This window comes from Comamonas sp. BIGb0124 (genome assembly GCF_003752175.1).
GTDB lineage: Bacteria > Pseudomonadota > Gammaproteobacteria > Burkholderiales > Burkholderiaceae_C > Comamonas_F.
Genome location: NZ_RJVF01000009.1, coordinates 631,210 through 745,166, shown reverse-complemented (window position 1 = coordinate 745,166; position 113,957 = coordinate 631,210). Strand labels below are relative to the sequence as shown.

Sequence of the window (113,957 nt, the reverse complement as noted above, 5' to 3'; positions counted from 1 at the left end):
TCCTGCGTCGGCTGGCCCGACAGTTCGACTGCCTGTGCAACGTGAAGAACGGGCGGCTGTTATTCAGCCAGGCCCGGGCCGCCAGAACCCCCAGCGGCACAGCCTTGCCGCCGGTGCGCATCGTGCGCAGCGACGGCGACAGCCACCGATACGCGCGCAGCGACCGTGATGCCTATAGCGGGGTCAAGGCGTTTTACAACAGCGCCAAGGGTGGCACGCGCAGCAGCGTGGTGGCGGGCATCAGCGGCCGGGCCAAAACGCTGAAGCACACCTTCGCCAACAAGGCTGATGCACTCGCTGCCGCGCGGGCCGAGTGGCTGCGAATTCAGCGGGGGATTTTCTCGTTCGATATAACGCTGGCCTATGGCCGTGCGGACCTGATGCCGCAGCGGCCCGTCGTCGTCAGTGGCTACAAACGGCAGATCGACGAAACCGCCTGGATCATCACCGACGTGCGGCACAGCCTGAGCAGCAGCGGCTATTCCTCGACCATCACGCTGGAGACGCTGCAGGCCGAAGGAATCGAAGGCGAAGAGGACTCAGCCGCCGTTGAATGACGGCGTATAGCTGAGCCTGGGGTATGGCTCCCAAACGCTAACCCCCACATCCCTGGCGTGTTTGGCGATCCGCGCAGTGTCATCACCCCCAGGAAATCGGACGACCAGATTAGGGCGCTGCTCTGCCAGGATCCAGTCCCGCCAGTTGCTCCTAGTGGAGGCATTTCGGCGTGAGTCGTGCTCGAACACATACTGCTGTACACCCTTGCGAAACGCCCACTCGCCAGCCAACCTTTCGGCACCTGCTTTTGATGTCCGCGTCAGGACCCACACGTGGCGCCGGTAGTAGACCTTGTCCAGTGCGGCAAAGACCCGTTCTTTGTCCAGAAAGCTCTCGCCACCACACACCCAGATACGCGCCGCCAGCGGTATCGCCGGTGGGCCGAAGTACTTGCGCCCCGAACCATCACTGGCGAGAAGCTGTGGCAGAGAATTGCTCGACATCAGAACGGCACGATCTCGAAGTAGGCGTCCACTGGATCGCCTAGGCCTCGGAAACCGGCTGCACGGGCCTTTTCGTAGGCTCGCGCCCACTCGGCTGCGCGGTGCACTTCTTCAAGGCTCAAATCGGCCTCAACGCTTTCGTGAGCTGCCAGAAACGCGTCATAGGACGGCAGCACCTGATCGGGTCCGCCCAGCTCGCGCGATGCCGCGACCATGAAGCGGGACTCGGCTGCATGGGTCTGGTCTGGGTCAAGCCCAGGGAAGTCGTGCAGGACGACGGAAAAGACTGTGGAAATGCCGTTCATGATGGCCTCAATGCTGTATTTAAATACAGTATAAAAGGCCATTCACTGGGCGCGTGAAAAAAATAAGATGCGCAGGAAGTGGCTGGAGAAACGAGCCTTAGAAAAGGCCCAGCAGTCCTAGACCGATGGCGGCAAAAATAGGAGTACCCAATTTTTTCAGTGTTGCCCGTAGGCCGCGAGAAATGCTGTAACAGCACGCGAAGCCGCCGCCTCCAACGCTTCTTCGGTGGGCTCGCCAACCGCTCGAAGAAGAAATTTGAGCAGCAATTCAGACTCTAGAAGTCCCCCAAAATGATGGGCTGCGATCCCAGCATTGGCCTGCCTAAGCTTGCCATCGCTCATGAGTGCAGTGAGCACACCAGCAATGCGAGTTTCGTAAGGCTTGACGACTTGTTCATACACCGTAGAGCCGACCTCACCTGTGGGGGTCGAAAACGCGAGCCTTCGCAAAGCTTGAAAGCGTGGAGCATAGAGAGTCTTGAGGAACGAGACTCCGAAGCGCTGCAAAAATGCGCTGGCGGATTCGTTTTGCTCCCTGGTTTCCCACACCATGTTTGACGCCTCTTGGGCAGTCGCATCAAGCAGCGCTTGCACGAACAGATCGTCCTTGGATGGGAAGTAGCTGTAGAGCGTGCCCTTGGAGCACCCTGCGCGTTCGCGTATGTCTTCCATGGACGTGCGGTCGTACCCACGTTCCATGAACACCGTCACTGCTGCCGCGACAACCTCGGCTCGCTTTGCTTCTGTCTTAACTCGCACCATGACTTCTTTTTCGGACTGATTGGTTCGATTTTAGGCTTCAGTGATAGAGTTCAATAACGAACCACTCGGTTCGATATTGATGAACGGAGCCAAGATGTCTACAGACTCAAAGAAAGTGAAGCCCTACGGCGCCCCACGCATCTGGGAAAGCATGCATGCACCTATCGTCGTGCTGCCAGTCGTCATTGGCGGAAGCCTTCTCCTGTGGGCTCTCGTCAAACACCTACTCGTAGGCTAGAGAGCGCAGTCAGTGCAGAGGAGGTTGAGTTGGCCTCCCCTCGTCCATGCGTGCAGACCAGAGGCGAATAGTCCACACAGCAGGCGTGATGGCATCAGCCATCAGCCTTCCAATCCGCGCCCAGCGAAGCGCTGCACGAAATCCCGAGCAAACACGCACCAACGGATTGCGTGCCAAGTCCACCAGGCTGCCGGCAAACCGGCCAGCAACCACCATCTATGCAGCCTTCTTGGCAGCCTTCGATTTCGAGAGCGCAACTAGCACCCTCCGCGCTGCATCGCGCCCCTCTTCATCCGCGTTTTCGTAGTTATCGAGCAGCGCGGCCTGCTCGGGTGTGAGTGTCGAGACAGGCGTGCGAAGGCCTGTCAGCAAATAGCCAACATCCACACCCTTTGCAGCCACCGCCTCCAAATAGCTTGAATCAGGCTTTCGTGTGCCTTTTTCGTAGGCAAGTTGAGAGTGCTTGGTGACACCGCCAATCACTCCCAGTTCTTCCTGATTCAGCCCGAGACGCTTGCGCTCCTCCAACAATCGCTCAAAAAAAGTCGACATTCGTTTCACAAAAGCATTGACAGTGAAACATTCGTGGACAACAATCCACGTAACACTTAACAAACGTCCACATCGTACATGACCGACATGCCCGCTTCAGAGCTCAGCAAGCCGTGGGGAGACCTCGACGCTTGTGCTCAGCGTTTAGTTGGAAGCTCGTATGAAAAGGGCTTAGACGTAGATGCTGATGAACTTCCCCTGGGAGAGGCCACCCGTCTCGTTGTGAAGACCATGGTTCAACAACGCTTCGTTGAGAGCGCGAAGCTCTCGTGCACCGCTGGCCTCCACGAGACGGTAAATCACGCCCGCCTCATTTTTGATGGCCAAGGGGAAGATTTGCAGGGCACGGACTCCTGCCGCCCGGTGTTTGGCGTGTGCATCCAGAATGGCCAATATGTGTTCGTCATCCACCCGAACGTCTACACCTTCGATGAGCTCTGTGAGCATGGTCTTCTTTCTGTTGATGATGTGTTGGTCCTAACCCATGCAGCCAATCGCGTCAGGCGCCAATCGAACCGCATCCAACTTCGCCAGCAACGTGAGCGTCAAGCGCGTGAACAAGGCTTGGACCCGGCTGCACCAGAGGTCGCACGATGGATCAAAAAAAGCCGAAGTGCAGCCGATGCGGCTACCGAGATCCTTGGCAGTCAAGCAATGCCCAAGGCAGCACAACGCAAGCCGCCTACGGCGTGACGTTAGGACACCCTCTCCTAAATTGATACCGAGGCATCGTACATGAGCACCACCACCGCATCCCCGTTGGGGAAAGCCGTGCGCACGGCCGACGACATCGTCTATCTGCGTATGTCCGCTGAAGACAAAGCCGAAGCCAAGGAATTGGCAGCTGCAGAAGACCGCACCACAGCCAGTTTCGTGCGGGCCATGTACCTGCGCGGCGTGGCCGATTACAAGAACAAATTGGCCATCCTCCGCCAAACTTCCTGATCGCTCCCTCTCTCTCCTTTGCCCGAAGGACCCCCAGATGTACCCCGACCGCAAGCGAATCCGCGACAACCGTCTGACCGTCCGGTTTGACGACTACGAAGAGCAGCTCGTGCGTGCCCTCGCCGCCTATCTGGGCGAACAGCCCACGACGCTGATCCGCGAACTGGCCCTGCGCCAGGCCGAGGAATTGCTCGGCATTCAGCGCGAGCCTGCAGCGCCCGGCAGCGTGCCGCGCAAAACCGCGTAAAGCCAACAGCTCGCCAATCAGCGGCTCGACGCCAGCCACTCCACAGCCAAACGTCTGACGAAAAGATGACGCACCACGAAATCCCTGTATCCGACGCCGAGCACGATGTGTTCGAACGGGTGCGCCGCGAGCAGGGCTTGAGCAGCGTTGCCGAGGCCGTCACGTGGCTGGTTAAAAGCCACCTGCGCAAGTCCACCGAACAAACCACCGGCCGCCGTCGCGGCCCACGTCTTGCTACTTCGAAAGGTCAACAGAAATGAGCGAGGGACATTACATGCGCCTCTCCATCCGTTGCCCGCATTGCGGCAGCAAGACAGTGGCCGAGGATCACAAGCGCGTCGACCGCACGGCCGACATGATCACCTTCCGCTGCAAGAACCACTTGTGCGGCCACGTGTTCAATGCCCGGCTCGAAGCCGTCCGCACGCTGGAGCAATCCCGAACGCCCAGCCCCCTCGTGTCCCTGCCGGTCAGCCGCAACGTGCGGCGCGCTGCGCACCAGCAGGGCATGCTGATGGACGACCTGACGGACCTCGACGAAGAGGCCGCCTATGAGGCCGATGTCTATCAGCCCATTGCCGATTGGCCCGTCTCCTCGCTGTTCGTGGGTCACATGGCCCCGGCCCTGGCGGTCGAGCGCACCCGCTATCGGTACATCTCCATCCGTTGCCCGCACTGCCAGGCCAACGCCCTGGCCATCGACAGCCGCGAGATGTCGCCGACCTTGCGCGAAGTCACCTACCGCTGCCGCAATTACCGCTGCCGGCACGGCTACGTCGCCCAGTTGGAGATCGTCGAAACCGTCAGCCTCTCCAGCATGCCGGCGCGTGACATTCGTCTGCCGCTGAGCCGCCACATCCTGACCAGCAGCGGGATGCTCATGCAGTTGCACGAGCTGCTGATGGCTGCCCAGCCTGTTGCCGACACCGTCGCTCAGGCCCCGCCCACGTAGTCCCCGCGCCGCTCGGCGCAAACCCCCAAGCCCCAAGAAAAACGCGCCTGACAGCAGGCGTGTGGATTCGTTCACCCTTTTTTTGCCCTGGAGTCGCCATGTCCCACACCGCCCGCCGGTTGCGTCGCAGCTACGTCGCCCCGGCCAACATCGAAATTCCCCAGGTGCCCACAGTCACCGACGAAGAACACCGCGCCATGCCGCTGCGCGATCGCGTACTGCTGCAGGAGCATCAGCGCCATGCCGACCGACTGGCCGAGATCCGGCGCGTGGCCGACAAGCTCGCAGCCCTCGACTCCATCGTCCAAGCCGCGCAGGCAGATGGTGCGCACATTGAAATCGGCAGCGTGTCACAGGCCATCGGCCGCTTTGGCAACGCCCGCATCAATGCCGTGCGCTTGAGCGACGGCGATGGCTTCTTCAGCAGCCGCGCCCCACGCGTAAAAAACGCCGTGGCCAATGCGCTGCTCAGCGCAGGCTGGCGAGTCATCTACGCCTCGGCACACGACTCGGGCGGCTCGTGGCTGCGCGACACGGTGGTTTTCATGAAAGGGCACCGAGCCGTGGAAACCCATTGCCTCCGCCAGTGGCTTCTTGACGCCATTGAGGCAGGCCACATCACCGAAACCACAGAGGGCAAGCACCCAGCCAAAAACGAGCCGGTGCCTCTCAACAGCACAGCTGCCGCGTGATCGCATGCATCACTCACCTGTCCCCGCCACGCCAGCCCAGTCCGGTCCACCGCCTTTGTTCGTCGGCCCCCCAAAGCCATTCATGGCTGGGTCCGACGGAAAGCGCTCGGACCTTTTTGTCAACACCTACCGCAAGAAACTGACCGATCTCCGTTCACAGATACACCAGCAAATGATCTACACGGACGGCTTGGTCGGCGCGACCAAAGATTGGCTCGACCTATCGGCGGGCGAGCGGATTTGTCTCCTGCTGCTGGCAGGCGTAGGCGACGACCTGGGAAAACTCGCACGCCTCGCCAAAAAAGACTGGCGCGAGTTCACCCATCCAGAGCGAGATGCGATAGCTGCAGCAGCGCATGAACTGAAGCACTCATTCATGAACATCCACTGCCTGACGCTCTGAACGGATAGCCTGCCATGCGTCGAAAACATACCCGTCACGCCAAGCCGCATCCAGTGTTTTGGATGAAGCAACGCAGCAGTCTGGACCTGGCCGCCCAGGTCGCCCAGACCGCGCGCGTGATGGATGCACGCCTGCGCCGCACGATCCCGCCACAGTGGGCCTCGGCCCTGGATGTGATCGTCCCGCCGCGTCCAAAGGCCAGCGTCGACCTGCACACTTGGAATCTCGAACGCGTGGATGCCATGCGAAAGTTCGAGCACATGCACGACGACGTGCTGCACTGGGCCGTGGGCGACAACACGGTGCGTGACCGCGCCCGTCGTTACGCCCTGGCTATGGATGATCTGATCTATGGTCACCCGTTCGTGCTAGGCAGGTACGAAAAACTCGACATCGTGACTCGTTACTGCGACCGGATCGGCGTTGACTGGCCCGAAGCGGAAACCCTAGAGGGCGTTGTCGCCCGGGCTTGCACAGAAAGCTGGTGGCGGCGCGCGCTGCGCAAAAAGGTCGCTCGAACCGTAGAGCATGCCGCCATCAAGCTCGGTGTCGTGCACCGCCGCCATGGCGGATATGCCAGTGATGAAGCCTGCCGCCGCCGGGCCGAGCAGCTCAAACGCAACGCCGAGATGCTCAAGCGCAGCCGCCTTTGCAATGAGGCCGGTCAGGTCTTCACGTTGGCCGATCTCGCCAAGGTATCCCCCAGCAACCGCGATATCCGGCGCGGCGAGCTGATGATGCGCATCCGAGGCTGTGAAGAGCACGCCGACGCCCAGGAACACCACGGCGTGTTCCTCACGCTCACGTGCCCCAGCCGCTTCCATGCCGTGCTCTCCGGCGGCAAGAACCGCAAGGCCAAACCTGTCCGCAATCCGAAGTACCAGGGCGCATCACCGCGTGAGGCCCAGTTGTGGCTGCGCGAGATGTGGGCGAAGGCCCGGGCCAAGCTGAAGCGGCGCGAGATCAAGACCTATGGTTTCCGCGTCGCCGAGCCGCACCACGACGGCTGTCCCCATTGGCATGCACTCCTGTGGTTCGAAACCGCAGAGCAGGCCGGCAAGGCGGAAACCATCATCCGCGACTACTGGCTGAGCGACGACGGTGACGAGCCCGGCGCGCTGCGCAACCGCTGCGACTTCAAGACCATGGAGCGCGGCGGAGCGGCTGGCTATGTGGCGAAGTACGTCGCCAAGAACATCGGCTCCGAGGATGGCGATGCGGGCCTAGGCGATCACTTGGACACCATCGACGGTTTCGAGCACGCCATGGACACCCGCGAATACAAGGGCTTCCAGCGCGTCGACGCCTGGGCCAGCACGTGGGGCATCCGGCAGTTCCAAGCCATCGGCCAGCCCAGCGTGACGGTGTGGCGTGAGATGCGTCGTGTCAGCCAGGACCAGATCGAAGACGCCCAACATCGACTCGATTTCGGCGATGCAGCAGCGGTCAAGGCATGGCGTTCGTGTCACAAGATGGGCACGCTCCAAGCCAACTGGCGCGGCTACGTCCAGGCCCAGGGCGGAATGTGCCGCAAGCGTCGTGAATGGATGCTGCGGCCCGCAATACGCGTCACCCCCGACGTGACCAACAGCTACGGCGAAGTCGCCGACCGCATGACCACCGTCGGCGTCGAAACGGCCGGTGGCCACTGGCTCATCAGCCGTCGCCAAGCATGGGAACCCCTGGCTTCCGGCGAAGGCGAAGCCGAGCAGTCCCAGGCCGAGCGCGCAGCGCTGGGCCGCCCTTGGACTCGTTTCAATAACTGTACGGCCCGCCTCACCGGCAAGCCCATGCGCGAGCTGCTGAAAGCCGCCGGCATGCACTGGCCGCTGTCCACAGACAACGACATTGAGCCCCCGCCAGCCCCTAAACGGCAGGCGCCAGCCCCCGCAGCGGCCCCCGAGCCCCGAATCAACGTGATCGACGGCATCCGCACCACCTTCGTGATGCCTGAACGCACCCGCCAACTGCTGCAAACCGTCCCACAGGCCTCCACAGCCGACAGCGCCATGGCCGCGATGGTCGCCCGCGCTCAAGCCTTCCGTGCCGGCTTCATCAAGCCGCGCCCCTGATCCACCCCCAGCCCCAAGGAACCACCATGCCCCGCCCTGGAAAGACCACCACGCTGCCCACGCAGCACCGGCCGTTCGTGCCGCCCCTGGCCCACAAGGTCCACATACCGCATCCCTACACCCCGGCCGCTTGCACCGACGTGCGCGACACGTTCGCCCGCGTGCAGGGCCTGCAGGCCCCGGCCCGGCGCACGCGCCGCGCCGCTACACCGGCCGCGGGCCAGCCGGATCTTTTCGCGCCGACCGCTGATGGCCAGGTGCTCCCCTTCCCTTCGCTCGAATCCATGTTGAAAAGGAAATCCGCATGAACCGCCCGCGCCTCACCCGCCACGATGTGGACGCCCTCCTGGCTGCCGCTGCCCATGAAGAAGCCTTGCGTCAGGCCCAGCGCGACAACCGCCGCGAGCTGCTGGTCGTCGCTGTGATGGCCTGCCTGGGAATCGCCGTCGTTCTGGCTCTGAAGACTGGATGGCTCGCATGACCAAGAACCCACCCAACCGCTTCATGCTCGACAGCGTCACCGCGCAAGAGCGCCATGCTCGCGCTGCCTTCGCCCCTGAGCGGGCTGCGCGCACTGCACGCCATGCCGGTGCACGCCGGCCCGAACCGCGCGACTGGCTGGGCCGCGACGACTACACCTGTCCCGAGCTGCAGCCAACTAACAACCGCCTTGGCGCGTTCGACAACCTCGCGTACCCCAGCCTAATCGGTGAACGCCGTGTGCTGCCCCGGCAGCTCGAAGCGCACCGCCACGTCATCAACCCCGCACTGCTGCCAAAGGAATGACAGAGATGGAACAAAACAAATCTCCCTGGCGCCTGGACAAGGTCGACCTCGACTACTACCGCTCGCTGGCCGACAGAAGCCAGGAAGAGATCATCAATCAGTACACGTGCTTCTGGCCGAGTCTGCCCGCACCGGTGCACAGTCAGCGCATCTGCATTGCGGGGCCCATGACCGGCCTGCCTCATTTGAACCAACCGGCGTTCATGGCCGAGGCAGCCCAACTTCGCAGCGTGGGCCACCACGTCGAGAACCCAGCCGAGAACGCGAACCCGACCTGCGGCACATGGCTGGGCTACATGCGGCTGGCCATCGCCAAACTCATCACGTGCGACCGCATCCACCTGCTGCCCGGCTGGACCGGCAGCAAAGGAGCAAATGTCGAGTACACGCTCGCCAAGGGGCTGGGGCTCATGATCACGCTGGCAGAGGGCGCGGAGTCAGCCCGGCCGGATTCCGACATCGCGTTTATTCGGTCAGGCAGTCGTCGCATCGGCCAGACCTACGCCACGCGGATGGGTGCACTGGCCATGCTCGCAACCGCCATTGATCGCTGCCAGGAAATCGCCGATGGGCAGGAGACGCTGAGGACTAAGAAGCTCGATGTGAACGGCGATGCCACTGAGAAATCGGTGTGCCACGGGAACAAATGGCTGGGTGCCACGCACTGCGTCGAGGCCCTGCGCGTGCTGCAGCAGGGGCTGGTATGAGCTCCATCCACGTAATAAGCGTCAGCGGAGGCAAGGACAGCACAGCTACGCTGCTGCTCGCCATTGCGCGCGTGGGCCGCGATGCAATCCGTCCGATCTTCTGCGACACCGGCAATGAGCACGAGGCCGTCTACAGCTACCTGGACTACCTGGAATCGGCTCTCTCGGTCCGCATCCATCGCTTGCGGGCAGACTTCTCAGCCGATTTCGCGCGGAAGCGAATGTTCATCGCCCGCGACCAACGCACCAGGCGCGGACCGGATGGACGGCGCGTGCGTTGGACAAACAAGTCCAAGCGCCGTGCGCTTGCCTTGCTACATCCGACGGGCAATCCGTTTCTCGATCTGTGCATGCTCAAGGGCAGATTTCCCTCGCGCAAAGCGCAGTTCTGCACGCAAGAGCTGAAACGAAACCCTGCCGTCGAGTACCAGCTCGACCTGATGGAACAGGGCCACCGCGTCATCAGTTGGCAGGGCGTTCGTCGGGACGAGTCACTCAATCGCCGAAACGCCAAAAAGACCGAGCGTATTGGCAAAGGCCTGCACACGTTCCGTCCAATTGTCGATTGGACGGCTGACGGTGTGTTCGCGCACTGCGCAGCCGCGGGCATCCAGCCGAATCCCCTGTACTTGCAGGGCATGACCCGCGTCGGCTGCATGCCTTGCATCAACGTGAACAAAGCCGAGCTGCGAGAAATCGCCGCACGCTTTCCTGAGCATGTTGCGCGCATAGCCGAGTGGGAAATATTGGTTAGCAGCGTCAGCAAGAGACAGGCGGCAACGTTCATTCCGGCACCTGGCATTTCCCCTGCCCAGGCAAAAGAACACACCATCCACCACGTCGTGCGCTGGGCTAAGACAACCCACGGCGGTCGCCAGTTCGACCTGCTCGCAGACATCACCGAAACGCGCGCATGCGCATCTGCATACGGACTTTGCGAATGACATGGCTCTACCCACCACTCTCACCGCTATCGAACTCTGCGCCGGCGTCGGCAATGGAGTCGTACCGCTTCAGGCTGCAGCAGCACTTATCCAACTTGTTTATCGCGCAAGCACACACTAAGGGCAACACGAAATGACAACTCAGCACAATACCGTCAACCAAGATACGCCCGACCGCGTGCTATACAGGAACGATCTTTCCGAGGAACTGCGCGTCGGCAGCGAATGCATCCGCCGTTGGATGCGCGCCGGCAAGCTCCCTCCGCCGGACGTGTATGTCAGCCGCAAAACCATCGGCTGGCGTCTCTCAACTCTTCGAGCGGCTGGGATCAATCTCGTCTAGCCAGTCCCCGAAATCCTGCAGCATCGCGCGTCGCTGCGGCAGGTACTCAGCCTGGTTGTATGCAGCCCGAGTTTTGTCATCGGGCGCATGCGCGAGCTGTCGCTCGATGGCGTCGGGCGGATACCCGCGTTCATTCGCCCAGGTAGACGCTACGGATCTCCAACCGTGGCCCGTCATTTGCCCTTTGAACCCGATGCGATAAATTAAATACAGCACCGCGTTCTCACTCATCGGTCGGCTGAGGCTGTTCTCACCGGGGAACACAAAGCGGCTCTTTCTTCCCTTCGCCTTCATCTTCTCGAGCACCTGCAGGGCCTGTCGCGACAGCGGCACAATGTGCTCTCGTGCTCGCTTCATCTTGCCAGCCGGAATGCGCCAGGTATCGCCGTGGATCTCGGTCCACTCCATCAAACGCAGCTCGTTCGTGCGCACCCACGTGTAAGCCAGCAAGCGGCACGCCAAGACAGACTGCAGTTCCTGCTCCATCGATAGCCGCATCAGCAGATCCGGCACCTGATGCTCGTTTAGCGAAGCATGAGATTTACGACGCGTCTTCCCAAACGCCTTTTCCGGCCTAATCAAAGCCGCTGGATTCTGCTCGGCATGCCCATGCTCGACTGCCCAGTCAAACACCTGCGACACCCACATGCGCATCTTGCGCACATAGGCATGCTTCCCCGCGAGGTCCATCTCGGTTAGTGCGGCAAGCAACGTCGCGCGATCAATCTTCGCCATGGAGATTTTTCCGAGCGCAGGCCCGAGGTGCAGCTCGATGCCCCGAAGCGCATCGTTGCGATATCCAGGCGTCACATCCTTCCGACCGTTCCAGAATGCCTCTGAGGCTTCCATGAGGGTCACGCTAACCTTGGGCGACTTCGGTCGCTTGGGGTTCTCACCGTCGAGCAACTTGCGCCGCAGTACATCACGACGCTCGCGAGCTTCCGCAAGCGTCAGCAGTGGATAGGGGCCGAGCGTTTCGGTCTGCTGCCTGCCGTCAAGCCGGTAGGCAACGCGCCATGTCTTCGAACCCGCAGGAGCAACGTATAGGTAGAGGCCGTGGCCATCGAACAGCTTCTGCGGCTTCTCCGCAGGCTTGGCGAGGCGGCATTTATGGTCAGAAAGGACGTTTGTAGGCAAAGCAAGCTCCAACTCGGTGCTTTGCCTACAGCCATGCCGCTCAACAACGTTGGAACACGTCGGTTTTCAGTTGGGAACGGACGGCAAAAGGCGCAATACACCACACATAGGTGCTTGATTTTGCTCTACTTTTGGTGGTTTGCAGGGCGCCAAAGCTTAGATCGTTTGGGGCCATTTGGCGGAAGCGGTGAGATTCGAACTCACGGACGGTTTCCCGTCGCCGGTTTTCAAGACCGGTGCAATCGACCACTCTGCCACGCTTCCCTGGTTGATGGCTGCGGATTCTACCCGTTCCGCGCCGGTTCTTCGGGCAAGAAGAGGCCCTGGAGGTCGCTGAGGAAGTCCATGCCGCGCACGGTGGGCTTGGCGTGCACCCAGTCGCGTTCGAGCAGCCCCTGCCGTTCGGCGGTGTCCAGTGCCCGTGCAATGCTGGTGATGGCCAGCCCGGTGCGCTCGCTGTAGGTCTTGAGATCGAAGCCGTCGACGAGCCGCAGCGCGTTGAGCATGAATTCGAAAGGCAGATCCTGCCGGGGCACTTCGGTCTCCTGCGCAACCGGCTGGCCGGCGGCGGCCTGCTGCATGTAGCGCTGCGGATCGCGATAGCGCACCTGCCGCACCACCCGATGGGCAAAGCTGAGCTTGCCATGGGCGCCGGCACCGATGCCCAGGTAGTCGCCGAACTGCCAGTAGTTGAGGTTGTGCCAGCAACGATGGCCGGCACGCGCATAGGCCGAGACTTCGTAGCGCTGCAGGCCGGCCTCGCCGGTCAGTTCGGTGATGCGGTCGAGCATGGCGTAGGCCGTGTCGTCTTCCGGAATGCGCGGCGGGAACTTGGCGAAATAGGTGTTCGGTTCGATCGTGAGGTGGTAGATCGAGATATGCGGCGGCGACAGCGCCAGCGCAGTGCGCATGTCGTCTTCCAGCATGGCCAGGTCCTGGCCCGGCAGCGCGTACATGATGTCGAGGTTGAAGGTCTTGAACGCGCTCGCGGCTTCTTCCACGGCGGCCAGTGCCTGGGCACGGTCGTGCACGCGGCCCAGCGCCTTGAGATGCGCGTCGTTGAAGCTCTGCACGCCGATCGACAGGCGGGTCACGCCCGCGTCGCGGAAGGCACGGAAGCGATTCTTCTCGAAAGTGCCGGGGTTGGCTTCGAGGGTGATCTCGCAATCGGCCTCCAGCCGCACACGGGCCCGGATGCCGGCCAGCAGTTCGTCGATGGCCTCGGGCGAAAACAGGCTGGGCGTTCCACCGCCGATGAAGATGCTGTGCACGGGCCGCCCCCACACCAGGGGCAACGTGCTTTCCAGATCGGTCATGAGCGCAGCCACGTACCGGCGCTCGAGGGCCGGATCGAGCCGGCCGTTCGTGCCGTCGCGGGCCTCGTGCGAATTGAAGTCGCAGTAGGGGCACTTCTTCAGGCACCACGGCAGGTGGACGTACAGCGACAGCGGCGGCAGTGCCGACAGTTGCAGCGTGCCCGGCCGCATGTAGTGGCGCGGATCCGGCGGCGGCAGGGCTGCCGAGGGCTCGGCGGCACCATCGGCCGGAACGGGGTGCAGGGGAATGTTCACGCCTGCTCCACGGCGGGGGCGAACCACCCGTTCTCGCGCATGAGTTCAAGCATCTGGCGCGACGAACGGCCGCGGTGGCTGTTGGCGTTCTTCACGTCGGTCGGCAGTTGGGCAAAGGTCTTGCCGAATTCGGGCAGGAACATCACCGGATCGAAACCGAAACCGCCCTCGCCCACCGGCTGCTCGGTGATGAGCCCCTGCACACGGCCGACGGCGATCAGCGGTTGCGGGTCGTCGGGGGTGCGCACGGCCACCAGGGTGCTGACCATGGTCGCACGGCGGTTGCTCTGGCCCTGCAGTTGTTCGAGCAGCGCACGGACGTTGTTGGCATCGCTTTTTTCGTAGCCGAACTGCTCGCAGTAGTAGGCCGTGTCGACGCCGGGCAGGCCGCCGAAGGCGTCCACGCACAGGCCGGCGTCATCGGCCAGCGCCGGCAGGCCGCTGGCGGCCGCGGCGTGGCGGGCCTTGGCGAGGGCATTCTCGACGAAGGTGCGGAAAGGCTCGGGTGCCTCGGGAATGCCGAGGTCGGCCTGACGCACGAGCACCACGCCCAGCGGGGCGAACAGGGTCTGCAGCTCGGCGAGTTTGCCTTTGTTGTTGGAGGCAAGAACGATCTGGGTCGTCATAGGGGGCTCGTGTGGGGTTCTCAGGCGGCGGCCAGGGCGGATTTCTGCAGCGCGACCAGTTCGGTGATGCCTTTTTCGGCAAGGGCGAGCAGTTGGTCCATCTCGGCGCGGGTGAAGGCCACGCCTTCGGCGGTGCCCTGCACTTCCACGAAGTGTCCGGCACCTGTCATCACGACGTTCATGTCGGTGTCGCAGTCCACGTCTTCCACGTATTCCAGGTCGAGCAGGGGTTCGGCCTGCACGATGCCGACCGAGACCGCGGCGATGTGGTCCTTGATCGGCGATGCGGCAATCTTGCCTTGGGCAAGCAGGCCGTTGACCGCGTCCTGCGCCGCCACGAAGGCACCGGTGATGGCTGCAGTCCGGGTGCCGCCGTCGGCCTGGATCACGTCGCAGTCGAGGTGGATCGTGCGTTCGCCCAGCAAGGACAGATCGAAGACGGCGCGCAGCGAGCGGCCGATGAGACGCTGGATCTCCTGGGTCCGGCCGCTTTGCTTGCCGCGCGCGGCTTCACGGTCGCTGCGGGTGTGGGTCGAGCGCGGCAGCATGCCGTATTCGGCGGTCACCCAGCCTTCGCCGCTGCCGCGCTTGTGCGGCGGCACACGTTCTTCGACCGAGGCGGTGCACAGCACCTTGGTGTTGCCGAACTCGATCAGCACCGAACCTTCGGCGTGCATGGTGTAGCCACGGGTGATGCGCACGGCACGCAACTGGTCGGCGGCGCGCTGGCCGGTGCGGATGAAACGGGTCATGGTGAATGGATCCTGGAGGTTCATCGACCGCCCCCCGATCGGCGGGCCATGGCCGCAGCGCCGAGGGAACGGAAGGAAAAAATGAAGCGGGCGGTCCTGAACGGCATGCAGCCCGAAACCCCGATTATCGCAAGCCGGCGCGGCAGGCGTGCGGCGGCGTCCCGGCCGGCATCGCGGGCCTTGCCGACCGGGACCGGAACGGCAAGTGTGGCGCAGGCCCAGACCTTTGCCATAATCGACGACAACCAGGCTGGGGCCGATGCCGCCAGCCGGACTGCCCGGCGTGCGGCCCGACGGCCATCCCGCCCGCGCCACCGGCACTTTGACGAATCCGCAGCGCCCGCAGGCCGGTCCTCGGCGCATTCCCCAAGCCCTACCCATCCATCCAGCATGCCCGTCTACAGCATGACCGGTTACGCCAGCGCCCAGTCTGACGCAGCCGAGTCCACCACCGAAACCCATGCCGGCCCCCGTCTCGGACTGGAACTGCGTGCGGTCAACAGCCGTTTCCTCGACCTCGCTTTCCGTCTGCCGGACGAACTGCGCTCGGCCGAACCCGCCTTGCGCGACCTGCTGAGCAGCAAACTCAAGCGCGGCAAGATCGAGGTCCGCGCCACCCTGCTGGCGCAGGACGACGGCGGTGTCCCCACCCCCACACCCGCCCTGCTCCAACGTCTCAATGCCGTGCAGGACTCGGTCCAGAGCTGGCTGCCCGAAGCCCGTTCGCTGAGCGTGGCCGACGTGCTGCGGCTCGCCTCTAACGCCAGCGGCTCGTCGGAACCCCAGAAAGATCTGTCGGCCGGCCTGCTCAAGCTGACGCAACAGGCAGTCAAGGAACTGCTGGCCTCGCGCGAGCGCGAAGGCGCACGGCTGGTGAAGTCGCTGGTCGATCGCATCGAGCAGCTCAAGGCCCTGGCCCAGCAGGCTCAGCCTCTGGTGCCCGAGCTCGTGGAGCAGCAGCGCCAGCGTTTCCTCGACCGTTGGCAGGAAGCCCTCAAGACCGGCCAGGGCCACGGAGCGGCCCCGAACGCCGAGGCGGCCCAGGATCGCGCCATGAGCGAGGCCACCGCCTTTGCCATCCGCATCGACGTGGCCGAAGAGCTCACCCGCCTCGCAGCCCATCTCGAGGAACTGCTGCAGTTGCTCAAGAAAGGCGGCGACATCGGCAAGCGGCTCGACTTCGTCATCCAGGAACTGCACCGCGAAGCCAACACCCTGGGCTCGAAATCGGCCCTGCTCGAACTCAGCAAGATCTCGGTCGACATGAAGGTGCTGATCGAGCAGATGCGCGAGCAGGTTCAGAACATCGAGTGAAGCAGCGCCGGCCCGGGCAAGCCGGGCCCTCTATCGGACACTTGCCGTCCCTGCACCGGCAGCGGGGCGATGACCCGCCTGCCGGGCGGCGTCGGTGCCCCGGTCTCACTCCAGATCGACCAGATCCGCCAGTCGCCGCACCTTGACCTTGCGGCCCTTGAGCTTGCCGCCGGAGAGGCGTTGCACGATCTGCCGCGCCATCGAGCGCTTGACGGCCACGTAGCTGTGGAAGTCGGTGACGTTGATCTTGCCGATGTCGGCCGAAGCGAAGCCGGCCTCGCCGGTCAGCGCGCCCAGAATGTCGCCGGGCCGGATCTTGTCCTTGCGGCCGCCCAGAATCTGCAGTGTGTCCATGGCGGGCTCGAGCGGGCCGCCGGCGGCGGGCACCAGGCTGTCGAGCGGTGCCCATTCGAACTCGCGGCTCATGAGCTGCTCGATGCGGCCCACGCGTCCCATCTCGTCCATGCTGGAGAGGCTCAGCGCCAATCCGCCGGCGCCGGCCCGGCCGGTACGGCCAATGCGGTGCAGATGCTGTTCGACATCGGCAGAGATGTCGACGTTGATGACGCATTCCAGTTGCGCGATGTCGAGTCCACGCGCGGCCACGTCGGTCGCAACCAGCACCGAGCAGCTGCCGTTGGCGAACTGGATCAGCACCTGATCGCGGTCACGCTGCTCGAGATCGCCGTGCAGAGCCATGGCCACCAGGCCCTGGGCGCTGAGCACGTCGACCAGATCGCGGCATTGGCGTTTGGTGTTGCAGAAGGCGATGGTGCGGGCCGGACGGAAATGCGCCAGCAGCAGCGAGACGGCATGCAGCCGCTGGTTCTCGCCGACTTCGTAGGCCAGCTGGCGGATCTGGTCTTGCGCGGCAGCCTGGGCCGCGGCGATCTGCAGATGGCGAGCCTGATGGGTGAAACGGCTGGCCAGCTCGACCACGCCTTCCGGGTAGGTGGCCGAGAACAGCAGAGTCTGCCGGTTCTTGGGGGCCTGCTTCACCACGGCGGCGATGTCGTCGACGAAACCCATGTCCAGCATGCGGTCGGCCTCGTCCAGCACCAGGGTCTGGAGAGCGTCCAGCGACAGGCTGCCACGCTCCAGATGATCCAGCAGGCGGCCGGGCGTGCCCACGGCCACATGGGCGCCGAAGGACAGGCTTTCCATCTGCGGCTTCATGGGCGAGCCGCCGCACAGCGTCAGCACCTTGACGTTGTCCGCGGCACGCGCCAGGCGGCGGATTTCCTGGGTGACCTGTTCGGCCAGTTCACGCGTCGGGCACATCACCAGTGCCTGGACGGCCAGGCGCGAGGTGTCGAGCCGGTGCAGCAGCGCCAGTGCGAAGGCGGCCGTCTTGCCGCTGCCGGTCTGCGCCTGGGCGATCAGATCCACACCTTGCAGGGCCAGCGGCAGGCTGGCGGCCTGGATGGGCGTCATCTCGGTGTAGCCCAGCTGGACCAGGTTGGCCTGCATGGCCTGCGACAGCGGCAGGCTGCCGAATGAGGACACGGAGGAATCGGCAGACGCGGGAGAGGCGGACGCGGGCGAAGAAGCTTTTTGGACGGGATTCATCGGCGGATTATCTCCTGCCGTCGCTCCGCGCCCCGATGCGATGCCGCGCAAAGGCCCACCGGGGCCCGGCGTGGCAGGCCGGGCCGGCATGGCGCCGGGCCCGGCCAGGACAGCGCTTGGATCAGCTGTCGAGGCGTGCGCTGATGTCCACACGCGCCTGTTCGAGCGCCTGCGGCAGGCGGCTGCCGAACTGGGCCAGCCAGCCGGCGTGCGATGCCAGTTCCTCGCGCCACACGACGGCGTCGATACCGGTTGCCACCTGGAACTGGGCCGGCGTGAAGTCGACGCCCTTCCAGTTGATTTCCTCGTAGCGCGGCGCCACGCCCACCAGGGTCTGCTCGCCCTGGACCTGGCCTTCGAGGCGGTCGATCATCCACTTGAGCACACGCATGTTCTCGCCATAGCCAGGCCAGACGAACTGCCCTTGCGCATCCTTGCGGAACCAGTTGGTGGTGTAGATCCGGGGCAGCTTGGCGCCCTGGGCCTGCAGGCGCTCGCCCAGGCTCAGCCAATGCTGGAAGTAATCGCCCATGTGGTAACCCGAGAACGGCAGCATGGCGAACGGATCGCGGCGCACCACGCCCTGCTGGCCGGCGGCGGCGGCGGTGGTTTCGCTGCCCATGGTGGCAGCCATGTACACACCTTCTGTCCAATTGCGGGCTTCGGTCACCAACGGCACGGTGGTCGAGCGGCGGCCGCCGAAGATGAAGGCATCGATGGGCACGCCGGCCGGGTCGTCCCAGGCTTCGTCGAGCGCCGGGTTGTTGATGGCGGCCACGGTGAAACGGGCATTGGGATGGGCGGCCTTGGCGCCGGTGGCCTTGGCCAGCTCGGGCGTCCAGTCCTTGCCTTGCCAATCCACCAGATGGGCAGGCAGCACCTTGCCTTCGACGTCCTGCTCCATGCCTTCCCACCACACGTCGCCGTCGTCGGTCAGGGCCACGTTGGTGAAGATGACGTTCTTGTCCAGGCTGCGCATGCAGTTGGGGTTGGTCTTGTAGCTGGTGCCGGGCGCGACGCCGAAGTAACCGGCCTCGGGGTTGATGGCGCGCAGCGAACCGTCGGGCTGGGGCTTGACCCAGGCGATGTCGTCACCCACGGTGGTCACTTTCCAGCCGTCGAAACCGGCCGGCGGGACCAGCATCGAGAAATTGGTCTTGCCGCAGGCGCTGGGGAAGGCCGCGGCCATGTGGTACTTGCGGCCTTCGGGGTTGGTCACGCCCAGAATGAGCATGTGTTCGGCCAGCCAGCCCTCGTCGTGACCCATGATGGAGGCGATGCGCAGCGCAAAGCACTTCTTGCCCAGCAGCGCGTTGCCGCCGTAGCCCGAGCCGTAGCTCCAGATCTCGCGCGTCTCGGGGTAGTGCACGATGTACTTGGTGTCGTTGCAGGGCCAGGCCACGTCTTTCTGGCCCGGCTGCAGCGGTGCACCCACGGTGTGCACGCAGGGCACGAACTCGCCCTGTTCGCCCAGCACGTCGTAGACGGCCTGGCCCATGCGGGTCATGATCTTCATGTTGACGGCCACGTAGGGGCTGTCGGAGAGTTCCACGCCGATGTGGGCGATGGGCGAGCCCAGCGGGCCCATCGAGAACGGCACCACGTACATCGTGCGGCCGGCCATGCAGCCGTCGAACAGCGGCTGCAGCGTGGCGCGCATTTCGTCGGGGGCCTTCCAGTTGTTGGTGGGGCCGGCGTCTTCGCGCTCTTGCGAGCAGATGTAGGTGCGGTCTTCCACACGGGCCACATCGCTGGGGGCCGAGCGGGCCAGGAAGCTGTTGGGGCGCTTGTCCGCATTCAGGCGGATGAAGGTACCGGCGGCAACCAGTTGCTCGCACAGTGCACGGTATTCCTCGTCGCTGCCGTCGCACCAGTGGATGGCGGCGGGCTTGCACAGGGCAGCCATTTCACCCACCCATTGGACGAGTTTGGGATTTTTGACGTAGGCGGGGACTTTCAGGTCGGCAGCCGTAGGCGTGAAGTTGGACACAGGAACTCCTGGAGTTGAAAAACCGGTCATCCCCGCAGGAGCAAGCCTCTCTCGCTATCGAAAGACGAGAAGAAAAGGCCGCCCTCGCCTGCTCGGAGGCAGGCCTGGGTGGCGCCAGCGGGGAAAAAATCTGGGGTGCAAGACCGACGTGGGCTCTGGGGCACACAGGCGAATGGACCTGGGGCAATCCTTGTAACCACGTCGTAACCGGCCGACTTTAACCAAATTCCCCACTTTGTCCATGCGCAAAACACCCCTTGTCCGAGGTGTTTTGTCTATCTTTCGGGCGGCGGTGGCCGGGTTCGCCCCCCTGCCGTGCCGCTCATCGCCGTTCAGCGCAGCTGCAGCCAGCCCGATTCCAGCCACGACAGCAGCAGCTCGCGGGCATCGTCGCTGGCCGTGCGCAGAGCTCGCGCATCGAGCCCATGCTCGTCGGCCAGCCGGCGCAGCAGCGCGGCGTCGCGGCCGGCGGCACGCCAGCTCTCGCCATTGGCAAAGACATGATGTTCGTCGTAGAGCAAACGGCTGCGGCGGTCCAATGCGACGCCGCCGGCGGGCGGCCAGTTCGACTCGGCGGTTTCGGCAGCCCCCGGGTTGTCGTCGAACCACACCTGCGCCTTGGGCTCGGTCAGGTACTCGCCCAGCGCGCGCGCCAATTGGCGCGGATCCTTGAGCGCACGCGTCACCGCGTCCTGCGCAAACGCCTGCAGCTCGGCCGGCACGCGGGCCGGTGCCTCGCAGGCCGCGGCCTGGCGGCCGTCCTTGTACAGGGTTTCGTCCTCGCCGTCCTCGGCCACGCGCTGCAGCAGCTCGCGCACCAGATCCTGGCGCTGGGGGGCCCGGAACCCGATGGAATAGGTCATGCATTCGCCGACCGCCACGCCGTCGTGGGCATAACGCGGCGGCAGATACAGCATGTCGCCGGGGTTGAGCACGTACTCCTCGTCGGGCCTGAAGTTGGCCAGGATCTTGAGCGGAACGCCTTCCTGCAGCGTCAGATCCTGCTGCGCGCCGATGCGCCACCGGCGCTGGCCGCGGGCCTGGAGCAGGAACACGTCGTAGCTGTCGAAATGGGGCCCCACGCCGCCGCCGTCGGTGGCGTAGCTGATCATCACGTCGTCGAGCCGGGCGTCGGGCACGAACCGGAACTGCTGCATCAGCGCATGCACGTCGTCGTCCAGTGCATCGACACCCTGCACCAGCAGGGTCCACTCGCGCTGCTTGAAGGGCGGCAGGCTGCGGCGCCCGAACGGGCCGCGCTTGAGCTGCCAGCCCTTGGGTTTCTGCACGATCAGGCGCGACTCGACATCGTCGCGTTCGGCCAGGTCGGCCATGTCCAGGCGGGTCAGGGCCTCGAGGTCGGGAACCGCGTTGCGGATGAGCAGCGGCTTCTTCTGCCAATGGCGGCGCATGAACTGCGCAGGCGTGAGACCGCCCAGCAGGGCGAGGGGGTTATTGGTGTCCATGGGACAATTCTCGCCGACGGCCGCCCGACGGCCTGCAAAGATACGCGGAAATTACCCCATGGACATCACACAACAATGCGTGGTCGCTTTGACCTGGACCCTGAAAGACACCCTCGGTGAGACGCTGGACGTGCTCGACGAGCCGGTCGACTTCCTGATCGGCGGCGGCGACCTGTTCAAGAAGATCGAGGAGGCACTGCAGGGCCACGGCCCCGGTGCGACGATCGACCTGCACCTCGAACCCGAAGAGACCTTCGGCGACTACGACGAGAACCTGATCAACCTCGAGGCACGCGCGCTGTTCCCCGAGGAAACGGAAGAAGGCATGACTTTCTCCGCCACGGGACTGCCCAAGGGCGTGACGGGCGACTACGACGGCGAGCACCTCTACACCGTCACCGAGCTGTACCCCGAGCACGTGGTGCTCGACGGCAACCATCCGCTGGCCGGCATCGCCATCCGCCTGAGCCTGAAGGTCGTCAACGTCCGCGAAGCGACCGAGGAAGAAATCAGCCAGGGCAGCGCCGGCTCGGGTTTCTTCAAGGTGCAGCCCCAGGCACCGGGCAGCAACACGCTGCACTGAGCAGGGCCGGGCGAGAGGCTCAGCTGCGGCCGGTGGAGCCGTAGCCGCCGGCGCCTCGCTCGGAGGCCTGGGTGAATTCGTCGACGATGTTGAAGCGTGCCTGCACCACCGGCACGATGACCAGTTGCGCCAGGCGCTCCATGGGTTCGAGCACGAATGCGGTTTCGCTGCGGTTCCAGGCGCTGACCATGAGCTGGCCCTGGTAGTCGCTGTCGATCAGCCCGACCAGGTTGCCCAGCACGATGCCGTGCTTGTGGCCCAGGCCCGAGCGCGGCAGGATCAGCGCGGCATAGGCCGGATCGTCGAGATGGATGGCCAGGCCGGTCGGCACCAGTTGCCAGGCGTTGGGAGCCAGCGTGAGCGGCGCGTCCAGGCAGGCCCGCAGGTCGAGGCCGGCACTCCCGGGCGTGGCGTAGCTGGGCAGTTGGTCGCGCAGGCGGGCATCGAGGATCTTGACGTCGAGAAGCATGGTTCGTTGGTGAATCCGAAGGGATCTGGAGAAAACCTAGGAGCGTAACAGCGTGATCAGCAGCGTGACGAGCCAGGGCAGCACAAACAGCACGAACAGGCCCCACTTCACGTAGAACCACAGGGTGCGCACGTGCTGGCGGCGAGCCAGGTCGGGCTGCCTGCCACCGGCGGCCTGGGCTGGGCCGGACGGCGTGCGGCCTGCAGAAGCCGCGGGCTTGCCGCGCCCCGCTGCCACGGCCTGCAGCTCCTGCCGCGCTTTTTCGCGCACCCGCTCGACCTGCTGGCGCACGCCCTTGGGCAACGACAGGTCGGCAGAGACCATGGGGGAACGGGCCACGATGGTCTGGGCGGAAACCGCCTCTTTGCCAGCACGCGCAGACAGTTCGTCGAGCTCGAAGGCGTCGCGTCCCCAGTCGCCGCTGTCGAGCGGATCGCGCTCGGGGCCGGCGGCCGAACGGACCGCTGCGGCCTGCGTCAGTTGCTCGACATAACTGGCGAAGTCGCCATTGACCGGTCCGCTCGCGGCTCCGGCTTTTTTCGGGGTGGGCCAGCGTGTCATGCGGTTCATGGCACGACCGCCTGGCCGGCGGACTCGATCGAGGCCTGCTGCGCGCCGCCCTCGTTGGCCTCGGTCGACCACTCGTGGCGCATGCGTTCGGCGATCTCGCCCACCAGTTGGCGTGCCAGCACCAGCTTGGAGGCCCTCGGCAGTTCCTGGGCGCCGTGGGCGTCGATCAGCAGCAACTGGTTGTCGTCGCGGCCAAAGGTGGCCGGCCCGATGTTGCCGACCAGCAAGGGGATGCCCTTGCGGCGGCGCTTGGCCTGGGCGTGGCGGGCCAGATCCTCGCTTTCGGCGGCGAAACCGACGCAGAAGAGCTGGCCGCCCCTCGCCGCCGGGCTCTGCGCGACGGTGTAGAGGATGTCCTGGTTTTCCAGAAAATGCAGCACCGGCGCCTGGCCGTCCGCCGCTTTCTTGATCTTCTGCTCGGCCGGATGCGCGGGCCGCCAGTCGGCCACCGCAGCGGTCGCGACAAAAACCGTGGGCGCCTGAGACCCCGATGCCAGTTCGCCCATCACGGCAGCCAGCATCTCGCGGGCCGACTGCACGTCGATGCGCCGCACGCCGCGCGGCGTGGGCTGTGCCACCGGCCCGGCCACCAGCGTGACCTCGGCACCCGCCTCGCGGGCCGCCCGGGCCACGGCAAAACCCATCTTGCCCGACGAATGGTTGGTGATGCCCCGGATCGGATCGATGGCCTCGAAGGTGGGCCCGGCGGTGATCAGCACGCGTTGCCCGGCCAGCAGCTTGGGCTGGAAATGCGCGATGAGGTCGGCCAGCAACTGCTCGGGCTCGAGCATGCGGCCGTCGCCGGTCTCGCCGCAGGCCTGCAGGCCGCTGCCCACGCCCAGCAGGCGGGCGCCGTCGGCCTCGATCCGGGCCAGGTTGCGCTGCGTGGCGGGATGAGCCCACATTTCTCGGTTCATCGCCGGGGCCACCAGCAGCGGCACGGCCGGCTGGCGGGCCAGGCAGAGCAGGCTCAGCAGTTCGTCCGAGCGCCCCTGCGCCAGTCGTGCGATGAAATCGGCCGAGGCCGGTGCCAGCACGATGGCGTGGGCCTCGCGGCCGAGGTTGATGTGCGGCATGTTGTTGGGCTGCCGCTCGTCCCATTGCGAGACATAGACCGGGCGGCCGGAAAGCGCCTGCATCGTCACGGGCGTGATGAACTGGCAGGCCGCTTCGGTCATGACGACCTGCACCGTGGCGCCGGCCTTGACCAGTCCCCGGCACAGCTCGGCGGATTTGTAGCAGGCCACGCCGCCGGTCAGTCCCAGCAGGATGTGGCGCCCGGCCAGGTCGCCGACAGGCAGGGCCGCGTCGGCCGCGGGCTGGAAGGTCGTGGGGCTCAAAGCTTGGCTCATGCCGCGCAGTTTAATCCGCAGGTCGCCGCGATGGCGGTCCGGCCGCCGCCGGCCATGAAAAACGGCGGGCCGCCAAGCCCCCGGGCAGGGACTGCGGTTGGCGGGTCGTTATAATCGACATTTCCCACAACCTCTCAAGACATGACCAAATTTGTCTTCGTCACAGGTGGTGTGGTGTCTTCCCTGGGTAAGGGAATCGCTGCAGCCTCCCTCGCTGCGATTCTGGAATCGCGCGGACTCAAAGTCACCCTCATCAAGCTCGACCCGTACATCAACGTCGACCCGGGCACGATGTCTCCCTTCCAGCACGGCGAAGTGTTCGTCACCGACGACGGTGCCGAAACCGACCTGGACCTGGGTCACTACGAGCGCTTCATCAACACCCGGATGCGGAAGTCCAACAACTTCACGACCGGTCGGATCTATCAGTCGGTGCTCGAAAAAGAGCGCCGTGGCGACTACCTGGGCAAGACCGTCCAGGTGATTCCCCACATCACCAACGAAATCCAGGAATACGTCAAACGCGGCGCGGGCATCAACACCCCCGACGCCGTGGATGTGGCCATCGTGGAAATCGGCGGGACCGTGGGCGACATCGAGTCCCTGCCCTTCCTGGAAGCCGTGCGCCAGATGAGCTTGCGCCTGGGCCCGAACAACGCGGCCTTCGTGCACCTCACCTACGTGCCCTACATCGCCGCCGCCGGCGAGCTCAAGACCAAGCCCACCCAGCACACGGTGCAGAAACTGCGCGAGATCGGTATCCAGCCCGACGCGCTGCTGTGCCGCGCCGACCGCCGCATTCCCGACGAGGAACGCGAAAAGATCTCGCTGTTCACCAACGTGCCCGAGTGGGGCGTGATCAGCATGTGGGACGTCGACACCATCTACAAGGTGCCGCGCATCCTGCACGAACAGGGTCTCGACGGCCTGATCTGCGACCGCCTGCGCATCAACACGCCGCCGGCCAACCTCAAGCGCTGGGACGACCTGGTGCATGAAGTCGAGCACCCGCAGCACGACGTGACCATCGCCATGGTGGGCAAGTACATCGAGCTCTCGGACAGCTACAAGTCGCTCAACGAGGCGCTGCGCCACGCCGGCATGAAGAACCATGCCAAGGTGCAGATCCGCTACATCGACTCGGAAACCATCACGCCCGAGAACGTCGGCCAGCTCGCCAGCGCCGATGCCATCCTGGTGCCCGGCGGCTTCGGCATCCGCGGTGTGGAAGGCAAGATCTGCGCGGCCCGCTTTGCCCGCGAGAAAAAGATCCCCTACCTGGGCATCTGCCTGGGCATGCAGGTCGCGACCATCGAGTACGCCCGCCACGTGGCCGGCCTCGAAGCGGCCAACAGCACCGAATTCGTGCCCGATACGCCCAACCCGGTGATCGCCCTGATCAACGAGTGGAAGGACGCCGACGGCAGCATCCAGACGCGCGACGAGCACTCCGACCTCGGCGGCACCATGCGCCTGGGCGCGCAGAGCTCCGACGTGGCACCCGGCACGCTGGCCCATCGCATCTATGGCGACGTGGTCACCGAACGCCATCGCCACCGCTACGAAGCCAACGTCAACTATCTCGACAAGCTGCGCCAGTCCGGCCTGGTGATCTCGGCGCTCACGCAGCGCGAGCAGCTCACCGAGATCGTCGAACTGCCGCAGGATGTGCACCCCTGGTTCATGGGCGTACAGTTCCACCCCGAGTTCAAGTCGACGCCGTGGGATGGCCATCCGCTGTTCAACGCCTTCGTCAAGGCGGCGCTCGAACAGCAGGTCCGGCAGTCCCCTGCCAAGGCCTGATCCGAGATCGAGGTCCAAGGGCTGGCTTCTTGCAGAAAGTAGCCAGCTCTTTTTGCAAGTGTTTTCGTCGTTTCGCCCTGCCCCGCCGGCCGGGCGGCACGGGTCCAAGGTTTAGCAACTTGAAAGGTAAGATCGAAATGAGTGCCATCGTTGATATCGTCGGACGCGAAGTCCTCGACAGCCGCGGCAACCCCACCGTGGAGTGCGACGTGCTGCTGGAATCGGGCGTGATGGGCCGTGCAGCGGTTCCGTCGGGCGCATCCACCGGCTCCCGCGAAGCCATCGAGCTGCGCGACGGCGATAAGACCCGTTACCTCGGCAAAGGCGTGCTCAAGGCTGTCGAGCACATCAACACCGAGATTTCCGAGGCCGTTCTGGGCCTCGACGCCGCCGAACAGGCCTTCCTCGACAAGACCCTGATCGACCTCGACGGAACCGACAACAAGAGCCGCCTGGGCGCCAATGCCATGCTGGCCGTCTCGATGGCCGTGGCACGCGCCGCGGCCGAGGAATCCGGCCTGCCGCTGTACCGCTATTTCGGCGGCATGGGCGGCAACCAGTTGCCCGTGCCGATGATGAACGTCATCAACGGCGGCGCGCACGCCAACAACAGCCTGGATCTGCAGGAGTTCATGATCATCCCGGTGGGTGCTCCGAGCTTCCGCGAAGCCGTGCGCTGGGGCGCCGAGGTGTTCCACGCCCTCAAGAAGATCATCAACGACAAGGGCATGAGCACGGCCGTCGGCGACGAAGGCGGCTTCGCGCCCAGCGTGGACAGCCATGAGGCCGCCATCCAGCTGATCCTCGAAGCCATCGACAAGGCCGGCTACACCGCCGGCGAGCAGATCGCCCTGGCTCTGGACTGCGCCGCCAGCGAGTTCTACAAGGACGGCCAGTACGTGCTCGAAGGCGAAGGCGGCATCAAGCTGTCGGCCGAGCAATGGACGGACATGCTGGCCTCGTGGTGCGACAAGTACCCCATCATCAGCATCGAAGACGGCATGGCCGAAGGCGACTGGGATGGCTGGAAACACCTGACCGAGCGCCTGGGCAAGTCGGTCCAGCTGGTGGGCGACGACCTGTTCGTCACCAACACCAAGATCCTCAAGGAAGGCATCGACAAGGGCATCGGCAACTCGATCCTGATCAAGATCAACCAGATCGGCACGCTGACCGAGACCTTCGCCGCCATCGAGATGGCCAAGCGCGCGGGTTACACCGCCGTGATCAGCCACCGCTCGGGCGAAACCGAAGACAGCACCATTGCCGATATCGCCGTGGGCCTGAACGCCGGCCAGATCAAGACCGGTTCGATGAGCCGCAGCGACCGCATCGCCAAGTACAACCAGCTGCTTCGCATCGAAGAAGACCTGGGCGACGTGGCCGTGTACCCGGGCCGCTCGGCGTTCTACAACCTCAAGTAAAACGCCTGCCGGCCCCGAATCTTTCCGATTCGGGAAACTATTGGCTTGCCAGCGGGTCTGTCGTTCGACACGATATGACCACGCGGGCAAGCCGGTCCCGGGGCCAGATCGGTATCCGGCCGCCCAGGAACAGCCGTCACCGCCGGGGCGGCACCCCTCTCCAACAGTCTTTTTATGCGCCGACTGATCGTTCCCGCCGTTTTGCTGCTGCTGCTGGCCATGCTGCAGGCACAGCTGTGGCTGGGGCGCGGCAGCCTCACCGACCTGAGCGAGCAACGCGGCAAGCTGGCCGTGCAGCTCGAGTCCAATGCACGCGCGCACCTGATCAACGAACAGCTCACGGCCGAAGTCGCCGATCTGCAGCAGGGCCTCGAGATGGTCGAGGAACGTGCCCGGCAAGAGCTCGGAATGGTCAAGCCCAACGAGATCTTCGTGCAGATCGCGCCCACGCGCTGACCCGATGGACTGAACCGCAAGCCTTGTGGGCTCGCGGTGTTGTTTCTTGCCTCTGGCCTTTGTGCCCAACTCCAAGACATTGCGTTGCACTGGCGGTATTCCCGAGTGCAACACAGGCATTCGTCCGACAGGTATGCTCCTATCTTGGACATACAGTGCTGTATGTAAATTGGAGCCGGTCGCGCGTTCGCGACCATTGATGCGAGAAGTTCACCATGACCCCACGACGCCTGACCCGCCGCATGCCTTCGACCGACGCCACGGCCACTGCCAGCCTGACCCAGCCCGACCGTCGCACCCTGAAGTGGTTGTTGGGCACCACCTTGCTGGCATCGGCCGCCTGGCTGGCGCTGCCCTCCAGCGCCCATGCGGCCGACTGGCAGATTTCCGCCGGTGGCGGCGACCGCGCCAGCATCAACAAGATCGGTTTCGGCGTGGTGTGGGATCCGCACAGCGCTCTGTGGCAAGGCAGCGTGTGGCAGTTGCGTCTGCTGCACGAAGCGCAGGTTGCCTTCTGGGACGTGCCACGCGCCTCCAACATCTATGAAGTGGGTTATTCGCCGTTTTTCCGCCTGCAACGCGGCACCGCGAGCGGCGGCAATTGGGTCCCCTTCATCGAAGCCTCGATCGGCGTGCGCCTGATCTCGCACACCCGTCTGAGCGACGAGACCACGATGTCGACCGCCTTCCAGTTCTCGGACACCCTCGGGGCCGGCGTGCAGTTCGGCAACCGGGCGCGCTCGACCGTGGGCGTGCGTTTCCAGCATCTGTCGAATGCCAGCATCAAGCGCCCCAACCCCGGCATCAACTTCACGCAGGTGTATTACCAGCAGAGTTTCTGACACGGGATACGACGGCCGGGCGCGGGGTGACATGCCCCGTGCGACTGCGACGGCACATGCCAATGCCAATCTGAATGCGGCTTGCGCATGAAGCTTGCAGATCCGGCGGCAAGTGCGGCCATGAAAGAAGACGCCGGGGCAATGCCCCGGCGTCTTCGTTTGGTCTGCACGAGAGTCACCTGCCCGGCCTCGCCCACCCGCGCCGTCCAGCCTGCACGGTGGCGGCTGGACGGCGGTGGCGGGCCGCAGGCACTGCGCAAGTGCCTGCGCGTACCGGCCGGCCGGCCGATCAGGCGGCCGTGATCACCACCGACTTGGTGTTGAGATAGGCTTCGACGGCTTCCGGGCCGCCTTCGGAGCCGTAACCCGAATCCTTCACGCCGCCAAACGGCATCTCGGGCGTGGGGGTGGCCGGCTGGTTGATCCACAGCATGCCGGTTTCCACGCGCTGCGACAGCAGGTGAGCGTTCTTGATCGAACGGGTGTACGCATAAGCCGACAGGCCGTAAGGCAAGCGGTTGGATTCGGCAATGGCTTCTTCGAGGGTGTCGAAACCACGGATCGCGGCCACCGGACCGAACGGTTCATCGTTGAAGACCGAGGCGTCGAGCGGCACGTCGGCCAGGATCGTCGGCGCAAAGAAATTGCCGCTGGTGCCGACGCGCTCGCCGCCCGTGGCCACCTTGGCACCCTTGGCCTGGGCGTCTTCCACCACCTTGGCCATGGCGTCGAGGCGGCGGGCGTTGGCCAGAGGGCCCAGGGTGGTGCCATCGGCCAGACCGTCGCCCAGCTTCAGGCTCTGGGCGTGCTTCACCATGAGTTGCGTGAACTCGTCCTTGAGGCTGTTGTGCACCAGGAAACGCGTGGGCGAGATGCAGACCTGGCCCGCATTGCGGAACTTGGCACCGCCTGCGGCCTTGACGGCCAGAGCCAGGTCGGCATCTTCGGCGACGATCACCGGCGCATGGCCGCCCAGTTCCATGGTGGCGCGCTTCATGTGCTTGCCGGCCAGGGCAGCCAGTTGTTTGCCCACCGGGGTGGAACCGGTGAACGTGATCTTGCGGATCACGGGATGCGGAATGAGGTAGCCGGAAATCTCGGCCGGATCGCCGAAGACCAGGCCGACCACGCCCGCAGGCAGGCCGGCGTCGACGAAGGCCTTGAGCAGCGCGGCAGGCGAGGCCGGGGTTTCCTCGGGTGCCTTGACCAGGAAGGAACAGCCGGCAGCCAGGGCTGCGCCGAGCTTGCGCACGACCTGGTTGACGGGGAAGTTCCAGGGCGTGAAGGCGGCCACCGGACCCACGGGCTCCTTGACCACCAGCGACTGAACGGCCAGATTGCGCGAGGGCACGATGCGGCCATAGACACGGCGAGCCTCGTCGGCAAACCATTCGATGATGTCGGCGGCGGCCAGCACTTCGAGGCGGGCCTCGGGCAGGGGCTTGCCGTTTTCCTGGGTCACCAGGCGGGCGATTTCATCGGCGCGCTCGCGCACCAGGCCACCGGCCTTGCGCATGATCTGGGCCCGCTCGTTGGCAGGCAGAAAACGCCAGGTATCGAAGCCCTTCTGGGCGGCGGCGAGTGCGCGGTCGAGGTCGTCCTTGCCGGCGTGGGCCACCTTGCCGATGACCAGGCCGGTCGCGGGGTTGAGCACGTCGAGGGTCTTGCCGCTGGCGGCGTCGACCCATTGGTTGTCGATCAGGAGTTGGGTGTGGGGATAGGTCATGGCGGTTGGATCTGATGAAGTATGGAGCTGGCAGCGGATGAGGCGTGGACTGGACCTCGTTGCCGGCAGCCACCCCGCGCACGGCGCGCAAAGCAGCAGCCAGCAAGATGCCGGCCGAGGTTTGGACCAATGGATGGGCCGGCGCGCAAACAACGACCGGCTGATGTCCATGCTAACCGATGTGGCCCGAGCGTGCATGGGGCCGCCGCGAGCAGACCCTTGCCGCCGCCGGGGCACATCCGGCCCCCGCGCACGCCTGGCCGACTTCCTGCAGGAGGAGGTCCCGACACGTCGTCGCCGCCCGCCCTGGCGGCGTTACTGCACGCTCTGCGTGCCGGGTGGCGCATCCTGCAAGGCCGTGAACATGCCGGCCACGTCGACGGCATCGAAGCGCTCCTCGTTGCCGCAGAAGTCGCAGCTGACCTCGATCTGGCCCCGCTCCTCCAGGATGCTGTCGAGCTCTTCGCGGCCCAGGCTGCGCAGCATGTTGACGACGCGCGCACGGCTGCAGCGGCAGGAAAAACGGGGGGCCGTTTCGCCGACACGCGGTTCGAAGCGCATCAGCCGCTCTTCCCAGAACAGCCGCCGCAGCACGGTCTCGGCATCGAGCGAGAGCAGTTCTTCGGGCTTCAGGCTGGCGGCCAGGGTGGCGATACGGTTGTAGTCCTCGGCCAGCGCCTCTTCGTCGGCGCGGCCGGCCTGCAGGTTGCCCTTGCCTTCGAGCGGCATGCGCTGGATCAGCAGGCCCGCGGCGACACGATCGTCGGCGGCCAGCACCAGGACGGTATCGAGCTGTTCGGACTGGCGCATGTAGTGCTGGATCATGTCGCTCAGGCGCTGCAGGCGCGTGCCGTCCGCGGCCGCCAGGGGCACGATGCCCTGGTAAGGCTGCTGGCCGGGCTGGCGGTCCTGCGGATCGAGCGTGATCGCGCAGCGGCCCTGTCCGTTGCCGTTGACCAGATCGGCGAGGTGGGCGTGGTCGTCGATGCCCGCCATCACCTTGGCCGTCGCCCGGAAGGACAGGTCGGGCTGGGCTTCGGCCACGGCCAGCTTGATCGGCCCGTCGCCCTGGATCTGCAGTTCGAGCGCACCGTTGAACTTGATGCTGGACTGCATCAGCAGACTGGCCGCAGCCATCTCGCCGAGCAGGTTGCGCACGGGCAGAGGCCAGGGGCCGGTCTGGCTGCCCTCGCGGCGCGACAGCACTTCCTGCCAGGAATCGGTCAGCCGCACGATCTGGCCGCGGACAGGCAGGCCTTCGAAGATAAAGGAATGAAGTTCAGACATACATAAACATTCGGGAAACCGCCGTGCGGTTTCCGGGAAGAAAAAGCGCTCAGGCCAGGCGCTTGAGCCCGGCGGCAAAACGCCGCGCATTATCCACATAGTGCCGGGCACTGGCCCTGAGCTTTTCGATGGCGGCCTCGTCCAGCGTGCGGACCACCCGGGCGGGACTGCCGAGGATGAGCGAGTTGTCCGGGAATTCCTTGCCTTCGGTGACCACACTGCCCGCGCCCACCAGACAATTGCGGCCGATACGCGCATGATTCAAGACCACGGCCTGGATACCGATGAGGCAATTGTCACCGATCGTGCAGCCGTGCAGCATGGCCTGGTGGCCCACCGTCACGCCCCGTCCCACCGTGAGCGGCACGCCGTGGTCGGCATGCAGCACGCTCAGATCCTGGATGTTGCTGCCCTCGCCGACCGTGAGGGTGGCGGAGTCGCCGCGCAGCACCGCGCCGAACCACACGCTGCTGTCGGCAGCCAGGCGCACGTCGCCGATGACTTGTGCGCTGTCGGCGACCCAGGCCTGTTCGCCGAGTTCAGGGGCCATTCCGTCGAGTTCGTAGATCGCCATGGCGGCTCGTCTCCTGTGGGGATGTTTGAAAATGCACGGATCAACCGGGCCGAGGCGTCCGGATGCCCCAACTGTACACAGCCCCGGCCGCCGGGCGAAGCCCCGGTGCCCCGGCTTTTACAATCGCCGGGCAGGACGGTTGCCGCCCGGGCCATCGCCGGACGGCCGACGGCCTCCCGACCGGCCGCTTCACCCGATTCTTTTCCGACTTCGATGGACCCGCGCGATTTCCCCATGCCCAGCCCCACCCGCCTGCCCACTTTGCGCGAACGTGCACTGCACCTGCTGTGCGAGTCCGATCCGGAACGCAAGGCGCGGGGCACGCTGTCGCTGCGCGCCGGACAGGGCTCGCCCGCCGAGACCGGCACCGGCATGGACATCGGCATCGAGCTGGATCTGCAGGCTGACCCCCAGCACGCCATTCCCGGCCGGCCGGCCCGCCCCGAACTGCGGCATCACACGCAGGTGCCGCAGCGCTCGCCCTTCACGCCCGAAGGGCATGCGGCCCTGATTCACGCCATCGCCCACATCGAGTTCAATGCCATCAACCTGGCGCTCGATGCCATCTGGCGTTTCGGGGGCATGCCGGCGGCCTTCTACGAAGACTGGCTGCAGGTGGCGGCCGAAGAAGCCAAGCACTTCCTGCTGCTGCGCGACCACCTCGCCACGCTGGGTCATGCCTACGGCGACTTCCCGGCCCACGACGGGCTATGGACCATGACGGACAAGACCCGGCACGATATCGTCGCCCGCATGGCGCTGGTGCCGCGTACGCTCGAAGCCCGGGGCCTCGACGCCACACCGCCCATCCAGGCCAAGCTGCGGCGCATCGGCGACGCCCCCGGCGTGGCCATCCTCGACATTCTGCTGGCCGACGAAGTCGGGCATGTGGCCATCGGCAACCGCTGGTATGCCTGGCTGTGCGCCCGGGAAGGCCTGTCGCCGCTGCCCCATTACCGCGTGCTGTTTCGCCAGTACGAAGCACCGCGCCCCAAGCCGCCCTACAACCTGCAGGCCCGGCGAGAAGCCGGTTTCACCGAAGACGAACTCGCCGCGCTCGGAGAGCTCTGAGCCCGTGGGCCGGCCGTTCGGGCCCACACCCGGCCCTCGCGCTCATCCGCGGGGATGGTGCGCGGCATGCAGTTGCTTGAGCCGCTCGCGCGCCACATGGGTGTAGATCGTGGTGGTGGAGATGTCGGCATGGCCCAGCAGCATCTGCACCACGCGCAGGTCGGCCCCATGGTTGAGCAGATGGGTCGCGAACGCGTGCCGCAAGGTATGCGGCGACAGCGCGGCATGGATACCGGCGGCCGCCGTGTGTTTCTTGACGATGATCCAGAACATGACCCGGCTCATGCCCGCACCGCGGCCGGTGACGAACAGATCGTCGCTCTGCTGCCCGTGCAGGATCTCGGCGCGGCTTTCGGCGAGGTAGCGCGCCAGCCACTGCGCGGCCCATTCGCCATAGGGGACCAGCCTCTCCCGCCCCCCCTTGCCCTGCACGCGCAGCACATGCTCGGTGTGGCTGACGTGAAAAGTCTTGAGCCCGACCAGTTCGCTCACGCGCAGGCCGCTGGCGTAGAGCAGTTCGAGCATGGCGCGGTCGCGCAGACCCAGCGGCGTGGCGGTATCGGGGGCGGCGAGCAGGGCCTCGACCTGGGTTTCGCTCAGTGTGTGGGGTACGCGCAAGGCCTGGCGGGCCGACAGCAGCCGCAGCGTGGGGTCGCTGCCGATGCGTTTTTCGCGCAGCGCCCAGCGGAAATAACGGCGGAACACCGTGAGCCGACGATTGGCCGTGCTCGGGCGTGTGGTGGCCAGGCGCTCGGCGGCATAGCCGTGCAGGTCGTCCTCGGTGCTTTCGTCGAGGCCTCGCGCGCCACGGCGCGGATCGGCGAGCCAGGCGGCATACAGCGTCAGGTCGCGGCGGTAGGCATCGAGCGTACTGCGCGCCAAGCCCTCCTCCAGCCACAGGGCGTCGAGAAACGTATCGATGGAATCGTTGGGCACAGGCATCTTCGGACACAAAAAAACCACCTGCGAGCATAACCGCAGGTGGTTCGTTCTCGCGCGGACGCACACGGCGCCCGCCCGACGGCGCTCGGCTTACTGCTCGAGCTTCAGGTTGGCGTCCTTGACCACCTTCTGGTAGGTCGTGAACTCGGCCTTGATCTGCGCCGTGAACTCGGCCGGCGTATTGCCGACCACGATGGAGCCGGTGTCCTCGATGCGCTTGCGCACGGCAGGATCCTGCAGCACCTTGAGCACGCCCGCATTGAGCTTCTCGACCACGGCGGCCGGCGTGCCCTTGGGGGCCAGGATGCCGTAGAAGGCCATGCGGTTGACGGGCTCGAGACCGACTTCGGCGAAGGTGGGCACGCCCGGCAGCACGGCCAGTTCCTTGGGTGCCGCCACGGCGATGGCACGCAGCTTGCCGGCCTGGATGAAGGGCAGCGCCGAGGGCAGGTTGTCGAAGATCATGGGAACCTGGTTGCCCACCACGTCGTTGAGAGCCGGGCCTGCGCCACGGTAACCGACGTGCACGGCCTTGACGCCGGCGAGGCTCTTGTAGAGCTCCATCTGCAGATGCTGGATGCCGCCGACGCCGGAAGAGGCATGGGAGTACTTGTCCGGATGGGCCTTGAGTTCGGCCTCGAAGGCCTTGTAGTCCTTGGCCGGGAACTGCGGATTCACGGCCAGCACGTTGGGCGTCGCGGCGATGTTGACGACGGGCGTGAAGTCGGTCGTCGGGTTGTACGGCACCTGCGGGTTGATGGCCGGGTTGGCCGCCACGCTGGAGACCGTCGCGATCGCCAGGATGTAGCCGTCGGGCGCGGCTCGCACCATTTCGGAAGTGCCCACGACACCGCCGCCACCGGCCTTGTTGTCGACGATGACCGGCTGGCCCAGCACCTGAGCCAGCGGATCGGCCACCACGCGGGCCACGATGTCGGTGGTGCCGCCCGGTGCGAACGGCACGATCAGGCGGATGGGCTTGTTGGGATAGTTGGCCTGGGCATGGGCTGCACCGGCTGTGCCCAGCACGGTCAGGGCTGCGCACACGGCGGTAACCATCATTTGTCGACGTTGCATAGTGGGTCTCCGTCCTCTCGAAGTTGCGGATGCGGTTCGCATCGGAAAAACACGGCCCGCGTTCGCTCTTATGGTGCTGCGCGGGCCAAGCCGGCCAGGAAGAATCCGGCCAGGCAGGCTAGAGAGCCAATACTAAATGCGCCATCGCGCCGGATGAATTCAAGATCGCGTGTTTTGGCTAGTAATAACCCTAGGTTGCTGGCGTTTTGCACAAACCAGGTGCAGGGTCGAACGACTGCCTGGGCCACCTGTGCGGCAGCGGCGAGGTCACGGCCGGCGATTTCTTTCCCATAATGCCGACTGCCCCTGCCCGCCCTCATCAGACTCCTGCTCGCGCACGTTTTGCCGTGCCGGGTCCTTGCGCCCGTGAACTACCTCTCGCTGCTCCTGCCCGACTTCATCCTGATCGCCTGCGGATTCCTGCTGTGCCGCCTGACGCCGCTCAAGCGGCAGATCTGGGATCCGGTCGAAACGCTGGTCTATTACTTCCTGTTCCCGGTCCTGCTGTTCCATTCCGTGACCCGGGCGCAACTGGACCTGGGTACGGCCGCCTCGCTGATCGGCACCGGCATGCTGAGTGCGTGCGGCGCCATTGCACTGAGTTACGGCGTGGCCCGCCTGCCGGGCGTGGACGGGCGCACGCAGGCGGCCGCCGCACAGGTCGCTTTCCGTTTCAACTCCTTCATCGCCCTGGCGGTGGCCACCCGGCTGGGGCCCGAGCACCTGCTGCTGACGGCGGTGCTGATCGGTTTCTGCGTGCCGCTGTGCAATGTGGCGGCGGTCTGGCCGATGGCGCGCCACGCACAGGTCCACGTGGGGCGGGAGCTCATGCGCAACCCCCTGATCATCGCGACCGGCAGCGGCCTGCTGTTCAACCTGCTGGGGCTGAGCCTGCCGCAGTGGACGGATGTGCCGCTCACGCGCATCGGCCAGGCGGCCCTGGTGATGGGCCTGATGTCGGCCGGCGCCGGCATGAAGCTGGGCGAACTGCGCGCGGCCAAGCAGGTGGCGGTGGCCATGCTGCTGATCCGGCACCTGCTCGCACCGCTGATCGCGCTGGCGCTGATCCTGGTCTTCCGGCTCGACCCCACGCAGGCGATGGTGCTGATGATGTTCAGCGCCCTGCCCACGGCGTCGAGCTGCCACGTGCTGGCCGGCCGCATGGGCTACAACGGCTCTTACGTGGCTGCGCTGGTGACGCTGTCGACGCTGCTGGGTACGCTGAGCCTGCCGCTGGCCATGGCCCTGCTGGCCTGGACGCACTGAGATTCGCCGGCCGGCCGCTGCCGGTCGATGCCCACCGGCGTCAGAGGCCCTGGGCCAGGGCCCAGTCGATGTGTTCTCGCAGCACCTCGCTCGGGTGGTCGAGGCGTGCGGCCAGTGCGGCCCGGATACCGGCATCGTCGGCCCGGTGCAAAGCATTGCCCATGGCGACCGAGACGTTGCGCAGCCAGCGCTCGTGCCCGATGCGGCGGATCGCACTGCCCTCGGTACGCCGCAGAAAAGTGGCCTCGTCCCAGCCGAACAGCTCGACCAGCCGGGCGCCGCTCATGCCCTCGCGCTCGTCGAAGTCGGGCAAGGCGCTGCGCTGCGCGAACTTGTTCCAGGGGCAGGCGAGCTGGCAATCGTCGCAGCCGTAGATGCGATTGCCCATCGGGCGCCTGAAATGCTCGGGAATGACGCCACCGTATTCGATGGTGAGATAGGAAATGCAGCGCCGCGCATCCAGCAGGCGCGGACCCAATATCGCCTGGGTCGGGCAGACGGTGATGCAGGCACTGCATTGCCCGCAGTGGGCACTGACTGCGGGCGTTCGCGGCAGATCGAGGTCAACGAAGATCTCGCCCAGGAAAAACATGGAGCCGGCTTCGCGCGACAGCGTCAGCGTGTGTTTGCCGCGCCAGCCCTGGCCGGACCGGCTGGCCAGTTCGACCTCCATGACCGGCGCCGAGTCGGAGAAGACACGGTAGCCGAAGGGACCGATGTGCGCCGCCATGCGGTCGGCCAGCTTCTGCAGGCGTGCGCGCATGACCTTGTGATAGTCCCGGCCACGGGCATAGACCGAGACGACGCCCTCGTCCGCACGGCCTTGCGCGGCCCATTCGCGCGCCTGCCAGTCGGCGGGCGTTGTCCTGGGCAGATAATTCATGCGTGCGGTGATCACGCTGAGCGTGCCTGGAACCAGTTCGGCGGGCCGGGCTCGTTTGAGTCCATGCGAGGCCATGTAGTGCATCTCGCCGTGATAGCCGGCCTCCAGCCACGCCAATAGTGGCGCTTCTGCCTCATGGAGGTCGACACCCGCCACGCCGATTTGGGAAAATCCCAATTCGAGACCCCATGCCCGTATCTGCGAGACAAGTTGAACACCATCCAGAACCATGACCCTATTGTAGGAAGCTCGGCGGCCGGCCGGGCGACGCGCGTCTGGCGCGGCGAACCCGACACCGAGGCTTTTGCCGCGGCACTGGCTGCCGCCATGCGGGCCGACCCGACGCTGGCCAATGTCTACATCGAGCTGCACGGCGACCTGGGGGCCGGCAAGACCACGCTGGTGCGCCACCTGCTGCGTGCGCTGGGCGTGGCCGGCCGCATCAAGAGCCCCACCTATGCGGTGGTCGAACCGCACGAAGCGGGCGACCTGGCGATCTGGCATTTCGATTTCTATCGCTTCGACGACCCGCGCGAATGGGAAGACGCCGGTTTCCGCGAACTTTTTGCCAGCACGGGTCTCAAAATCGCCGAATGGCCGGACAAGGCGGCCGGCCATGTCCCGACTGCCGACCTCGCTATCCGAATTCAAGCCATGACCGATGACACCCGTACCGTGCGTCTCGACGCACCCACCGATGCCGGACGTTCGCTGCTGCTGGCCCTGACCGCGGGGCCTACGGCATGAAGCGCCGCCAATTGCTGCAAGGCCTGCAGGGCGGCACCCTGGTCCTGCTGCTGGGCCGGGCCCAGATTGCACAGGGTGCCAGCATCGTCGCCGTACGGCTCTGGCCTGCCGACGAATACACCCGCGTCACGCTCGAGTCCGATGTCGCGCTGAAAGCGCAGCAGGTCTTCATCCCCGACCCGCCCCGGCTGGCCGTCGACCTCGACAACATCCAGCTCAACCCGGCGCTCAAGGAACTGGTGGCCAAGGTCCGTGCGGACGATCCGTTCATCACGGGCATCCGCGCCGGCCAGAACACACCGACCACGGTGCGGCTGGTGTTCGACCTCAAGCAGGCCGCCCGTCCCCAGGTCTTCACGCTGCAGCCCATTCCGCCCTACCAGCACCGCACCGTCTTCGACCTCTATCCCGAGAAACCGACCGATCCGCTCGAGGAACTGATCGCCTCGGTGCAGGGTGCGACCGCGCCGGCTGCGGCCGTCGGTGCCGGAGCCGTTGCACGCGGAGGCGACTGGCCCGCGGATGCCACGCGCCAGACGCCGCCGCAAGCCGGCCACGACGCGCTGGGCCAGTTGCTCAGCGACCAGAATCTGCTGCACGACCCGCTGGGCGACCTGATCGCACGCCAGGGCCGCCAGCCACCGCCGCCGGCCGTCGCGGCCGCTCCCGCACCGGCCCCCCGGCCCGGCCCCAGCCTGCCGGTACCGCCCCCCACCAACCGCAGCGAAACGCGCACGGCCAGTGCGCCGCCGGCCTCGCCGCGCGTGCAGGCCAAGGTCGACCGGCTGATCATCGTGGCCCTCGACCCGGGACACGGCGGCGAGGATCCGGGCGCCATCGGCCCGGGCGGCACCTACGAAAAGCATGTGGTGCTGCAGATCGCCAACAAGCTGCGCGACCGCATCAACGCCCAGCCCAACATGCGTGCGTTCATGACACGCGATGCCGACTTCTTTGTGCCGCTCTACACCCGTGTCGAAAAGGCCAGGCGGGTCCAGGCCGATCTGTTCATGAGCATCCACGCCGACGGGTTCACCGATCCTTCGGTCAAGGGCGGCGGGGTCTACGCCCTGAGCACCAAGGGCGCCACCAGCGCGACGGCACGCTGGATCGCCAACAAGGAAAATCAGTCGGACCTGATCGGCGGCATCAACGTCGGGCAACAGGACGCCCATATCCAGCGCATCATGCTGGACATGAGCACCACGGCCCAGATCAGGGACTCGATGGTGCTGGGCAAATACCTCATCAACCCGATGAGCACCGTGGGCAACATGCACAAGAAGTACGTCGAGCAGGCCGGCTTCGCAGTGCTCAAGGCGCCCGACATTCCCAGCGTGCTGGTCGAGACGGCGTTCATCACCAATCCCGACGAAGAGCGCAAGCTCAAGACTGCGGATTTCCAGGACAACATGGCCGACGCCTTGCTGCGCGGCATCCTGGCGTACTTCCAGGCCAATCCGCCGCTGGCGCGCAACCGTCAGGCGTAGCGGCGGGCCCGCGGGTCGCGGCAAAAGCCCCAGAGGTGAATCTGGGCCCGCTCGGCAATGCGGATGGCCAGCGAGGTCGGCGCCGAGATCGTGGCCAGCGCCGGCAGTTGCAGGCGCGCGCACTTGCGCACCAGTTCGTAGCTCGCGCGGCTGCTCATCGCCACGAAACCGGGCTCGGGCTGCGGCGCGGCCAGCCCGGCCTGCAGCACGCTGCCGCCGCTGCCGAAACGCAGGCGGCCGGTGCGCGCCAGACGGCCGATGAGCTTGTCGAGCGCATTGTGGCGCCCGACGTCCTCGCGCACTTCGGCGAGCGTGCCGTCGGGCAGCGACCAGCCGGCGGCATGCACGGCGCCCGTCAGGCGGTTGAGCGGCTGCAGCGCCGGCAGGCCCGAGAGCGCACGCAGCACCGCGTCGGCCGACAGGCCCTGCAGCCAATCCGGCACGGCGACACGCTCGGGTTCGAGATCCAGCCCCTCGAGGCTGTCGATGCCGCATACGCCGCAGCCGGTGCGTCCGGCCAGTGCGCGGCGGCGGTCCTTGAGCCGTGCAAAACAGTGCGAAGCGACTTCGAGGTGCACCTCGCAGGCTTGTGTGCCGGCCGGCAGATCGAGCGCATCGTCCGCGCAGGTCCGGCTGGCGGTGCACACGATGTCGCGCACGTCGGCCGGGGTGTCGACGAGGCCCTCGCTGAGCGCGAAGCCCAGCGCAAAATCCTCGAGATCCTGCGGCGTGGCCATCATCACCGCATGCGAGATGCCGTTGAAGACCAGGGCCACCGGCACCTCGGCGGCCACGACATCGTCGACGGCGCCCACGAAACCCTGACCTTTTTCGTAGCGCTGCACATGCTGCGGCACGACGGGTGCGGGCAGATCGCCGAAATCCGGCGCCTGGCCGGATCCGGGGGGGACCGGAATGGCGGAATGGATGTTCATGACGAGGGCGAAGCCAGGTCGGCCTCGAGCGCTTCGGCCTGCGCCACCAGCGCCATCCAGCTGGCATGGCGAGCACGTCCGGCGTCGGTCAGGAAAGCGATCCAGCGCTCTTCTTCGCGCTCGATGCGCACCCAACCCGGACCGGGCCGGCCGCCCAGGCTGGCGCCGCTCATGGCGGTGAGCTGGCGCAGCACCACGCTCGCGCCCTGCCCCAGCCGCTTGCCCAGCCGGGGCAGCGACATGCCGCCGGGGTGGGGTGAAGCGGCCAGTTCGTCGAGGATCGCCAGGGCAAATCCGTCGATCTGCGCCAGGGCATCGAACAGCGCCTGTTGCCCGGATTCCAGAGCAGGCGAGCTGTTGCCGGCCGTGACGGCGGGCACAGGTCCGGCGACATCGGGATGGGCATCGCCCGCACGCGGCGGGCGGGCGGGAGCGAGGGGGTCGGTCATGCGTTCAAGCTTAGCATCGTGCAGCCCGGCCCGTGCAGCGAGCCGGGCCGGGCCGCGCGCTCAGGCCACGGCCGGTTCGAGCGCAAAGCCCGAAGGCGCCGTCTCGCCGCCGCCGCCATGCGGGACCAGCACCACCGGTATGGATTTGGAAGTCGGCGTGCCGGCCACGATGGCCACCGCGGTCAGCGGCACCAGCGGGTTGGTTTCCGGGTAATACGCCGCGATGTTGCCACGCGGAATGTTGTAGGCGACCAGCTTGAACTTGTCCGCGCGCCGCTCCTGGCCGTCGTCCCAGACGGTCTTCATGTCGATCCAGTCGCCCTCCTTGAGGCCGAGCTGCCGGATGTCTTCCGCGTTGATGAACACCACGCGGCGCTGGCCGAACACACCGCGGTAGCGATCGTCGTGGCCGTACACCGTGGTGTTGTACTGGTCGTGCGAGCGGGTGGTGATCAGCGTGAAGACCACCGTGTCGCGCATCCGGGCGCGGGCGCGGTGCACCGGCGTATCGGTGGGCACGGCATGGACGTAGAAGTTGGCCTTGCGCGTGGCCGTGTTCCACACCCGTTCGCGCGCCGTGTTGCGCAGATGGAAACCGCCCGGCACCGACACCCGCTGGTTGAAATCGTAGAAGTCGTCGAAGACTTTCTCGATCTGGTCGCGGATGCGGCTGTAGTCCTCGATCAGCCACAGCCACGGCGTCTTGCTGCGGCCGCTGCCCGAGGCACCGATGGTGGCTTCGGCCAGACGGGCCACGATGGCCGGCTCGGACATCAGGTGCTCGGAAGCCGGCGGGTTGATGCCCGAGGAGATGTGCACCATGCTCATCGAGTCCTCGACCGTCACGCCCTGCGGACCGGCGGCCTGGATATCGATTTCGGTGCGGCCCAGGCAAGGCAGGATCAACGCCTCGCGGCCGTGCACCACATGGCTGCGGTTGAGTTTGGTGGTGACGTGCACCGTGAGGTTGCACTGGCGCAGCGCCTTCCAGGTCGCATAGGTGTCGGGCGTGGCAGCGGCGAAGTTGCCGCCCAGCGCAAAGAACACCTTGCCCTTGCCGTCGAGCATGGCCTGGATGGCTTCGACGGTATCGACGCCGTTGCGCCGCGGCGGCTCGAAGTCGAAGACCTGGCCCAGGCGGTCGAGCAAGGCGGCGGGCGGCTTTTCCCAGATGCCCATGGTGCGGTCGCCCTGCACGTTGCTGTGGCCGCGCACCGGGCACAGGCCGGCGCCTTCGCGGCCGATGTTGCCGCGCATGAGCAGCAGGTTGCCGATCATCTGGATGGTGGCCACCGAATGCGGATGCTGGGTGATGCCCATGCCCCAGCAGGCGATGGTGCGCTCGGCGTTCTTGTAGACCTCGGCCGCCGTGCGGATCTGCTCGATGCTGAGACCGGATTCCTGCTCGAGCAGGGCCCAGGACTCGGCGCGCAGATCTTCGACCACGTCGCCGAAGCCGGTCGTGTGTTCGGCGATGAAGGTGTGGTCGATGACCTGCTCGCCCGCATCCTCGCACTCGACGAGGTACTTCATCATGCCCTTGACGAGGGCAAAATCGCCGCCCACGCGCAACTGGAAGTAATGCGAGCTGATAGGGGTCGAGCTGTTGGTGGCCATCTCGATCTTGGCCTGCGGATCGGCAAATCGCTCCAGGCCCCGCTCGCGCATGGGGTTGAAGCTCATGATGCGCGCGCCCCGCTTGGCCGCATGGCGCAACTCGCCCAGCATGCGCGGATGGTTGGTGCCGGGGTTCTGGCCGAAGATGAGGATGGCGTCGGCGTGCTCGAAATCCTCGAGCGTGACCGTGCCCTTGCCCACGCCGACCTGCGGGCGCATGCCGCTGCCGCTGGGCTCGTGGCACATGTTGCTGCAGTCGGGGAAGTTGTTGGTGCCGTATTCGCGCACGAACAGCTGGTACAGGAAAGCCGCTTCGTTGCTGGCTCGCCCGGAGGTGTAGAAGATCGCCTGGTCGGGATCGGGCAGCGCGTTGAGGTGCCGGCCCATCAGGGCGAAGGCATCGTCCCACGAGATGGGCACGTAGGTGTCGCTGGCGGCTTCGTAGACCATGGGCTCGGTCAGCCGGCCCTGGTCTTCCAGCCAGAAATCGCTCTGGCCCAGCAGTTCGGTGACGGTGTGCCGGGCAAAGAATTCGGGGGTGACGCGGCGGGCGGTGGCTTCGGCAGCCACGGCCTTGGCGCCGTTTTCGCAGAACTCGAAAGTCGATGCGTGATTGCGGTCGGGCCAGGCACAGCCGGGGCAATCGAAGCCGTCCGGCTGGTTGGCCGACAGCAGGGTCTTGGCGCCCTTGAGCGGAATATCCTGCCGCATCAGCGCGTTCTTGACGCTGCGCAATGCGCCCCAGCCACCGGCCGGGCCCTTGTAAAACTCGATTTTCTGATCGCTCATGGTGCGCTCCTTGGGAAGTCCCCGCCCCCCGGATACGGCAGGGGGGCGGGAATGCCTGGGGTGGATGTCGGTTCTCAGTGGAAGAACTTCGTGGCGCTCAGCAGCGTCTTGTAGGTGCCCCAGGCAAGCGGGATCATCACGGCGGCCCAGGCCAGGGCGACCCATGCCGGACCGATCGTCTTGACGGCGCCGCCGGTACTGCGTGCGGTCAGCCCCGCCGCCGAAGCGGTGGCCTTTTCATGGGCCAGGCGCTTTTCGGTGGCCAGTTCCTCGTCGCTCATGAAGTGTTTGTCGGCGATGGGGCGAACCAGCAGATTGGCCACCAGGCCGATCAGCAGCATGCCGACCAGGATGTACATGGTCTGGTTGTACACCTGATCGCGCGGCAAGCCCAGCCCCAGCTGGTATTCACGCATGTAGTTCACGACCACGGGGCCGAGAATGCCGGCCGTGGCCCAGGCGGTGAGCAGGCGGCCGTGGATGGCGCCGACGAACTGCGTGCCGAACAGGTCGGCCAGGTAGGCCGGCACCGTGGCGAAGCCGCCGCCGTACATGGACAGGATCAGGCAGAAGGCAGCCACGAACAGCAGTTGGTTGCCGGCCGAGGCGCTCGAGGGGATGCTGGCATACAGCAGGCCACCCAGCACAAAGAACACCACGTAGGTCATCTTGCGGCCGAGCTTGTCGGACAGGCTGGCCCACACGAAGCGGCCACCGATGTTGAACAGCGACAGCAGCGCCGTGAAGCCGCCGGCAACGGCGGCGATGGCGGCGAGTTCTTCCTTGGTCAGTTGCGAGAAGGGCTTCTGCAGGCCGATCAGGGCACCGCCGAAGACTTCCTGCAGCATGGGCGAGGACATGCCGATCACGCCGATGCCGGCGCTCACGTTCATGCACAGCACCAGCCAGATCAGCCAGAACTGGGGAATGCCCCATACCTTCTTCACGTGCACATGGCGGCGCGTGATCATGGCGTTGCTGGTGGCTGCGGCAGGCGCGGTCCAGCCCGAGGGCGTCCAGCCCGTCGGCGGCACGCGGTAGCCCAGCGCACCGGCAAGCATGAAGGCCATGTAGACCAGGCCCATGACCAGGAAGGTCTGCGCCACGCCGACGTCGGTGGGCGTGGAGAAGAACTTCATCAGCTCGACCGCCAGGGGCGAACCGATCATGGCACCGCCGCCAAAGCCCATGATGGCCATGCCGGTGGCCATGCCACGCTTGTCCGGAAACCACTTGATGAGGGTGGACACGGGCGAGATGTAGCCCAGGCCCAGCCCGATGCCGCCGATCACGCCCGATCCCAGCACCATGATCCAGAACTGATGGAGGTAGATGCCGAGCGCGGACAGGATCATGCCGCCGCACCAGCACAGCGCGCTGATGACGCCGACCTTGCGCGGGCCGACCCGTTCGAGCCAGCCGCCCCAGATGGCGGCCGAGCAGCCCAGGAACACAAAAAAGAGCGTGTACATCCAGCCCAGCGAGGCGATGCGCCAGTCGCAGCCGGTGGCAAAGAGCTCGGCGAAAAAGCTCATGTCGGCCGAACACGTGACCGCGCCGGTTCCCGCCGTCTGCAAGGCCTTGGACAGCGGCAGCCAGAAGACGGAAAAGCCGTAGGCCATGCCGATACAGAGATGGATGGCCAGCGCCGCGGGAGGCACCAGCCAGCGGTTGAATCCCGGACCCGCGATGGTCCGTTCCTTATCCAGAAAACCTGGCATTATTTTTTCTCCATTTATTTCAGAATTTCTTGAAATTTGAGACATGGAGAGTTACTATCCACACACGCTCAAACATCTCTTCCTTGTCAACCCAACAAGGCCCTCGCATGACGAAGCGGGCGGATTCTTGCGGCCCGGCGTGCCCAAGTCAAATTGCATTGGCACATCGGTTCATTTTCAAAATGAATCACCAGAGGGAAACAGGCACGCGCCGCCCTGACCCGTCTAGGGTTATTCCCAACCGATCTCGAATCGACGGCGTCAGTCAGACGCCGGCCAGAGGGCCGCTGTGGGCTGCCGCGTGGCTGAGCCAGACAGGGTCCCGGCTGAGCTCCAGCGCGGCGCCCAGCGTACGGGACGGCAGGCCGCTGGCCGGAATCATGAAGCCGATGGGGGTGCGCACTTCCGGGCTGCACAGCGGCACGGCCTCGAGTTCCCCATAGCCCGAAACGGCAGACACCAGCGCGCCAGGCAGGATGGCCTGGACCTCGCCGTCCAGCACGGTCAATGCCAGGCTGAGGATGCAGTTGGTCTCCAATGCCGGCTGCACCTCGGCGCCGGCCATGGCCAGCGCGCTGTCGATGATGGTGCGGTAGTGCATCTCGGGCGTCAGCAGGCACAGCGGCTGCTGTGCCGCGTAGGTCCACGCGCAGGGCCGGCTGATCGCCAGCCTCGCCGGCGCCGGCCGCGGCGCGCGGCGCAGCAGAAAATAATGCTCGGTGTACTGGAACAGCGCTTCCATGCGGGTGCTGCGCTGGTCCAGCCTGTCGGTGTAGCCCAGCCCCATGTCCAGCGAAAGGCTTTCGATGCCCACCTCGATCTCGGGCGAGCTCATGGAGCGCACCACGGGCTTGATGCCCGGATAACGCGCCTGCAGCATGGCCGCGAAACGTGCGGCGACCGGCATCGCGGTCGGCACCGCGCCGATGGCCAGCCGCCCCTGGGGCCGGCCGGCGGCGCTGTTGAGTTCCTGCTGCAGGTTTTCCTGCTCGCGCAGGATGCGCTGGGCACTCGCCAGCACACGCTCGCCTTCGGGCGTGAAGCCCACGAAACTCCGGCCGCGCTTGACGATGGCCGTGCCGAACTCCTCCTCGAGCGCCCGCAGCGCGTTCGAGAGCGCGGGCTGCGTGATGTAGCAGGCCTGCGCCGCCCGGCCGAAGTGGCGGTGCTCGTTGAGCGCCACCAGGTAGCGCATGGAGGCGATGAGGTTCACGAGTTCTTGCTGATGGTGATCGAGGGAAACTTGGCCGAGTAGTCCTTGGCCTGGGCCGCGATCTTGAGCGCGACCTGGCGGGCCACGTCCTTGTAGATGGCCGCGATCTCGCCATCGGGCTCGGCGACCACGGTGGGCACGCCGCCGTCGGCCTGCTCGCGGATCTTCAGCGTCAGCGGCAGGCCGCCGAGGTAGCTCACGTGGTATTCGGTCGACAGGCGCTCGCCGCCGCCGCTGCCGAAGATGTGTTCGGAGTGGCCGCAGTTCGGGCAGCAATACACCGCCATGTTCTCGACCACGCCGAGGATGGGCACCCCCACCTTCTCGAACATGGTGATGCCCTTGCGGGCGTCGAGCAGGGCGATGTCTTGCGGCGTGGTCACGATGACGGCCCCGTTGACGGGCACGCGCTGGGCCAGCGTCAGCTGGATGTCGCCGGTGCCCGGGGGCATGTCGACGATCAGGTAGTCCAGATCCTTCCAGTTGGTCTGGCGCAGCATCTGTTCGAGCGCCTGCGTGGCCATGGGGCCGCGCCAGACCATGGCCTGGTCCTGTGCCACCAGGAAACCGATGGACATGACCTGCACGCCGTGCCCCTCGAGCGGCTCCATGGTCTTGCCGTCGGTGCTGGCGGGCTTGCCGCTGACGCCCAGCATCATCGGCTGGCTGGGACCGTAGATGTCGGCATCGAGCAGACCGACGCGCGCGCCCTCGGCGGCCAGCGCCAGGGCCAGGTTGGCCGCCGTGGTGCTCTTGCCGACGCCGCCCTTGCCCGAGGCCACGGCGACGATGTTCTTGACCTGCGGCAGCAGTTGCATGCCGCGCTGGGCCGCATGGCTGGCAATGCGGGTGGAGAAGACCGGTTCGACCTGCCCCACGCCCGGCACCTGCTGCACGGCAGCGACCATGGCTGCGCCCAGGCCGGGCCAGCGGCTGCGCGCGGGATAGCTCATTTCCACGTCGAAAGCGACGTCCGCGCCGGAAAAACGCACGTTCTTGATTTGCCGGGTGCTGACGAAGTCCTTGCCCGTCAGTTCGTCCACCACCTTGCCCAAGGCCGCCAGAATGGCCTGTTCCGTCATCGCCATAACACTTGTCTTTCATCTCGGAGGAGCGGCATAGTCTATAGAAACACGCCCGCCCGGCAAGCCTGGGACCGCCGCAGGGCGGTGCTGCGCCGCCGAGCGGCGACAATGCAGGCCGCCGCCTTGGCCCGATCACCCGTCCATGTCCATGAAATTCCCGAAGTTCAAGCTGCCGCCCAACTCGCTGTTCGCCGTCCTGCTGCGCTCCCGTTGGTGGATCAGCATCCTGATCGGCGCCGTGCTGTCCGCGCTGGCCCTGGCCGCCCTGCCCGCCCCCTATGGCCCCATGGGCGCCATGGGCTCGTTCCCCTTCTGGGGCATCGGCGTGGTGGCCCTGTTCCGCCAATGGAAGCTGCCGAGCGCCAAGCAGCGTGCGGCCGCCCTGGCCCGGCTGCAGGCCATGAACACCCGCGAGTTCACCGCCCTGCTCGAAAAGGCCTACGCGGCCGATGGCTACAGCGTTCGCCCGGCCAACCTGCCCGGCGCCGACCTGCACCTGGTGCGGCAGGGCAGCACCACGCTGGTGGCGGCCCGCCGCTTCAAGGCCAGCAGCCTGGGCGCCGAACCGCTGCGCGAACTCAGTGCGGCCATGACGCGGGCCGAAGCCGGCCAGGGCATGGTCGTCGCCATGGGCAGCATCACCGAGCAGGCCCGCCGCTGGGCCGACGCCCATGCCATCCGCATCCTCGAAACCGATCCGTTGATCGACTGGCTCTACCGCATGAAGCAGCTGTGAGCCCCAGCGACCGGCGGACGCCGGGCGCTTTAGAATCTACCGTTCATCCGGCGCCGTGCGCGCAAAACCAAGCCTTGCATCGATGTCCCAACGCAAATTCTTCGTCACCACCGCTCTGCCGTACGCCAACGGCAACTTCCACATCGGCCACATCATGGAGTACATCCAGGCCGACATCTGGGTGCGTTTCCAGCGCATGCAGGGCCATGCCGTGGATTTCGTGGGAGCCGACGATGCCCATGGCGCACCGATCATGATCGCGGCCGAAAAGGCCGGCAAGACACCGCAGCAGTTCGTCGCCGACATCGCCGCCGGCCGCAAGCCCTACCTCGACGGCTTCCACATCGCCTTCGACAACTGGCACTCGACCGACGCACCTGAAAACCATGTGCTGGCGCAGCAGATCTACCTCGACCTCAAGGCCGCCGGCCTGATCGAGACGCGCACCATCGAACAGTTCTTCGACCCCGACAAGAACATGTTCCTGCCCGACCGCTTCATCAAGGGCGAGTGCCCGCGCTGCCACACCAAGGACCAGTACGGCGACAACTGCGAGAGCTGCGGCGCGGTCTATGCGCCCACCGAGCTGATCCAGCCGTACTCGGCACTGTCGGGCGCCAAGCCGGTGCTCAAGCAATCCGAGCACTTTTTCTTCAAGCTTTCGGATCCGCGTTGCGTGTCGTTCCTCGAACAATGGACACAGGACGGTCAGCACGTGCAGCCCGAGGTGGCCAACAAGGTCAAGGAGTGGTTCACCGTCCGCACCAACCCGGACGGCAGCACCAGCGAAGGCCTGGGCGACTGGGACATCAGCCGCGATGCCCCGTATTTCGGCATCGAGATTCCCGACGCGCCGGGCAAGTATTTCTATGTGTGGCTCGACGCCCCCGTGGGTTACCTCGCTTCGCTCAAGAACCTGCTGGACAAGCGCGGCGAGGACTACGAGGCCTACATGGCCGATCCCAGCCTCGAGCAGTACCACTTCATCGGCAAGGACATCGTGACGTTCCACACGCTGTTCTGGCCCGCCATGCTGAAGTTCAGCGGCCGCAAGACGCCCGACCGGATCTGCGTGCACGGCTTCCTGACGGTCAACAACGGCGAGAAGATGAGCAAGAGCCGGGGCACCGGTCTCGACCCGCTGAAGTACCTGGGCCTGGGCATGAATCCCGAATGGCTGCGCTATTACCTGGCAGCCAAGCTCAACGGCCGCAACGAGGACATCGACTTCAACGCCGAAGACTTCCTGGCCCGCGTCAACAGCGACCTGGTGGGCAAGTACGTCAACATCGCCAGCCGCGCGGCAGGTTTCCTGTCCAAACGTTTCGGCGGCAAGCTGGGCGCGATATCGGCCGACGGCCTGCAACTGGTGTCGCACCTCACGGCGCAGAAGGACACCCTGGCACGGCTCTACGACAGCCGCGACTACGCCCGCGCCATCCGCGAGGCGATGGCCTGCGCCGACCTGGTCAACGTGTATGTCGATGCCAACAAGCCGTGGGAACTGGCCAAGCAGGAAGGCCAGGACGAGCGCCTGCAGGATGTCTGCAGCACCTGCATCGAGGCCTTCCGTTTGCTGACCATCTACCTCAAGCCCGTGCTGCCGCAACTGGCGGCGCAGGTCGAGGCCTTCCTGCAGGTCGAGCCGATGACGTTCGCCGATGTCGACGACCTGCTGGGTGCGGGCCATGCCATCGGCACCTACAAGCACCTGATCCAGCGCGTGGAAGACAAGCAGCTCGATGCGCTGCTGGCCCCTCCCGAACCGGTCCCGGCGGCCGCTGCCGAGAGCGCCGAGCCGCCCGGAGGCGAAGCCCTGGCCGAAACCATCACCATCGACGACTTCGCCAAGGTGGATCTGCGCATCGCCCGCATCGTGGCGTGCGCCCCCGTCGAAGGCTCGACCAAGCTGTTGCGACTGACGCTCGATGCCGGCGAAGGCCGTACGCGCAACGTGTTCTCGGGCATCGCCAGCGCCTACAAGCCCGAAGACCTGCAGGGCAAGCTGACCGTGCTGGTGGCCAACCTCGCACCGCGCAAGATGAAGTTCGGCATCAGCGAAGGCATGGTGCTGGCGGCCAGCCATGCCGACGAGAAGCAGCAGCCCGGCATCTACGTGCTCGAACCCTGGCCCGGCGCACAGCCCGGCATGCGCATCCATTGATGCCGCGGCGACAGGTGCGCCGGCGCCTGTCTGCCCGCCCCTGCCGGCGGCCCTGAAACGGGTCTGCTGGCCGATTCGGCGGGGCGACCGATAAAATCCCCGCTTCGTGCTGCTTCACCTGACCGAAGAAACGCGGCGAAACCGTGCAATGCGTGTGCGATGCATCGCCCGTCGGCGCCCTCTTCCTCAGTCACCCTTACTGGCCTTCCGATGTCTTCCAATCAACTCGACAAAAAATCCGAAGCGTGGTCCGCGCTGTTCTCCGAACCCATGAGCGACCTGGTGATGCGCTACACCGCCAGCGTGTTCTTCGACAAGCGCCTGTGGAAAGCCGACATCGCCGGCAGCCTGGCCCATGCGGACATGCTGGCCGCGCAAGGCATCATCGGCGCGGACGACCTGACGGCCATCCAGCAGGGCATGGCCCAGATCACCCAGGAAATCGAGTCCGGCGCGTTCGAGTGGAAACTGGCCCTCGAGGACGTCCACCTCAACATCGAGGCCCGCCTGACACAGCTCGCCGGCAATGCCGGCAAGCGCCTGCACACCGGCCGCAGCCGCAACGACCAGGTCGCCACCGATGTGCGCCTGTGGTTGCGCGACGAGATCGATCTCATCGGCGGACTGCTGAGCGACCTGCAGAAGGCGCTGGTGGAGATCGCCGACCGGCACGTGGACGTGATCCTGCCGGGCTTCACCCACCTCCAGGTGGCGCAGCCGGTGAGCTTCGGCCACCACATGCTGGCCTATGTGGAAATGTTCGCACGCGATGCCGAGCGTTTCTCGGACATCCGCCGCCGTGTCAACCGCCTGCCGCTGGGCGCCGCGGCCCTGGCCGGCACCAGCTACCCGCTCGACCGCGAGCGTGTGGCCCGCACGCTGGGCATGGAAGGCGTGTGCCAGAACAGCCTGGACGCCGTCAGCGATCGCGACTTTGCGATCGAATTCACCGCTGCGGCCTCGCTGGCCATGATTCACATCAGCCGCTTCAGCGAGGAGTTGGTGCTGTGGATGAGCCAGAGCTTCGGTTTCATCGACATCGCCGACCGCTTCTGCACCGGCTCGTCGATCATGCCGCAGAAAAAGAACCCCGACGTGCCTGAACTCGCCCGCGGCAAGACCGGCCGTGTGGTGGGCCACCTGATGGGCCTGATCACCCTGATGAAGGGCCAGCCCCTGGCCTACAACAAGGACAACCAGGAAGACAAGGAACCGCTGTTCGACACGGTGGACACGCTCAAGGACACCCTGCGCATCTTCGCCGAGATGGTGGGCGGCATCACCGTGAAGGCCGAAGCCATGGAGCGCGCGGCGCTCAAGGGCTACGCCACGGCCACCGATCTGGCCGACTACCTGGTGAAGAAGGGCCTGCCCTTCCGCGACGCGCACGAAACCGTGGCCCACGCCGTCAAGACGGCCATCCAGGAAGGCGTCGACCTGTCCGAGCTGTCGCTCGACGTGCTGAAGACCTTCAACCCGGCGATCGAACAGGACGTCTACGCGGTGCTGACCCTGCGCGGCTCGCTCGAGGCCCGCAATGTGCTGGGCGGCACCTCGCCCGTGCAGGTGCGTGCGCAGATCGCACGCCACCGCACGCGGCTGGTCTGATCGGCCCGGGTTCGCAGGGCACGGTATCGCCCGTGCCTGCCGGACGGCAAGCTCTCGCGAAGAGAGCGGCTGGCGCACGGGATGAAAGATGGACAGGCCTGGCGGGGAACTCGCCAGGCCTGTCGCGCTCTTACCACACACTTGTGTTCTCCAGCGGACAGCCCGCGACAGCCGGCACGCCTCGGCGTAGCATCCGGCCACTCTCGAATCCGGGACGGCAGCCATCGTGTGCTGCGCCGGTTCAATCGAGCCGTCCGCGCCAACCGATTACCCATCATGTCTTCAGCAACCCGGTCCCTCTGGCACCGTGGATGCATGTTCCGCCTGACCGCCCTGACCAGCACCCTGCTGGTTTGCGGTCTGGCCGCAGCGCAGCCCGGCGTCACAACCCCCGCTCCTCTTGCCCCCACGGCCCAGCCCGGCACTTCGCCAGGCAGTGCATCGGCCGTTCAGCCTGCGCAAGGCACGGCAGGCAACACCGTGCAGACGGCTCCGCCGCAGGCCACCGCCGCGCCGGCGGCGGCCGCGGCGGCCGCGCGCTCGCCCGATATGCCCGCACCGCATGGCGTGCTGGGCGCCCCCATCGCGCCCAGGACGCCCGCGAACACCGTGGTGCCCGAAAACCCCCGTGTGCCGGTGCCCAAGCCGGTGCCCCAGGCCTATGTGCAGTGGATGACCACCATGGCGCAGTTTGCCGAGGCCGACCGCGCCAACCCGCCGCCTCAGGACGGCGTGCTGTTCGTGGGCAGTTCGACGGTGCGGCTGTGGAGCAGCCTGAAAGCCGACTTCCCGCAGGTCGAGAAAGTCATCAATCGCGGGTTCGGCGGCTCGACCATGGCGGACAACGCCTATTTCGTGGACCGGCTGGTCCTGCCCTACCGGCCGCGGCTGCTGCTGGTCTATGCCGGCGACAACGATCTGGCGATGGGGCGCTCGCCCGAACGGGTGGTGGCGGATTTCACGGCCTTCTTCGAAGCCGTGCGGGCCGATCTGCCCAACACCCGCATCACCTACATTTCGATCAAGCCGAGTCCCTCGCGCGCGCAGTTCGGGGCCAAGATCGCGATCACCAACACCCTGATCCAGCGTTATCTGGAAACCCAGGCGAACACGGATTACGTCGACATCTACCACCCCATGCTCGACGACCAGGGCAAGCCGCGCCCCGAACTGTTCCTGCAGGACCAGTTGCACATGAACCGCGAAGGCTACAACATCTGGAAAACCGTGATCGCGCCGCATCTGCCCGCGCCCAGCGGCCCATTGCCGCCGCCTGTCCCGCCCAGCACACGAGCCGGCCAGGACGCAGCGGCTGCCGCGTCGGTGGCACCGTCGCGCTGAAGCCGGCGCGCTTCAGGCGGCCGGCCGGCCCGGTGCAGCGGCCGATGGCAGGGACGTCCCTTCGGCGACGCCTGCCACGGCATCCTTGACCGCCGACGGCAGCGCGACACCCGTCTCGGCACGCGCCGCACTGCCCGACGTCCGACGAACCGGTGCAACCGGCACCGTGGCACCGGAGGCCGGCTTGGCGCGCACCGGCAGCCCCTTGGCCGCACGCCGCCGGTCGCGCCACAGGGTGACCCAGGCCACCGCGTACAGCGAGCCGAAACAGCCGGCCAGCAGCAGGGCGTCCCCCCACCACGGCCGCGCATACTGGTCGCCGCCCTGCGTGCCCAGCACCAGCAGCACGAACACCAGATGCGCGCAGAACACCGGCAGCGAGGCCTGGCCCAGGGTCTCGAGCACGCGCAGGCGCGGCAGCCGGGCCATCAGCCAGGGGCCGAACTCGACGGTGACGATGATGAGGGCAAACAGGTTCACCATTCGCAAGGGGCCCAGCGTCCACTTCTCGAACCACAGATTGCGCACCATGTCGGCCCCGAAAGGCGCCTGGCCGTAGTAATGGCGCCAGGTGAGAAAAAACACGCTCACCACCACGGCCGCCATCACGCTCCAGCGTGGAAACTCGAACATGCTGGTCTGCCCCTGTGCGCGGGTCGAGCCCATCCACAGCCCCATGATCCACAGGAACTGCCAGGCCCAGATCGAGAACGAGCCGGTCTGGCTCAGCGGGACGCGCAGGTCGATGGCTTGGGCGATGACCTCGTACAGCCAGTTCCCGAATCCGAACTGCGACGCGAACCACAGGATGGCGCTGGCCGTCAGGATGGCACTCCAGCCATGGCGCAGTCCGCGCGAGAGGATGGCCGGACTGGCGGCCATGAACAGCACGTAGATCGGCAGGATGTCGAGCAACGGCGGTCCGTAGATCAGCGCCAGGCTGGAAAACCAGGCCATGACCGGATGCTCGAAGTAGAACGACAGCAGGCCGGTCGCGGCCGGCTGTTCGCGGCGCACGGCCAGAGCCGCAAAGACCGTGAACAGAAAGACCAGCGTGGCCACCTGGCACAGGTAGACCTTGATGGCCCGCTCGCGCAGCGACTTGCGCATGGTGCGCAGGCCATCGCGCAGGCCGCGGCGGCTGTAGACCATGCCGGCCATGAAGGCCGACAGCAGCACAAAACCTTCGGCCGCCGAGACATAGCCGAAGGGCTGCCCCGTCGGGGTGGTCAACCGGGTCGGCAGATGGGTGAGCGTCATCAAGACCAGCATCAGGCCTCGCAACGCATCCAGTTCCCACAGTCGTTTGCTCATCTTTTCTGTTGTGTCATGGGTGCTGCCCACCTGCGCGGGGCAGGCATGCGGCTCAAGCGGAATCGGGCAGCCGCCCTGCGGGCCTGCCGCATTCGTCTCCCTGCGGGTCGTCGGGCTTGGAAGCCGGACCGGGGGGCGAAGTTGCGTTCCCCGGATCGCGGCGTGCCGTCGGTCTATTGTCGCGCATGAAACGGCGGTTCGCAGCGCCGCGTTGCGACCGCCCGGGGCCGTCCACCGGCCGGGCCGGCGATCGACCTGCAGGCGCAGGCCCTGCCGGAAAGCCGGCGGCGAATCCTAAGCGTCTCTTAAGCCGCAGGCGCGCCGGGATGTGGACAATAGGCCCATGCGTATCCTGCTTGTGGAAGATGACGAGATGATTGGCGAAGTGGTGCTCGACGCCTTGCGCGAGGGCCACTATGCGGTCGACTGGGTGCGCGACGGCGCCGTGGCCGATGCCGCACTCTCCAGCCAGCCCTACGACCTCGTGCTGCTGGATCTGGGGCTGCCCCGGCGCAGCGGACTGGAGGTCCTCAAGGCGCTGCGCGAACGGCGCTCGGCCGTGCCCGTGCTGATCGCCACCGCCCGCGATGCGGTGCAGGACCGCATCGCGGGGCTCGACGCCGGTGCCGACGACTACATCGTCAAGCCCTACGATCTGCAAGAGCTGCAGGCCCGCATCCGCGCCCTGCTGCGGCGCAGCGCGGGCCAGGCCCAGCCCTGCTTCGAGCAACACGGCGTGCGGCTCAACCCGGCCACCCACGAGGCCTTTGTGCAAGACCAGCCGGTGAGCCTCTCGGCGCGCGAATGGGCGGTGCTCGAGCCGCTGATCGCACGCCCGGGCGTGGTGTTCTCGCGTGCGCAGCTCGAGGACAAGCTCTACAGCTGGAAGAACGACATCAGCAGCAATGCCGTCGAGGTCTATGTGCATGGGCTGCGCAAGAAGCTCGGCGCCGGCCTGATCCAGACCGTGCGCGGCCTGGGCTATGTGGTGCCGCGCGATGCGGCCACGCCGCCGGAGTCCACCCCATGAAGGCCGACTGGCGCTGGCGCCATTCGCTGCGCGGCCGCCTGACCGTTCTGCTGCTGGGCGTGGTGCTGCTGGCGGCCGTGTTTCAAGGCGTGAGCGCCTATCACACGGCCCAGAGGCAGGCCGATGCCCTGCTCGACGCCCATCTGCAGCAGATGGCCGATGCGCTGCGCGGCGGCGTGGCCAGCCGCAATCCGCAGGTCTCGCCGTTCACCGCCGATCAGGAACAGGCCCTGAACGACCTGCTGGTGCAGATCTGGGGCAACGACGGCGCCCCGCTCTTCCAGTCGCCCAATGCGGACCTGCCCCGGCGTGCCATCCTGGGTTTCTCGGACATCAACGTCGACGGCTCACGCTACCGGGTCTACTCGCTGCAGACGCCGCTGCAGACCATCCAGATCGCGCAGGACATGACGGCCCGGCAGCAACGGGCCCGTGCCATGGCCTGGCGTGCCGTCTGGCCGATCGCCGCCGCCGCCCCCCTGCTGATGCTGGCGGTCTGGGGCGTGATCGGACTGTCGCTGCGCCCGGTCGAGCGGGCCCGCCGGCAACTGGCCCAGCGCCACGCGGGCGCGCTCACGCCGCTGGCGCTCGAGGGCCTGCCCAACGAGGTCTTGCCTCTGGTGGAGGAACTGAACCTGCTGTTCGCCCGTGTCCAAGCGGCCTTCGAAGCCCAGAAGAGCTTTGTCGCCGATGCGGCCCATGAACTGCGCTCGCCCCTGACGGCATTGAAGCTGCAGGTCCAGACACTGCGGCCGACCGCCGGCGACGCGGGGCAGCAACGGGCCGTGACGCGGCTCGAACAGGGCATCGCACGGGCCTCGCACCTGGTCGAACAACTGCTGCAGCTGGCGCGCGAGGAAACCGGCGACACCTCGGCCGTGCCCCGCCGCCATGCCGTTCAGCCGGTGCTGCAACTGGCCGTGGCCGACGTGCTGCCCCAGGCCCAGGCGCGGCGCATCGATGTGGGCTTGACCCCGGGTTCGGCGCACGATCCGGTCACCTCGGCGACACCCGAGTCGCTGCGCATCCTGCTGCGCAACCTGCTGGAAAACGCCATCAAGTACGGCCCCGAAGACAGCGCGGTCGATATCGGCCTGGCGCAGGACGGCCAGGGCCGCCCCGTGCTGACGATCGACGATGCCGGACCGGGCATTCCCGCCGCGGAGCGCGACCGCGTGTTCGATCGTTTCTACCGCTCGCCCGACCTGGCCGTGCAGGCGGCCGGCAGCGGGCTGGGACTGGCCATCGTGCGCACCATCGCGCAGAACCAGGACATCGCGGTCGCACTCGAGGATGCGCCGGGCGATCACGGCCTGCGTGTACGGCTGACCCTGCCGCGGCCCGCCGGCTGACGCTCCGACGGGCGGGCGGGCCCCCGCACCGTCGGGGCGCATTGTTGGCACAATGGCGCAAACGCCTGTCGCGCGGCCCCGCCGCGTGCCTCCCTTGGCCAACAGATCGCTCCTAGCCTGTGCATCCGCTGACCAATCCCCTGCTGTTGCCCTTTGGCCATCTGCTGTTCATCCTGTTCAGCCTGCTGGTCTATGCGGTCACCACTCACCTCACCCATCAGCGCCGCCATCCCTCGGCGGCTTTCGCCTGGGTGCTGCTGCTGACGCTGGTGCCCTATGCCGGACTGCCGCTGTACCTGCTGGTGGGCCTGCGCAAATACGCCCGTCCGCTGCCCCGCCATCGCAGCACGCTGCCCGAGCTGCCGCTGCCCAACGATGCGCACTGGGCCGTGTCGACCCTCGACGGCCTGGGCCTGCCACCGCCCCAGGCCAACAGCCACGTGGTGCTGCACCGCGACGGCACGCATGCGCTGCGTGAGCTCGACCAGACCATCCAGAGCGCCCATCACACGCTCGACATCTGCACCTATGTGGTCGGCAACGACGCCGTGGCGCACCATGTGGCGCAGCAGCTCAAGGCCGCACGGGCACGGGGCGTCCGGATCCGGCTGCTGATCGACGCGGCCGGCAGTTGGCGCACGTCCCGCCGTTTCCTCAGGCAATTGCGTGCCGACGGCATCAAGATCCGCCTGTTCATGCCGCTGCTGCACAACCCCATGCGCGGGCGGATCAACCTGCGCAACCACCGCAAGCTGGTGGTGGCCGACGGGCAACGCGTATGGACGGGCGGCCGCAATCTGGCGCAGGAGTACTTTCTGCCGCACGCGGGCCACGCGCCCTGGACCGACCTCACGCTGACCGTGCAAGGGCCGCTGGCGCACGATGCCCAGCAACTCTTCAATGCGTGCTGGCGGCGCCACCGCGGCCACAGCACACGCCATCCGGCCGCGCCCATCGTGCGCCGCCCGACGGGCATGCCGCCTGCGCTGGTCCGGGCCTGCACGCAGAAGCCCGAGCCGGGCGACGACGCGGCCGCGGTCTCGCTGCGCCATGTGGCCCAACTGGTGCCGAGCGGGCCGGATCTGGCCGACGACACCGTGCACAGTCTGCTGCTGACCGGCCTGTACCAGGCACGCACCAGCGTCTGGGCGGTGACCCCCTATTTCGTGCCCGACGACAGCCTGCTGGCGGCGCTCAGGCTGGCGGCGACCCGTGGCGTCGACGTCAACCTGATCCTGCCGCGCCGCTCCAACCACCGAATAGCCGACATCGTGCGCGAGCAGCCATTGCGCGATTTCGCGGCCGCCGGCGGCAAGGTCCACCTGGCCCATTGCATGGTCCATGCAAAGGCCGTCGTGATCGACGACAGCCTGGCTCTGGCCGGCTCGCTCAACCTCGATGCCCGCAGCCTGTTCCTGAACTTCGAACTGATGGTGGCGTTCTACAGCGCGGACGACATTGCGCGCGTGCAGGGCTGGATGACCGATCTCGCCGGCCGCTGCGAGCCCTACGCCCTGCCCGAGAAGACCAGCCTGGTGCGCGACATCGGCCAGGGGCTGGTCCGCTGGCTGGGCTTCCAGATCTGAGCGGCAGCGGGCGGGAGGGGCCCGCGGCCCCGCCGGGATCCCGCCGCGGCCCCGCCTCCGAGGCGGCAGGCCTCGAGCGCCTCAGGGCAGGATCACACGTGCCTTCGCCTGGGCGATGCGGAGATCCGCATCCCGCTGCAGCAGCAGACGCTGCGCCACCAGGCGGGCCGCGGCCTGCTCGACGGCCCGCACGTAACCGGCCTGATCCACGTAGAGCTCTTCCAGAGAGGGCCGTGTGTCGCCCGCTGCCAGCCTGGCGGCCTGTGTCCGGTGAAAAGGAATGTAGCTGCCGGCCAGATTGGCCAGATCGGTGATGCCGGGCGTGGCGACGTAGTTGAACTCGATGCTGGTGCCCAGCGGCACCTGGGCCTCGATGCTGCGGATGCCGGCGCGCGTGAGGCCGGTCTGCGGATCGACCTGGGGCACCAGGATGGCGTAGTCGCGGCCGGTGGCATGCGGAGGCAGGTAGGTGGCGATGCCGGACTCGTCCTGCGGGATGTACTGCGGGCCGAAGTCCAACAGCGAGAAACCGTTGTAGCGCGCGAGGTAGTCGAACGCCGGGATCGGCGTCTGCGTTCCGCCCACGGGCCAGCTCAGGCCCCGCATGGTGGGAAAGACCACCTGATCGGGCCGCACCAGCGAGCCGTCGGCGATGCGGGGTACGGCGTTGGCCGGCGGCTCGGTGCCGCGCACCACCCAGTCCTCGAGCGCCATGAACAGGGCGCGGAAGGTGTCGGTGAAATGCACCACGGTGCCCGAGGGATAGACGCTGCGCTGAGGCGCGAAGCCGATGCTCTCGGTGCCGCCGGGGCCGCCATGCTGGGTGCTGGCGTAGTAGTAGATGCGTGCGTTGTCCGGCTGCGCGATGTCGCGCAGGCCAAAGGCGTCGGTCAACACGGGCGAGCCCTGCAGTTGCCAGAACTCGGTGCCCGACAGGCCGAGGAAGAACTTGGGGCAGGTGTTGCTTGCGCTGCAGCGCTTCATCACCCCGCCGGTACGCCCGGACACATCGTCCTGGTAATCGGCTGCCAGCCCACGGGGCGCGGTCTGGCCGAACGCCGTGTGATCGGTGCGCAGGCCGCCGCCGGGCACGGCAAAGCGGGTATTGACGTTGGTCTGACGTGCCGCCACATGGGCGTAGAGGCCATCGAAGACCTTGCCCCCGTCGAGCGACTCGTTGAAGCCCAGGTGCAGGAATGTCTTCATGGCATTGCCCGACTGCGACGTGCCTTGACCCAGGGTGTGGCGAACCGCACCGGCCACGGGGTTGGCCACGCCGTCGGCATCGCGCTCGCGGTGGCGGAAAAAGCTCACGACATCGCGCAGTGCCGCGAGTCCCACGCCCATGACCTTGGGGTCCTTGGCGACGTAGACCAGTTCATACAGATAACGCGGATCGAAGCCGCCCTTGAGACAGATGCTGCTCGCGCTGGCGGTGCCGGGAAAAGCGTTGGCGCCGCTGTCGCAGGTGGCGAACGCCCAGTCGCCGGGGGCGATGGTCACGCGGGGATCGGTCTCGTTGGCTCGCCGGGTCAGCGAGTAGCCGGGCTGCGTGTTGTCGAGTCCGGCCGGCTCGTAGGGCAGCATGCTGCCGTTGAAGACGCCGCCGGGCAGCGACATGGCGGGCGTAGCCGCCGTCGGCACCAGCTCGGCCCGGTAGGGGCCGGTGATGCTGCTGCCGTCGGCATTGCGGGCCACCGGCACGGTGGCGGTCAGGCGCGCGGGGCTGGATTTGGGCACGTCGCCTTGCCAGGCGGCGTACAGCATCACGTATCCCCGCTCGAAATACACGCCGTCGCTGGGCGTGGTCTGCGGATCGGGCAACGTCAGGATGTTGCCGCGATTGGGCGCGTCGTAGCGCAGCACGCCGCTGGCCTTGCTCATGTCCTTGGGCTTGAGCATGACGAAATCGGTCGTGTACTCGACCAGACCCCGTGCGTTGACGGGTGCCAGGGCCAGGTCCTGGATCACGGCATTGCGTGCATCGGCCGGATCGAGCTCGCCGCTGAAGGTGCCGGTGATCTTTTCGTAGGCACCGACATCGCCGTAGCGGCCGGCGAAGTCCTCGGTGGCGCTGATGGCCAGTTTCATGCGCGGGGCCTGCGCGGCGGGCGGCTGGACACCGCCGCCCTCCGAGGCCGAGTCGCCGCTGCCGCCGCAGGCGGTCAGAACGAGCATGGAAGCGCCCAGGGCGATCCAGCCCTTGCTGCTGAAGGGGGTCATGGTTTTGTCTCCTGTCGTTGGTGGAATGCGTCACCCGGCATGCCCTGCGCCGCCCATCGGCGGCGCGGCGCATGACCGGCCTCGCGCTCTCTTTCGGGCGCGTTTTCCGACGGGTGCCGACTTCGCTGTCTTGCGTGTCTCGGGTGGACGGTCACGCGTGCTTCGACGCGTGATGGCAGCCGGGCCTCTTCGGCCCGGATCGGTCTCTTACTCGGGCTCGATGCCGGCGGCGCGGATGACCTGTCCCCACTTCTGCGTTTCGGCGGCCTGGAAAGCGGCCAGTTCCTGCGAGGTGGTGGTCCAGGCCTCGGAGCCTGCCATGTCGTAGAAGGACTTGGCCCCGTCGCTCTGCGTGGCGTGGACCAGCAGACCGCGCAGACGCTCGACGACGGCGGCCGGCGTGCCTGCCGGGACATACGCAGCGAACCAGTAGCCCATGTCGTAGCCCTTGACACCCGCTTCGGCGATGGTCGGCACGTCGGGCAACTGGGCACTGCGTTTCTGCGTGGAATAACCCAGCGCCCGCAGCTTGCCGGCCTTGATCTGCGGCACACCGGTGGAGGTGTCGGTGATCATCATGTCGATCTGGCCGCCCAGCAGGTCGGTGATGGCGATGGGGTTGCTCTTGTACGGCACGTGCAGGATATCGACACCGGCGAGCTGCTTGAGCATCTCGCCGGCCACGCGGCTGGACGAACTGCCGCTGCCGAAGCTCAGCTTGCCCGGCGCCTTGCGGGCGGCGGCCAGCAGTTCGCCCACGTCCTTGAACGGCGCCTGTGCGTTGACCACCAGCACCTGGCCGCCCTTGCCCAGGCCGGTCACGGGCACGAAGTCCTTGACCGGGTCGTAGGACAGCTTGCGGTAGAGGTGCTCGTTGGCCGCGTGGGTGGTATTCGTGGTGATGAGCACCGTGTAGCCGTCCGGCGCGGCACGGGCCACGGCCTGTGCCGCGATCATGCCGCTGGCGCCGGCGCGGTTGTCCACCACCACCGGCTGCTTGCCGTCGGTGGTGACCGACTGGCCGACGGCACGCGCGAGCTGGTCGGTGGCACTGCCTGCGGCAAACGGGACCACGAAGGTGATGGGTTTGTTGGGATAGGCATCCTGCGCCAGCGCAGTGCCTGCGGCGGCCAGGCCGGCGCACAGTCCGGCGGCAGCGACCAGTGCGCGGCGGCGGATCGAGCGTGGGGGAATACGGTTCATGGGTCTTGTCTCCTGATCTGGGTTTATGGTTGTCGGAACCGGTGGGGCATGGCCGCGCTCAAGGCGGCCCCGCGAGAAACGCTGCCAGCGCGGCCGGTACCGCGATGGGCAGATCGAGCAAATGGAAGGACAGCGACTTGCCATGGCTGTCGAGGTTGAGGGCATCGTTCACGCCGCCATCGAGCACCTCGTCGATGACGAAGTTCATCGCCTGCAGATGGGGCAGCAGGTAACGCACGACACGGGCCGGCCGGCGCGCCGCGAACTGGCGTGCCACCGCTTCCTCGGTGACCTGTTCGACCAGCAGGGGCCACAACGCCGGGTGCCAGGCGACGACGCTGATGTTGGAACGGTTGCCCTTGTCGCCGGTCCGGCCGTGAGCCAGCCGGTAGAGCGGCACGGACCGCAGCGGCAAGTGGGCAACATCGGGAGTTGAAGAGGTATCCGTCATGAAAGGGCTTGAGCTCTGAATGGGGCGTCGGCAGGACGAGGAAGGACAAAGAAAGGCGGCGGGCCACCGGCCCTCAGGCCAGCAGCTCGAACTGCGTGGCGACCGCCTCGCGATCCACCAGGCACGAAACCGTGCCCAGCCGGCGCCGGACCGAGGTCCGCACCCCGCCACCGCCAGCCGGTCCACAGCAATACAGCGCGTTGACTTCGTGCGCCAGCCGGCGCGCGGCAGCGGCATCGGTGTGCTGCAGCGCCACGCGCAGGCGCACGTCGCGCGCTTCGCCCGGCGGCGTGGAGGCCAGCAGGTGGCCGGCATCGTCGGCCAGCACACTGCAGACACCGATCAGGTCCACGCGCAAGGGCCCCAGGCCGCGCAGGCGTTCGGCGAGCACGTCGGCAGCCAGTCGCGCCCGGGCCTCGGCGCGGGCGCCGGCATAAGAGATCTCGCCCTCTGCCAGCCAACCCGTCTCGAAGCACACGTTGACCTTGAGCGTGGCCGGGCGGGGATGGCCCGTCACGCCTTCGAGACGCACGCAATCCGGCCCCAGCGGCACGACGCGGGCCTGCGTGAGGTCGGCCACCACATCGGGCGTGAGGTAGGCCGCGGGATCGTGCACCTCGTAGAGCAGTTGTTCCTTGACCGTGCGCTCATCGAGCCGTCCGCCCGTGCCACGGGGCTTGGTCAGCGTGCAGTGTCCGTCTGCATCGATCTCGGCGATGGGGTAACCCACATTCGCCAGGCCGGGCACATCCTTGTAGCCCGGGTCGGCAAAATAGCCGCCCGTCACCTGCGCGCCGCATTCGAGCAGATGGCCCGCCATGGTGGCACGCGCCAGCCGGTCCCAGTCGTCCCATGACCAGCCGTGGTGGGCCATGGCGGGGCCGAGCACCAGCGACGGATCGGCGACCCGTCCGGCCACCACGATCTCGGCACCGGCCTCGAGGGCCTCGGCAATCGCCCGGGCACCGATGTACGCGTTCGCACTGACCACCGGCACGGCCGGCATGGCCTCGCCCAGAACCTCGTGCAGCATGGCTCGGTGACGCAGATCGCCGAGGTCGTCGCCCCCCACCACGGCGATGCGTGGACGGCGCAAGCCGAGTTCGTCGGCCAGTTGCTGGATACGGCGCGCCGCGCCATGCGGATTGGCCGCCCCGAAGTTGCTGACGATGCGCACGCCGTGCGCCAGGCAGTCCGCCAGCACGGGCGCCAGCAGCTCGGGCAGCAAGGGCTCGTAGCCGGCATCGGGATCGGCGTCGCGCGCCAGTTGAGCCAGGGCCAGGGTGCGTTCGGCCAAGGTCTCGAAAATCAGCACGGCCGGCAGGCCCCGCGCGATCATTTCGCGCACGACGGGTGCCGCCGCATCGGTGCGGTCGCCGGAAAATCCGGCGGCGCACCCCACCAGCAGGGGGGATCTGTTGTTCATGTCTGTCTCCTGCGAACCACTATAGAAACCCGCTACACATCTGTGAAATCGATTATTAAAATAAATTGATCCGAATAACAGATCAATCAGCGCATTCGAGGACAGAAGCAGTCCCGGCCCCCACCATGCAGTTCAACCTCTCGACCCGGCAGATCGATGCGTTCCTCATCCTGGCGGAGCAGCAGAATTTCACGCGGGCCGCCGTGCAGTGCCACCTGTCGCAACCGGCATTCAGTGCCCTGATCCGCGCACTGGAAGAGGAACTCGGGATGCGGCTGTTCGACCGCAGCACCCGCTTCGTGAGCCTGACGCCCGAAGGCCGGCTTTTTCACGAATCGGCCCTGCACCTGCGCCAGGAGCTTGAAACCGCCTTTGCCGCCTTGCGCGACACCACGCGGCTGCGGCGTGGCCGGGTCAGCGTGGCGGTGCTGCCGTCGCTGGCGGCCGGCTGGCTGCCGGGCGTGCTGGCCCGCTTCCGGCAGATGCATCCGGGCATCGAGCTCGACATCCACGACATGCTGTCCGAACCGTGCGTGGAACGCGTGGCCAGCGGACGGGCGGATTTCGCCCTGGCCACCGTGCACGTCGACACCCCCGAGCTGCAGGCCGAACCCTTCTGCGACGATGCCTTCCACCTGGTGTGCCGCGACGACCACCCGCTCGTCCAGGCCGGCACGATCTCGCTGCAGGACCTGGCCGCCTGGCCGTTCATCCACCTCGCCCGCAGCAGCAGCGTGCGGCAATACCTGGAAGCCGCCTGCCAGCCGCTGTCGATGAACACGCTCATGGAAGTCGAACAGCTGGCGACCGTCATGGGCATGGTCCGCGCGGGCCTCGGCATCAGCGTGGTGCCGGCGCTGGCGCTGTTCCATTTCGACCAGCCCGGACTGGCTACCCGTGCGCTCGCACTGCCGGGACTGCACCGCCAGATCTACCTCATCCGCCGGCGCGACCGCAGCCTTTCGCTGGCCGCGCAGGCCCTGTATGCCCTGGTGATGCAGGATGGCCACGGGAGCCTGGGATAATCGGCCCAGGCGCGTGCCGATGCACGCGTGTTCCTTTTCATCGATTCCGCCTGCGCCCTGCCGCGCCGTGCCACGACGCGGCACGCGCTGCCGCTGGCGCCCAACCTGCTTTTTCCGGACCCCGCCATGACCGCCACCCCCGATGTCCACGCCGACGATGCGCCCCTCGACGAGATCAACGAACTCGAGGACCTGCTCGACGTCGCCCGCGAGCAACTGCCCGAACTGCCGCAGTGGGAATTCTGCGACGGCTTCCTGACGGCGTTGGTGTGTACCCGCCGCCCCATCGGCGCCGACGAGTACTTCCCGTTGCTGTTCGGCCTGGGCGAGCCCGAGCTCGACTGGCAACGGCTCTTCGACACCGAGCAGCGCCGGCGTTTCGAGGAACTGTGGCAGAACCGGTGGCAGCAAGTCGCCACGGCGCTCGACAACCTCGATGTCGAGGACCTCGACCACGACGAGGCGTTCCAGCCCCTGGCCGTCGACATGCGCTCGCTGCTGGCCCAGTCCCAGGCCGAGGGCCAGGCTGTCGACATGCCCGAAGGCGAGCCCATTCCGTCCTTCGGCCAGATCTGGGGGCTGGGCTTCATGAGCGTGGTCTCGATCTGGGCCGACGAGTGGGAACTGCCGCGCAAGGACAAGGAAACCGCCGAACTCATCGAGGAAGCCCTGGGCATCGTCAACGAACTCACCGAAGACGACGCCGGTCCCTACGTCATCTCGGGTCTGGGCGAAGACGCGCCTCCCGGCATCTCGCAAGACCGGCTCGACCTCTTCGGCGAAGCCATCTGGGCCTGCTACGACCTGCGCGCCCTCTGGAAATCCATCGGCCCGCGCGTGCTGACCGTGCGCAAGGAAGCCGAGCCCGGCCGCAACGATCCCTGCCCCTGCGGCAGCGGGAAGAAGTACAAGCAGTGCCACGGCCGCTGAGTCCGTCGAAGCCACACGCCGGTCAGTGGCTCTGCATGGGCCGGACAGCCCGGCGATAATGACGCGATTGAGAATCTGTCCACCATCGCCCCGGTCCCGGGCCCTGGGCGGACAGGCTCTCCCCCGCGCGGCAGGAACCCGGCTGCGCGCGTCCCAGCGATGCGCGCTCCGGCTGTCTGCGCGCTTTCGAAGACGCCGATGGATCCCTTCATGAGTCTCACCTCGCCCCTGGCCGCGCCGAACCGCGCTGCAACCTTTCCCGCACTGCCCGGCACGAGCCGGCGGCGCCTGCTTGCCGCCGGTGCCGGCGCCGCGCTGCTGGGCCTGCCCGCGATGGGTTGGAGTGCCGCGCCGCCGGTCGTCGCCAGCAATGCCAACGTGCAGTGGATCGGCCCGCAGCTCAAGGCGCCCGCGCGCCGCATCGTGCTGGCCCAGGGCCGCATGTTGCCCGCGCTCGGCATCGTCGATCCGGATATCGCGAACAAGCTGGTCGGCTGGGCCAACGACCTCTCCACCATGTATGCGGCCGAGAACGCCGCCTGGGTGGCGAAGTACCCGGCCCTGGCCAAGCTGCCCGTGGTCGGCCGCGGCCGGCCCGAAACGCTCTCGGTCGAGCAGGTGCTCGCACTCAACCCCGACCTGGTCATCTACAGCCGCCAGGTGGCCGGCTCGCCCGCCACCTACGCGCGCAGCACCACCTTCCAGACCTTGTCCAAGGCGGGCATCCCGGTGCTGGTGGTCGACTTCTTCATGCAACCGCTGGACAACACCCTGCCCAGCCTGCGCACGCTGGCCCAGGTGCTGGGCACCACGGCCCACGCCCAGCCCTTCCTCGACGACTACACCCGCCGGCTCGAGCTGATCCGCCAGCGCATCGCCCAGGCTGCGCCCAAACGACCGCAGGTCTTCGTGCACGCCCATGCCGGCAGCGCCGACTGCTGCTTCTCGCCGGGCCGTGGCACGTTCGACGACTTTGTCTCGCTGGCCGGCGGCCACAACCTCGGCGCCGACCTGCTGACCTCCCCGACCGGCCAGATCGCACGCGAAATGGTGCTGCGCCTGCAGCCCGACCTCTACATCGCCACCGGCACCGACACCCTGCACGGCACCGGCAAGTTCCTGATCGGTCCCAACATCGAGCCCCAGGCCGCGGCCACCGGCCTGCGCGACGTCATCAAGCTCTCGCAGCTCGACATGCTCGACGCCGTGAACCGCGGCGATGCCCACGGTTTCTGGCACGGCTTCAACGACACGCCGGCCCACATCGTGCTCATCGAGGCATTGGCCAAGTGGATGCAACCCAAGCTGTTCCAGGATCTCGATCCGGCTGCCACGCTGCGGACCATCAACGACCGCTACTTCCAGGTGCCGCTCAAGGGCACCTTCTGGACCGACCTGCCGGCGGGCCGCAAGACCGCCGGCCTCGCCTCTTCCGTGTTCTCCGCATCATGAGTTCCAAGCCCCTCCAGGCCCCAACGGCCGCGGCCCCTGCCGGCGGCAACACCGAGCGCATCCTCGCCGACTACGGGCGGCTGGTCCGCAAGCGCACCCTCATCGTCGCCGGCCTGCTGCTGCTGACCGTGCTCACGCTGCTGTTCGACATCACCACCGGGCCGTCGGGCCTGAGCCTGGCCGATACGCTGGGCGCACTGACCGGCGCGGCCGATACCTCGCGAGCCGTCTCGGTGATCGTGTGGGACGTCCGCCTGCCCATCGCGCTGATGGCGCTGGTGGTGGGTGCCGCGCTGGCGCTGGCGGGTGCCGAGATGCAGACCATGCTCAACAATCCGCTGGCCAGCCCCTTCACGCTGGGCGTCTCGGCTGCGGCGTCGCTGGGCGCGGCACTGGCCATCGTGCTGGGCGTGGGCATCCCCTACGTGCCGCAGGGCCTGCTCATCACGGTCAATGCCTTCCTGTTCTCGCTGGCCTCGATCCTGCTGCTGCAGTTCATGTCGCGCGGGCGCAATGGCCGGGTCGAATCCATCGTGCTGTTCGGCATCGCCCTGGGCTTCACCTTCAACGCGCTGACCGGCCTGCTGCAGTTCGTGGCGTCGGCCGATACGCTGCAGCAGCTGGTGTTCTGGACGCTGGGCAGCCTCTCCCGCTCGGACTGGCAGTCGGTGGGCATCCTGCTGGCGATCGTGCTGCTGGTGCTGCCGTTCTCGCTGGCCTCGTGCTGGCAGATGACGGCGCTGCGCCTGGGCGAGGACCGCGCGCGCAGCTACGGCATCGATGTCGTGAGGCTGCGCTTCTTCTCGCTGCTGCGCGTCAGCCTGCTGGCCTCCACGGCCGTGGCTTTCGTCGGCACCATCGGTTTCGTCGGCCTGGTGGGCCCCCATATCGCCCGCCTGCTGGTGGGCGAGGACCACCGCTTCTTCCTGCCCGCCAGCGCCCTGACCGGGGCGCTGGTGATGTCGCTGGCCTCCATCGCCAGCAAGATGATCGTGCCCGGCGTGCTGCTGCCTGTCGGCATCGTCACGGCCTTCGTCGGACTGCCGGTCTTCTTCTCGCTCATCTACAAACAACAGGGGCGCGCATGACGGCTCTCCGTTCAGCGCCGGCCCTGCCCGCCGGCACGCCCCCCGAACTGCTGCTGCGCGACCTGACCGTCGGCTATCGCGACAAGCCGGTGATCACCGGCCTGACCCTGTCCGGCCTGCAGGCCGGTCATGTCACCGCGCTCGTCGGCCCCAACGGCGCCGGCAAGTCCACGCTGCTCGGCGGCCTGGCCGGGCTGGTACGCGCCAGCGGCCAGGTGCTGCTCGACGGCGTGGACCTGTTTCGCATGCGGCCGGCGCAGCGTGCCGATCACTTCGGTTTCATGCCCCAGGCCATTCCGCAAGGCACGGCGCTGACGGTACTCGAGACCGTCATCAGCGCCCTCATGGCCTCGGGTGCCGAAACCAGCGAACGCATCGCACGCACCCGTGCTGCACAGGTCCTCGAACGCCTGGCCATCGACCACCTGGCTTCGCGCACGCTCGACCACCTCTCGGGCGGCCAGCGGCAGATGTGCAGCCTGGCCCAGGCCATCGTGCGCGAGCCGCGCATTCTGCTGCTCGACGAGCCCACCTCGGCGCTGGACATGCGGCACCAGCTCTACGTGATGCAGTCGGTGCGGCAGCTCGCGGACGAAGGACGGCACGTGATCGTGGTGCTGCACGACTTGTCGTTCGCGGCGCAATGGGCCGATCACATCGTGGTGCTGCGCCGGGGCCAGCTCTACAGCGAAGGCAACCCCGCGGCCACCATCACGCCCGGCATGCTGGCCGATGTGTATGGCGTGCAGGCCCGGGTCGAACGCTGCTCGCGCGGACGGCTTCAGATCATGGCCGACGACCTGGTTCCGATCCCCGGCAAACCGCACTGAGCCATCGGGCTCGTCCGTCGGCGCTTCGGTTGTTCGGACGATCTCGACGACGGACCGCCGGCATCGGAACGCCGCAGGCCGCAGTAGGCTACAGGCCGGTCATGCGGTGCAGCAGGCCGAAGCGCCAGCGGTACGGCACCCGGCTGAGCAAACGCATGGCCCACGTGAAGCGTTTCGGAAAACGGATCTCGAAACGCCCCTCGGCCATGCCCTTGACCATGGCCTGCGCGGCCTCGGCCGGACTGACCAGCCCGGGCATCGGAAAGTCGTTGCCCCGGGTCATGGGCGTGGCCACGAAACCCGGATTCACCAGGTACACCGAGACCCCCAGCGGAGCTAGATCGAAGTACAGGGACTCGGCCAGGTTGATGAGCGCGGCCTTGGTCGGACCGTATGCCAGCGCCTTGGGCAAGCCGGTGTAGCCCGAGACACTCGCCACCAGCATCACGCCACCCGAGCCCTGCTCGATCAACTGCGGCAGCACCTGCGCCAGGCCGTCGTAGACCGACAGCACATTGAGCTCGAAACTTGCGCGGACCCGTTCGGTGTCGAGCTCCCAGGCCCGCTGAGGTTCGTAGCGTCCGGCCACGAACACCACCAGGTCGAGGCCGCCGTAGACCGACTGGGCCTCGGCCGCGGCCGCGCGCCACTGGCCCCGGTCGCTGGCGTCGAGCGGCAGCACACGCGCCTGGCCAAACACGCCGGCCAGTGCATCGAGCGGTTCCCGCCGGCGCGCCGACAGCACCACGTAGGCCCCCATGACCAGCAACTGGCGGGCCAGCGCCTCGCCGATGCCGCTGGATGCGCCGATGATCCAGACCCGCCGTCCCGCCCAGTGTTCACTGGCAATGCGTTCGTTCATGCCAGCGTCCAATGCTTGACGCCGATCTGGCGTTCACGGAAACCCACCTCGCAGTACACCAGGTACATGCGCCACAGCCGCACAAAACGTTCGTCGTAGCCCAGCGCCCGCACACGCGGCAAGGCGGCCTCGAAGGCATGGGCCCAGGCGGCCAGCGTCCGCGCATAGTCCAGTCCGAAATCCAGCGCATCGCGCACGGCCAGCCCGGCTGCAGCGCATTGCTCTCGCATGCGCGAGGGACTCGGCAGCATGCCGCCCGGAAAGATGTACTGCTGGATGAAATCCGTGCCCGCGCGGTACTGCGCGTAACGCTCGTCGCCGATGTCGATGGCCTGGATCACCGCATGCCCGCCCGGACGCAGGCAGCGCCGCAGGGTCGAGAAATAAGTCGGCCAGTGCTTTTCACCCACGGCCTCGATCATCTCGATCGAGACGATGTGATCGAACGTCTGCGTCACGTCCCGGTAGTCGCACAGCGACAGCGTGACCCGGTCCTGCAGGCCGGCCTGCTCGATCCGGGCCTGCGCCCAGGCCAGTTGTTCATGCGACAGCGTGATGCCGTGCACCTTCAGACCGGCGCGCGCCGCCCGTTCGGCGAAGCCGCCCCAGCCGCAGCCGATTTCCAGCACGGTCTGGCCCGGCTGTGCGTTCAGTTGTGCCAGCACGCGGTCGTACTTGCTGTTCTGGGCCCGCGTGAGTTGCTGCAGATCGGCCCCGGCGTCGGCCTCGGGATGACCTTCCGGAAACAGCGCCGCGGAGTAGGTCATGCCCTCGTCGAGCCACAGGCGATAGAAATCGTTGCCCAGATCGTAGTGGGCGCTGATGTTGCGCCGGCTGCCCCGGCGCGAGTTGTCGTTGAGCACGCGGTGCACCCAGCAGCGCAGCCACAGGGCCCAGCGGCGGCCCGAAACGGCCCGTTCCAGCGCCTCGCGGTTGCGTTGCGCCAGCGTGAAGAGCTGGCGCATGTCGCCGGTCGCAATCCATCCCCGCTGGTAGGCCTCGGCATAGCCGATGTCGCCTTGGCGCAGCAGCAGCGCCGCCGCGCGCCAGTCGAGCACCTGCAGGTCGGCATGGGGCTGCGCACCGGCCTCTCCATAGGCCTGCGTCCGCCCGCCGGGCCAGGTCACCGTGCATGAACCGACCCGCAAGCCGGCCAGCAATCCCTCGAGGACACGTCCCGTCCAGGGGACTTTGATCGCCCTGCCGGCCAGCGATCCGGCATTGCAGGAAGAAGGGGCCAATGACGCTTGCGGTTTCATGATCTAGCCTTTCGTCGGAGGCGGGGAACAAGCCGGCGCTGCGGAAGGCGCATCGCGATCCAGCCCGCTGCTGGTCTCGTGCTCGGGAGCCCGGGGTTTGGGGACATAGGGCACGCGGTGCAGCCACAGCCGCAGCGCCTGCCAATGGATGCGCCAGACGATGCCCACCGTCAGCAGAGGCATGGCGACCAGCGCCCGCAGAAGATGAGGCACCGTGGCCGGCTGCGTGCCGGCCCGCATCACGGTCGTCAGCAAGGGGACACATGCCACGCCATTGGCATCGTGCCGGCCATGGCGGCCACCTTCATCTTCACCCGCATCGTCGTCGTAATCGATCTGCACCGCATGCCGTGCCCCGGCGGCGTGCAGCGCCTGCACGGTGCACAGCGCGGGCGTCAGCCGAAAGGTGTAGCGGCCCCGCGTCTCGCAGAAGGGCGAGACATGAAAGACCTTGCGGCAGGCCAGTTCGGTCTGCGGTGTCAACGGCCCGCCGTCGGCATTCGCCAGCACGTATTGATGCCGTTCGCCAAAGGTGTTGTTGACTTCGGCCACCAGCACCCGCAGGGTGCCGTCCGGCGCATACAGCAGCCAGAAGCTCACCGGCTTGAAGGCGTAACCGAACACCCGCGGAAAGGTCTGCAGCCAGACCTCGCCGCCCGGCATCTGCAGACCGGCCTGAGCCAGGCGGCTGCGCAGCCAGGCCATCAGATCCGAGCCGTCGCGAGCGCCATGGTCACGGGCCCGGAACGACAGGGGCCGGCTGCGCTCCAGGCCGAACAGCCAGGACTGCGCAGCGGCGAGGCCCTGCACGTCGTCCATGCGCATCTGCAGGTAGAAGACGGGGTAGCTGAAGCGGTTGGCCACCGGCCGGCTGCGCGCATGCATGACCTCGCCCACGCACAGATGCAGGGCGGCGCGCCGGTGCGCGACCGGCTCCCGGGTCTGTGCAGCGGCCAGCCGGTGGTCAGCCATGGGCAGACTCCCAGGGCGGCTGCACGCCGAAATCCCGCGCCACGTCGACCGCCGACCTCAGGCCGTCCTCATGGAAACCGTAGCCCGTCCAGGCACCGCAGAACCAGGTCTGCCGATCGCCTTGCGTGGTCGGCAGGCGCCGTTGAGCCTCGACGGCAGCGCGGTCGAACTGCGGATGCGCGTAGCCATAGCGGCCCAGCACCGAGGCCGCGGCGGGCTCTCTCGGCGGGTTGAGGGTGACGATGACCGGGGTTTGGAAAGGCAGATCCTGCAGCCGGTTGAGCCAGTAGCTCACAGCGACCGGAGACGATCCATGCTGCCCCTCGGCGGCCATGAAATTCCAGGCCGACCACGTCGATTCACGGCGCGGCAGCAGCGAACGGTCGGTGTGCAGCCAAGCCTCGTTGGGTGCATAACGCACGGCGCCCAGCAGCTCGCGCTCGAGCGGGCTGGCGTCGCTCAGCAGCGCCAGGGCCTGGTCGCTGTGGCAGGCCAGCACCACGGCATCGAATTTTTCCGTGCCATGGCGTTTGCTGTGCAGCCAGACGGCGCCGGGGCGGCGGGCGATGGACTCGACCGGTGTGGACACACGCAGCGTGTGGCGCGCGGACTGCACGCCCAGCGCATCGACCAGGCGCCGCACGTACTCACGCGAGCCCCCTGCCACCGTGCGCCACTGCGGCCTGTCGTTGACCTGCAGCAGACGGTGGTTGAGGCAGAACGTGAGAAAAGTCTGTGCCGGAAAATCCAGAATGGCCGCAACCGAAGACGACCAGATCGCCGCAGCCATGGGCAGCAGATACCAGTCGCGCACCGCAGCGCCGTAGCCTTCGCGCGCCAGCAGTTCGCCCAGCGTCAGCGGCGTGCCGCGGGCCTGGGCCAGGTAGTCCGGCGCCATCCGGTTGAACCGCAGAATGTCGCGCAGCATGCGCAGGAAAGCCGGACGAAGCAGATTGCGGCGCTGCGCAAAGACCGTGGCGAGATTGGTGCCCGCCCACTCGAGTTCGGGCCGCTCCAGGCTGACGGCGAACGACATGTCCGTGTCGCGTGTCGGCACGCCCAGATGCTCGAACATCTTCACGAGAAGCGGGTAGGTCAGCGTGTTGTGCACCAGGAAACCGGTGTCGACCGGTGCCGTGCGGCCTTCGAGCGTCACATCGACGGTGTTGCTGTGCCCGCCAAAGTAATCGCCCGCCTCGAACAGCGTCACGTGATGCCGTTGTCCGATCAGCCAGGCGGCCCCGAGCCCGGCGATGCCGCCGCCCACGACCGCCACGCGGTGCATCGTATCGGGCGATTCCCGCACCAGGGCGGCACTTTCGCTGAGGTGTTCCATGGGCGCGGCTTTCGGTAAGGGGAGCGGGTCAGGACTGACCCAGAAGGGCGGCGCGCAGGGCAGGCTGGCGGGTGGCCGGGTCGAGCCAGATCGCCGCGAAGGCTTCGCAGAAAGGCCCGTTGGCAATGCGTCCCACCAGCTCGCCGTTCCAATAGAACGTCACGCTTTCGTTGGGCACGAAATGACCGCTCAGCCGGTCCTGGCGAAGCACATCGGGCAGGATGGCTTCGAGCTCCACGCACCACTCGTCGACCTTGACGAGATCGATGGCCGGCCGCAACCGCACGATTTCCTGATGCGTGGCCAGGATGATGTCACGCGCCGACAGGTTGCGCAGGTAGGTGATGTCGAGCACAAAAGGCGACGCTGCGGCAAATGCGCCCATGTCGTCGAGCGCCGTCTGCCGGGTCCGCACATTCAGGTACAGCCGCGCCTCGTAGATGCGCAACAGGCTCCAGCGCAGCAAGCCGCTGCCATGCAGCTCCCAGGGGCCGGGCTGGCTTTCGAGCAGCCCGGCGGGCAAGCCGGGTGCCGAAGGATGCGAAGGTTGCGATGTCGATGGCATAAGACATTCCTCTGGCCTCGCGCCCCGGTCGAACAGGCGAGGCATGCGGGGCTGACAAGTTCCGACCAAAAGGTTCATAATCAGAAGAATTAGTCAGAAATTTAACTCTATAGATCAGAAAAATACTAAGCAGTTTTTTTGTGACCGATGAGTTTTTTCTTGGACCCATTAGATCAAAATTCGTCAAGGAGTACAAGTGGTGCTGCCCCCCCCACAACGCCGAGCGGTCTCGACCGAGCAGAAACTCACGTTCAAGGAGCGTCAGCTCATCGTGCGCGAGCAGGCCATCCTCGATGTCGTCAATCGTTTGCTGACCGCCAAGGGCTTCGACCTGATGACCATGGACGAGGTGGCCGGCGAGGTCGGAATCTCCAAGGCCAGCCTCTACAAACACTTCGCATCGAAGGAAGCGCTGGCCGCCGCGGCGCTCACGCGCCTCATGGAGCAGACACGCGCCATGATGGAAGCGCTGGACACGACGCTGCCCGCCGTGGACAAGCTCAAGGCCGTGGTGAGGTGGTCGATCGAGATGCACCTCAAGGGCGAGATGCCGCTGCTGCCTTCGACGCGTTCGAGCATCCAGCAGTCGATGTCGGCCCATGAGCCCTACCTGCTGGAGCTGACCCGCGTCAGCGAAACACTGGGCGAGTGGATCGAGGCGGCCCAGGCCGACGGCACCGTGTCACCGACGCTGCCGGGCGAAATCATTCTCTACACCATCTATGCCCGAGCCTGCGATCCGGTCGCGGACTTCCTGCGCCAGGGCGGCGCGTTCGCGGACGAGGAAATCGTCGAGTACCTGGTCGCGACCTGCTTCGACGGGCTGAGCCGGGCAGCCTGAGGCGCCCGTCGAACGGCCGCAAAGTCTCGCTCGACGCGACCGGCCGGATTCAGGGCACGCGGCGGTACATCACCAGCCACACGACCATGCCGGCCAGCAAGGCACCGCAAGCCGTGGCCAGCGACCAGGCAAAGCCCTGCGCCCGGCTGGCCGTGTGGGCGAGCAAGGCATTGACCAGCGGCGGGCCCAGGATCTGACCGATGGCATAGGCGGCCGTCACCAGCGCGATCAGGCTGGCGGCCTGCTGCGGCCAACGTTGGCGCACTTCCCGAAGGGTGAACAGCGTCAAGGCCGTGAAGGGCAGGCCCACCAGCAGGCTGCCGAGCACAAAACCGGCCACCGTCGGCCAAAGCAGCCCCATCACCACACCCACGGCCTGAAGGCCATAACAAACCGCCATCGACAGCCGGTTGTCCCAATGCTGCGGCAGCCTTGTCGCGATCAGGCACCCAGCGATCACCGCCAGGCCGAACAAGGGCCAGAACAGATCGATCCAGGCCGATCCAGGCAGCGCATCCCGCGCCATCACGGGCAGGAACGTGGCCGTGATGATGTAGCCAAAACCCGCCAATCCGTAGCCCACGACGATCCAGGCCACCAGCGTGCGCGAACCGCCCCGGCCGGCCGGCGGCACAACAACGGCTGCGGGTGGCTCGGCCGGCCGGCCCGCGGTATTCGGAACGTGCGCAGCGGCAGGGCCGTTTGCATCGCGGTCGCGCTGCAGCACCCGGACCACCCACGCCAGACCCGCGCAGGCCAGCAGCGCCATGACCACCCAGCCCGCCGCCGAATGCCAGCCCCAGGACACCATGGCACTCACCCCCAGTCCGCTGACCGCGATGCCGACCCCCGGGCCGGTGTAGATCAGGCCGGCCAGCGCGGTGGCCTGCCGCTGCGCCAGGCGCAACAGACACCAGCTGGAGACGAACACAAAAGCGACCGCGCTCGCCACCCCCGCCAGAAACCGGGCCGTTCCCCACACGGCGGGCCAAGGCAAGGCCATCACCCCCAGCAGCACTGCGGTCGCGGCGAGGCCGCCCAGCGCCAGTCGCTCGGCCGGCGGTTCGGACCCGCCCAGCCGCCGCCACAGCGAGGGCAGCACCGAACACAGCGCAGCGCCGGCGAAATACCCCAGATAGTTGCTGGTGGCCAGCCAACTGCCCTGGGCCAGATCCACACGGCCGTCGTGCAGCATCATCGGCAGCAGCGGCGTGAACGAAAAGCGCCCCAGCCCCATGGCCAAAGAAAGCGAGACCAGCCCCACCAGCGCAATCACCAAAGGCGATGGCGGACGGACCGGCACGGCAGTGCCCGGCACGGAATTCGGGCGTGCGAATGAAGTTTGATCGGCGGAAGTCATGCGGCGGGCATTGAGGACGATGGGGCCACGGGACCCGGTACGCCATCTCGGCACACCGCTCCAGGCCTCACACCATCCATCTTGTTTTAGAATTGATTCATCGATTTTAATCTCATTAAAAGATCTCTGCAGGACACCTGCTCATCCCCTTCACGGCCCTGCCCCGATCGTTTCCCACCATGGATCTCAGCAATCTCGACATCTTTTGCGCCATCGCCCGCCACAGCAGCGTGACGCGCGCAGCCCATGAACTGCAGCGCGCGCAGTCCAACGTGACGACACGGCTGCGCCAGTTGGAGTCCGAGTTGGGCGTCGAGCTTTTTCTGCGCAGCGGCAAGCGCATGACGCTGACCCCCGCCGGCCAGACCCTGCTCGGCTACGCCGAACGGCTGCTCGCGCTGGCCGCCGAGACGCGGCAGGCCTTGCACCCCGGCGATCCCCGCGGCCTGCTGCGCCTGGGGACCATGGAAAGCACCGCCGCCAGCCGGCTGCCGCAACCCTTGGCACGGTTTCATCAGCAGTGGCCGCAAGTCCAGCTCACCCTGGACACGAACTCGTCGGGTGTGCTGCTCGAGCAAGTCGCGGCATCGCGGCTCGACGCGGCCTTTGTGGCCATCCTGCCGCAGCTCGAAGGCTGGCAGGCCGGCCAGCCTCTGGCGTTGGCCCGGCAACTCCCTGCATCCGACAACGCCGTGCTGCACGGCCAGCCGGTGTACCGCGAGACCCTGATGCTGGTCCTGCCGGCAGGCCATCCGCCCGTGCAGCGTCCCGATCAGGTCCAGACCGCGGCCCTCGCCGCCTTCGACAGCCGTTGCAGCTATCGCACGCTCATCGAACACTGGTTCACGCAGGGCACCCATGCCGTGCCGCTGCCGCGTGTGCTGGAGCTCAAGTCCTACCACGCCATCCTGGCAGCCGTCGCCAGCGGCAGTTGCGCGGGCATCGTGCCGCAATCGGTGCTTGCGCTGCAGGTCCAGGCCTCGATCTCGTCGGTCAGGCTGGGCGAGGTCGATACCTGGCTGGTGCAGCGTCGCGGTTACCGATCGCCGGCGCTGGAAGCCCTGCTCCAAAGCGTTCAGACACCTGCATCATCCGCGCCGGCACGGCCGGCAGGCGATTGAAACCGCTCAAGCCCGTTCCCTCAACCCTCTATTCACCCGGAGACACGACATGCCCGCCACGCCCCTCTGGAGCCGACAACTCGGATTGACCCACCCCATCGTCCAGGCCCCCATGGCCGGTGGCGCGACCACGCCCGAGCTGGTCTCGGCCGTCAGCGCCAGCGGTGCGCTGGGCACCCTGGCCGCAGCCTTGCTCGGACCTTCTGCCATTGCGCGGCAGATTGCCGACATCCGTACACGCACCGACCGCCCCTTCGGCGTCAACCTGTTCGTGTTGCCCTCGCCTTTTCCGGACCCCGAACCGGCGGTGGTCGAACAGGCTCTGTCCTGGCTGGCGCCGCACTATGCGACCTTCGGCCTGCCGCTGCCCGACGTGCACGCGCCGGGCTGGCGCTGGTGCGAGGATTTCCAGGCCCAGCTCGAAGCCGTCGCCGAGGCGGCTCCGGCCTGCGTGAGCTTCACCTTCGGCATCGTCGACCGGGCGACCGTCGCCCGCCTGCAGGCCCGGGGTTCGCTGGTGCTGGGAACGGCCACCACGGTGGCCGAGGCCCAAGCCTGGGAAGCCGCCGGCGCCGATGCCGTCACGGCACAGGGCAGCGAAGCCGGCGCCCACCGCGGCACCTTTCTCCAGCCGGCCGAACGCAGCCTGATCGGCACCCTGCCTCTGGTGAGGGCCTGTGTGCAGGCGGTCTCGATCCCGGTGATCGCGGCCGGCGGCATCATGGACGGCGCGGGCATCGCCGCCGTCCAGGCTCTGGGCGCGCAGGCCGCGCAGATGGGCACGGCGTTTCTGGTCTGCGACGAAGCGCGCATTCCGGAGCCTCACCGGCTGGCCCTGCTCGCAGCCCGCGGCGGCACGGCCGCCACCCGCATCACCCGGGCGTTCTCGGGTCGTGAGGCACGCGGCATCGTCAACACCTACATGCAGGCCATGCAACCGCTCGAAGCCCGGCTGCCGCCCTATCCCATTCTCAACGCCCTGACCGGCCCGCTGCGCAAGGCCGCTGCCGAGGCCGGCGATGCGCAGTACCTCTCGTTGTGGGCCGGGCAAGGCGTACCGCTCGCACGTCCCCTGCCGGCCGCGCAACTGATCGAACGACTGGTCGCCGAGCTGCAGCAGACCCGCGAACGCCTGGCCTGAGCCTCTCCCGCCCCTGCCGCCTGCGGCATCGGCGACCGGCTCGGGCAGCCTGCCACCTGAATCCTCAGGTGCGGGCTTCGCCACCCTGCCGCAGTCCCAACGCCAATCCGGCCGCCAGCACCAGCAGCACCGCCATCACCACGAGTCCGTCGTGCGTGCTGCCCGTGCTCTGTTCGATCAGTCCCATGGTCGACGGGCCGACAAAACCGCCCACCAGACCGCAGGTATTGATCAACGCCAGGCCGCTGGCCATGCCGGCACCCCGCATGCGGGACGAGGGAAACAGGAACACGATGGACTGCACGACAAAAAACATCAGGGCCGTGAGACAGAAACCCAGCAGCCCCAGGACCGGCCCCGAGACGGCTGCGAGCATCAGGCCGGCGGCCATCACCAGCAGACCGGTGCACAGCAGCGCGCGGCCACGCCGGGGTGTCGTGGCATAACGCGGCAGCCAGGCCGCGCCCACCGCTGCGGCCAGCCACGGCACCGAGGTCAGCAGACCGATCTGCAGCGACGACAGGGAGCCCCAGGTGCCGATGATGCCGGGCAGGAAAAAGATCACCGTGTAGATGGCGATCTGATGGCAGAAATACACCGCGATCGCCAGCCACACCTGGCCGTCGCGCATGCAGGCCCGCAGGTCGTGATTGGCCGGCCCGGCATCCTGTGCCTCGGCAGCCAGCCGCGCCGTCACGGCCTCGGCCTGCCTTGCACTGAGCCACGGTGCCGTGGCAGGGCCGTCGGGCAGCTTCTTCCACACCACCCAGGCAAACAGCACGGCCGGCAGGCCTTCGATGACGAACAGCCATTGCCAGCCCCGCCATCCCAGCACGCCGTCCATCTGCAGCAAGGCGCCGCCCAGCGGGCCGCTGAGGATGTTGGCCACGCACACCCCCGTCAGAAAATACCCCGTGGCCCGCGCCCGCTGTTCGCGTCCGAACCAATAGGTCAGATAGAGCATCACGCCCGGAAACAGCCCGGCTTCGGCCGCGCCCAGCAGCACCCGCATCACGTAGAACGACATCTCGCCCTGCACAAAGGCCATGCCCGCCGACAGGAGACCCCAGGTGACCATGATGCGTGTGATCCAGAACCTCGCGCCCACCCTGTGCATGATCAGGTTGCTGGGCACCTCGAGCAGCGCGTAGCTCAGAAAAAACAGGCCCGCCCCCAGTCCGTATGCGGCAGCGGAAATCCCCAGGTCCACCGACAGATGGGTCTTCGCCAACGCGATGTTCGTGCGGTCCAGGAAACTGATGACATACGCGATGATCAGCAACGGCATGAGCTTGCGGAACATCAGCTTGTCGACAGCGCTGTCGGCAGGCGTGGATGCGGGATGCGGCCGACCCTGCGCAGCGGCATGGGAGGCGGTCGAGGGCAGATGAGCCATGGCGGTTTCCTCAAGGTCGATGGGAATGATCGGTCAGAAGGCGACGTTCGCCGCGCCCTTGAGGCCCAGCATCTCGCGTGCCTCGTCGGGGCTGGCGACATCGACGTTCAAGGCCTCGAGCACGGCACGGATACGACGCACCTGCTCGGCACTGGATGCGGCCAGCTGGCCCGGACCGATCCACAGCGAATCCTCGAGCCCCACACGCACATGCGAGCCCATGGCCGCACCGATCGTGGCGAGCGGCATCTGGTTGCGCCCGGCCCCCAGAATCGACCATTGATAGCGATCGCCCAACAGGCGGTCCGCCGTGCGCTTCATGTGCATCAGGTCTTCCGGATGGCCGCCGATGCCGCCGAGGATGCCGAACACCGACTGCACGAACACGGTTCCCTCGATCAATCCCTTGTCGACGAAATACGCGAGGTTGTTGAGGTGGCTGATGTCGTAGCACTCGAACTCGAAGCGGGTCCCGTTGGCCTGGCCCAGCCGCAGAATGTTCTCGATGTCGGCATAGGTGTTCTTGAAAATCAGGTTGCGGCTGTTTTCCAGATGTTCCCGTTCCCAGTCGTACTGGAAAGTCTTGAAACGCTCCAACATGGGAAAAAGGCCAAAGTTCATCGAACCCATGTTGAGCGAGGCCAGCTCGGGCTTGAAGATCGTGACCGGCTGCATGCGCTCCTCGACGGACATGTGCGGACTGCCGCCGGTGGTGATGTTGATCACGGCATCGGAGGCCTGCCTGATCCGCGTCAGGAAGGGCCGAAACAGATCCGGATTCTGCGACGGCCTGCCATCCTTGGGATCCCGCGCATGCAGGTGCAGGATGGCCGCGCCCGCCTCGGCCGCCTCGATCGCAGCCTGTGCGATCTCGTCGGCCGTCACCGGCAGATGCGGCGACATGCTGGGGGTGTGGATGGCGCCGGTCGGCGCGCAGGTGATGATGGCTTTGGATCGGCGGGCCATGGCAATTTCTCCGGGTCTGAATCGATAAAAAGGAAGGATGGCGGGTGTCAGCTCAGGGCTTGCGTGTGGCCGTCGACCACCAGTTCCTGCCCGTTCACGCTGCCGGCCAGATCGCTGGCGGCAAAGACGGCCATGTTGGCCACGTCGTCTGCCGTGACCATGCGGCCCAGCGACGATTGCGAGGTGTAGTCGCGTGTCACGTCCTCGAGCGTGCGGCCGGACGACGCGGCCTTGGCGGCAATCACCGCACGGATGCGTGGCCCGTCGACTGCGCCCGGCAGGATCGCATTCACACGGATGCCCTGCGCGCCCAGCTCGATCGCAAGCGTCTTGGTCAGGCCGACCACCGCCCACTTGGATGCCGAGTACGGCGATCGCCCCGGCATGCCCAGATGGCCTGCGGCCGACGCCAGATTGACGATGCTGGGACGCAAGCCCTGGCGCAGACGGGGCACGGCCTGCCGCACGCACAGGAACTGGCCCGTCAGGTTGACGGCCAGCGTGCGTTCCCAGTCCGCCAGGCTCAAGGTTTCGATGCCGCCCGTCGGCCCCGCCACACCGGCGTTGTTGACCAGCACGTCGAGGCCGCCCAACTGCCGGTCGACCGCGCGGAACAATTCCGCGACGTCGTCCTCGGCGGCCACGTCGGCACGCACGCCCAGCAGACCGGGACGGGTGTCCGCCAGCCGGTCGAGCGCAGCCTGCTGCACGTCGCACACCAGCACGCGGGCGCCGGCCGCATGGAACGCAGACGCGATCCGCAGACCGATGCCATCGGCCCCCGCCGTCACCAGCACCCGCCTGTCCTTGAGCAAATCAGGGTTCCACATCGTTCTCTCCAGCAAGGTTTCAAGACAAACCGGCGCAGCGATCGAGCCGCGCCGTCTGCGTTCATCCTAAAACTGTGATCACAGATCACTTATAGGGGATACCCGGAAACGCATGAACCCCGGGTTTCGTTCCTATACTGCAGGCATGCCGATCACCGATCTCGTCACCCCCCTGCGCCGCCAGACCCTCAGCGGCGACGTCTACCAGCAGCTGCGCGAGCTCGTCATGGCCGGGCGCATGATGCCGGGCGAACAGGTCTCGCTGCGCAGCGTGGCTGCCGCGCTCAACGTGAGCGTGATGCCCGTGCGCGAAGCCATGCAGCGGCTGGTCGCCGAGCAGGCACTCGAGGTCACGCCCAACCGGGCCGTACGGGTGCCGCGCATGAGCGCCACGCAGTTCCTCGAGATCACCACCATCCGCGTCGACCTCGAAGGACTGGCGACCGATCACGCGGCCGCGCGCATGGACGCCGCCCGGTTGCAGGTGATCGTCCGCTGGCACGAGGAGTTCGCCGCAGAGATGCGAAAACGCCGGCCCGACGGCACACGACTGATCGATCTCAACAAGGAACTGCACTTCGCCATCTACCGGGCGGCAGCCATGCCGACGCTGCTGCACATGATCGAATCGCTGTGGTTGCGCATCGGCCCCATCCTCAACTACGACCTGCGTTCGGGCTCGCGCCGGATCGACGAGGCGGTGGCGGTGGCTCATCACGCACGGCTGGTCGAGGCCCTGGCCAGCGGCGACGGCGCTGCGGCGCGTGCCGCACTCAAGGGGGACATCGACAGCGCCGCCGAGTTCATCGTCACCGCAGGCGTGCTGGTGACAGGCGGGCGCCACGAAGAAAAAGCCGCAGAGGTCGCGGACGGCAACAACGGCGAAACGCCGTCAGTCCCGCGGAATGACAACCCGCCGGCACGGGCCGAAAGCCGTGCGACGAAGGCCGGGCGCAACAGCAGCCCGACCAAGGTCTGAGACAGCCCGCGCCGCTGCAACCCAGGCCGCTGCGGGCCTGTCTTGCGCCCCTTCCGGCCCGGCCTCAGGCCTGCCGCATCAGGGCCTCGATCTCGTCGCCGTCGACCGGCACGTCGCGCGTCAGCAGCTCGTGCCCGGTGGCCGTCACCACCGCGTCGTCCTCGATGCGGATGCCGATGTTCCAGTAGGCCTCGGGCACGCCTTCGGTGGGACGGATATAGAGGCCAGGCTCGATGGTCAGCACCATGCCCGGCTGCAGGATGCGGCTGGGCCGGCTGCGAACGGTTTCGCCGGACAGCGGATCCTTCCGCTCGGTCACCTGATCGGCTTCTCCGGGCTCGACATAACTGCCGCAGTCGTGCACGTCCATGCCCAGCCAGTGGCCCGTGCGGTGCATGTAGAACGGGAAATACGCCCGCTGCTCGATCACGTCGTCCACGCTGCCGGCCACGTCCTTGTGCAGGATCCCGAGGTCGAGCAGGCCCTGCGACAGCACACGCACCGTGGCATCGTGGGGATCGTTGAAACGGCGGCCGGGCCGGGTCGCCTCGATGGCCGCCTGCTGGCTGGCCAGCACGAGGTCGTAGAGGGCCCGCTGCGGTCCGGTGAAACGGCCGTTGGCCGGAAAGGTGCGTGTGATGTCGCCTGCATAACCGTCGAGTTCGGCACCCGCATCGATCAGCACCAGTTCGCCGTCGCGGATCGGCGCCGCATCGGCCCGGTAGTGCAGCACGCAGGCATTGGCACCTGCGGCCACGATCGAACCGTAGGCCGGAAACTGCGAGCCGTGGCGGCGGAACTCATGCAGCAGTTCGGCTTCGAGGTGGTACTCGCGGACATCCTCCCCCTGCCGCAGCATGCGCGCACTGGTGCGCATCGCCCGTGCATGGGCCCAGGCGCTGATCTGTCCGGCCCGCCGCATGAGGTCGAGTTCATGCGTGTCCTTGACCAGCCGCATCTCGTCGAGCAACGCACAGACATCGGCCTGCCGGCCCGGCACCTGTGCGCCCTGGCGCACACGCGCACGCACAGGTTGCAGCCAGCCGGCGATGCGGGTTTCCAGTCCCTCGTGGGTGGCAAAGGGGTACCAGACGGTGGTGGTGTTCTCGAGCAGGCGGGGCAGGCGCTGGGCCAGCTCGTCCACCGAAAACGCCTCGTCCACGCCCAGCGCGGCGGGTGCGGCGTCGGGCCCCAGGCGGATGCCGTCCCAGATCTCGCGTTCCTTGTCCTTGGGCTGGCAGAACAGGGTGCTGCGGCCGTCGGCCGTCAGCACCAGCCAGGCCTGGGGCTCGGCGAAACCCGTGAGGTAGTAGAAATAGCTGTCGTGCCGATAGGGGAAATCGCTGTCCCGGTTGCGCATGCGCTCGGGCGCAGTCGGGATCACGGCAACACCGCCGGCGCCGAGTTGGGCGGCCAGCGCCGCACGCCGGCGGGCATAAGGGTTCAAGGTCATGTCGGGCAACAATCCGGTCTGCCCGGCCAGGCCGTCCGGCAGCACCGGAAGACGGCTTGCGCCGGGCGGGTGGCACAATCCGGCGCGCATCGAAATCCATGCACGCCGCACCCCCGTTTGTAACGCGATTCAGGCGTCGATGTGCAAAGCGGCCCGTCCCGCCTGCTCCAGGTGCTTGGCCAGCAGCTTGGCGGCCGGTGAAAGCTCGTCTTCCGCGCGGGTACAGGTCACCAGCGTGCGCAACGCCCATTCGTTGTCCAGCGGCACCACGCGCAATCCGTCGGTCCGGCCGGCGATCAGCGCATCGGGCAGGATCGCCAGCCCCAGCCCCGCCCGCGTGCCGCGCAGCACCGCGTCGATGGTGGTCACGCTCATGCGGTACGCAATGTGCCGGCCGAGCTTGCCCGCCATCCGGTCCAGCATCAGCCGCATCGAGGTCTCCGGCGGCATGCCGATGTGGTCGGTGTTGAGCGTGTCCTCGAAGGCGCAACGGCTGCGCCGGGCCAGCCGATGGGCCGGGTGCATCACGGCGACCAGCCGGTCGCGCAGGTAGGGCCGCACCACCAGCCCATCGAGCTCCTCCACATCCCAGCACACGCCCACGGCCGTCTGGCCGCCGCGCAGCGCCTGCACGATGTCGTAGCCGTTGCGCTCCTCGATCGTCACCTGGATCTGCTGATGGTCGGGCACCGCCAGGAACGAGGCGATGTCGTCGGGCAGCCGCTCGAGGATGGCCGACAGCGTGGCCATGACACGCACCGGCCCCTTGATGCCCTGGCCTTGTGCGGACAGGTCGAGCAGGGCCTGATCGGCCGAGGCCAGCATCGAACGCGCATGCCCCAGCAAGACCTCGCCGGCCGCCGTGGGCACCACGCCCCGGCGGTGCCGGGCCAGCAGCACGATGCCGAGGCCCGCCTCGAGCTGCTGCATGCGTTTGCTCACCGCCGAGCCCACCACGTGATGGGCTTGCCCCGCCTTGGCCAGGCTGCGGGTTTCGCACACCGTCACAAAAAGACGCAGGCTGGTCAGGTCGAGTTCACGCATGGGAAAAACCGTTCGGCAATGTCGGAAAGTTCCGAAATGGAAATCCACACCGTGAATTATTACCGCTTTGCAATCCATGACGGAAAACCTAAAGTCCCGCCCGGCCCATCCACGTCCGCCACGTCCGCCACGACAGCCTCGGCCGCCACTGGCCTAGCACGGCCGGCTCCGCACTGGCCTGCCAGGTGACTGCGGGCGTTGGATGCTTTTTTTCCTACAACGCATTCCAACATGACAGCTCCGGCGACAAACCGATCCGTCCAGGCGCCACGCGCCTCGGGCGCGGGTCCGTGGTTCTTTTCCTTCTATGCGCTGCTGACGGCCCTGCTGGGCCTGGCACTGCTGTACTGGGGCGGCCGGTTGGCCGCCGTGGGCGGCTCTCTTTACTACGCGGGCATGGGCTTGGCGTTGATGGCATCGGGTGTGCTGCTGGCACGCCGCAAGGCGCTCGGCTTCTGGATCTTTGCCGCCGCCTCGGTCCTCACCTACGCCTGGGCCATCTGGGAATCCGGCCGCAACGGCTGGGCCTACATCCCGCGACTGGCCTGGCTGATCGGCGTGAGCGTCGTCTGGCTGGCATTCTGGCCGGTGGCCCGCCGTGTGCTGGCCGGCGTGCGCAAGCCCGTCTACTGGGCCGTCAACGGCCTCCTGCCGCTGGCGATGCTGCTGACCATCCTGGTGCCCATCCAGTTTCCGAGCGAGGTCCAGCTCGCCGACGCCGGCACCGTGCAGCAGCGCCCCCAGGCCGACTTCAGCCGTGCGACGGTGAAGTCGCCCGACGGCAATGTCGCCGCCAGCCATGACGAAACCAGCTGGACCGCCTACGCCGGCTCCAATCTGGGCAACCACTACTCGCCAGCCGCGCAGATCACGGCCGCCAACGTGGGCCAGCTCGAGCAGGTCTGGGAATACCACCACGGCGACGTCAAGCTGCCGGGCACCAAGGTGGCCTATCTCAACGAGTCGACGCCGCTGAAGATCGGCGAGCTGCTCTACACCTGCACGCCGCGCCAGATCATCGTGGCGGTCGAAGCCACCACCGGCAAGGAACGCTGGCGTTTCGATTCCCGGGTGGACGAAGCCTACCTCAAGGGCGGCGGCGCCAACTGCCGTGGCGTGTCCTACTACCAGGTACCCGATGCACAGCCCGGTGCCGTGTGCGCACGCCGCATCATCTGGGGCACGACCGACGTCCGTCTGGGTGCGGTGGATGCCGACACGGGAACCCCCTGCCCCGGTTTTGGCCAGAACGGTTTTGTGGATCTCAAGGACGGCATCGGCCAGTTCCGCGCAGGCTCGACGGCCATCACCTCCGCCCCGGTCGTCGTGCGTGGCACGGTCATCACCGGCGCACAGGTCATCGATTCAGACGTGCGTCCCGCACCGTCGGGCGTGGTGCGCGGCTACGATGCCGTCACCGGACAACAGCGATGGGCATGGGACCTCGGCCGACCCGGCGTGACCACGCCGCCCGAGCCCGGCCAGACCTACACGCTCAGCACGCCCAACTCGTGGGCACCGCTTTCGGCGGACGACGAACTGGGCCTGGTCTACGTGACGACCGGCAATCCGGCCGGCGACTTCTTCGGCGGTACACGCACCGAGCACGACGAGAAGTACGGCTCCTCGCTGGTCGCGCTCGATGCCGCCACCGGACTGCCGCGCTGGCACTTCCAGACCGTGCATCACGACATGTGGGACTACGACCTGAGTCCGCAGCCCAGCCTGGTCGATTTCCCCACCGCCCAGGGCGTTCGTCCGGCGGTGATCCAGGCCACCAAGTCGGCCCAGATCTTTGTGCTCGACCGCGAAACCGGACAACCGCTGGTCCCCGTCACCGAAGTGCCCGTGCCGCAGACCGACGTGCCCGGCGAACGCAGTTCGGCCACGCAGCCGATGTCGCTGGACATGCCCAACACCATGGGCCGTCCGGGCAAGACCCATGAAGTGCTGACCGAAGCCAGCACCTGGGGCCTGACCCCCTTCGACCAGATCATGTGCCGCATCGACTTCCGCAAGGCCCATTACGAAGGCCTCTGGACGCCGGCCCGCGTCGACCAGAACAGCCTGGTCTACCCCGGCCACCATGGCGGCCTCAACTGGGGCGGCGTGATGGTCGATCCCAAGCACGGCCTGCTGCTGGTCAACAACCAGCGCCTGCCGTACATGCAGAGCCTGGTCTCGCGCGAGAAGCTCGATGCACTGGGCGCCAAATCCTTCCAGGAGGCCCCCGGCCAATCCAAGGGCTTCCGTGTCCAGCAGGGCCAGGCCTACGGCGCCACCAAGGGCCCGTGGATGTCGGTGCTCGATCAGCCCTGCATCGCCCCGCCGTGGGGATACATCTCCGGCATCGATCTGCGTATCCGCGAAGTGATCTGGAGCCGTCCGTTCGGCACCGGCTACGACAACGGCCCCATGGGCATCCCCTCGCGCACCCAATGGGAAATCGGCACACCCAGCGACGGCACCGGCGTGGCGACGGCCGGCGGCGTGACGATCATCGGCGCGGCGCTCGACCAGTTCATCCGGGCCTTCGACAGCCAGACCGGCGAACTGCTGTGGCAGCAGCGCCTGCCTGCCGGCAACCAGGCCGCGCCGCTGACCTACATCGCCAACGGCCGCCAGTACGTGGTGGCGGTGGTGGGGGGTCACGACCGCATTCCCACCCGGTTGGGCGACAGCATCATGGCCTGGGCACTGCCGCAGAAATGACGCCGTGACTTCGCCGTGACGAAAAAAGGCTCGCCTCGCCCGCGGGCCTTTTTTGCGTCCGGACCTCAGCCTGCCGGAGGTCTCGAAGCCAATAAAAGATCAAGCTGTATTGCTACTTTTTCAGGACCAAGATTTCATCTATCAAAAGCCATATAGCAGATATAAATACATGACAAACGCCACATCCAGCGTCCAACAAACTTATAGAAGACTCGGGTTTACCCCCTTGTCAACGTGAACATCTGGCTATGGGATGACAATATGGCCCCACATAGCCCCCTGCCCACCTCGACGTGCCGCAAGGGGCTACGTGCGTCCGCCAGACCTGCCGCCGGGGTTGTCCAAGCTGCAAGCGGGATGACGGAACAGAACTACTCAACAAGGATTGCAAAATGAACGAAAAAGTTCGTGCACAGACAGTGACGCGCTGGCCCATCTGGGTGGTCGGCGCGCTGCTGGTGCTGTTTGGGCTGGCCTTTGTCGTCGGCGGGGCCTACCTGGCCAGCCTCGGCGGCAGCTGGTACTTCGTGCTCTCGGGTCTGGGGCTGCTGGCCTCGTCGGCGCTTCTCTTCAAGAGCCGCCCATCCGGGGCCTGGCTGTTTGCCCTGGTCACCGTCCTGACCGTCGTCTGGGCCCTGTTCGACAGCGGCCTGATCTTCTGGGACCTGTTCTCGCGCCTGTTCGCCTTCGGCGTGCTGAGCCTGCTGGTCGCACTGATCTACCCCACGCTCAAGCGTGCAGCGGGTGGCAGCGGCGGCCGTGGCGCCTATGCGCTGGCGGCCGTGCTGGCCGTTGCGGTCGTGGCCGGCTTCGGCGCCACCTTTGTGCCCCATGCGACGGTCGCCGCCGCCGGCAACGGCCCGGGCCTGACGCCGGTCGATCCGGCCCATGCACAGAAGAACTGGGAACACTACGGCAACACCGTGGGCGGCAGCCGCTTCGCCGCGCTCGACCAGATCAACCGCAACAACGCCAAGGATCTGCAAGTCGCCTGGACCTACCGCACCGGCGACATCGCCGTGAGCAACGGCAACGGTGCCGAAGACCAGCTCACGCCGCTGCAGATCGGCGATCGTGTCTTCGTGTGCACACCGCACAACAACATCATCGCGCTCGACGCCGACACCGGCAAGGAGCTGTGGAAACGCGAGATCAATGCACAGTCGGCCGTCTGGCAACGTTGCCGCGGCCTGGCCTACTTCGATGCGCAGGCCCCCCTGCAGCAGCCGACCGCCGCCAACGCGGCCCAGGTTCCGGCCGTGGCCCTGCCCGCCGGCGCCAACTGCCAGCGCCGTCTGCTGACCAACACCATCGACGCTCGCCTGATCGCCGTCGACGCCGACACCGGCGAACTCTGCCAGGGCTTCGGCACCGACGGCCAGGTCGACCTGAAGGCCGGACTCGGCGAAGCGCCCGATCCGCTGTACCAGCTCAGCTCGGCCCCGCTGATGGCCGGCACCACCGTGGTGGTCGGCGGTCGGGTCGCCGACAACGTGCAGACCGACATGCCCGGCGGCGTGATCCGCGGTTTCGACGTGGTGACCGGCGCCATGCGCTGGGCGTTCGACCCCGGCAACCCCGAGGACAAACAAGCGCCCGCGGAAGGCAAGACCTACGCGCGCAGCACGCCGAACTCGTGGGCCCCGATGTCCTACGACCCGGCGCTCAACACCGTGTTCCTGCCCATGGGCAGCTCGTCGACCGACATCTACGGTGCCGAACGCACCGCGCTCAACCACAAGTACGGCGCATCGATCCTGGCTCTCGACGCCACCACCGGCGCGGAAAAATGGGTCTACCAGACCGTCCACAACGACCTCTGGGACTTCGACCTGCCGATGCAGCCCAGCCTGATCGACTTCCCCAAGGCCGACGGCAGCCGGGTTCCCGCGCTGGTGATCGGCACCAAGGCCGGTCAGATCTACGTGCTCGACCGCACCACCGGCCAGCCCCTGACCGAAGTCAGGAACGTGCCCGTCAAGGCAGCCGACATCCCCAACGAACAGTACGTGCTCGAGCAGCCGCTGTCCGTGGGCATGCCGCAGATCGGCGCGCAGAAACTCACCGAGTCCGACATGTGGGGCGCCACCCCGTTCGACCAGTTGCTGTGCCGCATCGCCTTCAAGAAGATGCGCTACGAAGGCCTGTACACGGCGCCCGGAACCGACGTCTCCCTCAGCTTCCCCGGTTCGCTGGGCGGCATGAACTGGGGCAGCATCTCGACCGATCCGGTGCATGACTTCATCTTCGTCAACGACATGCGCCTGGGCCTCTGGATCCAGATGATCCCGTCGGGCAACCGGGGCGCCGCCTCGGCCGGCGGCGAGGCCGTCAACACCGGCATGGGCGCCGTGCCGCTCAAGGGCACGCCGTACGCCGTCAACAAGAACCGCTTCCTGTCGCCGCTGGGCATCCCCTGCCAGGCGCCGCCGTTCGGCACGCTGACCGCCATCGACATGAAGACCCAGAAGATCGCCTGGCAAGTGCCGGTCGGCACGGTGCAGGACACCGGTCCGATGGGCATCAAGATGGGCCTGCCCATGCCCATCGGCATGCCCACGCTGGGCGGCACCCTGTCCACGCAAGGCGGCCTGCTGTTCATCGCCGGCACCCAGGACTACTACCTGCGCGCCTACGACACCGCCAACGGCGGCGAGCTCTGGAAAGCCCGTCTGCCCGTGGGCAGCCAGGGCGGTCCGATGACCTATCAGTCGCCCAAGACCGGCAAGCAGTACGTCGTGATCTCCGCCGGCGGTGCCCGCCAGTCGCCCGATCGCGGCGACTACGTCATCGCTTACGCGTTGCCCGGCCAGAAGTGAAGAACGGCGCCCGATGAGGCGCCCATCCGGAGCCGCAGCGCCCCCCGCCCGACCCGGGCGTTTGCAGCGCCGGACCCGACCGCCATGACCGATTCCGGTCATGGCTTTTTTTTGGCCCGGACTCGTCCAGGCGCCTGCATGCGCCTCGCCTGGCATTCCATCCCGGGATGACGGACTTCGGCGGCCGGGCAAAAACACCGTCTTCAAAAGTTCCAGGAACAGGGCAAAAACAAGGGTAATCCCTAGCCAATTGATCCGAAACAGTACTTCCAGCGACAAAGTCGATCTTTAGACTCGAAGCCACCTCGCCATCCGAGCGAGGCATCCCGGCCCTCTTGTTCCCTGTCACGTCAGCACCGATCGATGATCTCGCCTTGTTGACCCGGTGTTCGGCTGCCTGGGCGCACAGAAGGTCGTGCACTCTGGAGAAGACTTTCATCATGGCAAACAGCAACAACAACGTGCTCAGGCATGCGGGCTGGTTCGCGCTCGCCCTGCTCGGGGCGTCGGCGCTAGGCGTGGTCGCGTTGCGGCGCGGCGAAGCGATCAATGCCCTCTGGATCGTGGTCGCCGCGGTCTCCATCTATCTGGTGGCCTACCGCTACTACAGCCTGTTCATCGCCACCAAGGTGATGCAGCTCGATCCCAACCGGGCCACGCCGGCCGTCCTCAACAACGACGGGCTGGACTATGTGCCCACCAACAAACACATCCTGTTCGGCCACCATTTCGCAGCCATTGCGGGAGCCGGTCCGCTGGTCGGGCCCGTGCTGGCCGCGCAGATGGGTTATCTGCCGGGCACGTTGTGGCTGATTGCCGGCGTGGTGTTCGCCGGCGCCGTGCAGGATTTCATGGTCCTGTTCATCTCCAGCCGTCGCAACGGGCGCTCGCTGGGCGAGCTCGTGCGCGAGGAAATGGGCCGCATCCCGGGCACCATTGCCTTGTTCGGCGCGTTCCTGATCATGATCATCATCCTGGCCGTGCTGGCGCTGATCGTGGTCAAGGCCCTGGCCGAAAGCCCCTGGGGCATGTTCACCGTGCTGGCCACGATCCCGATCGCCCTGTTCATGGGCGTGTACATGCGCTTCATCCGTCCGGGCCGAATCGGTGAGATCTCGCTCATCGGCGTGGTCCTGCTGCTGGCCTCGATCTGGGGCGGCGGCTATGTGGCGTCGCACCCGGCCTGGGCCGCTGCCTTCACCTTCACCGGCATACAGATCACCTGGATGCTGATCGCCTACGGCGCCATCGCCTCGGTCCTGCCGGTGTGGCTGCTGCTGGCCCCGCGCGACTACCTGTCGACCTTCCTCAAGATCGGCACCATCGTCGGCCTCGCCATCGGCATCCTGATCGTCAGCCCCGAGCTGCGCATGCCCGCCCTCACGCAATTCGTCGACGGCACCGGCCCGGTCTGGAAAGGCACGCTGTTCCCCTTCCTGTTCATCACGATTGCCTGCGGCGCGGTTTCGGGCTTCCACGCCTTGATCTCCTCGGGCACCACACCCAAGCTGCTCGACCGCGAACCGCACGCGCGCTACATCGGCTACGGCGGCATGCTGATGGAATCGTTCGTGGCCATCATGGCCATGGTGGCGGCCTCGGTGATCGACCCCGGCGTGTATTTCGCCATGAACAGCCCGGCCGCGCTGGTCGGCAGCGATCCGGTCACGGTCGCGGCGACCATCAGTTCGTGGGGCTTCACGGTGACGCCCGATGTGCTGATCCAGACCGCCAAGGACGTGGGTGAAAACACCATCCTGGCCCGTGCCGGCGGCGCGCCGACCCTGGCGGTGGGCATCGCCCACATCCTGCACAGCGTGCTGCCCGGCGAGAACACCATGGCTTTCTGGTACCACTTCGCCATCCTGTTCGAAGCCCTGTTCATCCTGACCGCCGTCGACGCCGGCACACGCGCAGGCCGTTTCATGCTGCAGGATCTGCTGGGCAGCTTCGTGCCGGCCCTCAAGAAGACCGACTCGTGGGGCGCCAACATCATCGGCACCGGTGGCTGCGTGGCTCTGTGGGGCTGGCTGCTCTACCAAGGCGTGATCGACCCGCTGGGCGGCATCAACACCCTGTGGCCGCTGTTCGGCATCTCCAACCAGATGCTGGCGGGCATCGCGCTGATGCTGGCCACCGTGGTGCTCATCAAGATGCAGCGCCAGCGCTATGCGTGGGTCACGGCTTTCCCCGCAGTCTGGCTGCTGATCTGCACGATCTCGGCCGGACTGATCAAGCTGTTCGACCCCGACCCCTCGATGGGCTTCATCGCCCTGGGCCGCAAGTACAGCGATGCGCTCGCTGCGGGACAGGTCATCGCACCGGCCAAGACGGTCGAGCAGATGCAGCACGTGGCGTTCAACGCCTACACCAACGCCACACTCACCGCGTTGTTCCTGCTGGTGGTGCTGAGCATCCTGTTCTACTCCGTCAAGGTGGGCTGGGGCGCGTGGAACAAGACCCGGCGCACCGACAAGGAAACCCCGTTCCAACCCATTCCGGCAGGTTCGCCCTCGGTCTGATACCGACTTCAGGATTCCACCATGTTCAAGAACCTCGATCTGCCCCGCGTCGGCCGCTACCTCGGCCAGGCCGCCCGCATGATGGTCGGCATGCCCGACTACAACACCTACGTCGAGCACATGCAGAAAACCCATCCCGACAAGCCGTACATGGACTACGAGACGTTCTTCAAGGAACGCCTCGAAGCCCGCTACGGCGGCGGCAAGGGCCGGCCTGTGCGCTGCTGCTGAGCCCGCGCGGCGGGATCCGTCCCGCCGCCCGGTGAGCGAGCCGTGGTTTTTGCCACGGCTTTTTTTGTGGGGTCAAGCGCGCGCGTGTCAAGACACCCGGGTCGGCATCTGGAAGATGCCCGCCGTTTGCTACAGCTTGAGAGCGATATGCCAATGATGCTGGTGGGCGGGCAAGTATCGAACGGAGCCAGGCTTGGTTTCCCATCTCGAAAGACCCGGCATGGGAGTTCCATCGGGAAACTGACCTTCTTGCAATGCCAATCGCATCCAGCCCGCTCCCATGAAAATGCTACTGGCACTGCTGGCGGCTTGTTCTGCCATATCCCGGTTTGCTTTGACCCACGCCACAGCCGCCGCAATCTGGGGGCGGGGGGTCATGACGGGCAAATCCACCTCGCTCCGCGCCGACTTCAAGAGTGCGAGGATGCCGAGTCCATTGTTAGCCCCACCCAGGGCTTCCGAATAACCGCCAAGCCCGTCAGCGTAACGTATATCCAGCTGAACACCGTCGTTGTGCCCAGCATGGTCAAGAACCGAGCGCCCGCTAGACAATTGAGCGATATGCAGCGAGGAAATATCGTCAAAGCGAAAAGCGTTGGCTGTCAGCCACTGAATGGTTGAATCGGTAGCCCACGAGTCCCCCCCCTATTGGCAGCCCCGGAGTGGCTTCCGTAGCGGCGAAAAACGTCCAGATAATCCCCTGCCAAGAACAGCGGTATAAAGTTCGAGGCTCCCCCGTTGAAAATCACCGGCTCGTCATCTTCCGGTATCGACGTCAACTTTTTTCCTTCTCGTTCACCCGTCAGCTCCATGACCAGCTGAGCGGTCCCATTGAACCGCTCGATGCCAAAAACTGGAATTATCAAATCCTTAAAACGAAAGTGACCTTTGCCCACCAAGTACCCTTTGTCGAGCACATCGACATCACTCATGTGAAGGATGTCGCCGCGTAATAAGCCGATCCGGGCTTTTTTCAACTGCGTGTCAGCCGGTTCGAACTTCATATCAACCGGCATACCCCAATCGGTCACGGCACACATGAGCGGCACGCTGAGGTACGGGCCACCCTTTTTTTGGGAATTGAGAGGACGATTGGTATGAAAACCCTTGACGTTGGGCGATTTCATGTTGGCAACGGTGACTCGCAGCATGTCGTCGCACTGAGGTGCGATACGTAAGATCACTGCTGTGGGCAGCATTCCATCTCCGACATTGCGCGCATTCAGCAAGCCAGAGACCTTCGAGTCAGCGGATCGCGTCAGCCCGGAAACATCGATGCAGTAGGTTTTTCTGACTGTACCTGGATGTGCATGAGTAACATTCACACGCCCGGAATTTGAAATTTCTTTTAGCAATCCGGTCAGTTTATAGGACCACGTATCGTTAAACGTACTTTTAACAGTTGTATATTCCGGAAATTCAGCAGTGGTCACACTCACTCTGACGCCAGCTCGCTGGGTCCCTTTTGGAAGTACGAATGCCACCTCACAGGGGATATCTTGTTCTTCAGCGCCTGCAGCCACCCTGAAAATGACTCCATCTTTATCCGGCGAACTGCAGCTTGGCGCGACCGACCCCTCACCGGCCTCGGCATTCGATACCGATAACGGCTTGAGGCGGTCAGCATTCACCGGCGCAGGATAAATATTGCCAACTGGCTGCAGGACCAAGGACACCTCTTCATGTCGAGAACCCGGCCGCACAGACAGCGTCGTCATCCAGGCATCCGGTAAAAAAGGATCGAGCAACACCACAAAATACATGCCTTGAATGACATGGGGAAACGAAAATTCGCCTCTCGCATCAATGGTGGCGACCCGTCGGGTGCCATTGTTTCCCAGGCCGCGAAGGGCGACTTCCCGCCCCAGCAATTGGGTTTGTACGCGGCCTTGGCCATCGACGACCTGACCACTGACCGACGCCACCGGTTTGTGAGCCAGAAGGGTGTACACATGATTGAAATCGGCATCCTCGCCGGACATACCGATGGAAAAAATGAACTCGGCGGAGGGCAGCCTGGCGACCAATGTCTCGACCGACTCTGCAGATAGAGTCAAGGCGTTGGCCATCGGGTCGTAAGACCACAGGTCCGCCAGGTCGTATAGCCTCTTGTCGTCTTGGTCATAGGCCGTGGCACCGGATGCCCTCGGATCCAGCGGCGGCGAGCCTTCGATCGAAAATGACAACTCGCCGCCCAGCAGGGCATTACCGGAACCAAGGCCCTTCACACGAAGAGGGGGTGAGGGGTGCGGGAAATTGCCGAATTCGTCCACCTCTGACTCATGGCTGATAGTCGTTGGCCGCAATGACCTGATCCGCACCGGCATGTCCACCGTTCGATCGGCCAGATCCACCCGCAGCGTGACGCGTGTGTCGTAGCCCGGATCGCCGGGCGTGATGAATCGGATGCCGCCGTCCCAGAGACGCAGATCGCGTGCGGTGCCCTCGACCACCGACACGGCGTCGCCGGACAGGTCGGACGGGAAACCCAGATCCGAAAGGTCTCGCCTCGCCACATCGGCATACTCGACCTCCACCTCGTCGAGCAATGTGTAGGGTTTGAGTGGACTGGCCGGCGGCAGCTCCCGTGCGGTGAGTTCAGGCTCGGGATTTCCATTCTCCGTCGCAACCTCTGCCGTGCTCGCCGCACCGTGGTTGCCACCATCGCCCAGGCAGGCACCGAGAAACAGACTGGCCATCAACGCCAACCAGCAGACACGCGACGTCTTCTTGAACATGAAGCCCGATCTCCGACAAACAAACGACCGACAGACACGGCAACACAAGCCCGCTGTCGGTCGGCCGGAGAGCGTTGGGGGATCTCATGGCGAAGATGACTGAAGAGCCATCCGGCCGATGAGATCGTCCAATCTGGCGGGACGAGCGACCTCGCCTGCCGACCGCTGCCAATGGTTGAGAATCTCTGACACTTGGAAACCCAATCCCCACCGCGGCCGGCCCTGCTCGCGCTGCCGGCGAACGTCCACGTCCACTCTGCGAATCGATGCGCCCACCCTTGCGCCACCACGGCAAACTCATCTCCTGGAACGACGACAGGGGTTTCGGTTTCATCCGGCCTGCACAAGGCGGCACGGATGTGTTTGTGCATATCCAGGACATGGACACGATCGGCGGCGAACGGCCGTCGGCGGGCCAGGCGGTGTCGTACGAGATGGCCAGCGGTGTTCGCGGAAAGCCCCGCGCTGCGCGGGTGGCGGTGGCTGGCTCTCGGAATCCGGCATCCCGGGCCGGGGCACGGGCCGCACCGGCGCAACCGGTCAGAACCGGCCAGCGTGCCCGGCAGCGCCGAGGTCCCGGTGTGGGACCCCGTCCAGCCGGCGGGCTGCCGGGCCTGACCGTCATCCCCTTGTTCATGGGCCTGTATCTGGCGGTCACGCTGATGTGGCCGGTGCCGCGTGCGGTGCTGCTGCTGTACCTGGCCGCCAGCGCCCTGTGTTTCCTGGCCTATGCCCACGACAAGCGGGCCGCGCGCCGCGGTGCCTGGCGCACCCCCGAAAAGACCTTGTTGATGCTCGGCCTGGCGGGCGGCTGGCCCGGCGGTCTGCTGGCGCAGCACTACCTGCGGCACAAATCGGCCAAGGCCTCGTTCCAGGTGGCCTTCTGGCTCACGATGCTGCTGAACACGGCGGCGTTCGTGGCACTGGCCTCACCCTGGGGCGAACCGCTCACGCGTTGGGTGTGGCCGCTGCTGCATGGCGCGCTGCCCGCTGCGCTGGGCGGCTGAAGGCTGCTGTTTCGCGGCAGCGGTGCGCGGACGGATCCGCCCGAACGCTGCAGGCGGCCCTCGATCCGTACTGATCTTTACCGACTTTGGCCGACTTTGATTGACCCTTGCCGACTCGGGCCGATCGATGCGGCCTGCCGGTGCTCATCGGTTGAGTTCGGCCAGGCGCTCGGGCGTGCCGACGTCCGTCCAGCGGCCGCTGTAAAGCTGCGCGCTGACGCGGCCGGCATCCATGGCCAGCCGCAGCAAGGGGGCCAGCGCGGCCTTGGCGCCGTCCGGATTGCCGGGTGCCAGTTCGAACCAGGGTTCGTCGAACAGCTCGCGGCGATAGAGGCCGATGGTGCTGAAGGTGTAGCCCGTCTCGCCCTCGGCGGGCCGGCTGGTGGCCAGGCCCTGCGCGGTGAGGCCGAAATCGCCCCGCGGGTTGTGCGGCGGGTTGGGCACCAGCCAGACATGGGCCAGGTGCTCGCTGTCGGCAAAGCGCGCCAAGGCCTGGGCATCGAACACAAAATCCGGGACAAAGACATCGCCTGCGGCCACCCAGAACACCGCGTCCAGCCAGGGCAAGGCCCGGCTGATGCCGCCTGCCGTCTCGAGTGCGGAAAAGCCCGCACCCGGCGGCTGTTCGTGGGAATAGCGGACGGTGAGCGGCCCATGCGCCGTCGGGGTTTCGGCCCCGAAGCGCGCCTCGATCTGCTCGCCGAGCCAGGCGGTGTTGATCACCACGCGGCGGATACCGCCCGCAGCCATCTGCGCCAGGCTCCAGCCCAGCAAGGGCTGCCCCTGCACGGCCAGCAGCGGCTTGGGGGTCTGGTCGGTCAGCGGCCGCATGCGTTCGCCGCGGCCGGCGGCCAGCAGCATGGCCTGGCCTGCGTAGGGGGGGATTGCGCTATCCAAAACAGGAAACTCCAAAACGCTCGGGACTGCGCATTATCGCCAAGCCGCCCGACCTGGCCCCGGCGCCGATGGGGACAGGGCTCGCGCAGTAGAATCGAAGGATTTCGTGCCTTCCTAGCCCTCATTTCCCGGAGCCCCGCCCACATGGCAAACACCGCATTGATGGCCAACGCGATTCGCGCGCTGGCAATGGACGCCGTTCAACAAGCCAACTCCGGTCACCCCGGCGCCCCCATGGGCATGGCCGACATGGCGGTCGCCCTCTGGGGCCGCCATCTGCGCCACAACCCCGTCAATCCGCACTGGGCCGACCGCGACCGTTTCATCCTCTCCAACGGCCACGGCTCGATGCTGATCTACTCGCTGCTGCACCTCAGCGGCTATGACCTGCCGATCGACGAGCTCAAGAACTTCCGCCAACTGCACAGCAAGACCCCGGGCCACCCCGAAGTCGGCTATACGCCGGGCGTGGAAACCACCACCGGCCCGCTGGGCCAGGGCATCACCAATGCGGTGGGCTTCGCGCTGGCCGAAAAGCTGCTGGCTGCCGAGTTCAATCGCGAAGGCCATGCCATCGTCGACCACCACACCTACACCTTCCTGGGCGACGGCTGCCTGATGGAAGGCATCAGCCATGAAGCCGCAGCCCTGGCCGGTGCCTGGAAGCTGGGCAAGCTGGTCGCGCTCTACGACGACAACGGCATCTCCATCGACGGCAAGGTCGCCCCCTGGTTCATCGACAACACGCCCGAACGCTTCAAGGCCTACGGCTGGCAGGTCATCGGCCCGATCGACGGCCACGATGTCGACGCCGTCGACGCCGCCATCGCCAAGGCCAAGGCCGAAGCGGTCAAGCCCACGCTGATCGTCTGCAAGACCCACATCGGCAAGGGCAGCCCCAACCGCCAGGACACGGCCAAGGCCCACGGCGAACCGCTGGGCGCCGCCGAGATCGAACTCACCCGCGCTGCGCTGGGCTGGACTTACGGCCCGTTCGAGATCCCCGCCGAAGCCTATGCCGACTGGGATGCCAAGGCCCAGGGCGCCGAACGCGAAGCCGAGTGGAATGCGCGTTTCGACGCCTACAAGACCGCCTACCCCGAACTGGCCGGGGAGTTCCTGCGCCGCATGGCCGGCGAGCTGCCCAAGGGTTTTGCGCAAGTCGCCGTCGACACCATCGTCGCCGCCCACACCAAGGCTGAAACCGTCGCCAGCCGCAAGGCCAGCCAGCTCGCGCTCGAGGCCTTCACCGCCGCGCTGCCCGAACTGCTGGGCGGCTCGGCCGACCTGACCGGCTCCAACCTGACCAACACCAAGTCCACGCCGGCCCTGCGCTTCGACGATGTGACCGGTGCCGTGGTGCTCGAAGCGCCCAAGGCCGCTGCCGGCGGCGCCGAGGACGAAGCCAAGCCCGCCAGCGACGCCAATGCCGCGCCCGCCACGCATGGCCAGATCGGCCGCCATATCAACTACGGCGTGCGCGAGTTCGGCATGGCCGCCATCATGAACGGCATTGCCCTGCACGGCGGCTACATCCCCTACGGCGGCACCTTCCTGACCTTCAGCGACTACAGCCGCAACGCCATCCGCATGGCCGCACTGATGAAGCAGCGTGTCATCCACGTCTTCACGCACGACTCCATCGGCCTGGGCGAAGACGGCCCGACCCACCAGTCGGTCGAGCATGCCGCCAGCCTGCGCCTGATCCCCAACCTCGACGTCTGGCGTCCGGGCGACACGGCCGAAACCGCCGTGGCCTGGGCCGTGGCGCTCGAGAACAAGAACCGTCCCAGCGCCCTGCTGCTGTCGCGCCAGGGCATCAGCTACGCGCCCAAGCGCGATGTCGGCGACATCAGCCGCGGCGCCTATGTGCTTTCGGAACCCGCCGACCTGGGTATCCGCAAGAAGGCCCAGGCCGTGATCCTGGCGACCGGCAGCGAAGTGCCGCTGGCGCTCAAGGCCCAGGAACTGCTGGCCAAGGAATTCAAGATCGCCGTGCGTGTGGTCTCGGTCCCCAGCACCACGGTGTTCGACCGCCAGACCGTCGCCTACAAGAACGACGTCCTGCCCCAGGGCCTGCCGCGTGTCGCGGTCGAGATGGGCTCCACCGACGGCTGGTGGAAGTACGGCGTCTCGGCCGTGGTGGGCCTCGATCGCTACGGTGAATCGGCCCCGGCCGGTGACCTTTTCAAATACTTCGGATTCACCCCCGAAAATGTCGCGGACACCGTGCGCAAGGTACTTGCCAACCGCTGACCGCCCTTGACCAGACGCCGTCGCAGCTCACGCTGGACGGCGTTTTGACCAACAGGGCCGCAACCCGTTTTTCAACATCACAGGAGCAAACCTCATGGCTATCAAGATCGGTATCAACGGCTTCGGCCGCATCGGCCGCAACGTGCTGCGTTCGGCAGTGCAGAATTTCGGTGACGACATCGAAATCGTTGGCATCAACGACCTGCTGGAGCCCGACTACCTGGCCTACATGCTGCAGTACGACAGCGTCCATGGCCGTTTCGAAGGCGAAGTCAGCGTCGATGGCAACACCCTCATCGTCAACGGCAAAAAGATCCGCCTGACGCAAGAGCGCGACCCCTCCAACCTGAAGTGGGACGAAGTCGGCGCCGAAGTGGTGGTGGAATCCACCGGCCTGTTCCTGGACAAGGCCTCGGCCGGCAAGCATCTGGCCGCAGGCGCCAAGAAGGTCGTGATCTCGGCCCCCAGCAAGGACGACACCCCGATGTTCGTCTACGGCGTCAACCACGCCACCTACGCCGGCCAGGACATCGTGTCCAACGCATCGTGCACCACCAACTGCCTGGCCCCCATCGCCAAGGTGCTGAACGACAAGTGGGGCATCAAGCGCGGCCTGATGACGACGGTGCACGCAGCCACCGCCACGCAGAAGACCGTGGACGGCCCGTCCAACAAGGACTGGCGCGGCGGCCGCGGCATCCTCGAGAACATCATCCCCAGCAGCACGGGCGCCGCCAAGGCCGTGGGCGTGGTGATTCCCGAGCTCAACAAGAAGCTCACGGGCATGGCCTTCCGCGTGCCGACGTCCGACGTGTCCGTGGTCGACCTCACCGTCGAACTCAACACGGAAGCCAGCTACGAAGAGATCAAGGCCGAAATGAAGGCCCAGTCCGAAGGCGCGCTCAAAGGCATCCTGGGCTACACCGAAGACAAGGTCGTGGCCACCGACTTCCGTGGCGACACCCGCACCTCCATCTTCGACGCCGACGCCGGCATCGCCCTCGACAAGACCTTCGTCAAGGTCGTGTCCTGGTACGACAACGAATGGGGCTATTCCAACAAGGTTCTGGAACTGGCCCGCGTGGTCGCTGCCAAGTAAGCCACGCTTGCATCCGCCCAGGCCGCGCTCGGATGGCGCGGCTTGTGCACCGCACCTCGAAACGCGCCCCCGGGCGCGTTTTTTCATGCCCGGCCGCAAGGAGCCGCACAACCTGCCGCCCCATTCGGTCGCCTGCAAGCCGATCGATGGCCCGGCCTACAATCCAGTCATGGCCACCCCATCCAACGCCCCGCCCGATTCAGGCCCCCATGCCGCCAAGCCCGCCACGCCCGCCGAGCCGCCGGTCCATGGCGGGCCGAGCGGTCTCGACGGACAGCTGTGTTTTGCGCTCTATTCGGCCAATCTGGCCATGAACAAGCTCTACCGCCAGTTGCTCGACGGACTCCATCTCACGTATCCCCAGTATCTGGTCATGCTGGTGCTGTGGGAAGGCGACGGTCTGACGGTTTCGGAGCTGGGCGACCGGCTCTACCTGGATTCGGCAACGCTCACGCCGCTGCTCAAGCGGCTGCAGGCCTCGGGCCTGGTGACCCGGACCCGCAGCACCCAGGACGAACGTCAGGTGCTCATCCGCCTCACGCCGGAAGGCCAGGCGCTGCAGGCCCGGGCCCGGGCGGTGCCCGAAGGCGTGTTCTGCGCGGCCGACTGCTCGCTCGAGGAACTGCAGGCGATCACGGGCCGGCTGGAGTCGCTGCGCGCCAGCCTCATCCGCCATCTTTGACGGGGTCCGCGCCGCAGCTCACTCGTCCTGGGAACAGCTGCGGATCTCGTCTTCGTGCAGCGTGGGCCAATCCAGCACCTCGGCCAGGCGGTGCACCACCCAGCAGGCTTCCTTGCTGTCGATGCCGGATTCCCCCGAAAGCAGCCCCTTCAGAATGCGCCGAAGAATGTCGATGCCGGTGGAGGGCGACGAGTCGGGTACGGCATCGAGCATCGACTGCGCCGGACCGGCCAGATGCTGGGCCAGGTCTTCGCAGACCTCGTAGCGCAAGCGCAACTGGGCCAGGGGCACCAGCAGGCGTTGTTGCGCGTCGCTGTAGAGCGCCACGAAGGACGGTGGGATCTCGATCTGGTATTCGGCGTAATCGCCGCTGGTCTGGGACATGGCTGGCCTCGTTCACTCCCCTGTCAACAGGTTCCTGGAAGCCACTTTAACGGCAGCCGGTTTCCTGTTCAATGCCCGAGCGCAACACGGGCTCTTCGGGGCACGTGTCAATGGTGATGGCCGTGTTCGCCGTGCACGTGGCGGTGGGCGATTTCCTCGGCCTTGGCCGGGCGCACCGAGACCACCGTGAGCGCCATCTTCAAGGCCTTGCCGGCCAGCGGATGGTTGCCGTCCAGCATCACGTCCTGGCCCTTGATCTTGAGCACGTTGAAGACGTGTTCCTGGCCGTCGTCGGTGTGGCCCCGCAGTTGGCCACCGACCTTCACGCCGGGGGGGAACTCGCTCTTGGGGATGGTGCGAACCAGCGATTCGTCGCGCGGACCGAAGGCTTCGTCGACCGACAGGTTCACCGTGGTCTTGAAGCCGGCGTCCTGGCCTTCGAGAGCGGCTTCGACTTTCGGGAAGATGTTGTCGTATCCGCCATGCAGATAGGCGATGGGCGTCTGGCTGGACTCGAGGGTGCGGCCTTGCTCGTCGGTGAGCTGATAGCGGATGGTGACGGCGGTGTCTTTGGTGATGGTCATGGTCGGTCGGCTGAAAGGCGGGGCAACGAGCCCTCGCCTGGGCTGAAAACAATCACCGCAGTGTAAACGCCGCCCGCCCGCCTTGCAGCCGGAGCCGGCACGCCCCCGGGCCGAATGGGCCCAACGAGGCTAATGGCTGATCATCCAGGGGCGCTTGCCGGGAAAGGCCTTGGCACCGTCGGGAGCCGTCACGGTGGCCGTCCGTTTGCCGCCGCCGCTGCAGCATCCGCAGCCCGAAGGATGCTTGTATCCGCTGTAGCGCCCCTCGGCCAGATCGCGGCTGTGGCGCGGCGCATGGCGCGCGGTCTCGTTGACCTCGTGCGCCCGGCGCACGCTGCCGGGCACGCTGGCCAGGTGCGGCGCGGACACCATCACGCGGGGCGACGGTGCCTGGCAGCCCGGGCACTCGGCAGCCTCGTTGCGCAGGGCCACGCTGCGCCGGGCATCGAAGCCCCCGCACCGGGGGCAGTCGTATTCGTAAGTGGGCATATGGGGCTCCGATGCTGTCAGGCGATCACTTGTCGGGGGCGACCGGCATGTCGATGCTGCCGTCGAGCATCTTGACCGGCCCCGCCGCATTGGGGTTGATGTCGAAATCGAAGATCTCGGTCGGCAGCCACAGCGTGGCGCATGCATTCGGCACATCGACCACACCGCTGATGTGGCCCTGGACGGGCGCGGTGCCCAGGATGGAATAGGCCTGCGCACCGCTGTAGCCGAACTTCTTGAGGTACTCGATGGCATTGAGGCAGGCCTGGCGGTAGGCCACCGTCACGTCGAGGTAATGCTGCTTGCCGGACTCGTCCACGGATATGCCTTCGAAAATCAGGTAATCCTTGTAGTTGGGCACGATGGGGCTGGGCTTGAAGATGGGGTTCTTGATGCCGTACTTGGTCATGCCGCCCTTGATGAGCTGGACCTTCATGTGGACCCAGCCCGCCATCTCGATCGCGCCGCAGAAGGTGATCTCGCCGTCGCCCTGGCTGAAGTGCAGATCGCCCACCGACAGGCCGGCGCCGTTCACGTAGACCGGAAAATAGACCCGGGAACCGCGCGAGAGATCCTTGATGTCGCAGTTGCCGCCATGTTCGCGCGGCGGCACGGTGCGTGCCCCTTCGGCGGCGGCGCGCTCGCGCAGTTCGCCCTGCAGTTGCCCCATGTGGGCCGTGGCCGCATGGGGCGGGTTCGCCAGGCCGGGTACACGCTGCGGATCGGTGGCGATGAGCTCGGCTTCGCGGGTGTTCCAGGCCTCGAGCATCTTGGCGTCGGGCAGACAGCCGATGAGCCCGGGGTGGATCAGGCCGGCGAAGTTCACGCCGGGGATGTGACGGCTGCTGGTGAACATGCCATGGAAGTCCCAGATCGACTTCTGTGCCAGCGGGTAGTGCTCGGTGAGGAAACCGCCCCCGTTCTTCTTCGAGAAAAAGCCGTTGAAGCCCCACAGGCTGTCGTCGCGGGCCCCGATGTCGAGCAGATCCACGACCAGCAGGTCGCCGGGCTCGGCTCCGCGCACGCCCACCGGACCGGACAGGAAATGCACCGTCGACAGGTCCACGTCGCGCACGTCTTCGGCGCTGTCGTTGTTCTGGATGGCGCCGCCCGTCCAGTCATAGGTCTCGAGCTTGAACTCGTCGCCGGGCTCGACCCAGACGGCCATGGGAATGTCGGGATGCCAGCGGTTGTGGACCTGCGCGTTCTCGTAGGGGGATTGCTTGAGGTCGACCTTGATCAGGGTATCTGCCATGGAAGGCTCCAAAGTTAGACAAACGGATGGAAAAGGGATCGCGCGCCGTTCAGGCCGCGGGCGTGTGGGGGATGCCCTCGATCGGGCACTCGGGCGTACCGATGCAGGGCCGCGTCAGGGCTTCGACCTCTGCACGGGTGCCTTGCGGATCGTTCACCCAACGGCGGTAGAAGTCGTAGGGACAGTCGGCCAGGCCCTGGTCGCCGTCGTGCGAATTCAGCACGCCCGTGTAGCCGCGGTGCAGCAGCTTGAAGAGATGGTTCTCGGACTGGCCGTTGCGCCGGAAATCGCGGATCAGGCTCTTGGAGAGCGCGGCGTACTGCACGCCGTTCTCTTCCTCGCCGCATTCACCCAGCGTGCGGCCATCGAAACCGATGAGCGCGCTGTGCCCGAAATAGCTGTAGACGCCGTCGAAGCCGGCCGCGTTGGCCACCGCCACGTAGGTGTTGTTGGCGAAGGCCATGGCCTTGCTGATGAGGATCTGCTGCTCTTTGGCCGGGTACATGTAGCCCTGGCAGCGAACGATGAGTTCGGCGCCCTTCATGGCGCAGTCGCGCCAGATCTCGGGATAGTTGCCGTCGTCGCAGACGATCAGGCTGATCTTCAGTCCCTTCGGCCCGTCGGACACGTAGGTGCGGTCGCCCGGATACCAGCCCTCGATGGGTGTCCAGGGCATGATCTTGCGGTACTTCTGCACGATCTCGCCCTGGTCGTTCATCAGGATGAGCGTGTTGTAGGGCGCCTTGTCGGGATGGGCCTCGTGACGCTCGCCCGTAAGCGAAAAGACGCCCCACACCTTGGCTAATCGGCAGGCCTGGGCAAAGACCTCGGTCTCGGCACCGGGTACCGTGGTGGCCGTGTCGTACATCTCCTGCGTGTCGTACATGATGCCGTGGGTGCTGTACTCGGGAAAGATCGCCAGGTCCATGCCCGGCAGGCCTTTCTTCAGGCCGACCAGCATGTCCGCGATGCGCCTGGCGTTGGCCAGCACTTCGGCACGGCTGTGCAGGCGGGGCATCTTGTAGTTCACGACCGCGACACCGACGGTGTCGGCACTGCTCGAGATATCGCCGTGGATCATGTGGGCTCTCCTTGGGGACGGGGCAGGATGGTGTCCGGACGCTCAGACGGACAGATAGGACTTGATGAGCTGCTCGTTGGTCTCGCTGCGCCGGGTCTCGTGCACCAGGCGCCCGCCTTCGATGACCAGCAGCCGGTCGGCCACATCCATGGCGAAGGACAGGACCTGCTCGGACACGACGATGGTGATCCCGCGCAGCTTGCGGATCTCGTTGAGCGCGCGTGCGATGTCCTTGATGATGGAAGGCTGGATGCCCTCGGTCGGCTCGTCGAGCAGCAGCACCTTGGGGTCGGTCACCAGCGCGCGCGCAATGGCGAGCTGCTGCTGCTGGCCGCCCGAGAGATTGCCGCCGCGGCGCCCCCGCATGTCCCACAGCACCGGGAACAGCGCGTAGATCTCGTCGGGCACGACCTTTTCGCGGGCATTCTCGAGGCCGGTCTGGATGTTCTCCTCGACCGTCAGCGTGGGGAAGACCATGCGGCCCTGCGGCACGTAGGCGATGCCCTTGGCGACGCGGCGGAAACTCTCGTCGTGCGACACGTCCTGCCCTGCGACCTCGATGCGTCCGCTGCGGACCGGCAGGATGCCCATCAGGGCCTTGAACAGCGTGGTCTTGCCCATGCCGTTGCGGCCCATGATGGCCACGGTCTCGTTGGCGTGCCCATGCAGCGTGATGCCGTGCAGGGCCTCGCTCTGGCCGTAGGCGACGTGAAGATCGGTGACTTGAAGCATGGCGCGGGGTCCTTTGCGTAAGGGCTCAATGGCCGAGGTAGACATCGATCACGCGGGGATCGGCCTGGACCTGGTCCATCGGACCTTCGGCCAGGATCTTTCCCTGATGCATCACCGTCACCTTGTGCGCGATGCGCTTGACGAAAGCCATGTCGTGCTCGATCACGATGACGGCGCGGTTCCTGCAGATGCGTTGCAGGAGATCGGCGGTGAGCTCGCGTTCGCGCGGGCTCATGCCGGCGATGGGTTCGTCGAGCATCAGCAGTTCGGGCTCCTGCATGAGCAGCATGCCGATCTCCAGCCACTGCTTCTGGCCGTGACTGAGCAGGCCCGCCTCGCTCTCGAGCCGGTCGCCGAGGCCGATGTCCGCGGCCACTTCGCGCACCCGGTTCTGCACGGCTTCGGTGCAACGGAAGGCCAGCGCACCGAACACCGAACGGCCTTCGGGGTAGGAGACCTCGAGGTTGCGGAACACCGACAGGTTCTCGTAGATGGACGGCGTCTGGAACTTGCGGCCGATGCCCAGCCGCACCCGCTTGTGCTCGGCCATGGCGGTGAGCTCGATGTTCTTGAACTTGATGCTGCCACCGCTCGCCCGTGTCTTGCCGCAGATCAGGTCCAGCAGCGTGGTCTTGCCGGCGCCGTTCGGACCGATGATGACGCGCAGCTCGTTGCGGTCGACATAGAGGTTGAGGCTGTCGATGGCCTTGAAACCGTCGAAGGCGACCGACAGGTCTTCGACCGCCAGCGCAAAATCGGTGTTGCTCATGGATGGGCCTTGTGTGGAAGAGGTCTCAGACGCCCTGGCTGCCCACGGCAGGCGACAGCGGCGGGGATGCGGGCGCACGCTCGGCGGCCGCCGGTTCGGCAGCGGGCGGTGGCGGCAGATCCAGCGGCTCGCCCGAGGGTGGGGCAACAGGCACGCCACGGCGGCGCAGCAGCGGGGCGATGCGGTCCTGCCACAGGCCGGCCAGGCCCATCGGGAAAGCCATCGTGACGCCGATGAAGAGCGCCGCCATCAGGAACAGCCACAGGTCGGGGAAACTCTCGGAGAAGAAGGTCTTGCCCGCATTGACCAGCAAGGTGCCGTAGACCGCGCCGACGAGGCTCATGCGCCCGCCCACGGCCGCATAGATCACCATCTCGATCGAGGGCACGATGCCCACGAAACTCGGCGACATGAAACCCACCTGGAGCGTGAACAGCGCCCCGCCGACGCCCGACAGCGCCGCGGCCAGGCAGAAGGTGAAGACCTTGAAGTTCGCCACGTCGTAGCCGGAAAAGCGAACCCGGTCCTCCTTGTCGCGCATGGCCAGCAGCAGCGTGCCGAACTTGCCGGTCTGGACCCAGCGGCACAGCACGATGGACAGCATCAGCAGCGCCACGCAGGTGTAGTACAGGATGTACTTGGCGCTGTCGGTGCGGGTGTCCCAGCCCAGCAGCGTCTTGAGGTCGGTCATGCCGTTGACGCCGCCGGTATAACCCTGCTGCCCGATGATGAGCACGGTCACGATCAGCGCGACCGCCTGCGTGATGATGGCGAAGTACACGCCGCCCACACGCCGCTTGAACATCGCGTAGCTGATCACCCATGCCAGCAGCGTCGGCACGACGATCACGGCGGCCAGCGTGAACGGCAGGCTCTTGAACGGCAGCCAGAAGGCGGGCAGCTCGGTGATCTGGTTCCAGTCCATGAAGTCGGGAATGCCCGGCGTGGACTGGATGCGGGTGCTCTCGGGATCGGAGGCTTCGAGCTTGAGAAACATCGCCATGGCGTAGCCGCCCAGTCCGAAGAAAACGCCCTGGCCCAGGCTGAGCACGCCGCCGTAGCCCCACACCATCACCAGTCCGACGGCCACGAAGGCGTAGCTGAGGTATTTGCCCACGAGATTGAGGCGGAAGATGTCCAGGCTCAGCGGCAGCACCACCGCCAGCAGCACGGCGAGCAGCAGCAGGCTGGCCGGCTGGTAGCGCTGGATCCAGGAAAGGCGGGGCGACGTCATGGAGGACTCCTGCGGGGAAAGGGGCAAAGGGGACACGACAGGCAGCCGGCGCTCAGCGGCGCACCTTGCTGGCGAACAGGCCCTGGGGGCGCACCATCAGGATCAGGACGATGAGGGACAGCGTGATCACCTTGGCCATCGAACCGGCCAGGAAGAACTCGGTGATGGACTGCGTCTGCGCGATGCCGAAGGCCGAGACCACCGTGCCCAGCAGGCTGGCCGCGCCGCCGAACGTGACCACCAGGAAAGCATCGACGATGTAGAGCGATCCGGAGGTCGGTCCGGTCGAGCCGATGGTGGTGAAAGCGGCGCCGGCCACGCCGGCAATGCCGCAGCCGATGGCAAAGGTCAAGCGATCGGTGCGGCGCGTGTCGATGCCGATGGCATTGGCCATCATCCGGTTGCTGACCGTGGCGCGCACCCGCAGGCCCCAGCGGCTCCTGTGCAGGGCGACGAGCACGCCGGCGGTCACCAGCGCCGTCAGCGCGAGCACGAACATGCCGTTGATCGGGATGTCCAGCCCTTCCGAAGGCGCCCACGAGCCCATCAGCCAATCCGGCAGGGTGGGACTGACTTCCTTGGGACCGATGAAGCTGCGGAAGGCCTGCTGGATGGCCAGGCTCACGCCCCAGGTCGCCAGCAGCGTGTCGAGCGGGCGCTTGTAGAGGTGGCGGATCAGCGCCCACTCCACCAGCCAGCCGGCCGCGAAGGCAAACAGAAAGGCGGCCACGATCGCCACCGGAAAATAGACATCCACGAGCCCCGGCGAGAGACTGGCGGCCAGTGTCGAGCCGAGGTAGACGGTGTAGGCGCCGATCGTCATGAACTCGCCATGCGCCATGTTGATCACGCCCATCTGGCCGAAGATGATCGCCAGGCCCAGGCCCATGAGCAGCAGCACGGCAAACAGGCTCAGGCCGGCGAAGCCCTGCATCAGGCCGATGTTGAAGAGATCGGAAACGGTCATGTCGCACCTCGGGGGCACACGGGAAGGACGGGCCCGGCGCGTCGTCGGGCCGGGCTGTGGCGTGAAAGACGGTGGCGGCGGCGCTCGGTGCCGCCGCCCTGCGTCTTACTGGTAGCCCTTGGGGAAGGGATCGGGCTTGATGAGCTCGGGCGACTCGGACACCACCTTGAAGGTGCCGTCGGGCAGTCCCTGCGCGATGCGCGATTTGCTCCAGAGGTGATGGTTGGCATCCACCCGCACATAACCCTCGGGTGCGGTCTTGAGCTCGATGCCGGGCGAGGCCGCGGTGACCTTGGCGACATCGAAGCTGCCGGCTTTCTCGACGGCGGCCTTCCACAGCCAGGGGCCCAGATAGCCGGCCTGCGTGACGTCGCCGATCACGGCGTTCGGACCATATTTGGCCTTGAAGGCCTCCACGAACTTCTTGTTGTTCTCGTTGTCGAGGCTCTGGAAGTACTTCATGGAAGAGTAGAAGCCGTTGAAGTTCTCGCCGCCCACGCCCGTCATCTCGTCTTCGGTCACCGAGAGGGTGACCAGCAGTTGTTTGTCGCCCGTGATGCCGGCGGCCTTGAGCGCCTTGTAGAACGCCACGTTGGAGCCGCCCACCACGGCCACGAACAGGCAATCGGGCTTCTGCAGCTTGATCTTGTTCATCAGCGAGCCGAAGTTGGTACTGCCCAGCGGGTAGTACTCCTCGCCCACCACCTTGCCCTTCTGGAAGGCTTCGATGTGCTTGCGCGCGATCTTCATCGAGGTGCGCGGCCAGATGTAGTCCGAACCGATCAGGAAAAAGGACTTGGCTTTCTTTTCCTTCTGCGCCCAGTCGAGGCTGTAGAGGATCTGCTGCGTGGCTTCCTGGCCGGTGTAGATGACGTTCTTGGACTGCTCCAGGCCTTCGTAGAAGGTGGGGTAGTAGAGCAGGCCGTTCTCTTTCTCGAAGACCGGCAGCACCGCCTTGCGCGAAGCCGAGGTCCAGCAGCCGAAGACGGCGGCGCAGTGGTCGCTGATGAGCAGCTTCTTGGCTTTTTCGGCGAATGTGGGCCAGTCGGACGCGCCGTCTTCCTTGATCACGCGGATCTTGCGGCCCAGCACGCCGCCCATGGCATTGATCTGGTCGATCGCCAGTTGCTCGGCCTGGATGGAGCCGGTTTCCGAGATCGCCATGGTGCCGGTCGACGAATGCAGCTGGCCGACCACGACTTCGCTGTCGGTGACCGCCAGCTTGGTGGTGTTGACGGCCGACGTCGGCTGGGCCTGCGACCAGGCCGGCAGTCCGGCCAGCGAGGCGGCGCCCATGGCCTGGAGCAGTCGGCGGCGGTTCGCGTCGTGCGGAAGCTGGAACGGGGCGTCATGGGTCTGCGACATAGAAACTCCTGGAAAGGAAGGGATGTTGGCGGCGGGTGCCAGCAAGGCGGCGCTGGATGAGGTGCAAGATTAGGGAGAACCCGCAAGTCGTCCCATACGTCAAATAACGTAGGCCGCTTCCGATACATGCCGTCCCCGGCAGGCCTGCTTTTTGCTCCAATGACAGGCGATGCACGACGCCGACCTCCCTCCTCCCCAGGCACCGCCGCAAAAGATCTTCCGGTTTCGCCGCGACTACAACGCCTGGGTCGCCGACGAGACGCTGGAGGACTACGCGCTGCGCTACACCGCACGCTCGTTTCGCAAGTGGAGCGAGTTCCGTGTGGCCAATACGGCGTTCGGCTCGCTGTCTTTCCTGGCCCTCGAGGCCATCGGCGGCGCCATCGCGCTGAACTATGGCTTCACCAACGCGATGTGGGCATTTCTGGTGGCGGGACTCGTCATCTTCCTGGCCAGTCTGCCGATCGCGATCTACGCCGCGCGCTACGGGCTGGACATGGACCTGCTCACGCGCGGCGCCGGCTTCGGCTACATGGGATCGACCATCACGTCGCTCATCTACGCCGTCTTCACCTTCATCTTTTTTGCGCTCGAGGCGGCCATCATGGCGCTGGCCCTGCAGCTCGTGGTCGACTGGCCGCTGTGGGTCTGCTATGTGCTGTGTTCGCTCGTCATCCTGCCGCTGGCCATGCGCGGCATCACGCTGATCTCGCGCCTGCAGGCCTGGACGCAGCCGCTGTGGCTGTTCCTGCTGGCGCTGCCTTTTGTCTGGATCGCGGTCACCCAGCCTCAGTTGTACCGCGACTTCACCACGCTGTCGGGCCTGCGCTCGGGCAGCAGCGGCTTCGATCCGCTCATGTTCGGCGCCGCGACGGCCGTGATCTTTTCGCTGGTGGTCCAGATCGGCGAACAGGTGGATTTCCTGCGCTTTCTGCCTGAACGCACGGCACGCAACCACTGGCGCTGGTGGGCCGCCGTGCTGGTCGCGGGTCCGGGCTGGATCGTCATGGGCGTGCTGAAGATGGCAGGGGGCGCCTTCCTGGCGTTTGCCGCACTGCAGTTCCAGATCGGCACGCACCGCGCCACCGAGCCCACGCAGATGTTTCTGGCCGGCTTCGCCGAGGTCACCCGCACGCTGGGCATTCCCGGACTGGCGGCCGCGCTGACCGTGCTCTTTGTGGTGATCTCTCAAATCAAGATCAACGTCACCAATGCCTACGCCGGTTCGCTGGCCTGGTCCAACTTCTTTGCACGCGTGGCACGCAGCCATCCCGGGCGCGTGGTGTGGCTGGTGTTCAACGTGGGCATCGCCACCCTGCTGATGCTGCTGGGGGTGTTCGGTGCACTCGAGGTGGTGCTGGCGGTCTACAGCAATGTCGCCATCGCCTGGATCGGCGCGCTGGTGGCCGACCTGGTCGTCAACAAGCCGCTGGGCCTGAGCCCGCGCCACATCGAGTTCCGGCGCGCCTATCTCTACGACTTCAACCCCGTGGGCCTGGGTGCCATGCTGCCGGCAGCGACCGTCGCCTGCGCCGCACATGCCGGGCTGCTGGGCAGCTATGCCGCCGCGTTCTCGCCCTTCCTGGCCCTGGTGCTGTCGTTTCTGCTGGCGCCGCTGCTGGCCTGGATCACGCGCGGCCGCTACTACCTGGCACGTCCGGTCGACACGCCGGCTTCGCAGGACGACACGCTGCGCTGCAGCGTCTGCACCAATCAGTTCGAGCTGCCCGACATGGCATCGTGCCCCGCCTACGGGGCGCCGATCTGCTCGCTGTGCTGCTCGCTGGAATCGCGCTGCCACGACCGCTGCAAGACGCAGTCGCGTGCCTCCGAACAGATCCGTGCCGTGGTCACCGCCCTGCTGCCCGGTCGCTGGGCGGTGCGCTTCAACTTCAGGCTGGCCCAGTACACGCTGGTGCTGCTCACGCTGTGCGGCTCGATGGCTTTTTTCCTGGCGGTGATCTACCTGCAGGAAAGCCTGAGCGCCGACGTGGGGGCGCTGCTCATTCCTTTCCTCAAGGTCTTCACGCTGCTGTCGCTGCTGGCGGCGGTCTGCGCCTGGTGGGTGGTGCTGGCCACCGACAGTCGGCGGCTGGCGCACGAGGAATCCGAACGCCAGACGGCCTTGCTGCGGCAGGAGATCGACGCCCACCGCCGCACCGACGCTGCACTGCAGGCCGCCAAGGAACAGGCCGAATCGGCCAGCCATGCCAAGACCCGTTATGTGGCCGGCATGACCCACGAACTCCGTACTCCGCTCAACACCATCCTGGGCTTTGCACAGATACTGCTCAAGGACGGGCGCGTCGAGGGCCCGTTGCGCGAGAGCCTGGCCATCATGCAGCACAGCGGCCAGCACATGCACGCCCTGATCGACGGCTCGCTCGAACTCGCACGCATCGAGGCCGGCCGCCTGAGGCTCGACCCTGCGCCGCTGCCGCTGACCGCCCTGCTCGAGGAGATCACCCGCATGGTGCGTCCGCAGGCGCAGGCCAAAGGCCTGGA

Annotated in this window: 104 protein-coding genes and 1 tRNA gene (2 of these 105 only partly in view); 50 read left to right on the top strand and 55 right to left on the bottom strand. The window is 66.3% G+C overall.

Features of this window, described 5'->3' with window-relative positions; all coding sequences use genetic code 11:
- A protein-coding gene (locus EC845_RS09525) for a contractile injection system protein, VgrG/Pvc8 family (protein WP_123297543.1) crosses the window boundary here: on the top strand, positions 1-557 show its final stretch. It extends 598 nt beyond the left edge of the window; the window shows 557 of its 1,155 coding nt (coding positions 599-1,155); the start codon falls outside the window, past its left edge; it ends in the stop codon at positions 555-557.
- Here EC845_RS09525 and EC845_RS09520 read toward each other — a convergent pair.
- The 4 genes from EC845_RS09520 to EC845_RS09505 form a co-directional block, all read right to left on the bottom strand.
- The gene (locus tag EC845_RS09520) at positions 540-1,001 is read right to left on the bottom strand and encodes an SLOG family protein (RefSeq protein ID WP_123297541.1); all 462 of its coding nucleotides are present in this window, start codon (positions 999-1,001) and stop codon (positions 540-542) included. The two genes, EC845_RS09525 and EC845_RS09520, sit on opposite strands and share 18 nt — an antisense overlap.
- Positions 1,001-1,348 (bottom strand): hypothetical protein, encoded by a 348-nt coding sequence (locus tag EC845_RS09515; RefSeq protein ID WP_123297540.1) that lies wholly within the window; start codon positions 1,346-1,348, stop codon positions 1,001-1,003. Before EC845_RS09515 ends, EC845_RS09520 begins: the two co-directional genes overlap by 1 nt.
- A 114-nt stretch (positions 1,349-1,462) precedes the next feature.
- Positions 1,463-2,068 carry a TetR/AcrR family transcriptional regulator gene (locus EC845_RS09510; RefSeq protein WP_123297539.1) on the bottom strand — a complete coding sequence of 202 codons (606 nt, stop codon included), beginning with the start codon at positions 2,066-2,068 and terminating at the stop codon, positions 1,463-1,465.
- A 454-nt stretch (positions 2,069-2,522) separates the two neighbouring features.
- Entirely contained in the window at positions 2,523-2,858 is a 336-nt protein-coding gene (locus EC845_RS09505; RefSeq protein WP_123297537.1) for a helix-turn-helix domain-containing protein, read from the bottom strand.
- A 78-nt stretch (positions 2,859-2,936) separates the two neighbouring features.
- On the opposite strand from EC845_RS09505, the gene EC845_RS22135 reads away from it, so the two are divergent.
- From EC845_RS22135 to EC845_RS22130, 14 genes are all read left to right on the top strand, one after another.
- Positions 2,937-3,551, top strand: a complete 615-nt coding sequence (locus tag EC845_RS22135; RefSeq protein WP_148077275.1) for a hypothetical protein — start codon at positions 2,937-2,939, stop codon at positions 3,549-3,551.
- Between the two features lie 42 nt (positions 3,552-3,593).
- A complete protein-coding gene (locus EC845_RS09495) occupies positions 3,594-3,803 on the top strand; it encodes a hypothetical protein (protein ID WP_123297533.1) in 210 nt (69 codons plus the stop codon).
- 37 nt (positions 3,804-3,840) lie between these two features.
- Positions 3,841-4,050 carry a hypothetical protein gene (locus tag EC845_RS09490; protein WP_123297531.1) on the top strand — a complete coding sequence of 70 codons (210 nt, stop codon included), beginning with the start codon at positions 3,841-3,843 and terminating at the stop codon, positions 4,048-4,050.
- Between the two features lie 65 nt (positions 4,051-4,115).
- Positions 4,116-4,310 carry a hypothetical protein gene (locus tag EC845_RS09485; RefSeq protein WP_123297529.1) on the top strand — a complete coding sequence of 65 codons (195 nt, stop codon included), beginning with the start codon at positions 4,116-4,118 and terminating at the stop codon, positions 4,308-4,310.
- Entirely contained in the window at positions 4,307-5,002 is a 696-nt protein-coding gene (locus tag EC845_RS22810; RefSeq protein WP_123297527.1) for an ogr/Delta-like zinc finger family protein, read from the top strand. The genes EC845_RS09485 and EC845_RS22810 overlap by 4 nt, the downstream gene beginning before the upstream one ends.
- 98 nt (positions 5,003-5,100) lie before the next feature.
- Entirely contained in the window at positions 5,101-5,694 is a 594-nt protein-coding gene (locus tag EC845_RS09475) for a hypothetical protein (RefSeq protein WP_123297525.1), read from the top strand.
- A gap of 82 nt (positions 5,695-5,776) precedes the next feature.
- Complete coding sequence (locus EC845_RS09470; protein WP_123297524.1) at positions 5,777-6,097, top strand: hypothetical protein; 321 nt, start codon at positions 5,777-5,779, stop codon at positions 6,095-6,097.
- A gap of 14 nt (positions 6,098-6,111) precedes the next feature.
- Positions 6,112-8,169, top strand: a complete 2,058-nt coding sequence (locus tag EC845_RS09465; RefSeq protein ID WP_123297521.1) for a replication endonuclease — start codon at positions 6,112-6,114, stop codon at positions 8,167-8,169.
- A 26-nt stretch (positions 8,170-8,195) separates the two neighbouring features.
- Positions 8,196-8,477 carry a hypothetical protein gene (locus EC845_RS09460; protein WP_123297520.1) on the top strand — a complete coding sequence of 94 codons (282 nt, stop codon included), beginning with the start codon at positions 8,196-8,198 and terminating at the stop codon, positions 8,475-8,477.
- Positions 8,474-8,650, top strand: a complete 177-nt coding sequence (locus EC845_RS22350) for a hypothetical protein (RefSeq protein ID WP_158615663.1) — start codon at positions 8,474-8,476, stop codon at positions 8,648-8,650. The genes EC845_RS09460 and EC845_RS22350 overlap by 4 nt, the downstream gene beginning before the upstream one ends.
- Entirely contained in the window at positions 8,647-8,955 is a 309-nt protein-coding gene (locus tag EC845_RS09455; RefSeq protein ID WP_123297518.1) for a hypothetical protein, read from the top strand. The genes EC845_RS22350 and EC845_RS09455 overlap by 4 nt, the downstream gene beginning before the upstream one ends.
- A gap of 5 nt (positions 8,956-8,960) precedes the next feature.
- The gene (locus EC845_RS09450) at positions 8,961-9,662 is read left to right on the top strand and encodes a DUF4406 domain-containing protein (RefSeq protein WP_233597996.1); all 702 of its coding nucleotides are present in this window, start codon (positions 8,961-8,963) and stop codon (positions 9,660-9,662) included.
- Complete coding sequence (locus EC845_RS09445) at positions 9,659-10,606, top strand: phosphoadenosine phosphosulfate reductase family protein (RefSeq protein WP_123297516.1); 948 nt, start codon at positions 9,659-9,661, stop codon at positions 10,604-10,606. Before EC845_RS09450 ends, EC845_RS09445 begins: the two co-directional genes overlap by 4 nt.
- 133 nt (positions 10,607-10,739) lie before the next feature.
- Positions 10,740-10,949, top strand: coding sequence for an AlpA family transcriptional regulator (locus EC845_RS22130; protein ID WP_148077274.1), 210 nt, complete (start codon positions 10,740-10,742; stop codon positions 10,947-10,949).
- Here EC845_RS22130 and EC845_RS09440 read toward each other — a convergent pair.
- The 5 genes from EC845_RS09440 to rph all read right to left on the bottom strand — a co-directional run bounded on the left by EC845_RS09440 (position 10,914) and on the right by rph (position 15,035).
- Positions 10,914-12,086 (bottom strand): integrase arm-type DNA-binding domain-containing protein, encoded by a 1,173-nt coding sequence (locus tag EC845_RS09440; protein WP_158615662.1) that lies wholly within the window; start codon positions 12,084-12,086, stop codon positions 10,914-10,916. The genes EC845_RS22130 and EC845_RS09440 overlap by 36 nt on opposite strands.
- 176 nt (positions 12,087-12,262) lie before the next feature.
- A tRNA-Ser gene (locus tag EC845_RS09435) sits at positions 12,263-12,350 on the bottom strand.
- Between the two features lie 20 nt (positions 12,351-12,370).
- A complete protein-coding gene (gene hemW, locus EC845_RS09430) occupies positions 12,371-13,657 on the bottom strand; it encodes a radical SAM family heme chaperone HemW (protein ID WP_370451278.1) in 1,287 nt (428 codons plus the stop codon).
- On the bottom strand, positions 13,654-14,283 hold the full coding sequence (gene rdgB / locus EC845_RS09425; RefSeq protein WP_123297512.1) for an RdgB/HAM1 family non-canonical purine NTP pyrophosphatase: 630 nt from the start codon (positions 14,281-14,283) through the stop codon (positions 13,654-13,656). The genes hemW and rdgB overlap by 4 nt, the downstream gene beginning before the upstream one ends.
- A 20-nt stretch (positions 14,284-14,303) precedes the next feature.
- The gene (rph, locus tag EC845_RS09420; RefSeq protein ID WP_123297510.1) at positions 14,304-15,035 is read right to left on the bottom strand and encodes a ribonuclease PH; all 732 of its coding nucleotides are present in this window, start codon (positions 15,033-15,035) and stop codon (positions 14,304-14,306) included.
- 390 nt (positions 15,036-15,425) lie between these two features.
- Between rph and EC845_RS09415 the strand changes: the two genes are divergently transcribed.
- Positions 15,426-16,349 (top strand): YicC/YloC family endoribonuclease, encoded by a 924-nt coding sequence (locus EC845_RS09415; protein WP_123297508.1) that lies wholly within the window; start codon positions 15,426-15,428, stop codon positions 16,347-16,349.
- 105 nt (positions 16,350-16,454) lie between these two features.
- Here the strand turns inward: EC845_RS09415 and dbpA are convergent, their stop codons facing one another.
- The 3 genes from dbpA to EC845_RS09400 all read right to left on the bottom strand — a co-directional run bounded on the left by dbpA (position 16,455) and on the right by EC845_RS09400 (position 21,374).
- Entirely contained in the window at positions 16,455-17,819 is a 1,365-nt protein-coding gene (gene dbpA / locus EC845_RS09410; protein ID WP_233598021.1) for an ATP-dependent RNA helicase DbpA, read from the bottom strand.
- A 220-nt stretch (positions 17,820-18,039) separates the two neighbouring features.
- Entirely contained in the window at positions 18,040-19,908 is a 1,869-nt protein-coding gene (locus EC845_RS09405; RefSeq protein WP_233597995.1) for a phosphoenolpyruvate carboxykinase (GTP), read from the bottom strand.
- 332 nt (positions 19,909-20,240) lie between these two features.
- Positions 20,241-21,374 (bottom strand): cupin domain-containing protein, encoded by a 1,134-nt coding sequence (locus tag EC845_RS09400; protein ID WP_123297502.1) that lies wholly within the window; start codon positions 21,372-21,374, stop codon positions 20,241-20,243.
- Positions 21,375-21,432: 58 nt separating this feature from the next.
- Between EC845_RS09400 and EC845_RS09395 the strand changes: the two genes are divergently transcribed.
- On the top strand, positions 21,433-21,957 hold the full coding sequence (locus EC845_RS09395) for a peptidylprolyl isomerase (protein ID WP_123297500.1): 525 nt from the start codon (positions 21,433-21,435) through the stop codon (positions 21,955-21,957).
- A 19-nt stretch (positions 21,958-21,976) separates the two neighbouring features.
- Here EC845_RS09395 and dut read toward each other — a convergent pair whose 3' ends face one another.
- From dut to coaBC, 3 genes are read right to left on the bottom strand one after another with little or no spacing between them, the layout of a single operon-like run.
- Positions 21,977-22,426 (bottom strand): dUTP diphosphatase, encoded by a 450-nt coding sequence (dut, locus tag EC845_RS09390; protein ID WP_123297498.1) that lies wholly within the window; start codon positions 22,424-22,426, stop codon positions 21,977-21,979.
- 36 nt (positions 22,427-22,462) lie between these two features.
- On the bottom strand, positions 22,463-22,996 hold the full coding sequence (locus EC845_RS09385; protein ID WP_123297496.1) for a hypothetical protein: 534 nt from the start codon (positions 22,994-22,996) through the stop codon (positions 22,463-22,465).
- Positions 22,993-24,348, bottom strand: a complete 1,356-nt coding sequence (gene coaBC / locus EC845_RS09380; protein WP_123297493.1) for a bifunctional phosphopantothenoylcysteine decarboxylase/phosphopantothenate--cysteine ligase CoaBC — start codon at positions 24,346-24,348, stop codon at positions 22,993-22,995. The genes EC845_RS09385 and coaBC overlap by 4 nt, the downstream gene beginning before the upstream one ends.
- A gap of 141 nt (positions 24,349-24,489) precedes the next feature.
- On the opposite strand from coaBC, the gene EC845_RS09375 reads away from it, so the two are divergent.
- From EC845_RS09375 to EC845_RS09360, 4 genes are all read left to right on the top strand, one after another.
- Positions 24,490-26,151 carry a CTP synthase gene (locus EC845_RS09375; RefSeq protein ID WP_123297490.1) on the top strand — a complete coding sequence of 554 codons (1,662 nt, stop codon included), beginning with the start codon at positions 24,490-24,492 and terminating at the stop codon, positions 26,149-26,151.
- Positions 26,152-26,288: 137 nt separating this feature from the next.
- The gene (gene eno, locus EC845_RS09370) at positions 26,289-27,575 is read left to right on the top strand and encodes a phosphopyruvate hydratase (RefSeq protein WP_123297487.1); all 1,287 of its coding nucleotides are present in this window, start codon (positions 26,289-26,291) and stop codon (positions 27,573-27,575) included.
- A gap of 174 nt (positions 27,576-27,749) precedes the next feature.
- Entirely contained in the window at positions 27,750-28,031 is a 282-nt protein-coding gene (locus tag EC845_RS09365) for a septum formation initiator family protein (protein ID WP_123297484.1), read from the top strand.
- Between the two features lie 215 nt (positions 28,032-28,246).
- Positions 28,247-28,873 (top strand): acyloxyacyl hydrolase, encoded by a 627-nt coding sequence (locus tag EC845_RS09360; RefSeq protein ID WP_123297481.1) that lies wholly within the window; start codon positions 28,247-28,249, stop codon positions 28,871-28,873.
- A gap of 289 nt (positions 28,874-29,162) precedes the next feature.
- Here the strand turns inward: EC845_RS09360 and EC845_RS09355 are convergent, their stop codons facing one another.
- The 3 genes from EC845_RS09355 to EC845_RS09345 form a co-directional block, all read right to left on the bottom strand.
- Positions 29,163-30,599 carry an NAD-dependent succinate-semialdehyde dehydrogenase gene (locus EC845_RS09355; RefSeq protein WP_123297478.1) on the bottom strand — a complete coding sequence of 479 codons (1,437 nt, stop codon included), beginning with the start codon at positions 30,597-30,599 and terminating at the stop codon, positions 29,163-29,165.
- Between the two features lie 315 nt (positions 30,600-30,914).
- The gene (locus EC845_RS09350; protein ID WP_123297476.1) at positions 30,915-31,886 is read right to left on the bottom strand and encodes an Hsp33 family molecular chaperone HslO; all 972 of its coding nucleotides are present in this window, start codon (positions 31,884-31,886) and stop codon (positions 30,915-30,917) included.
- A 49-nt stretch (positions 31,887-31,935) separates the two neighbouring features.
- A complete protein-coding gene (locus EC845_RS09345; RefSeq protein ID WP_123297473.1) occupies positions 31,936-32,460 on the bottom strand; it encodes a gamma carbonic anhydrase family protein in 525 nt (174 codons plus the stop codon).
- 234 nt (positions 32,461-32,694) lie between these two features.
- On the opposite strand from EC845_RS09345, the gene EC845_RS09340 reads away from it, so the two are divergent.
- On the top strand, positions 32,695-33,531 hold the full coding sequence (locus EC845_RS09340) for a ferritin-like domain-containing protein (protein WP_123298045.1): 837 nt from the start codon (positions 32,695-32,697) through the stop codon (positions 33,529-33,531).
- Positions 33,532-33,573: 42 nt separating this feature from the next.
- Here the strand turns inward: EC845_RS09340 and xerD are convergent, their stop codons facing one another.
- Entirely contained in the window at positions 33,574-34,473 is a 900-nt protein-coding gene (gene xerD / locus EC845_RS09335; RefSeq protein ID WP_123297471.1) for a site-specific tyrosine recombinase XerD, read from the bottom strand.
- A 90-nt stretch (positions 34,474-34,563) separates the two neighbouring features.
- Positions 34,564-35,550 (bottom strand): tripartite tricarboxylate transporter substrate binding protein, encoded by a 987-nt coding sequence (locus EC845_RS09330; RefSeq protein ID WP_123297469.1) that lies wholly within the window; start codon positions 35,548-35,550, stop codon positions 34,564-34,566.
- A 366-nt stretch (positions 35,551-35,916) separates the two neighbouring features.
- On the opposite strand from EC845_RS09330, the gene EC845_RS09325 reads away from it, so the two are divergent.
- Entirely contained in the window at positions 35,917-36,816 is a 900-nt protein-coding gene (locus EC845_RS09325) for an AEC family transporter (protein ID WP_123297466.1), read from the top strand.
- 40 nt (positions 36,817-36,856) lie between these two features.
- Here EC845_RS09325 and queG read toward each other — a convergent pair whose 3' ends face one another.
- Complete coding sequence (queG, locus tag EC845_RS09320; protein WP_370451276.1) at positions 36,857-37,930, bottom strand: tRNA epoxyqueuosine(34) reductase QueG; 1,074 nt, start codon at positions 37,928-37,930, stop codon at positions 36,857-36,859.
- Here queG and tsaE point away from each other — a divergent pair.
- Together tsaE and EC845_RS09310 are read left to right on the top strand one after the other, a co-directional pair.
- Complete coding sequence (gene tsaE, locus EC845_RS09315) at positions 37,910-38,446, top strand: tRNA (adenosine(37)-N6)-threonylcarbamoyltransferase complex ATPase subunit type 1 TsaE (RefSeq protein WP_370451275.1); 537 nt, start codon at positions 37,910-37,912, stop codon at positions 38,444-38,446. The two genes, queG and tsaE, sit on opposite strands and share 21 nt — an antisense overlap.
- Positions 38,443-39,936 (top strand): N-acetylmuramoyl-L-alanine amidase, encoded by a 1,494-nt coding sequence (locus tag EC845_RS09310; protein WP_123297460.1) that lies wholly within the window; start codon positions 38,443-38,445, stop codon positions 39,934-39,936. Before tsaE ends, EC845_RS09310 begins: the two co-directional genes overlap by 4 nt.
- Here EC845_RS09310 and EC845_RS09305 read toward each other — a convergent pair.
- From EC845_RS09305 to apbC, 6 genes are all read right to left on the bottom strand, one after another.
- A complete protein-coding gene (locus EC845_RS09305) occupies positions 39,927-40,871 on the bottom strand; it encodes a formate dehydrogenase accessory sulfurtransferase FdhD (protein ID WP_123297457.1) in 945 nt (314 codons plus the stop codon). The two genes, EC845_RS09310 and EC845_RS09305, sit on opposite strands and share 10 nt — an antisense overlap.
- Positions 40,868-41,320, bottom strand: a complete 453-nt coding sequence (locus EC845_RS22610) for a hypothetical protein (protein ID WP_233597994.1) — start codon at positions 41,318-41,320, stop codon at positions 40,868-40,870. The genes EC845_RS09305 and EC845_RS22610 overlap by 4 nt, the downstream gene beginning before the upstream one ends.
- 60 nt (positions 41,321-41,380) lie before the next feature.
- Positions 41,381-43,726: an FdhF/YdeP family oxidoreductase gene (locus tag EC845_RS09295; RefSeq protein ID WP_123297455.1), complete on the bottom strand. Its 2,346-nt coding sequence runs from the start codon at positions 43,724-43,726 to the stop codon at positions 41,381-41,383.
- A gap of 74 nt (positions 43,727-43,800) precedes the next feature.
- The gene (locus tag EC845_RS09290; protein ID WP_123297452.1) at positions 43,801-45,447 is read right to left on the bottom strand and encodes an OFA family MFS transporter; all 1,647 of its coding nucleotides are present in this window, start codon (positions 45,445-45,447) and stop codon (positions 43,801-43,803) included.
- A 265-nt stretch (positions 45,448-45,712) separates the two neighbouring features.
- On the bottom strand, positions 45,713-46,660 hold the full coding sequence (locus tag EC845_RS09285; protein WP_123297449.1) for a LysR family transcriptional regulator: 948 nt from the start codon (positions 46,658-46,660) through the stop codon (positions 45,713-45,715).
- Positions 46,657-47,748: an iron-sulfur cluster carrier protein ApbC gene (apbC, locus tag EC845_RS09280; RefSeq protein ID WP_123297446.1), complete on the bottom strand. Its 1,092-nt coding sequence runs from the start codon at positions 47,746-47,748 to the stop codon at positions 46,657-46,659. Before apbC ends, EC845_RS09285 begins: the two co-directional genes overlap by 4 nt.
- A gap of 139 nt (positions 47,749-47,887) precedes the next feature.
- Here apbC and EC845_RS09275 point away from each other — a divergent pair, with 139 nt between their 5' ends.
- From EC845_RS09275 to EC845_RS09260, 4 genes are all read left to right on the top strand, one after another.
- Entirely contained in the window at positions 47,888-48,481 is a 594-nt protein-coding gene (locus tag EC845_RS09275) for a restriction endonuclease (protein ID WP_123297443.1), read from the top strand.
- Between the two features lie 82 nt (positions 48,482-48,563).
- Positions 48,564-50,645 (top strand): methionine--tRNA ligase, encoded by a 2,082-nt coding sequence (gene metG, locus EC845_RS09270; RefSeq protein ID WP_123297440.1) that lies wholly within the window; start codon positions 48,564-48,566, stop codon positions 50,643-50,645.
- A 210-nt stretch (positions 50,646-50,855) separates the two neighbouring features.
- Positions 50,856-52,253 (top strand): argininosuccinate lyase, encoded by a 1,398-nt coding sequence (gene argH, locus EC845_RS09265; protein WP_123297438.1) that lies wholly within the window; start codon positions 50,856-50,858, stop codon positions 52,251-52,253.
- Between the two features lie 315 nt (positions 52,254-52,568).
- The gene (locus EC845_RS09260; RefSeq protein WP_123297435.1) at positions 52,569-53,594 is read left to right on the top strand and encodes an SGNH/GDSL hydrolase family protein; all 1,026 of its coding nucleotides are present in this window, start codon (positions 52,569-52,571) and stop codon (positions 53,592-53,594) included.
- A gap of 12 nt (positions 53,595-53,606) precedes the next feature.
- On the opposite strand, the gene opgC is transcribed toward EC845_RS09260, so the two are convergent.
- Complete coding sequence (opgC, locus tag EC845_RS09255) at positions 53,607-54,908, bottom strand: OpgC domain-containing protein (protein WP_123297432.1); 1,302 nt, start codon at positions 54,906-54,908, stop codon at positions 53,607-53,609.
- 343 nt (positions 54,909-55,251) lie between these two features.
- Here opgC and EC845_RS09250 point away from each other — a divergent pair, with 343 nt between their 5' ends.
- The 3 genes from EC845_RS09250 (at position 55,252) to EC845_RS09240 (ending at position 58,876) form a co-directional block, all read left to right on the top strand.
- Positions 55,252-55,938, top strand: a complete 687-nt coding sequence (locus tag EC845_RS09250; RefSeq protein ID WP_123297430.1) for a response regulator transcription factor — start codon at positions 55,252-55,254, stop codon at positions 55,936-55,938.
- Positions 55,935-57,290, top strand: a complete 1,356-nt coding sequence (locus EC845_RS09245; protein ID WP_123297427.1) for an ATP-binding protein — start codon at positions 55,935-55,937, stop codon at positions 57,288-57,290. Before EC845_RS09250 ends, EC845_RS09245 begins: the two co-directional genes overlap by 4 nt.
- Before the next feature lie 119 nt (positions 57,291-57,409).
- Positions 57,410-58,876 carry a phospholipase D-like domain-containing protein gene (locus EC845_RS09240; protein WP_233597993.1) on the top strand — a complete coding sequence of 489 codons (1,467 nt, stop codon included), beginning with the start codon at positions 57,410-57,412 and terminating at the stop codon, positions 58,874-58,876.
- Between the two features lie 81 nt (positions 58,877-58,957).
- Here EC845_RS09240 and EC845_RS09235 read toward each other — a convergent pair whose 3' ends face one another.
- The 4 genes from EC845_RS09235 to EC845_RS09220 all read right to left on the bottom strand — a co-directional run bounded on the left by EC845_RS09235 (position 58,958) and on the right by EC845_RS09220 (position 64,179).
- Positions 58,958-61,099, bottom strand: coding sequence for an alpha/beta hydrolase domain-containing protein (locus tag EC845_RS09235; protein WP_123297424.1), 2,142 nt, complete (start codon positions 61,097-61,099; stop codon positions 58,958-58,960).
- 207 nt (positions 61,100-61,306) lie between these two features.
- Positions 61,307-62,302, bottom strand: a complete 996-nt coding sequence (locus EC845_RS09230; RefSeq protein ID WP_123297421.1) for a tripartite tricarboxylate transporter substrate binding protein — start codon at positions 62,300-62,302, stop codon at positions 61,307-61,309.
- A 58-nt stretch (positions 62,303-62,360) separates the two neighbouring features.
- Entirely contained in the window at positions 62,361-62,753 is a 393-nt protein-coding gene (locus EC845_RS09225; protein ID WP_123297418.1) for a hypothetical protein, read from the bottom strand.
- Positions 62,754-62,826: 73 nt separating this feature from the next.
- Positions 62,827-64,179 (bottom strand): acyclic terpene utilization AtuA family protein, encoded by a 1,353-nt coding sequence (locus EC845_RS09220; protein ID WP_123297414.1) that lies wholly within the window; start codon positions 64,177-64,179, stop codon positions 62,827-62,829.
- A gap of 125 nt (positions 64,180-64,304) precedes the next feature.
- Here EC845_RS09220 and EC845_RS09215 point away from each other — a divergent pair, with 125 nt between their 5' ends.
- From EC845_RS09215 to EC845_RS09195, 5 genes are all read left to right on the top strand, one after another.
- The gene (locus EC845_RS09215; protein ID WP_123297411.1) at positions 64,305-65,204 is read left to right on the top strand and encodes a LysR family transcriptional regulator; all 900 of its coding nucleotides are present in this window, start codon (positions 64,305-64,307) and stop codon (positions 65,202-65,204) included.
- A 126-nt stretch (positions 65,205-65,330) separates the two neighbouring features.
- Entirely contained in the window at positions 65,331-66,134 is an 804-nt protein-coding gene (locus EC845_RS09210; RefSeq protein ID WP_123298039.1) for a YecA family protein, read from the top strand.
- A gap of 210 nt (positions 66,135-66,344) precedes the next feature.
- Entirely contained in the window at positions 66,345-67,586 is a 1,242-nt protein-coding gene (locus tag EC845_RS09205; protein WP_158615661.1) for an ABC transporter substrate-binding protein, read from the top strand.
- Positions 67,583-68,674, top strand: coding sequence for an iron ABC transporter permease (locus EC845_RS09200; RefSeq protein ID WP_123297405.1), 1,092 nt, complete (start codon positions 67,583-67,585; stop codon positions 68,672-68,674). The genes EC845_RS09205 and EC845_RS09200 overlap by 4 nt, the downstream gene beginning before the upstream one ends.
- Positions 68,671-69,504, top strand: coding sequence for an ABC transporter ATP-binding protein (locus EC845_RS09195; RefSeq protein WP_123297402.1), 834 nt, complete (start codon positions 68,671-68,673; stop codon positions 69,502-69,504). Before EC845_RS09200 ends, EC845_RS09195 begins: the two co-directional genes overlap by 4 nt.
- Positions 69,505-69,592: 88 nt before the next feature.
- Here the strand turns inward: EC845_RS09195 and EC845_RS09190 are convergent, their stop codons facing one another.
- Genes EC845_RS09190 through EC845_RS09170 form a run of 5 tightly spaced genes read right to left on the bottom strand, consistent with a single transcriptional unit; the run spans position 69,593 to position 74,498 of the window.
- The gene (locus EC845_RS09190; RefSeq protein WP_123297399.1) at positions 69,593-70,366 is read right to left on the bottom strand and encodes an SDR family NAD(P)-dependent oxidoreductase; all 774 of its coding nucleotides are present in this window, start codon (positions 70,364-70,366) and stop codon (positions 69,593-69,595) included.
- A complete protein-coding gene (locus EC845_RS09185; RefSeq protein ID WP_123297396.1) occupies positions 70,363-71,625 on the bottom strand; it encodes a cyclopropane-fatty-acyl-phospholipid synthase family protein in 1,263 nt (420 codons plus the stop codon). Before EC845_RS09185 ends, EC845_RS09190 begins: the two co-directional genes overlap by 4 nt.
- Positions 71,626-71,628: 3 nt before the next feature.
- On the bottom strand, positions 71,629-72,597 hold the full coding sequence (locus EC845_RS09180; RefSeq protein ID WP_123297393.1) for a DUF1365 domain-containing protein: 969 nt from the start codon (positions 72,595-72,597) through the stop codon (positions 71,629-71,631).
- Positions 72,590-73,933, bottom strand: coding sequence for an NAD(P)/FAD-dependent oxidoreductase (locus EC845_RS09175; RefSeq protein ID WP_199739760.1), 1,344 nt, complete (start codon positions 73,931-73,933; stop codon positions 72,590-72,592). Before EC845_RS09175 ends, EC845_RS09180 begins: the two co-directional genes overlap by 8 nt.
- Before the next feature lie 28 nt (positions 73,934-73,961).
- Positions 73,962-74,498 (bottom strand): chalcone isomerase family protein, encoded by a 537-nt coding sequence (locus tag EC845_RS09170; protein ID WP_158615660.1) that lies wholly within the window; start codon positions 74,496-74,498, stop codon positions 73,962-73,964.
- Positions 74,499-74,697: 199 nt separating this feature from the next.
- Here EC845_RS09170 and EC845_RS09165 point away from each other — a divergent pair, with 199 nt between their 5' ends.
- On the top strand, positions 74,698-75,339 hold the full coding sequence (locus EC845_RS09165; RefSeq protein WP_233597992.1) for a TetR/AcrR family transcriptional regulator: 642 nt from the start codon (positions 74,698-74,700) through the stop codon (positions 75,337-75,339).
- Positions 75,340-75,388: 49 nt separating this feature from the next.
- Here EC845_RS09165 and EC845_RS09160 read toward each other — a convergent pair whose 3' ends face one another.
- On the bottom strand, positions 75,389-76,699 hold the full coding sequence (locus EC845_RS09160) for a YbfB/YjiJ family MFS transporter (RefSeq protein WP_123297387.1): 1,311 nt from the start codon (positions 76,697-76,699) through the stop codon (positions 75,389-75,391).
- A 179-nt stretch (positions 76,700-76,878) separates the two neighbouring features.
- Between EC845_RS09160 and EC845_RS09155 the strand changes: the two genes are divergently transcribed.
- A complete protein-coding gene (locus EC845_RS09155) occupies positions 76,879-77,820 on the top strand; it encodes a LysR family transcriptional regulator (RefSeq protein WP_123297384.1) in 942 nt (313 codons plus the stop codon).
- Between the two features lie 49 nt (positions 77,821-77,869).
- Positions 77,870-78,961: a nitronate monooxygenase family protein gene (locus EC845_RS09150; protein ID WP_123297381.1), complete on the top strand. Its 1,092-nt coding sequence runs from the start codon at positions 77,870-77,872 to the stop codon at positions 78,959-78,961.
- Positions 78,962-79,025: 64 nt separating this feature from the next.
- Here EC845_RS09150 and EC845_RS09145 read toward each other — a convergent pair whose 3' ends face one another.
- Genes EC845_RS09145 through EC845_RS09135 form a run of 3 tightly spaced genes read right to left on the bottom strand, consistent with a single transcriptional unit; the run spans position 79,026 to position 82,153 of the window.
- Complete coding sequence (locus tag EC845_RS09145) at positions 79,026-80,357, bottom strand: MFS transporter (protein ID WP_123297378.1); 1,332 nt, start codon at positions 80,355-80,357, stop codon at positions 79,026-79,028.
- 33 nt (positions 80,358-80,390) lie between these two features.
- Positions 80,391-81,323: a 3-keto-5-aminohexanoate cleavage protein gene (locus tag EC845_RS09140; protein WP_123297375.1), complete on the bottom strand. Its 933-nt coding sequence runs from the start codon at positions 81,321-81,323 to the stop codon at positions 80,391-80,393.
- 47 nt (positions 81,324-81,370) lie between these two features.
- On the bottom strand, positions 81,371-82,153 hold the full coding sequence (locus tag EC845_RS09135; protein ID WP_123297372.1) for an SDR family oxidoreductase: 783 nt from the start codon (positions 82,151-82,153) through the stop codon (positions 81,371-81,373).
- 145 nt (positions 82,154-82,298) lie between these two features.
- Here EC845_RS09135 and EC845_RS09130 point away from each other — a divergent pair, with 145 nt between their 5' ends.
- Entirely contained in the window at positions 82,299-83,132 is an 834-nt protein-coding gene (locus EC845_RS09130; protein ID WP_123297369.1) for a GntR family transcriptional regulator, read from the top strand.
- Between the two features lie 64 nt (positions 83,133-83,196).
- On the opposite strand, the gene EC845_RS09125 is transcribed toward EC845_RS09130, so the two are convergent.
- Both EC845_RS09125 and EC845_RS09120 read right to left on the bottom strand, forming a co-directional pair.
- Positions 83,197-84,585, bottom strand: coding sequence for an aminopeptidase P N-terminal domain-containing protein (locus EC845_RS09125; RefSeq protein WP_123298032.1), 1,389 nt, complete (start codon positions 84,583-84,585; stop codon positions 83,197-83,199).
- A gap of 129 nt (positions 84,586-84,714) precedes the next feature.
- A complete protein-coding gene (locus EC845_RS09120) occupies positions 84,715-85,629 on the bottom strand; it encodes a LysR family transcriptional regulator (RefSeq protein ID WP_123297366.1) in 915 nt (304 codons plus the stop codon).
- Between the two features lie 231 nt (positions 85,630-85,860).
- Here EC845_RS09120 and EC845_RS09115 point away from each other — a divergent pair, with 231 nt between their 5' ends.
- The 4 genes from EC845_RS09115 to EC845_RS09100 all read left to right on the top strand — a co-directional run bounded on the left by EC845_RS09115 (position 85,861) and on the right by EC845_RS09100 (position 93,913).
- Positions 85,861-88,341, top strand: a complete 2,481-nt coding sequence (locus EC845_RS09115; protein WP_123297363.1) for a membrane-bound PQQ-dependent dehydrogenase, glucose/quinate/shikimate family — start codon at positions 85,861-85,863, stop codon at positions 88,339-88,341.
- A gap of 392 nt (positions 88,342-88,733) precedes the next feature.
- Positions 88,734-91,160, top strand: a complete 2,427-nt coding sequence (locus EC845_RS09110; RefSeq protein ID WP_123297360.1) for a glucose/quinate/shikimate family membrane-bound PQQ-dependent dehydrogenase — start codon at positions 88,734-88,736, stop codon at positions 91,158-91,160.
- Between the two features lie 440 nt (positions 91,161-91,600).
- The gene (locus tag EC845_RS09105) at positions 91,601-93,682 is read left to right on the top strand and encodes a carbon starvation CstA family protein (protein WP_123297357.1); all 2,082 of its coding nucleotides are present in this window, start codon (positions 91,601-91,603) and stop codon (positions 93,680-93,682) included.
- Between the two features lie 21 nt (positions 93,683-93,703).
- Positions 93,704-93,913 carry a YbdD/YjiX family protein gene (locus EC845_RS09100; protein WP_123297354.1) on the top strand — a complete coding sequence of 70 codons (210 nt, stop codon included), beginning with the start codon at positions 93,704-93,706 and terminating at the stop codon, positions 93,911-93,913.
- Between the two features lie 602 nt (positions 93,914-94,515).
- Here the strand turns inward: EC845_RS09100 and EC845_RS09095 are convergent.
- Entirely contained in the window at positions 94,516-96,651 is a 2,136-nt protein-coding gene (locus EC845_RS09095) for a carboxypeptidase-like regulatory domain-containing protein (RefSeq protein WP_123297351.1), read from the bottom strand.
- A gap of 266 nt (positions 96,652-96,917) precedes the next feature.
- On the opposite strand from EC845_RS09095, the gene EC845_RS09090 reads away from it, so the two are divergent.
- Complete coding sequence (locus EC845_RS09090) at positions 96,918-97,658, top strand: cold shock and DUF1294 domain-containing protein (RefSeq protein ID WP_233597991.1); 741 nt, start codon at positions 96,918-96,920, stop codon at positions 97,656-97,658.
- Positions 97,659-97,802: 144 nt separating this feature from the next.
- Here the strand turns inward: EC845_RS09090 and EC845_RS09085 are convergent, their stop codons facing one another.
- Positions 97,803-98,519 (bottom strand): nucleotidyltransferase family protein, encoded by a 717-nt coding sequence (locus EC845_RS09085; protein ID WP_123297345.1) that lies wholly within the window; start codon positions 98,517-98,519, stop codon positions 97,803-97,805.
- A 180-nt stretch (positions 98,520-98,699) separates the two neighbouring features.
- Here EC845_RS09085 and EC845_RS09080 point away from each other — a divergent pair, with 180 nt between their 5' ends.
- The 3 genes from EC845_RS09080 (at position 98,700) to EC845_RS09070 (ending at position 102,592) form a co-directional block, all read left to right on the top strand.
- Positions 98,700-100,811 carry a transketolase gene (locus EC845_RS09080; RefSeq protein ID WP_123297342.1) on the top strand — a complete coding sequence of 704 codons (2,112 nt, stop codon included), beginning with the start codon at positions 98,700-98,702 and terminating at the stop codon, positions 100,809-100,811.
- A 94-nt stretch (positions 100,812-100,905) separates the two neighbouring features.
- Entirely contained in the window at positions 100,906-101,910 is a 1,005-nt protein-coding gene (gap, locus tag EC845_RS09075; protein ID WP_123297339.1) for a type I glyceraldehyde-3-phosphate dehydrogenase, read from the top strand.
- Positions 101,911-102,079: 169 nt separating this feature from the next.
- Entirely contained in the window at positions 102,080-102,592 is a 513-nt protein-coding gene (locus EC845_RS09070; protein ID WP_123298030.1) for a MarR family winged helix-turn-helix transcriptional regulator, read from the top strand.
- Between the two features lie 18 nt (positions 102,593-102,610).
- On the opposite strand, the gene EC845_RS09065 is transcribed toward EC845_RS09070, so the two are convergent.
- The 10 genes from EC845_RS09065 to urtA form a co-directional block, all read right to left on the bottom strand.
- Entirely contained in the window at positions 102,611-102,976 is a 366-nt protein-coding gene (locus EC845_RS09065) for a hypothetical protein (RefSeq protein ID WP_123297336.1), read from the bottom strand.
- Positions 102,977-103,083: 107 nt separating this feature from the next.
- Positions 103,084-103,560: a peptidylprolyl isomerase gene (locus tag EC845_RS09060; protein WP_123297333.1), complete on the bottom strand. Its 477-nt coding sequence runs from the start codon at positions 103,558-103,560 to the stop codon at positions 103,084-103,086.
- A gap of 129 nt (positions 103,561-103,689) precedes the next feature.
- A complete protein-coding gene (locus tag EC845_RS09055) occupies positions 103,690-104,049 on the bottom strand; it encodes a zinc ribbon domain-containing protein (RefSeq protein ID WP_123297330.1) in 360 nt (119 codons plus the stop codon).
- A gap of 25 nt (positions 104,050-104,074) precedes the next feature.
- Positions 104,075-105,304, bottom strand: a complete 1,230-nt coding sequence (gene fmdA, locus EC845_RS09050; RefSeq protein ID WP_123297327.1) for a formamidase — start codon at positions 105,302-105,304, stop codon at positions 104,075-104,077.
- A gap of 49 nt (positions 105,305-105,353) precedes the next feature.
- Positions 105,354-106,385, bottom strand: coding sequence for an aliphatic amidase (locus tag EC845_RS09045; protein WP_123297323.1), 1,032 nt, complete (start codon positions 106,383-106,385; stop codon positions 105,354-105,356).
- Between the two features lie 42 nt (positions 106,386-106,427).
- Positions 106,428-107,117 (bottom strand): urea ABC transporter ATP-binding subunit UrtE, encoded by a 690-nt coding sequence (gene urtE, locus EC845_RS09040; RefSeq protein WP_123297319.1) that lies wholly within the window; start codon positions 107,115-107,117, stop codon positions 106,428-106,430.
- 25 nt (positions 107,118-107,142) lie between these two features.
- Positions 107,143-107,886 (bottom strand): urea ABC transporter ATP-binding protein UrtD, encoded by a 744-nt coding sequence (urtD, locus tag EC845_RS09035; protein WP_123297316.1) that lies wholly within the window; start codon positions 107,884-107,886, stop codon positions 107,143-107,145.
- 25 nt (positions 107,887-107,911) lie between these two features.
- The gene (gene urtC, locus EC845_RS09030) at positions 107,912-109,120 is read right to left on the bottom strand and encodes an urea ABC transporter permease subunit UrtC (protein WP_123297313.1); all 1,209 of its coding nucleotides are present in this window, start codon (positions 109,118-109,120) and stop codon (positions 107,912-107,914) included.
- A 52-nt stretch (positions 109,121-109,172) separates the two neighbouring features.
- Positions 109,173-110,087, bottom strand: a complete 915-nt coding sequence (gene urtB / locus EC845_RS09025) for an urea ABC transporter permease subunit UrtB (RefSeq protein ID WP_123297310.1) — start codon at positions 110,085-110,087, stop codon at positions 109,173-109,175.
- 105 nt (positions 110,088-110,192) lie between these two features.
- A complete protein-coding gene (urtA, locus tag EC845_RS09020; protein ID WP_123297307.1) occupies positions 110,193-111,452 on the bottom strand; it encodes an urea ABC transporter substrate-binding protein in 1,260 nt (419 codons plus the stop codon).
- Between the two features lie 169 nt (positions 111,453-111,621).
- Here urtA and EC845_RS09015 point away from each other — a divergent pair, with 169 nt between their 5' ends.
- Positions 111,622-113,957, top strand: partial view of an ATP-binding protein gene (locus EC845_RS09015; protein WP_123297304.1) — the 5' portion only. It continues 1,147 nt past the right edge of the window; the window shows 2,336 of its 3,483 coding nt (coding positions 1-2,336); it begins with the start codon at positions 111,622-111,624; the stop codon falls past the right edge of the window.

Coding starts and splice junctions, on each gene's coding strand:
- EC845_RS09520 (WP_123297541.1), bottom strand. CDS start 1,001: ATGTCGAGCAATTCTCTGCCACAGCTTCTCGCCAGTGATGGTTCGGGG.
- EC845_RS09515 (WP_123297540.1), bottom strand. CDS start 1,348: ATGGCCTTTTATACTGTATTTAAATACAGCATTGAGGCCATCATGAAC.
- EC845_RS09510 (WP_123297539.1), bottom strand. CDS start 2,068: ATGGTGCGAGTTAAGACAGAAGCAAAGCGAGCCGAGGTTGTCGCGGCA.
- EC845_RS09505 (WP_123297537.1), bottom strand. CDS start 2,858: ATGTCGACTTTTTTTGAGCGATTGTTGGAGGAGCGCAAGCGTCTCGGG.
- EC845_RS22135 (WP_148077275.1), top strand. CDS start 2,937: ATGACCGACATGCCCGCTTCAGAGCTCAGCAAGCCGTGGGGAGACCTC.
- EC845_RS09495 (WP_123297533.1), top strand. CDS start 3,594: ATGAGCACCACCACCGCATCCCCGTTGGGGAAAGCCGTGCGCACGGCC.
- EC845_RS09490 (WP_123297531.1), top strand. CDS start 3,841: ATGTACCCCGACCGCAAGCGAATCCGCGACAACCGTCTGACCGTCCGG.
- EC845_RS09485 (WP_123297529.1), top strand. CDS start 4,116: ATGACGCACCACGAAATCCCTGTATCCGACGCCGAGCACGATGTGTTC.
- EC845_RS22810 (WP_123297527.1), top strand. CDS start 4,307: ATGAGCGAGGGACATTACATGCGCCTCTCCATCCGTTGCCCGCATTGC.
- EC845_RS09475 (WP_123297525.1), top strand. CDS start 5,101: ATGTCCCACACCGCCCGCCGGTTGCGTCGCAGCTACGTCGCCCCGGCC.
- EC845_RS09470 (WP_123297524.1), top strand. CDS start 5,777: ATGGCTGGGTCCGACGGAAAGCGCTCGGACCTTTTTGTCAACACCTAC.
- EC845_RS09465 (WP_123297521.1), top strand. CDS start 6,112: ATGCGTCGAAAACATACCCGTCACGCCAAGCCGCATCCAGTGTTTTGG.
- EC845_RS09460 (WP_123297520.1), top strand. CDS start 8,196: ATGCCCCGCCCTGGAAAGACCACCACGCTGCCCACGCAGCACCGGCCG.
- EC845_RS22350 (WP_158615663.1), top strand. CDS start 8,474: ATGAACCGCCCGCGCCTCACCCGCCACGATGTGGACGCCCTCCTGGCT.
- EC845_RS09455 (WP_123297518.1), top strand. CDS start 8,647: ATGACCAAGAACCCACCCAACCGCTTCATGCTCGACAGCGTCACCGCG.
- EC845_RS09450 (WP_233597996.1), top strand. CDS start 8,961: ATGGAACAAAACAAATCTCCCTGGCGCCTGGACAAGGTCGACCTCGAC.
- EC845_RS09445 (WP_123297516.1), top strand. CDS start 9,659: ATGAGCTCCATCCACGTAATAAGCGTCAGCGGAGGCAAGGACAGCACA.
- EC845_RS22130 (WP_148077274.1), top strand. CDS start 10,740: ATGACAACTCAGCACAATACCGTCAACCAAGATACGCCCGACCGCGTG.
- rdgB (WP_123297512.1), bottom strand. CDS start 14,283: ATGACGACCCAGATCGTTCTTGCCTCCAACAACAAAGGCAAACTCGCC.
- rph (WP_123297510.1), bottom strand. CDS start 15,035: ATGACCCGTTTCATCCGCACCGGCCAGCGCGCCGCCGACCAGTTGCGT.
- EC845_RS09415 (WP_123297508.1), top strand. CDS start 15,426: ATGCCCGTCTACAGCATGACCGGTTACGCCAGCGCCCAGTCTGACGCA.
- dbpA (WP_233598021.1), bottom strand. CDS start 17,819: ATGCAGGCCAACCTGGTCCAGCTGGGCTACACCGAGATGACGCCCATC.
- EC845_RS09400 (WP_123297502.1), bottom strand. CDS start 21,374: ATGGACACCAATAACCCCCTCGCCCTGCTGGGCGGTCTCACGCCTGCG.
- EC845_RS09395 (WP_123297500.1), top strand. CDS start 21,433: ATGGACATCACACAACAATGCGTGGTCGCTTTGACCTGGACCCTGAAA.
- dut (WP_123297498.1), bottom strand. CDS start 22,426: ATGCTTCTCGACGTCAAGATCCTCGATGCCCGCCTGCGCGACCAACTG.
- EC845_RS09385 (WP_123297496.1), bottom strand. CDS start 22,996: ATGAACCGCATGACACGCTGGCCCACCCCGAAAAAAGCCGGAGCCGCG.
- coaBC (WP_123297493.1), bottom strand. CDS start 24,348: ATGAGCCAAGCTTTGAGCCCCACGACCTTCCAGCCCGCGGCCGACGCG.
- EC845_RS09375 (WP_123297490.1), top strand. CDS start 24,490: ATGACCAAATTTGTCTTCGTCACAGGTGGTGTGGTGTCTTCCCTGGGT.
- eno (WP_123297487.1), top strand. CDS start 26,289: ATGAGTGCCATCGTTGATATCGTCGGACGCGAAGTCCTCGACAGCCGC.
- EC845_RS09365 (WP_123297484.1), top strand. CDS start 27,750: ATGCGCCGACTGATCGTTCCCGCCGTTTTGCTGCTGCTGCTGGCCATG.
- EC845_RS09360 (WP_123297481.1), top strand. CDS start 28,247: ATGACCCCACGACGCCTGACCCGCCGCATGCCTTCGACCGACGCCACG.
- EC845_RS09355 (WP_123297478.1), bottom strand. CDS start 30,599: ATGACCTATCCCCACACCCAACTCCTGATCGACAACCAATGGGTCGAC.
- EC845_RS09350 (WP_123297476.1), bottom strand. CDS start 31,886: ATGTCTGAACTTCATTCCTTTATCTTCGAAGGCCTGCCTGTCCGCGGC.
- EC845_RS09345 (WP_123297473.1), bottom strand. CDS start 32,460: ATGGCGATCTACGAACTCGACGGAATGGCCCCTGAACTCGGCGAACAG.
- EC845_RS09340 (WP_123298045.1), top strand. CDS start 32,695: ATGCCCAGCCCCACCCGCCTGCCCACTTTGCGCGAACGTGCACTGCAC.
- xerD (WP_123297471.1), bottom strand. CDS start 34,473: ATGCCTGTGCCCAACGATTCCATCGATACGTTTCTCGACGCCCTGTGG.
- EC845_RS09330 (WP_123297469.1), bottom strand. CDS start 35,550: ATGCAACGTCGACAAATGATGGTTACCGCCGTGTGCGCAGCCCTGACC.
- queG (WP_370451276.1), bottom strand. CDS start 37,930: ATGGTTCTGGATGGTGTTCAACTTGTCTCGCAGATACGGGCATGGGGT.
- EC845_RS09310 (WP_123297460.1), top strand. CDS start 38,443: ATGAAGCGCCGCCAATTGCTGCAAGGCCTGCAGGGCGGCACCCTGGTC.
- EC845_RS09305 (WP_123297457.1), bottom strand. CDS start 40,871: ATGAACATCCATTCCGCCATTCCGGTCCCCCCCGGATCCGGCCAGGCG.
- EC845_RS22610 (WP_233597994.1), bottom strand. CDS start 41,320: ATGACCGACCCCCTCGCTCCCGCCCGCCCGCCGCGTGCGGGCGATGCC.
- EC845_RS09295 (WP_123297455.1), bottom strand. CDS start 43,726: ATGAGCGATCAGAAAATCGAGTTTTACAAGGGCCCGGCCGGTGGCTGG.
- EC845_RS09290 (WP_123297452.1), bottom strand. CDS start 45,447: ATGCCAGGTTTTCTGGATAAGGAACGGACCATCGCGGGTCCGGGATTC.
- apbC (WP_123297446.1), bottom strand. CDS start 47,748: ATGGCGATGACGGAACAGGCCATTCTGGCGGCCTTGGGCAAGGTGGTG.
- EC845_RS09275 (WP_123297443.1), top strand. CDS start 47,888: ATGTCCATGAAATTCCCGAAGTTCAAGCTGCCGCCCAACTCGCTGTTC.
- metG (WP_123297440.1), top strand. CDS start 48,564: ATGTCCCAACGCAAATTCTTCGTCACCACCGCTCTGCCGTACGCCAAC.
- argH (WP_123297438.1), top strand. CDS start 50,856: ATGTCTTCCAATCAACTCGACAAAAAATCCGAAGCGTGGTCCGCGCTG.
- EC845_RS09260 (WP_123297435.1), top strand. CDS start 52,569: ATGTTCCGCCTGACCGCCCTGACCAGCACCCTGCTGGTTTGCGGTCTG.
- opgC (WP_123297432.1), bottom strand. CDS start 54,908: ATGAGCAAACGACTGTGGGAACTGGATGCGTTGCGAGGCCTGATGCTG.
- EC845_RS09250 (WP_123297430.1), top strand. CDS start 55,252: ATGCGTATCCTGCTTGTGGAAGATGACGAGATGATTGGCGAAGTGGTG.
- EC845_RS09245 (WP_123297427.1), top strand. CDS start 55,935: ATGAAGGCCGACTGGCGCTGGCGCCATTCGCTGCGCGGCCGCCTGACC.
- EC845_RS09235 (WP_123297424.1), bottom strand. CDS start 61,099: ATGACCCCCTTCAGCAGCAAGGGCTGGATCGCCCTGGGCGCTTCCATG.
- EC845_RS09230 (WP_123297421.1), bottom strand. CDS start 62,302: ATGAACCGTATTCCCCCACGCTCGATCCGCCGCCGCGCACTGGTCGCT.
- EC845_RS09225 (WP_123297418.1), bottom strand. CDS start 62,753: ATGACGGATACCTCTTCAACTCCCGATGTTGCCCACTTGCCGCTGCGG.
- EC845_RS09220 (WP_123297414.1), bottom strand. CDS start 64,179: ATGAACAACAGATCCCCCCTGCTGGTGGGGTGCGCCGCCGGATTTTCC.
- EC845_RS09215 (WP_123297411.1), top strand. CDS start 64,305: ATGCAGTTCAACCTCTCGACCCGGCAGATCGATGCGTTCCTCATCCTG.
- EC845_RS09210 (WP_123298039.1), top strand. CDS start 65,331: ATGACCGCCACCCCCGATGTCCACGCCGACGATGCGCCCCTCGACGAG.
- EC845_RS09205 (WP_158615661.1), top strand. CDS start 66,345: ATGAGTCTCACCTCGCCCCTGGCCGCGCCGAACCGCGCTGCAACCTTT.
- EC845_RS09200 (WP_123297405.1), top strand. CDS start 67,583: ATGAGTTCCAAGCCCCTCCAGGCCCCAACGGCCGCGGCCCCTGCCGGC.
- EC845_RS09195 (WP_123297402.1), top strand. CDS start 68,671: ATGACGGCTCTCCGTTCAGCGCCGGCCCTGCCCGCCGGCACGCCCCCC.
- EC845_RS09190 (WP_123297399.1), bottom strand. CDS start 70,366: ATGAACGAACGCATTGCCAGTGAACACTGGGCGGGACGGCGGGTCTGG.
- EC845_RS09185 (WP_123297396.1), bottom strand. CDS start 71,625: ATGAAACCGCAAGCGTCATTGGCCCCTTCTTCCTGCAATGCCGGATCG.
- EC845_RS09180 (WP_123297393.1), bottom strand. CDS start 72,597: ATGGCTGACCACCGGCTGGCCGCTGCACAGACCCGGGAGCCGGTCGCG.
- EC845_RS09175 (WP_199739760.1), bottom strand. CDS start 73,933: ATGGAACACCTCAGCGAAAGTGCCGCCCTGGTGCGGGAATCGCCCGAT.
- EC845_RS09170 (WP_158615660.1), bottom strand. CDS start 74,498: ATGCCATCGACATCGCAACCTTCGCATCCTTCGGCACCCGGCTTGCCC.
- EC845_RS09160 (WP_123297387.1), bottom strand. CDS start 76,699: ATGACTTCCGCCGATCAAACTTCATTCGCACGCCCGAATTCCGTGCCG.
- EC845_RS09155 (WP_123297384.1), top strand. CDS start 76,879: ATGGATCTCAGCAATCTCGACATCTTTTGCGCCATCGCCCGCCACAGC.
- EC845_RS09150 (WP_123297381.1), top strand. CDS start 77,870: ATGCCCGCCACGCCCCTCTGGAGCCGACAACTCGGATTGACCCACCCC.
- EC845_RS09145 (WP_123297378.1), bottom strand. CDS start 80,357: ATGGCTCATCTGCCCTCGACCGCCTCCCATGCCGCTGCGCAGGGTCGG.
- EC845_RS09140 (WP_123297375.1), bottom strand. CDS start 81,323: ATGGCCCGCCGATCCAAAGCCATCATCACCTGCGCGCCGACCGGCGCC.
- EC845_RS09135 (WP_123297372.1), bottom strand. CDS start 82,153: ATGTGGAACCCTGATTTGCTCAAGGACAGGCGGGTGCTGGTGACGGCG.
- EC845_RS09130 (WP_123297369.1), top strand. CDS start 82,299: ATGCCGATCACCGATCTCGTCACCCCCCTGCGCCGCCAGACCCTCAGC.
- EC845_RS09125 (WP_123298032.1), bottom strand. CDS start 84,585: ATGACCTTGAACCCTTATGCCCGCCGGCGTGCGGCGCTGGCCGCCCAA.
- EC845_RS09120 (WP_123297366.1), bottom strand. CDS start 85,629: ATGCGTGAACTCGACCTGACCAGCCTGCGTCTTTTTGTGACGGTGTGC.
- EC845_RS09115 (WP_123297363.1), top strand. CDS start 85,861: ATGACAGCTCCGGCGACAAACCGATCCGTCCAGGCGCCACGCGCCTCG.
- EC845_RS09110 (WP_123297360.1), top strand. CDS start 88,734: ATGAACGAAAAAGTTCGTGCACAGACAGTGACGCGCTGGCCCATCTGG.
- EC845_RS09105 (WP_123297357.1), top strand. CDS start 91,601: ATGGCAAACAGCAACAACAACGTGCTCAGGCATGCGGGCTGGTTCGCG.
- EC845_RS09100 (WP_123297354.1), top strand. CDS start 93,704: ATGTTCAAGAACCTCGATCTGCCCCGCGTCGGCCGCTACCTCGGCCAG.
- EC845_RS09095 (WP_123297351.1), bottom strand. CDS start 96,651: ATGTTCAAGAAGACGTCGCGTGTCTGCTGGTTGGCGTTGATGGCCAGT.
- EC845_RS09090 (WP_233597991.1), top strand. CDS start 96,918: ATGCGCCCACCCTTGCGCCACCACGGCAAACTCATCTCCTGGAACGAC.
- EC845_RS09085 (WP_123297345.1), bottom strand. CDS start 98,519: ATGCTGCTGGCCGCCGGCCGCGGCGAACGCATGCGGCCGCTGACCGAC.
- EC845_RS09080 (WP_123297342.1), top strand. CDS start 98,700: ATGGCAAACACCGCATTGATGGCCAACGCGATTCGCGCGCTGGCAATG.
- gap (WP_123297339.1), top strand. CDS start 100,906: ATGGCTATCAAGATCGGTATCAACGGCTTCGGCCGCATCGGCCGCAAC.
- EC845_RS09070 (WP_123298030.1), top strand. CDS start 102,080: ATGGCCACCCCATCCAACGCCCCGCCCGATTCAGGCCCCCATGCCGCC.
- EC845_RS09065 (WP_123297336.1), bottom strand. CDS start 102,976: ATGTCCCAGACCAGCGGCGATTACGCCGAATACCAGATCGAGATCCCA.
- EC845_RS09060 (WP_123297333.1), bottom strand. CDS start 103,560: ATGACCATCACCAAAGACACCGCCGTCACCATCCGCTATCAGCTCACC.
- EC845_RS09055 (WP_123297330.1), bottom strand. CDS start 104,049: ATGCCCACTTACGAATACGACTGCCCCCGGTGCGGGGGCTTCGATGCC.
- fmdA (WP_123297327.1), bottom strand. CDS start 105,304: ATGGCAGATACCCTGATCAAGGTCGACCTCAAGCAATCCCCCTACGAG.
- EC845_RS09045 (WP_123297323.1), bottom strand. CDS start 106,385: ATGATCCACGGCGATATCTCGAGCAGTGCCGACACCGTCGGTGTCGCG.
- urtE (WP_123297319.1), bottom strand. CDS start 107,117: ATGCTTCAAGTCACCGATCTTCACGTCGCCTACGGCCAGAGCGAGGCC.
- urtD (WP_123297316.1), bottom strand. CDS start 107,886: ATGAGCAACACCGATTTTGCGCTGGCGGTCGAAGACCTGTCGGTCGCC.
- urtC (WP_123297313.1), bottom strand. CDS start 109,120: ATGACGTCGCCCCGCCTTTCCTGGATCCAGCGCTACCAGCCGGCCAGC.
- urtB (WP_123297310.1), bottom strand. CDS start 110,087: ATGACCGTTTCCGATCTCTTCAACATCGGCCTGATGCAGGGCTTCGCC.
- urtA (WP_123297307.1), bottom strand. CDS start 111,452: ATGTCGCAGACCCATGACGCCCCGTTCCAGCTTCCGCACGACGCGAAC.